The organism is Polyangium sorediatum (assembly GCF_029946465.1).
In the GTDB taxonomy this organism is placed as follows: Bacteria; Myxococcota_A; Polyangia; order Polyangiales; family Polyangiaceae; genus Polyangium; species Polyangium fumosum.
In genome coordinates this window covers 1-113,548 of record NZ_JARZHI010000027.1, presented here as the reverse complement: position 1 = coordinate 113,548, position 113,548 = coordinate 1, and the positions used below count along the sequence as shown (strand labels likewise).

The window sequence follows — 113,548 nt, the reverse complement described above, 5'->3', positions numbered from 1 at the left end:
AGGGCCGTGAGCCCGTGCCCGACGTGCCGCACGATGCACGGATGTTCGAGCCGCGCGAGGATACGCGCCTCCGACAGGAATCGCTCGGCGCCGTGCTCGGGATCGCGCAGGACCTTCAGCGCCACGGCCTCGTTCGTCGCGAGCTCGCGGGCGCGCCAGATGGTCCCCATGCCGCCGGTGCTCGCCCGCGACTCCAGCTCGAACCGCCCGTCCACGATGTCGCCGCTCCGCATGCGCGCCTCACCCCGGACTGTAAAGGATGTCCGTGCGCAGGACGAACTTCTCACCGCGGGCCACCTGGCTCGCGATATGGAGGATCCGGTGCTGGAACATCAATGCGCGCCCGCGCCGCGGGGTGACGCGCCGTTCGAGTTCCGGAAAATCGGTCTCGCCGCCCTCGAAGTCGTCGTTCAGATAAAAAACGAGCGTGACCAGGCTGCGCACGCCGCCGTCGAGGTGCACGACCGTGTCCCAGTGCGCACCGTGTTGCTCGCCGGGGCCGTATCGATACAGACGGACGCGCGGGTTGCCGCCCGCGAGCTTCATGCCCATCAAGAGCTTCGGCACGTGCGGCGCGACCCGCGCGACGAGCCCGTCGGCCTCCGCCGCGTCGTCCCACATCACGCGCGTGTTGTTGCGGACCCCGAGATCGACCTCGGGCTCCCCGTCCTCGCCCACGATCGGCGCGATCTCTGCGTGCCCCGTCCGCATGCGCTCGATATACGCGTCGCAGTCGGCGGACGAGAGCGCGTCGTCCACGGTCCAGACGAGGGGCTGCGTCAAGTCGAGGTGACCGGCGTACATGGGAGGGGAGTATACGCGGGCGCAGGGCGGAAGGGGCCCTTCGTCGTCGACGCGGGGCTTGCGCCGGGACCGACGCGACCTCACCGTGGGGGGACATGGCGCGCCGCCTCCTCGCCCTCCTCGCGGTCCTCTGCGCCCTCGTCCTCGGGCTACCGGGCCGCGCGCACGCCGGCGCCCTCACGACGGACGAAAAAGCCCGCCTCGCGCGGGGCGAGGTCGTCAAGCGGACCTTCGACGTCGAGCTTCCGGAGGGCGATTTCATTGGCGGCCTCGGGTACGTGATCATCGCGGCCCCGCCGGCCGAAGTCATGGCCGTGCTGCTCGACCCGGGCGCGTATCGGTATATTTTCCCGCTCACGCAGGACGCGCGCCTGGTCGGCCGCAAGGGCGACGATTTTTTCCTGACGCTCCGCCAGGGCGGCGCCACGGTCGCGGGCGAATACACCGTACGCGCGCGCCGGGAAACCCCGTCGCTCGTCCGATTCTGGATGGACCCGACGCGGCCCCACGACATCGGCGATTGCTGGGGGTTTTTCCGGGTCGACCCCGCCGACGGCGGGAAAACCCTGCTCACCTATGGCGCCCTCCTGCACCTCGAATTCGGCGTGATCAAGCTCCTCTTCCAGGAGAAGATCCGCACGTATGCATTGCAGACGCCGGAGCTCTTACGGCGCCATGTCGAGGATCGGCGGGGGCCGCGGCCTTGACGCGCGCGGCCGCGCCTTTTCTCGATCGGGAGGGGTGAGGAGGAGGCGGAGGACGGGTCAGTCGATGCCGAGGGTGGTCACGTCCGTGATCGGGGCGGACGAGGCGATCGTGCGGATCTTGCCTTTCTTCGTGGTCACGATCCAGCCCGAGCCGCCGGGGATACGCGTCTTCGTGCCCGGGCGCATGCGGCGCGCCCCGCCCTTCGGCGGATAAAGGATCTCCACCGACCGATCCTCCGCCGCGATCTGCACGACGTACACGTACGCGAGCCGATCGAGCTCGCCCTCGATCGCGACCTTCGTGCCCGCCTCGACGTCGAACTCGTTCATCGCCTCGTCGCGCATCTCGCTGAGGAGCGCGTAGCCCCACGCGAGGCGCCGAAACGGCCGACCCATGAGGCTCGGCGGCGGCTCGTCGATGAGCTCCACCGGCGCCGCGGCCGCGGCCCTCGCCGCCGCCTTCGCCCTCGCCTCGATCTTCGCCGTCGCGCTGCCCTTCGCCGCCCTGGCCGCGGCCTTCGCCTTCTTTGCCACGCCCTTCGCGGGCGCCTTGGCCGCCCCCTTCGTCGCCTTCTTCGCCGCGCCCTTGACCCCGCCCTTCGTCGTCCCCTTGGTCTTCATCGTGCCGCCCTTCGCGCTGCTCCTGGTCACCATCGCAGACGCATTCTATGGCGGAGCGCCGAAAAACCCTAGCGCGACGAACATGCCTCCTCGCGTGAGCGAGACCTCCTCGCGGGGTTTGGGGCCACAGCTCGGCGGACCCGCGCCAAGCCCCGCGCACCTAAGGACGTGGTGCCGCCGCTTCGAGCGTGCTCTTCTTGACGTCCCGCACGAAAGGAGCTCGGCACGACGATTGCGTCGAGCGCGTCCCCGCCATGGATCCGATGGAGCAAGCGCGTCACCACATGGTGGCCGAACAACTCGCAAGCCGCGACATCCAGGACGCGCGGGTGCTCGATGCGATGCGTCGCGTCCCGCGGCATGCCTTCGTGCCTGCCGAGCGCGAGCACGAGGCGTACCTCGACAGACCGGTGCCAATCGCCGAAGGCCAGACGATCTCGCAGCCGTACATCGTCGCGCTCACCGCGCAGGCCCTGCAGATCGGGCCGGATGCGCGGGTCCTCGAGATCGGCGCGGGCTCGGGGTACGCCGCGGCGGTGCTCGCCGAGCTCGCGCGCGAGGTCGTCACCGTCGAGCGCCACCCGCTCCTCGCCGCCGAGGCCGCCGCGCGGCTCGCGTCGCTGCGGTACGGAAACATCTGGGTGGTCACTGGAGATGGCACCCGAGGTTATCCCGAACGCGCACCTTATGATGCCATCGCGGTGACGGCGAGCGGGCCACGTGTACCGAAGGCGCTTTTGCACCAGCTCGCGCCGGGCGGCCGCATGGTGATTCCGGTCGGGCCGGACGAACATCAGCAAGAGCTCGTCCTCGTCACGCGGGGCTCGGAAGACGGCGTGTTCTCCGAGCAAAACCTCGGCGCCGTGCGGTTCGTCCCGCTCGTCGGCGAGGACGGCTGGGCCCGCGCGGACGGCAGGTAAACTTCATTCGTCCCGCTTGACGATTGGGGCTCCACGCGGACGAGCCGCGTTACGCCCCAAACCCCATACCATTCGGCCCTTCGCCCTGGTACGATGGACGTATGGCGCATCCGTACCGCATGAGGCCCACGGTGCCCCCCGAAGGCTCGCCCGAGGACGGACGGCTCTCCGGTCCGACGCTCGCGTTCGGTTTGTTTTGCGTCATCTCGGGCCTCGCGCTCGCGGGCTCGTCGCGCCCGGGCGCGCTGCTCCTCGCGGGCGGCGCGGGGACGATCGCGATCGCGGCGCGCCGAACGCCGCGCGGAGGGGCGTACCCGCGTGACAAGGATTGAGCTCCAGCGCGGAGGATTCCTCCTCTTCCACGACCCGTTTCTCACGCGGAGCGAGGCAGACGCCTCGTTTCCCGCGCTGCTCGCGGAGGTCCCCTTCCAGCAGCAAACGATCCGGCTCTTCGGCAAATCGATCTTGCAGCCGCGCCTCTCGGCCTGGCACGGGGATGCGGGCGCCTCGTACACGTATTCGGGCCTGTCGCTCACGCCGAACCCCTGGACGCCGGCGCTCTCGGCGCTGCGCGCGCGGGTCGAGGCGGCGGCCGGCTGCACGTTCAACAGCGTGCTCGTGAACCACTACAGAGACGGCGACGATTCGATGGGTAAACACGCCGACGACGAGCCCGAGCTCGGGGAAAACCCGGTGATCGCGTCCCTGTCGCTCGGAGCGCGAAGGAAGTTCGTCCTGGAACCGAAGCACAAGGGCGGGGAGAAGGTGACGCTCGAGCTCGGCGAGGGGAATCTGCTCGTGATGGCGGGGACGACGCAGCACCATTATCGGCACGGGGTGCCGAAGCAGGCCGGGCGGGAGGCGAGGATGAATTTGACGTTTCGGCGGATTTTTGGGTCAGGCGGCTGAGAAATCGGGCATGTCGGGGTCGCTGGTCGGTTCCATCGCGTAGGATCGGCCCTCCTTGTAGGGCAAGAACGTGGGCTCCAAGAATTCATCGGAAAGCGGCACCTCCCAGCCTTCCGGAATCATGGCTTCGTAGGTCGCGCGCGCCAGGGCGAGGCCATCCAGAAGCGCCTCGATGAAGTCGTCGCCCATGCCATGACGAACAGGCTCGTCGACGGGCGAACCAAGGACGAACGCGCATTTCCACGTTCCGTCGTCGGCGCGAAGCGGCTTGTACACCGTGAGGGCCAACGCGCGCGCGCGACCGGTCTCATCGGGGCAGCCGAGGATGCCGACGGCGAGAGGTTCGAGGCCCCCAGGATTCTCCTCGAATGGGGGGACGGTGGGGGGCTGGTACGCCTCAGGTTTCTCGGCGAAACGCGGCAGGCCCGCATGAACCATCCCTTGCCAGCTCGACCGTTCCTCCGTGGGATGCTCGATGTAGCTGCGGGCGACCGTGAGGCAGCTCAGGAGCGCCTGAATGGCGTCGACGCCCCTCACGTGGATGGTCCTCTGGTTGGGCGGCGGGCTGAACTGGAATCCGCACTCCCAGTCATCCTGGTCCGTCTTGCGTGGGGTAAATACCGTCAGGGTGACGTCCTTCACGACGCCGTTATCGCTGCGGTACTGGAGCACGCGTGTGGTGAGAACGGCCATCGGGTCCTCAATCCGCATAGGGGATTTTCTTCATGCAATCGCCGAGCTTTGCACTGCACTCCGCGTAGCATTGGCGGCCAAGCTTGCCTCTCGTGCACCAATCGCGGCACGCCTCGAACAGCGTCTCACATTCCTGCACACGGCGCTCGCGCTCCTCCTCGCTGATTCCTCCCGTCCGTACCGCGGCTCCCTCGCGAATCTCCGGTTCTCTTGGATCAGCCTCCGTCGACGTCAACGACGAGGCAGGTGACTCCGGTCGGACGTCAGCGACGCCCGACGCCATACCGAACGACCCGTACAGAACAAGCGCCCCGAGCCCCAAGATCAGCTTCGCCATGTTTTTCTTCCCTGGTGCGTCTTCTCAACACGCAGAAAGGACGTTAACAGGAGCCACCGACAAACGTCTAGATTCCCGCTCGCCGCGCGGGCTGCGGGAGCCGCTCGACGTGGCGGCGCGTGCGCTGCGCCTCCGCGGGCTGTGACCCGATGCTCCGGACAACGACAGGAAGATGCACGCGTCGTCTAGAAAAGTGCGACGCACGCCAGTTTAGGTACGCAGGTAGCGCGACGCGCCATGGACGCGCGCTACCAGTTCGCGAGCGCCCAGAGTTCGGTCGCCACCTCGGCCATGCTTGACGGTCGCCCGGAGGGCACGACGTATGTCATCCGCTGAATCAGCGCGTTGAATCGCTGCTCATGCTCGGTGTATCCGGCGAGGACGTTAAGCCGGATGCCGCCGCCAACCGGGTTGATCGGCGTTTGCCGCCCCGTTAGCAACTCTGCGAGCATGATGCCAAGCGAGTAGACGTCACCGCGGTTATCACACTTGCCGGTGTTCCACTGCTCCAGCGAGCAATAGTACTCGGTCCCCATTCCGCCCATGGTGAGCGGTTTCAGCACCTTGGAGTGTTTGTGCACGAAGTACCCGAGTCCCCAATCGGCGATGACGGGGTTGTTCTGGGCGTCCATGAGGACGTTCTCGGGTTTGAGGTCCCGATGGATGAAGCCCAGGTTGTGCGCATACTGGAGTGCATCCGCGAGTCGCGCGCCGAGCCCGGCGATATAGCCCGCCTCGATCCCGTCCGGGTAGCCACCGAGCAGATCGCGGAGGCTTTTGGGGTAGAGGGGCATGATGTAGAATCGTTCCAGGCTATCACCAAGGTTCTCGCCCTGGTACGCGACGATCGCCGTGTGCGACATGGCCTTGAGGGCTGCGATCTCCCGCTCGAACCGCTGGCGCATGACCGGGTGATCCTTCCAGCTATCATTGAGCCGCTTGCACGCGAGCCGCTGCCCAGGTTGCAGGCCTACACAGTTCGACAGGGCAATCACGATCTCATCGACCCTGCCGAGGCCGCCCTCTCCGAGAAGACGACCGTACTTGAAGCGAAACTGGTTCGGCGGCAGTGTTGTGTCCAGGTGCATCTTGTCCTCCAGCGTGTGCGAATCGCCAACAGCCACGCGAGGACCGTATGTCCAGGCGAAACCTGCGCGCGAGGCGGCCCGTCCGGGGCGCCTCTGTCGAGCTCGTTGGGGCGCGCAACTTAAGTTCGCCCGACCGCATATCAAGGATGTGACACCCACGCCCGCCACGGCTCCCGCGAGCCCGCGGCAATCCCCCGTCGACGTCCCTCCCGCTCCCTCCAGCGCTCCGGTGATCGAGCCTCGACCTTCGGAGGTTTGCCGCCTCTCAAATCCCGTCATCCATCGACCGCCCCGGGGCTCCCGCGAGCCCTCGGGGGGTCGCCCTGGGTCTGCCGCGGGCTCGCGGGAGCCTCGCGACGCCGATCTGGCCTCCCGCGCTTCGCCGAGCCTCTACCGTCGCGGCTCCCCTCCATGGTAGCGTCCCCCACCATGAGTCCTCCCCAAAAGAAAAAACCACCGGTCGACCACGACGCCGCCAAGGCCGCCTTCGAAAAACTCCTGCCGCGCCTCGCCCAGCTCCCCAAAGATGGCCTCCAATCACCGAACACCAGCGTCGACGCCGCGGCCATCGTCGCCCTCGGCATTGCCCGCGAGCTCTCGGCGCCCCAGGCGCGCGCGCGCTTCGAGCTCTTGCCCAAGGAGTTCTTCGATATCGCCGCCATAGACGACCTCGAAGCCGCGGCGCTCGCGGCCTGGTATACGGCCACGAGCCTCCTCTCCGCCAATGCCCAGGGCACGGAGGCCAAGCTCCCCGTCGAGCTCGTCGACGACGCCACCACGCTCAAGGCGCGGATGCTCAAGGTTGGCGAGTACCACTTCGACCCGGCCACGCCCACCGGCCGCGAGATCGCCGATATCCGCGTCGGCACGGGGTACCGCGACCTCGCCCAGGACCTCGCCCGACTCGCCAGGCTCTACCGCACCGAGAAGAACCAGCTCGAAAACGACAAAGTCCATTACAGCGTCGAGGACGCCACGCGCGCGGACGAGCTGTCCCACCGGATCTTGGCGGAGCTCGCCACGTCCCGCAGCACGGAGCAAGCGCTCTGGACCGAGCGGGTCCAGCGCGCCTGGACGCTCCTCCTCGGACTTTATGGGGAGGCGACCACCACCGCGGCATGGCTCTGGCGGAAGGAGGGCGGCGCGGCGCCGTATCCGTCGCTCGTCACGGCGGGGCGCGCGGCCCGCAAGGCGAGGTCCGAGGGCGCGGCCGAGGAGCCGCCGCCGGGCGGAGGCGAATCCACAGGCGGCTGACGCATCGGCCAACCGCACCCCCCCATTCTCCCATTCACGCCCTGCATGCGTGACATCGCTCACGCCAATACGTTCCTCGTTTGACAGTCGTATCGGTGCCCATTAGCTTCGCGGTGCTTTCATCCTTCCAAGGAGCGAATTCACCATGAAGCAGGGTCTTTGGCTCGCGCTCGGCCTCGGCGCGGCGCTCGCGGTCGTGGCTTGTGGCGACGATACGAACAATACCAACAATACAACCTCGTCCTCCTCGTCGGGCTCGGGCGGCAGCGGCGGCAGTGGTGGCAGCGGCGGAAACGGAGGCGCCGGCGGCGGCGACTCGGAGATCGAAGTGAAGACGCACGTCTCGCCCGATGGATTCGGCGTCGACTCGCACCTCATCGTGGGCCCGACCGAGGTCGTCCTCGTCGATGGCCAGTTCTTCACCGCGGAGGCGCAAAAGGTCGTCGACCTCGTCAAAGGCACGAACAAGAAGCTCACCACCGTCTGGCTCACGCACGCCCACCCCGACCATTACCTCGGGATGGAGGTCATCCGCGCGGCGTTCCCGGACGCGAAGTTCGTGACGACGGCCGCGGTCCTCGCCGATTACAACGCGAAGAAGGACGGCACGCTCGCGTTCGCCCAGACGAACTTCCCCGGCCAGGTGCCCGACAAGGTCGTCGCCTTCGCCGCGCTTGCAGGGACCACGATCACGGTCGACGGGCATACACTCGACGTCGTGGAGATCGGCGACGCGGGCGAGAGCGTGGAAGCCGCGGGGCTCGCGCTGAACGAGCAAAAGGCATTTTTTGCAGGCGATCTCCTTTACAACAAAGAGCACCTCTGGCTCGCGGAGTGCAACTTCGACGGCTGGATCAAGAACCTCGACGCCCTCGCCGGGAAGGGCTTCACGACGTTTTATCCGGGCCACGGCGAAAAGGCCACGGCCGCCGTCATCGATGAGGACAAGAAGTACTTGAGCGACGCAAAGCCGATCCTCGATGTCGCGACGACGGCCGACGAGGCCGTGACGAAGCTCAAAGAGGCGTACCCCACCTGGGGCGGAGACGGCCTGCTCTCGTTCGGCACCTCGAATTATTTCATGGCCTGCAAGATGCCCTGATCGGGATCAACGGCCTGCGGCCGGGCGCGGTTTCTGGTAGGCTGCGTTCGTGCGCCGCGCCCTTGCCTTCTCCTTTCCCCTCGCCGCCCTGCTCCTCTCCGCCTGCAGCGACCCCGTGGAGCTGCCCGTGCCGCCGGAGACCGGCGTCGTCGCGCTCTACGGCAAGCCCGCCGAGACGGTCCTCTCGCCCTACCCGTCCGACCGATACACGACGGCCGACGCGGCCACGGCCACGGGCCGGCGCGTGCGGATCGGGCCGGACACGGCGGCCGATTCGCTCGTGACCAGCTACCAGGGCACGGTCGATCTCCTGAACGAAATGGATGGTTTCTCCACGGTGGGCGGCGTCGTGGTGAATTTCAGCGGCCCCATCGACGCGCGTCCGCTCGTGCTCGCGCCGTACGCGGAGCCGCCGCTGCTCGGGCCCATCCTCGACGCGGAGGACTACAAAAAGCCCGGCGCGCCGCTCTACCTCGTCGACGTGGACCCGGACTCGCCCGAGCAAGGAAAACCCGTCGGGCTGATCCCCCGCTGGTTCCCGCAGCCCGACGATGGGTTTTACCCGGACGATTTCACCTTGGTCGCGGAGCCCGCCACGCCGCTCCGTCCCGGGACACGGTATCTGTTCGTCGCGACGAACGCGCTCCGCGGGGATGACGGTGCCCCCGTGCGGCGATCGCCGGACATGCAGGCGCTCCTCGGAGGCACGGCCGAGGGCGACTACGGCGACGAGGTGCGCAAGGCCATCACGGAGGCGCGGACGGGCGGGCTCTTCCATGCCGAAGACGTCGTGCTCGCGACCGCTTTCACCACGGCCACGGTGCGCGCCGGGATCGAGGCGATGGGCGTCGCCGCGCGGAAATCCCCGACGCCTGCGCTGCTCACGCCCTTCGAAGTCGAGACGCCGGCCGAGCCGGGCGGGCGCGTGCGTTTTCGGGGCGTGTACGAGGCGCCCGAATATCGCGGCGAGACGGGGAAATGGTCCTTCGAGGGAGGGACGCCCGTCGCGAACAAGAAGGTCGGGCTCGACGTGTTCCTGGCGTTCTCGAAGGCGGAGGTGAGCGGCAAGAGGCCGGTCGTCATTTACGGGCACGGGCTCGGCGGGGACAAGGACGGCACGTGGGGCACGGCCCAGAGGCTCGCGGCGATTCACCCGAACGGCGCGGCCGTCTTCGGGATCGACTCGCCCGAGCACGGCTCGCGCGCGAAAAAGCCGGACCAGAATGCCCTGTTCGCCGCGTTCGGCTTCTTCGGCATCGACAGCGCGACGGGCGAATTCGACATAGGCAAGGCGCGCGACAACTTCCGGCAAATGGCCTCGGATCAGCTCGAGCTCGTGCGGCTCGTCGATTCGCTCGGCTCGCTCGACGTCCTGCCCGTCGGCGCGCCGGACGGCGTGCCCGACCTCGATACCTCGCGGATCCTCTACATCGGCCATTCGTTCGGGTCCGTGCAGGGGCCAACGATCCTCGCGCTCGCGCCCGAGATCCGGCAAGCTGTCTGGAACGTGGGCGGCGACGGGCTCATGATGCTGCTGCGGGACTCCGGCACGTTCGGCCTGCTCGTCGACGCGATGCGTCCACCCAAGACGCCGGACGGCGCGCTCGCCCGTTTCTTCGCCGTCACGCAGGCGATCGTGGACCCGGGCGATCCGATCAACTACGCTCGGTTCGCGTCGGGCGAACCTCTGCCGGGCGCACCGGAATCGAAGCCGCGCGACGTGCTCTTGCAGGTGGTCATGAACGACACGATCGTCCCGAACTCGACCAGCGAAGCGCTCGCGCGGGCCTCGGGCATGACGCTCATGAATGCGATCCGCCCGGTGAGCGGCCTGCCCGTCGCCGAGGGGCCGCTGACGGGCAACGGCAAGACCGGCTCGACGCTGGTGATGTCGCAGTTCGACCGGATCGAGGGGACGAAGCTCGCCGTGCATGGCGAGCTCATCTTCTCGCCGGAGGGACAGGCGCAATACGTGGAGTTTTTCCAGACAGGGCTCGCCGAGCCGTACGCGACGGCGAAGCCGCCCTACTGAAGGACGAGTCGCAGGGTTCGAGGAGAGTTCGAGGAATGTCGTATTTCGACGGTCTGCCGGGCAAGCCGCCGCGCGAGCGGGGCATCTTTTGCAACCGGACCATGAACATGCGGTCGATCAAGGCGATCGGCTACGACATGGACTACACGCTCATCCATTACCGGGTGGAGGAGTGGGAGCGCCTGGCGTACGAGCACCTGCGGACGCGGCTGCTCGCGCATGGGTATCCGGTGGAGGATCTCCGCTTCGATCCGGAGCTCGTGATCCGGGGGCTCATCATCGACACGGAGCTCGGCAACCTGCTCAAGGTGAACCGCTTCGGTTACGTGAAGCGCGCGATGCACGGGACGTCGCTGCTCGATTTCGAACCGATGCGCGCAGCGTACGCGCGGACGATCATCGACCTCGCCGAGCCGCGGTTCGTCTTTCTGAACACGCTCTTCTCGCTCTCCGAGGCGTGCATGTACGCCCAGCTCGTCGACCTCGCGGACGCGGGAAAGATGCCGGCCGGGACAGGCTACGAGCAGCTTTATCGGCTCGTGAAGAGCGGCCTCGACGAGGCGCATATGGAGGGCCGCTTGAAGGCCGAGATCATCGCGGATCCGGACCGGTTCGTGGTGCTCGACCCGGAGGCGCCGCTCGCGCTGCTCGACCAGCAGCGGGCCGGGAAAAAGCTCCTGCTCATCACGAACTCGGAGTGGGGCTACACGGACGCGATGATGCGTTATGCATTCGAACGATTCTTGCCGAACGGGATGCGGTGGCGGAATCTCTTCGACGTGGTGATCGTGCAGGCGCGGAAGCCCGATTTCTTCATGCAGAAATCGCCGCTCTTCGAGGTCGTGAGCGAGGACGGGCTGCTCCGGCCGTGGATCGGTCCGCTCAAGGAAGGCGGCTCGTACCTCGGCGGGGACGCGACGCAGGTGGAGCGCTCGCTCGGGATCTCGGGGGACGAGATCCTGTACGTGGGGGACCACATCTGGGGCGACGTGCGGGTGTCGAAGAGCGTCCTGCGCTGGCGGACGGCGCTCATTCTGTGGGAGCTCGAAGAAGAGGTGCGGGCGGCCTATGCATCCCGCGTGGACGAGGCGCGGCTCGGCGCATTGATGGAGGAAAAAGAGGCGCTCGAGCTCGCCTCCTGCCAGCTCCGGCTGCTCGCCCAGCGGCACAGGGAAGAGTATGGTTTGCCCGAGGACGCCCCCTCGTGCGACGAGGTCCTCGCGCGGCTCGGCGCGCTGAAGACGGCGCTCGCGGAGCTCGACGATCGAATCGCCCCGCTCGCGAAAGCGGCGGCCGAGGTCTCGAACTCGCGCTGGGGCCTGCTCCTGCGCACGGGCAACGACAAGAGCCACCTGGCGCGGCAGATCGAGCGCTCGGCCGACATTTACACGTCGCGCGTCTCGAATTTTCTGCGCTACACGCCGTATTCATATTTCCGCTCCCGCCGCGGGAGCCTGCCGCACGATCCCTCCGGAGAAGCGCCGAGCCCGAACCCGGGGCCTTGACCGCTGGAGGCGCGCGGCGCGGAGATTCGTCCCCGCCGCGCGCCCAGGGTTTTACTTGGCCACCTCGGTCTTGCAGCCGAGGGCGATTTGCACCTTCGCGCCGAAGTCCTTGCGGACGGCGTCGCAGGTGGCCGGGCAAAACGATATCTTCGAGGGGACGACGGGATTGTCGTAATACCAGCCGAGGCCGTTCGTGCACTCCTTGTCCTGGAGGATCGTCTGCGGCTCGCCGCCGCTCGACGGCGTGAAGAGCACGTTCACGAAGCCCGGATCGACCTCGCCCCCCGAGACCTTCGTCGGAATCTCGTAATCGCAGGGCAAGGCCTTGCCGCGGGCCTTCGCGAGCGCATTCTGAAACTCGACCTGGACGTTCACGCTGCCAACGAGGATGGCCGAATCGGTGCCGCCCGACGCCGCGATGAGGTTCACCGTATCCTGCGTGACGCCCGGGAGGCCAATCACGAACGTGCGGACCTTGAATTGCGAGAGGCCCGTCGCCGCGAGGTTCGCGATGACCTGCGGGTCCTCCGGATTGACGCCGCTGCACACAGGCGCGGGCCCGGCCGGCTGCCCGTCCGTGACAAGGAGCACGGCGCACCCCGTCCCCGGCTTTTGCTGCAATGCGTCGGCGCAGGCAAGGAGGGCGCCGCCGAGCGCCGGGTAGATCGGGGTCTTGAAGCCGTTCGGATCCTCGGCGGCGATGGCTTGAATGATCGGCTCGGCGTTCGCCGGCAGCTCACCGAAGGGCACGACCGGCGGCTTGTAGAGCATCTGATCACAGGTGGACTCGGCGGGCAGGGGGAAAAAATTGAGCGCGACCGAGGTGCCCGCCGAGTTCGGATCGTTGACGAACGCCGCGAGCCCCGCCTCGGCGCTGTTCCACTTCGTTCCGACCATCGAGCTCGACTTGTCGAACGCGATGTAGAGCGAGAGCGGCACGGACTTTCCTTGCTCGGTGAGGAGTCCGCAGCCTGGATCCACGACGCCGCTGGAGCTGCTGCTTCCGCCGCTGCCGACGAAGATATCTCCGCCCGTGCCCATGCCGCCCGCGCCACCCGAGCCGCCCGCGCTCCCGGCGCCGGCGCCGGCGGGATTGCCCGAGGGAGGCAGGTTCGAGTCGGGCGCACAGGCAACGCCGAGGGCGCATGCCGATAGAACAAGCAAAGCGGCGTGGATACGGTTCATGTCTGGATGGTGCCCGATCGAGGGGAGAGACGTCAACCCGAGCCGGGAAGCTCGCACCCGCGTCGCATTTTGCGACGTCCCCGGAGGGCCTGGGTCGGACGATCACATTCGGGCTGTACGGCGTTCGTCGAAATGGAAGAAATTCCTTGCCAACCGATGGTGCGGGAGAGAAAGATTCAGGCATGCGCGCGCGTCTTCTTCTTGGTACGACACTGGGTTTGGTCGGTTTGGTAGGGGCCGTTTCGGTCGCAGGCTGCGCCGAGGGCGGGTCCGTGACGTCCGGAGGCATCACCGGCGGCATCGGCGGATCCGGCAACGGGGGCGGCGACGGAGGATCGGGCGGCGATGCCGGCGCAGGGGGCGCGGGCGGCGGCGCGGGCGGCGGCTCGGGGTCGAGCTCGAGCTCGGCGAGTGCCTCGAGCGGCTCGGGCGGCGCAGGCGGCGAAGGCGGGATGGGCGGCGCGGGCGGCGCTGGAGGGATGGGCGGCGCGGGCGGCGGCGGAACGGGCGGCGGGATGGTAGATCCATGCTCCATGGGCTGCCCCGCGGGCACCTGGGACGTGGACGGAAACCCGCTCACGGGAGCCCAGTGCGGCTGCGAATATCAGTGCACGCTGGTGAGCGCCGACAAAGACCCGATCGACGACGGATACAAGGACGACAACTGCGACGGGACGGACGGCGTCGCCGAGCAGTGCATCTACGTCTCCGCCGGCGCGGGGAATGACGCGAGCCCAGGCACGCGGCAGGACCCGATGAAGACGATCGCCGCGGCCATTCAGCAGGCGCAGTCGAAGGGCGTCCCGTCGGTCTGCCTTTCGGGCGAGATTTACAACGAGGCCGTGACCGTGGTCTCGGGTATCAACATTTACGGCGGATTCGATCATAACAATGCCGATTTCCGCTTCCGGCGATCCGCGGCGGTGACGACCACGGTGAAGGCCGTGGGCACGGTGTTCTACGCGCCGCAAATCGATCAAGAGACGCACATCGAAGGAATCACGATCGAGTCCTCGACGCCGCAGGGCTCGGGCGCGAGCACGTACGGTGTGCGGCTCGGCGGCGGCGTGGGCGAGCTTTTCGTGCGGTACAACAAGATGGTGATCGGCGGCGGGACCAGCGGGGACGCCGGCACGAACGGAGCGGCGCAAGCGCAATCGCAGGCGCCCGGCGGGCTCACCGGGTCGGCCGGGGCCCAGAAAAACCAAAACTCCGGCATCGGCGGCGCAGCGCCGGTATGCGACGCGCCCGGCGGGAAGGGCGGCGACGGCGGGGCGAACGAGAACAACGGTCAGGCCGGCTCGTCCGGATTCGGTGGAACGTCGGGCGGCGGCGGCGCCGCGTGGAACGGCTGCACGCCCGCCATCGGCGGCGCCGGACCGGCCGGCGGGACCGGGCAAAACGGCGCAGATTCCCCGCAAGGACAGGCGGGCCAGGGCGGCGCGACGCTCGGCGGCGTGCAGGACCATTTCTATCGGCCGGCGCACGGCACCGACGGAATGAACGCCCAGACCGCCAAGGGCGGCGGCGGCGGGGGTGGCGGCGGCGGCGGCAGCGGCGGCGGGTTCTGCTTGGGTGACTGGGACAAGGGCGGCGGCGGCGGCAGCGGCGGCTGCGGCGGCAAGGGCGGCAATGCCGGCAAGGGTGGCTTCGGCGGCGGCGGGAGCTTTGGCGTGTTCGCGGTGTCCGGCAAGGTCACCGTGGCGAAGAACGAGATCCAGACGAGCGCCGGCGGCAACGGCGGGCTCGGCGGCAATGGCGCGCTGGGACAAAACGGCGGCGTCGGCGGCAACGGCGGCGCGCACAACGACGACAGCGGTCCCGGCGGCAAGGGCGGCAACGGCGGAAAGGGCTCGGCCGGCGGTGCCGGCGGCGGCGGCGGCGGCGGCCCGAGCGCGTGCCTCGCGCGCACCAGCGGCGTCACGTTCACGTTCGACGGCAATAGCTGCTCGACGGGCGCGGTCGGCCTCGGCGCGAACGGCGGGACGAACCCCGAGGGCGGCGTGGGCGGCAAGGGCCTGAACGGCACCTCCGGGTTCAACATCCAGATCAACTGAAGCGGCGCGCTTCGCGCGGCGAGAGCGAAATGGGGCGGTCCGTACGCGGGCGGCCCCATTTCGTTCCATGTTCCCTCGTTTCCTCTTGCGTCGCCGGCCTCCGAACGGTACGGACGGCGGGCAATGGCCATCGAGATCGTCGAGCTTGGCGAGAAGGACAAGAAGCGGCGGCGGGATTTCCTCGACGTCGCGCGGGAGATCTACGCGGACGATCCGGCCTGGGTGCGTCCCCTCGACATGGACATCGAGGACCGGCTCGACCGGAAGAAGAACCCGTTCTTCGACCACGGCGACGCGCAGGCGTTCGTCGCCTACCGGGATGGGCGCCGCGTCGGGCGTATCACGGCGCAGATCGACCACACGCACCTCGAACGGCACAAGGACGCGGCCGGGTTCTTCGGGTTCCTCGATACGCTGGATGACCCGGAGGTCGCGCGGGCCCTGCTCGAAAAGGCCGCGGACTGGAACCGCGCCCGGGGGATGAAGCTCCTGCGCGGGCCGATCTCGCTGAACATCAACGAGGAACTCGGCTGCCTCGTCGAGGGCTTCGATACGCCCCCGATGATCATGATGCCCCACCACCGGCCCTACCAGGGCGGGCTCATCGAGCAGGCGGGCCTCGCGAAGCTCAAGGACTTCTATGCGTGGACGTACGACGTCGGCTCGGTCCCGACGCGCGCGCAGAAGGCGCACGACGAGGTCCTCGGCATGCCCGAGGTGACGGTCCGCCACTTGGACCCCGCGCATTTCGGCGAAGAGGTCCGCGTCCTCATGGACATCTTCAATGACGCGTGGAGCGACAACTGGGGCTTCGTGCCGCTCTCGGAGCGTGAACTCGCCAAGATGGCGGCCGACATGAAGCTCATCCTGTTCCCCGAGATCACCTACCTCGTCTCGATCGACGGCGAGCCGGCCGCGGTGGCGCTCGCGCTGCCGAACATCAACGAGGTGATCCGCGATTTCGACGGAAAACTCTTTCCGTTCAACGTGGCGAAGCTCCTCTATCGGCTGCGCGTGAAGGGGCCGAAGAGCGGGCGGCTCATCATCCTCGGCATCAAGAAGAAGTACCGGCACGTGCGCAAGTACGCGGGGCTCTCCGCGTTCCTCTACGTCGCGATGAACCGCTCCGCCCACCTGCTCGGCCTCGAACGAGGCGAGCTCTCGTGGACACTCGAGGACAACGCGGCCATCAATGCGGGGATCCGGCTGATGGGCGGCCGCATTTACAAGAAATATCGCGTCTACCAGCGCGAGCTGTGAGCAGAATGGGCCGGCGCCCCCGAAAAACACTTTGACGGGGCGATAGGTCGTCCGTAAAATCCGCACATGCGTTCTCGTGTGCTCGCCCTTACCCTCGCCGGGTGCGGGATGTGGCTCGGCTCCCCAGGCGTGAGCCTGGCGGCGGAGCCCGAGGCGCGAGGCTCGGAGACGGCGGCGGCGCCGGCACCAGCACCGGCAGGCCGCGGGGCGGTCGTCGTGGCGATCGGGAGCGGCGTGGAGGCCGCGGCCAAGCCGCTCGCGCGCGAGATCTACCGGGATGACGTGCTCCGGCCGGGCCTCGACGACCGGGCGGCGCGGCTGCTCGCCGGTGAAGCCGCCGCGCCGGACGCCCCCGCGAAGGAGCGCGAGCTCGCCGAGGTGCGGAGCGCGCTCACGGCGAACGACGACGCCCCGAGCCGCAGGCTGCTCGCCTCGCTCGGCGCCGAGCAGAAGGCCGAGATCGTGGTCGCCGTGTCGATGGCCGGCGATCGCCCCGTCGCGCGCGTGCTCCGCGTGGGAACGGCGAGGTACGAGTCGATCGAGTTCGGGCCGACGATCGAACGAAGCGAGGCCGGGGAGATCCGCTACACGTGGCCCGGCGCCGCGGCGACGCTGCGAAAGCTCGTGATCGTGCCGCAGGCCGCGTCGCCTCCGCCGATCGCGCCGAAACAAACCAGCACGCCCGCCCCGCCGAAGCCGGAGGAGCCGACGCGCAAGCCGTTCTACAAGTCGGCCTGGTTCTGGGGCCCGCTCGGCGCGATCGTGGCCGCGGGCGCCGCAGTGCTGATCACGTCGAAGGTGACGGAAGATTCGACGGGCACGGTGCGGCTGAAAGGGCAGGTCGCGCCGTGAGAGCGGGGTCGCGGGCGCTCGTCGTCGTGTCGGTGGCGTCGTGGCTCGTCGCCGCGGACGCGTTCGCCGCGCCCTCGCGCCCGCACGACGCGCCGGCCGTGACGGATCCACGCGCCGACGTGCCCGCGCGCCCCACGGGATACCTGGAGCTTCAGGAGGCAGGCCTCACGTTCGCGTATCACCCCTCCGCGCACGAGCGCGTGCGCGCCGCGATCCCCGCGGTGCTCCGGGCGCGAAAGGCCATGGGCGAGCTGCTCGGGCGGGAGGTCCTCGGCGCGGTGGAGATCCGCGTGGCCGCAGTGCCCGAGGAGGTGCGCTCGCTCGGCCCGATGGAGGACGTGCCCGGGTATGCGCCGGCGCTCGCCTTCTCGAAGCAGCGGCTCGTGGTGACGAGCCTCGGCTCGCATCGATCGCTGGAGCCGACGGATCTCGCCGTGGCCCTTCCGCACGCGCTCGCGCACGTGGCGCTCGACGAGGCGCTCGACCACAAGCCCGCGCCGCTCTGGCTGCACGAGGGGTTCGCCGCGCACGTGGCGGGCGAGGCGTCGGCGATCCGCGCGCAGGCGCTCCTCCTCGCCACGCTGCAAAGGCGCCTGCACGGGATCGCGGCGCTCGAAGGAGGCCTGCCGGCCGACGCGCCGGAGACGTCACTCGCGTATGCGCAGGCCGCGGACCTCGCGCGTTTCCTCACGGACAAACCTCGCCGATCGGCGTTCGTGGGGGCGCTCGATCGGGCGCGGAGCGGCGAGCCGTTCGAGCAGGCGCTCGCGGCCGCGCACGAGGCGCCGCTCGCGCAGCTCGAACGGAAGTGGCGGGAAGATCTCGCGCGGCGGTACGGGTTTTTGCCGGTGTTCCTCGCGGGGATCGGGATCTGGGCGCTCTGCGCGCTGGTCCTCTTCGTGCGGCGCGTGTTCGAGCGCCGGCGCGCGGGGACGACGATGCCCACGCCGCGCAAAGAGCCGCGGCCGCTCCCCATGGAACCCCCGAGCCGCCCGCTCCCGCGCCCTGCGCCCGCGCCGCTCCTCCTCGAGCGCATCGACGGCAGCGAGCGCGAGGACCTCGGCAAGACGTTCCCGCCGGAGGCCGAGGTGCCCAAGGTGGAGCACGACGGCGACTGGCACACGCTGCATTAATCCGGGAAGACGCGCGTCCGCAGGTAGTCCGCCACCTGCGCGCCCAGCATCTCGCCGGCGCTGCGCAAACGGCCGCCGCTCGACGGGTTCGTCATCGTGGCGGGCACGACGGCGCGAAACTGAAGCACGTCGAGGCGCTGGTTCCCCGCGCCCCAGATCTCCAGCGTCATCCGCACCTCCGAGGGACGCGCCGCGACGTAGGCGTAAAACCCCGGCTCGATGAAGGTGACCACCGGCCGCACCACGAACGGGCTCGGCGCGGGCGCGGACACGAACTGGACCTCGGGCAGCTCCTCGGCGAGCTCCCGGCCGAATTCACCGGCGAACGCCCGCTTGTCCTCGTCCCAGCTCGCCTGCTGATCGCCGTCCTTCGACGCCTGGTACTCCGCCTCGCTCTTTTCGCCGATCTGGACCCCTTCGAAGTGCACGGGCTCCACTGCGAAGCTGCGCTGGTTCACGAACGGATTCGGCACGGCCTTGGCCACCACTTGCCAGGACGGCCCACACGCGACCGTGAAAAGCGACAGGAGACACGCCAAAACCCACGGACGCGCCGAGATCATCGCGTTCATGCCAGAACCCCCGTATCCGCTTTCGCGACGGTCGATTAGTATCACTCCGCCATGGAGGTCGTCACGGTTTGTCCCTTCCGGGTCGCGTCGCTGCTCTGGCAGCCACGACGCGGCGGGTGGGTCCTCACGGTCGTCTGCAAGGCCACGTACGACCTCGCGCCCGTCCAGTCGCGCCTCGCCGCGAACCAGGACGATCCGAACGAGGACGACAACCACTGGAACGACGATCCCGCACGCAGCGTGTATTCGCCGAGTGATCTCGTTCCGTTCAAGGTGCGCGCCGACGTGATCCTCGTGGGCAACGCGTTCGCCCCGCGCGGCGAAGCGTCCCGGTCGATCGTCTCGCGCCTCGTCGTCGGCGGCGTCGACAAGTCGATCGAAGCGTTCGGCGAGCGCGTGTACGGCCCGGACGGCGGCGTGCGCGAGACGAGCCGCGTGACGAAGGTGCCGCTGCGCTACGAGCGCGCGACGGGAGGTCCGGAGACGCTGAACCCGGTGGGCATCCGGCCCGACGCGCAGCCCGACGCGTACGGCGTCTCCCCTGTGCCGAACTTGCAGCCGCCGGGGATGCTCGTGCAAAGCCGCGCGGACGTGATCCCCCCGATCGGGTACGGCCCGATCGCGCCGACGTGGCCGGGCCGCATGGAAGCGCTCGGCGCGCACGCGTCGTCGTTCTCGCAGCAGATCGTCCGCGAGCAGCCGGTGCCCGACGACATCGATCCTGCGTACTTCGACTGCGCCCCGCGCGATCAGCAGCTCGAAGAGCTGCGCGACAACGAGCGCATCGTGCTCGAGAACCTGCACCCGCAGCACCCGCGGCTCGTGACGAGCCTGCCGGGGCTGCATCCGCGCGCCTTCGTGGTCCGGCCCGGCGGGACCCCGCAGGACCTCACGATGAAGTGCGACACGCTCTGGATCGACACGGACCGGGCGCAATGCACGCTGACGTGGCGCGCGCAGATCGGGCTCGACAGGCCGCATGGCCTCGGCCGCGTGGTGGTCGCGATGGAGGAGCCGGGACAGCGGCTCACGTGGGCCGACGTCGAGCGTCTGCTCGTCGCGAGCGGGCAAGCAGGCGAGCCGCTCCCGGAGGCCCCGGCCGAAGCCCCCGCGCGGTCCACGCCGCCCCCGAGCAAACCACTTCGCCCCGCGACCGTGCCGTTTTTGCGGCCCGACGTGGCGGGGGATGTCCCGGCCAAACCGCCGTCGCCCTCGCCTGCGGTCTCCGCGCTCAGCCAGATGAGCGCGCCGCGCGCGGAGAACGCGTTGCCGCAGCCCCGCGTCGCGCCCACGGCGAGCGGCCTGCCGTTCATCGCGGCGAAAAACGTGGGGCCCGCCGGGGGCGCACCCCAACCGCTGGCCGATCGTCCGCAGCCTGGAGACGCCGCGCCGCCGTGGCTCTCGGCCGCGCGCCAATCGTCGTCCCCCAGCGTCCCCTCGCCGGCCGTGCCCAACGCGACGCCGTTCGCGCCCGCGGCCGCGCAACCCCAGCCGCCGCCCGCGACGCCGTTCGCCCCTCCCGCCGCGCAACCCTCCGCGCCGCCGCCTCCGCCGCTGCCCGCGCGCGTCCCGCAGGCCCCGCCCTCGCCGAGCCCCTCGCCACTCGACAGCCCGTGGGCAAACCCGTCCGCGCGCGCCGGCGGAAACGAGAACCTCCCCGCGCCGACCGTGGGCAGCATGGCCGCGGGTTTGTCCCCGCCGAGCCCGATCGCCCCCACGGCGACCGCGATGGCCGCCGCGGGTCTCGCCGGTGCGGCCGCCGTCGCCGCGTTCTCCAGCGCCTCGCAGGCCGCGCCCCCGCCGCCCGTCGCCGTCGCGAACGCCGCGACCGTCGGCGCCGCCGCAGCCTCGAACGCCGCCGCCGCCGCGGGCCAATGGTCGACGCCGAGCGACAGCTCGTCCTCGCCCTCCCCTGCCGTCTCGCCGCGGCCGTACACCCACCGCGGCCCTTCGCGCGACGTCGTCGACCTCATCTGGTACGACCCGAAAGCCGCGCCGAAGATGCGCGAGCACCCGAGCTGGAAGCTCCTGCTCGACAAGAAGCCCGAGCCACGCGACCTCGACTTCGACGACGAGCCGCCGCCCGAGGAGCCGCCCGACGTGCGGGATCGCAAGGACGTCTTCGCCGTGCTCACGCGCGGCGCGACCACCGACGCCGAGGGCATCCAGGAGGCCATCGGTGATGCGGTCGCCGACGACGGCACCTTCACGCCGCCGCTCGTGCTCGTCTCGGCCGAGCTCACGTTCCCGTTCGACGAACTCGAGACGCTGAAGGCCACGGTCACGGCGGTCTCGCCGCTCATCGCGGGCGACAAGAAGCTCAAGGAGACCGTGGACACGGTGAACGAGCTGCTCAAGACGCCGTGGCTGTCGAGCTCGAGCGGCGTCGCCGAGCGGCTCACGCAGCAGGTGAAGGACGCCTTCGCGCAGGGCAACCGCATGCTGCCGCCGAGCTACCTGGAGACGCACACCGAGCGGATGCTGCTCGAACAGCGGCACTACCAGAAACGCACGGTCTTCGGCGAGCCCTGGATCCGCAGCGTCCTCGTGCCCGCGGGCTCGCAGTCGCTGATGCCCGCGTACCTGCCCGAGAGCCTCACGAAGAAGCTACCGATGTTCCAGCGCTTCAAGGCGCGCATCGTCGCCGAGGCGCACATGCAGCAGGACGAGTACGAGAACCATCCGGCCGCGCTCAAGGTCGTCGCCCTCGGACGCGTCGTCAGCCTGCAACGACGCGGCTTCATGCGCTGACGTCAGAGCCGACCGGCGAGCGCGTCGAAGCGCAAGCGCCACACTTCCACGACGGCCTCCGCGAAGATAGAGCGGCTCATCTTGGAGTGGCCCGCGCGCCGATCGACGAACACGATCGGCACCTCGGTCACGCAGAGGCCTTTGCGCAGCGCGCGGTAGGTCGTTTCGATCTGAAACGAATAGCCGTTCGAGCGCAGCGTCTCGATGTCGATCGCGCGCAAGGCGCGGCGCGTGAACGCCTTGAAGCCCGTCGTCAGGTCGCGGATCGGCACGCCGAGGAGGGTCCGCGCGTAGAGCGAGCCTCCCTTCGAGAGCACGTGCCGCCCCGGCCCCCAGCCGAGGACGCCGCCGCCGGGCACGTTGCGCGAGCCGAGCACGACGTCCGCGCCCTCCTCGATCGCCCGCAGAAACGCGGGCAGGTACTTCGGATCGTGCGAGAGATCCGCGTCCATCTCCACGACGACGTCGTAGCCGAGCTCGAGCGCGCGCCGAAATGCGTCCACGTACGCCGTGCCGAGCCCGAGCTTGCCCGGTCGATGCATCACGGTCGTGCGCGGGTCCTCGGCGGCGAGCGTGTCGGCGACGGCGCCCGTACCATCGGGCGAGGCATCGTCCACGACGAGAACGTGCGCCTCGGGGACGACCTCGAGCACCGAGCGCACGAAGCGCGGGAGGTTGTCACGCTCGTTGTAGGTCGGCGTGACGACGAGGATCCGCGGGGCCATTCGAGCTCGTGGGCTCCCCGACCGACGCGCGGGAGCGTGGGGTCATGTAGCAGAAAGGGAGCGTCAGCAGGAAGCCTTGTCGGCTCCGATTCTCGAAGTTACGTTTCGTTGCCCTACCGGATCGTGCGGGTACCTGCAACAGGCGCCAACGGCCAACGGCCCGGCAGAGAACGAGGCACCATGGCTAGCAAGAACGTCCGCAGCTTCAACGAGAAAAACTTCGAGCAAGAGGTCCTGCAGTCCGATGTGCCCGTGCTCGTGGACTTCACCGCCACGTGGTGCGGCCCCTGCAAGGCGCTCGCCCCGATCGTCGACAAGGTCGCCGACGAGTTCGAGGGCAAGGTGCGGGTCGGCAAGCTCGACATCGACGAGTCCCCGAACCTCGCCACGAAGTACGGCGTCCGTAGTGTTCCGACCGTGATGATCTTCAAAGGCGGCGCGAAGGCCGACCAGCACGTGGGGCTGACGAACCGAGACAAGCTCGTCAAGCTCCTCGGCGTGTAAGACGAGCCACCAAAGTCGGCTGCCCCTACGAGCGCGGCCCCTCGGAGCACGAGGGGTTCGCGCTCGCGTCTTTTCGCGCCTCCATTTTCCTCGTAGAGCTTGGCTCTCGTGGACGCCGAACTCCGACAAAGCCTGATCGGCCAGGTGCTTTCTGGCGCCCAGGGCGTCCGCTACGAGCTCGGCGAGCTCGTCGGCGAAGGCCGCTCCGGCTGGGTCTTCAAGACCACGAGCGAGGTCCTCGGCGCGACGACCGCCGTGAAGGTGTACCGGCCCGGGCTCGTCGACGGCGGCACAGCGCTCCTGCGGTTCGCCCGCGAGGCGAACGTCCTCTCCCGCTTGCTCGCCTCGCTCCCGGAGCGGCGCGGGCTCGCGCACGTGATCGATCACGGCACGATCGAGAGCCCGCGCGGCGCCTTGCCGTGCCTCGTCCGCGAGTACCTGCCGGGGCAGAACCTCGCGCGGGTGATCGCCGCGCACGGCGGCTTCGGGCTGCCCGCGGCGCGCACGCGGCGCGTCATGGGGCACGTGGCGCGGGCGCTCTTCGCCTTGCATGAAGCGGGCGGCGTGCATCGGGACCTGAAGCCCTCGCACGTGCTCATCGCGCAGGAGCGCGGCCAGGAGACGGCCCGGATCACGGACGGCTTCGTCACGACCCTCGGCCCGCAAGATCCGCTCGACCCGCCGAACCTGCTCTACGAAGCGCCCGAGAGCTTCGGGCAACTCGCGGGTCCCATCGGGCCCGAGGCGGACGTGTACTCGTTCGCGGCCGTGCTCTACGAGCTGCTCTGCGGGACCGCCGCGTTCGCGCCGAAGCCGGGCGAAGCAAAGCCGAAAGCGCTCCTCCGCTTGATGACGGGCGATCGGCCGCAGCTCGGCCGCGTGCGCGCCACGTTGCCGGCGGAGCTCCGCGATCGCCCGGATCTCGTGGCTGCGCTCGATCGGGAGATCGGCCGCGCCACGAGCACGAATCCGATCCATCGGCACGGGTCGATCCGCGAGCTTTGGCTCGCGCTGGAGCCGCTCTTGCGCGAAGCCGTGCGGCCGACGGCGAGCGGCGGGAGCACACCGGAAGAGCCCGTGAGCTTCGACTCGGTCTTCCCGCGATCCAGCGAAGGGGCGCGCCTCGCCGCCGCGATGCCCGTGCCGCCGCCCTCGGCCGCGCCCGTCGCCGCGCCGATGCCCGTGTGGGAGCTGCTCGGCCCCGCGATCGCAGGCGAGCGCCTCCGCGCGGCGATGGTCGTCGAAGAGGGACGCGCGATCATGGCCCTCGGCACGCGAGGCCTCTACCGGCTCGTGCACGGCGCGTGGTCTTTGGCGCCGCTGCCCGCGGGGATCGATGTGCGGGCCGTGCGAGGCCTGTCGCGGCTCCCGTCGGGCGAGGTCCTTCTCTTCGGCGACGCGGGGCTCTGCGCGGCCCTCTCGCCGCGCGGCGGGCTGCGGCGGATCACGCTGCCGGAGCGCGAGATCACGCTGCTCGCGGCGCACGCGGACGAGCGGGGGATCGTGCTCGTCGGCGAGCGCGCGTCGCGCCCGGGCGGCGTGGCGATCTTCCTGCCGAACGAAGGAGCACCAACGATGCTCGCCGCGCCGGACACGGCGCGCTTCGCGGGCGTGACGCGCACGAGCAGCGGGCATGGGATCGCGGTCGGCACGCAGGGGACGCTCGTGGAGATCAGCGAGCGCGGCGCGCGCGACGTGCCCTGGGGACGAACGGGGCACCTCTACGCGATCGCGGCAGGGCCGGGCGGCGTCGCGTATGCCGTGGGCAGCGGGGGACATGCGCTCCGCGTCGAGCCGACGCACGGCGGCGCGGTGGCGACGCTGGAGAGCGTGCAGACGACGCGGGATCTCGTGAGTGTCGCGGTCGATCCGACGACGGGCGGCGCATGGGCCGTGGGCGCGGATGCGCGCCTGCTCGAACGGCAGGAGGGCGGGTGGATTCGCGTCCCGCTCGATCCGTCGGTCACGAGCGCGCTCTTGCTCGTCTGGCCCCGCACGCCGCGGATCACCGTGGTCGCGGAGGACGGATCGGCGCTCTGTTGTTACGCGGGGCGCTGAGCGAAGCGCGCTTTTTCGAGAAGGAGCCTCTTGTCAAGAGGCTTGTCGTTATCGGCAGAGATTCGTCGTCCAGATCGCCTTGCGGAAATCGAACGCGACGAAGTCCGCCTTGCCGTCGCCGTCCATGTCGCCCGCGGCGCCCTGGGCCTGGTCCTCGAAGCCGGGGAACCAGATCCCCTGGCCGAGGCCGCCGGCGGCTCCATATCCTTCCGCGAAGCTCGTCCCGGTCGAGAGGCTGACGGACCAGCCGGCGATCCGATGAAGGTAACGAATCGCGTCGGCCTTCCCGTCCGCGTCGATGTCCGCGAAGATCATATCGACATCTTTGGTCCTGCCTTGCCGTTCGAACCACGACGTGGGTGGCTCGAACGAGCTGCCGGTCGAGCGTGCCACGTGCAAGAGATGCTTCGGCGTCCACTTGTCGTCGTCGGTGAAGCTGATGGCGTCGGCCTTGCCATCGCCGTCCACGTCGGCCACGTATTGGCCCGCCGAGCCCGCGCCAAACCCTTCGATCCAGGGCACGGGCGTCGAAAAGGAGGTCCCCGTCGACAGCGCCACGGACCATCGCCCTGTCGCGTCGTCGAACGAGATGGCGTCGACCCTCTTGTCGCCGTTCACATCGGCGACGAGCGGCCGCCGGTAGGGGTAGCCGCCCGGGAGATTCTCGACCCAGATCGAAGGCTCGGCGAACGACGTCCCCGTCGAGCGCGCCACGGACCAGGTGCCCTCCTCCGTGACGGCGATGGCGTCCGCTTTCCCGTCTCCGTCCACGTCCCCGACCGCACCGTCGGCGAAGCGGCCGTGGTCCACGCTCCATACCGAACCTTCGTCGAACGAGGTGCCATTCGAAAGCGCGACCTCCCAGGTGACGGGCGCGTCGTCGACGTAATGAAGGAGGGCGTCGGCCTTCTTGTCGCCGTCCACATCGGCGATGTGCCAGCTCTTGTAGCCGCCATTGAAACTCGAGGCCCACTCCCAATCCACGCCGAAGCTCTCGGACCACCGGTTGTTGCACCGCGCGCCCGGGTGCAGCTTCTCGACGTCGCACCGGATGAGGACCGCCTGTCCGGCGGAGAAGTGGCTCCGGCATCCGTGATAATAGGACATGAAATTGCGGACGTCGGGCGTCGATCCGTCGGCGCAATCCACGGCGCACGAATTCGGGTCCACCGTACACTGACCTGGAAGCGCGCCGCTCGCGCATGAGAGGAGCGAGGCGCCGACAGGCCCCGGATCGTACGGCGTGTCCGCGACGAGGTCTTCGTTGAGCGTCAGGTTTTCGGGATAATCGGCGTGCTCATAACACTCGTGCGTGTGGCTCAAGCCGAGGACGTGGCCGAGCTCGTGCGTCAGCGTCTCCGGGTCCGAGAAGTCGCCGTTGAGATCGCCGAACATCGCATAGGATGTGTAGACGGTCATCATGGCGCCGCAATGGTTCCCTTTGCCGCCGTACTTGTTGCCGTTCCCGAAGTCGATCGTGTTCACGTAGAGGATCGGGATCGCGTCGTCGGAGAGCGAGCTCAGATCGCCCCCGCAGAGGGGGCTCGCGCCGTACGGGATGTCGTAGAGCCCGTCGTCCGGGGGGAGCTCCTCCACATCGACCAGCAGGAACTGAACGTTGGCCGACGCGAAATGCGCATTGAGGGTGACCATGTCGAACAGGGGCCGGGAGGTCGGGACGGCGAGCTCGCCGGCCGCGTTCGTGGCGATCCGCGCGCGGACGCGTAACGTCTTCGGCCCCGCGGACTGGTCGCCCAGGGCGTCGCGCACCGCGGGATTCGAGCAATCGTCGGGCAGAGGCTTCTTCGGGGCGTCGGGGAAAGGGCCGGATCCACACGCAGCGACGAGCGCCATTGCGGGACCAAGGAGAAGGATCGCGCGTTTGAGCATGGTCGCGACAGTCTACCGGAGGGGCCGGCGGCACGAAATGCGCACCTTCCCGGGGAAGATCACCCCTCGCCGCGGGAAACACCCTTCCACCTCACAACCGCCCGCACCTCGCCCGCGGCGCCTCGCGCCCTCCCCGCTCCGTCAGCCCCCTTGCCCTGCGGAGCTGCCTTCCTCCCCGCTCGTGGACTCCTCTGGCTCGGCCACACGCCCTGGCTTCCGCCCCGACGGACGCACCTGGCGCGCAAATGTGTCCTCCTCGGCCAGCCGCAAGAGGCCCGACAGACAACCCGCGGAGCGCGCGAAGACGTCGTCGTTCCGATCCATTGCCGTCGCCTTCGCGTCGCTCGCGGCCTGCGCCTCGCGCGCCTCGCGCGCCACGTCCGAGAGCGCTTGCTCCAGCGTCGCGATCGGCTTCGTCAGGTCCGCGACCCACGCCGCTGGTTCGATCGTCACCCCCTTCCGCCGCGGCTTCGGCCATGCGCCCGCGGGCCGCCCGAGCTCGTCGACGAGCCGCTTCGCCTTTGCCAGGATCGCCTTCGGCTCGACCTCCGTTTTCCCATCGAGCCCGAGCTCACGCAGGATCCCCGCGCCGTAGGCCGCTTCGAGCGTGCTGCGGATCTCCACGATCTCGCTCGTCAGCCTGGCCGCCGCTTCATCGCGTCGCTCGCGGGGCGCGGCGTCGTCGGAGAGCTCCTTGTCGTAGGCGTCGCTCTTCTCCACGAGCGTTGCATTCGTCGCGCGCAGCCGCCTCGCGATCAGCAGCCCGAGGAGGCCGACGTCGGGGAGGACCTCGCCCGGCCTCAAATGCTCCGCGAAGAGCGCCTCGAACCTCTGCTGCAACCGCGCCGCGTGGGTATCCGCCGCCGATGCGACGAACACGACCGCGCCTTGCCGATCGGTAACCTGCTTTGCCATGGATCCCTCCTCGTCGTGGACGGCGGCTAACAGACAGATCTCCGGCTCGTCAAGGAAGATCAGCACACACCCCATGCGTAGCGTGCTGGCGCAGTGTTTCCCCGTGGTTGTGTTGATCTGGTCTGCCGCTAACAAACCATTTACGACGCGCACGGGGAGCGTGTAGGATGGTGGCTCACGTATGTAGGGGGTTTGGCGGACGAGGGGCGAAGGCGTGGCGCAGTTCAAGTACATCAATCCTCTCGCGTCGGCCGACGGATGGCTGAACGTCAGGAACGCCTCGGGTGAGGTCGTGGCGGTCCCCGCGTGGCTTCAGGTGCGGGTCGACGACCAGAAGGATGGCCGGACGAACTTCACCTTCATGGAGGGCTCCGTCCCCAGCCGGGGGATTGCAGCGGGCAAGAAGGGGAGCGTCAAGACGATCGAGCCGAAGACGGGGCTGCCCACGCTCGTGGACAACCCGCGGGATCGGCGAAACGAAGAAGGACTGATCTTCGTGGATCTCGACGACAAGGTACGCATCGTCGAAGGGTTCACGATGCTCGTCGGCAAGCTCTGGATGGGAGCGCGCTCCGGCAATGCGTCACGCGGACCGTATGAGGTGCGGATGGAGGTGGGGGACCTGCCGGGGGGCCTGGCGCCCGGGAACGAAGCGTGGAGCGCGCTCGGCCTCCCGGATTGGGCGCATGACGGAAACTATCCCGCGCTCTGGGACACGGCATGGTTCCCGATCTACACGGGCGAGGCGAACATCCGGAACCTCGACAACAAGGCGCACTATCTGCACTGCGGAAAGTATTCATCGGGGTGTCTATCTGTCGATCCCAATCACTGGGACACCGTCTACGAGTATCTGATTCATCGCAGAAAAGGCCCCACCCGGGTCGGCGCGGTCCACATTCGATACAAGAAATGATCGGGATGTCATGAAGAACCTTTCTCTCGAAGTCGCCTCGGGCGACCCCCTCGACGTACGACATTTCTCGGTGAACGAGCGGCTCTCCTCGTTGTTCCAGGTGAACATCGTCGCCGTTTCGGAGAACGCGAGCATCGACTTCGACGCCGTGGTGGGCCAGCCCGCGCGTTTCGCGATGCAGGCGGGGCTGCACCCGCGGTTCTGGTCGGGCCTTTGCAATCATTTCGAGCTTCTTCGCTCGGAGCCGACGGGCCTCTCGACGTATCGTTTTTCGATCGTGCCGACGATGTGGCTTTTGACGCAGCGGAAGAACCACCGGATGTTCCAGCACATCTCGGAGCCGGACATCGTGGTGAAGGTGCTCTCGGAGTGGGGCATCGAGCCGGCGCTGAAGATCGACAAGGGGGCGTACAAGAAGCGGAAGTACCGCGTGCAGTATGCCGAGTCGGACTTCACGTTCGTGAACCGGATGCTCGAGGACGCGGGGATCACCTACCATTTCGCGCAGGAGGGCGAGGAGACGAAGCTCGTGCTCTCGGACGCGCCGCAATCGAATCCGCGGCGTGAGGCGTCGCTCAAGTTCCTGGACGACGTGAGCATGGTGCAGAAGGTCAACATCGAGTTCGTGACGGCGGTGCAGGTGCACCAGCAGGTGCGGCCCGGGAAGTACGCGATACGGGACCACGATTACCGCAAGCCGCCGACGTACAAGCTGATGTCGACGGCGTCGAAGGGGCTCGCGGTGGAGGAGAAGCTCGAGCGGTTCCAGTACACGCCGGGGGCGTTCCTGTTCGGCGCGGAGGCGGGGGAAGCGACGCCGAGCGCGGACGACAAGGGCAAGACGCGGACGGACGAGAAGGAGGCTGCGATCCTTGCGCAGAAGCGGCTGGACGCGAAGCGCGGGAAGGGGTGGGTGTGTTCGTTCGAAACGAACGCGTACGACCTCGCGCCGGCCGTGGTGATGAGCATGGTGGGGCATCCGCACGCGGCGCTGGGGGACGGGAAGGCGCTGCTCGTGGTGGATGCGACGCTGAGCGGGACGGCGCAGGGGGAATGGTCATTGCGGTGCGAGGCGCGAAAGGCGGAGGTGCCGTTCCGGCCGGAGGTATCGACGCCGAAGCCGAAGGTGAACGGTGTGGAGAGCGCGACGGTGGTGGGACCGGCGGGGGAGGAGATCCACACGGACGAGTTCGGGCGGGTGCGGGTGCATTTCCACTGGGATCGCGAGAGCAAGATGGATGACGGGAGCTCGTGCTGGATCCACGTGAGTCAGCCGTGGGGCGGCGCGGGGTATGGCGGGACGAATCTGCCGCGGATCGGGCAGGAGGTGCTGGTGGATTTCCTGGGGGGAGATCCGGACCGGCCGGTGATCGTGGGGCGGGTGTATACGAATTTGCAGAAGACGCCGTACAAGCTGCCGGAGAGCAAGACGCAGAGCGGGTGGAAGAGCAATTCGACCGGCGGGGGTGGGGGGTACAATGAGGTGATGTTCGAGGATGCGGTGGGGAAGGAGCTTCTCCGGATGCAGGCGGAGAAGGATTTGAAGAAGCTCGTCAAGAATGATGAGGGTGTGACGATTGGGAGGAATCGGACGAAGTCGGTGGGGGTGAACGACAGTCTGACGGTGGGGGCCAACCGAACGCATCGGGTGGGGCAAAACGAAGCGATCTCGGTGGGCACGAATCAGAAGGTGTCGGTGGGGGTGAATCGGTCGACACAGGTGGGGGCGATCGATTCGACGATGGTGGGGGATACGCATGTCGTGTCGATTGTACCGCCGGGGGAAGGTGGGGGTGACGGCGGGAGCACGACGACCCTGATGCAGAACAAGAAGATCGTGCTCGACACTGGAGCGGGGGCAAAAATCACCATGGAAGGGAACAAGATTACCATTGCAGCCACTACCATCTGCGTATGGGCCAATAACGCCGTCAACGTAACATCCCTCGGCAACGCAAACATTGGCGGCATTACAGGTCTCACGCTTGGATCTCCTGCAGGTACCGTGACGATTACGGGCGGACCATACGTGAAGGTCAACTGCTGAAAGGAATGTCGATGAAACCGGCAGCTCGACTTGGAGACCTTCATGTGTGCCCCAAAGATGACCCCAAGGTGCATGTGGGTGGCCCGATCATCGGCCCTGGCTGCCCAACGGTGTTGCTCGGCGGCTCACCAGCTGCAAGGGGGTCCTCTGGCGTCGTCGTTACGCCAGACATGTTCGATGTCCCCGAAGACAAGGCGCAGCTCATCAAAGACAATGCAGAGCACATTCTCAATGCCGCCAATGAGTTCGCGGTAGACCCACGCACGTTGGCAGCCATCATCCTCAGGGAAAACCTCGACAACAACGCACTCAAAGAGTTCGGCGAAAATTTCTTGGGTTTTTACCATGAGGATTGGGGCCCGATCGGAAAACCGTCCATCGGCCTCGCTCAGGTTCAGATTGCAACCGCCAGGTTTCTAGAAGAGCAAGGATACATAACACCGACCAGCAGCGACGAGGTCGAGTTTTTCGGCATGAATTTCCACACGACGAACATGGCCAGGGAAAAACGCCTCGAGGTCAACTCCATCAACACGCTATACGCCGCTGCCTACATGCGATATTTCATCAATGAGTGGAGCACCGAATTCCCACTTGTCGCGGCACGACCGGACATTCTCGGAACGCTTTACAACCTTGGGCATGAAAAAACAAGCCCGCACGGGAATCCTCAAGTGAATGATTTCGGAGAGGATGTTCTGCGCCTTTACCCGCTCATGGCGTCTCTCCTCGGCGGGTGTGGTGACGGCGACGTGGCCAAATGTGAGCCTGCGCTAGATCAGCTGGAGCAGGCGTCCGCAACCGTTTTCTGGGGAGGGCTCCCGGCCGCACGAATGGGCGACGAGACATGTCATGGGGGAGTCATTTCGACCGGCTTCCCAACCGTGCTCATTGGCGATTAACACGGAAATATAGCCATCTGGCGAATGGTCACGACTGACGCATACCATCTATCGCTGAATCCAGCACACGAAGTGTTTCTGCGTCCCTCGCCGCCTTCCCCATCCACACCCTCTCCACCCGCATCACCCCTCCCCTCGGCACCCCCATCTCCGCGCTCACCGCCTCCACCGTCCCCCGCTCCCCCGCCACCGACAATCTCGCATACTCCTCCACCGTGATCGCCCCCCGTTCCTCCTCGATCCGCGCCACATACGCCTGATCGAACCGATCCAGCATCGACCGCTTCCCCCGTCTCGTCTCCTCCTTGATCGCCTCCGCCCAATACTTCTCGATCGCCGCCCACTCCCCCTCGATCAGCCCCTCCTCCTCCAGGATCCGCCCCTTCTCCGCCTTCCGCCTCGCGATACTCGCCGTCAGCGCCGCGCACCTCTCCAGCGGAAACGCCTCCGGCCCCCGCTTCTTCTCCTCGACCGCCTCCACCACCGGCCGCGGCGCCGTTACCGGCACCTCCACCCCCTTCTCCGCCGCCACCACCTCCTCCCTCGCCACCATCTCCGCCGTCGCCAGCGGCCCAATCATCGGCGGCGGCGCTGGCAATGGCCCCGGCGCCTCCTCCCGATCCGCCGGCACCTCGATCACCGGCACCGGCGGGCTCATGGGCACACTTGGCAAGACGAACGGCGCCGCCATCATCGCCGGCTTCCCCATCGGCGGTAACGTCTTCGCCCTATCGCCGTCGTCGTCCTCCGCCTCCTCCCTCGCCCCCTCGAATGGAAGCGCCTTCCCCGCCGGCCGCGCCATCGGCGCCAAGAGCGTCTCCGACCCATCGCCCGACTCGCGCCCGGCCCACCGCGAAAGCTCCTGCAGAAACTCCCTCCGCTCCGGCTCCGACAACCTCGACAAACCCGGCACGAACGGCAGCGCCGGCTCCCCCTTCTTTTCGAGCGGCGCCACCAGCGTCATCGTCGCCGCGACATCCTCCTCCTCGATATCACTGTCACGGACCTCCCGCCCCGCCTCGACCTGCGGCATCCCCTCCACCCACACCGCGATCCGCCCCGCCTCCGCCGCGTGCCGCAGCCCGATCCGCCCCCGCCAGACCACGCAGCACACCCCCCGATCCGTATCAATCCACAAAGTATCCGCGACGAGCCCCACCTCCTCCCGCTCCCCCGTCGCCCGATCTACCACCGCCCGCGGCCGGAGCCCCGGCAAACTCGTCACCAGCCGCGCATGCTCTGGATGCAGGTTCTCCAGCACGATCCGCTCGTTCGCCCGGATCTCCGCCACCTGCTGATCCGGCGGCGCCACCTGAAAATATCCGTAATCGAATCCCTCCGGAAACGGCCGCCCCTCCCACCCCGGCGCCAGCCGCCCGAGCCGCGCCGACACGCGCGGCCATTCCGGCGCGATCGGCCCGAAGCACACCGGGGCGAACGTATCCACGCGCGACGCCACGAACATGCCCGGCGGCTGCAAATTCGGAATCGGCACCATCCCATATCGATCCGGAGCCGCATCGAACCGCATTCCCACCGGATTGTTCGTCTCCGGCCCCCCCGCCGCCCGCTCCCACCGCAGCGGCACCTTCGTCACCCGCGGCCCTTCGAGGAGCTGCCCGTCCTGCCATCGGACCCCCCGATCGCACCACACCTCGATCGACTTATCGAGCTCCCCCACCACGAGCCGCGCCATCCACGACCGCGACGGCTGCTTGCCCGGGGCATACGCATGCCCGACGAGCACCACGTCCGCCCGCGCTTTGTAGGGCGCTCCGTCGCTCGGAACGCGCACGCTGGACGAAGGCCCCTCGTCCCAGCGCCGCTCCTCCTCGCTCGGCGCGTCCTGCGCCTCGGCGAGGACCGCTTCCCCAGGAACCAGCCGAAACGTCGCCTTGACAACGACCGTCTGCGCGTACGTCCCCGCGCGCGGCTGCCAGACGAAACCCAGCGCCCGCAGCGGACACAGCGATAGCACGTCCATCGATGCGAAGCTTACCAAGCGTCGCCACAAGGCAGAAGGGGCACAACGCGACGACTCCACGGAAACCGTGATCGCGGCCCGGACGTGGTCTTCGCTCGACGCGGAACCTTCGCTTGACCGATCGGGGCCACCTGGCTAGGTATCGTGCCCGAAACCACACCTTTTCCAGGAGTCTCCGATGGCGACGAGGATTGCAATCAACGGGTTTGGTCGGATCGGTCGCTGCATCGTGCGCGCGCTCGTCGAGCGCGGCGAGAAGGATCTCGAGATCGTGGCGATCAACGATCTCACCGATGCCGGCACGCTCGCACACCTCTTGCGCTTCGACTCCATCCACCGCGAGTTCCGCGCGGCGAAGGTGAGCCACGGCGACGGCTACATCGCGCTCGACGACAAGCGCATCCAGGTCCTCGCGAAGAAGGACCCCGCCGAGCTGCCCTGGAAGGACCTCGGCGTCGACATCGTCCTCGAGTGCACCGGCCTCTTCACCGACAAGGCGAAGGCCGCCCTGCACCAGAACGCGGGCGCCAAGCGCGTCATCATCAGCGCGCCGGCCAAGGGCCACGACCTCACCGTCGTCCTGGGCGTCAACGACAAGCAGTACGACCCGGCCAAGCACAGCGTCATCTCGTGCGGCTCGTGCACGACGAACTGCCTCGCGCCGGTCGCGAAGGTCCTGCTCGACCATTTCGGGATCGTCCGCGGCCTCATGACCACGATCCACTCGTACACGAACGACCAGCACATCCTCGATCTCCCGCACCGCAAGGGGGATCTGCGCCGCGCCCGCGCGGCGGCGGTGAACATGGTGCCCTCGTCGACGGGCGCGGCGAAGGCGCTCAGCGAGGTCATCCCGGAGCTCAAGGGCAAGTTCGACGGCCAGGCGATCCGCGTCCCGACGGTCGACGTCTCGCTCGTGGATCTCACGCTCGAGACGGAGAAGCCTATCTCGAAGGACGCGATCCACGAGGCGATGAAGCGCGCGGCCGAGGGCCCGATGAAGGGCATCCTCCAGTACACCGAGCTCCAGCTCGTCTCGGGCGACTTCATCGGCAACCCGCACTCGAGCATCTTCGACGCCACGCTCACGCAGCACATCGGCGACAAGTTCGCGAAGGTCTTCTCCTGGTACGACAACGAGTGGGGCTTCTCGAACCGCATGATCGACCTGGCCAAGCTCATGGCCGAGAAGGGCGTCTGAGCCATGAAGCTCACGGGCATCCGCTCGATCGAGGACCTCGCCAAGGATTCTGGGCTCGCGAACAAGCGCGTCTTCATCCGCGTCGACTTCAACGTCCCACTCGACAAGAAGACCGGCGCGATCACCGACGACGCGCGCATCCGCGAGTCGATCCCCACGATCAAGGTCGCGGTGGACGCGGGCGCGAAGGTGATCCTCGCCTCGCACCTCGGCCGACCGAAGCCGGGCAAGCACGAGGGCTGCTCCCTCGAACCGGCCGGCGCGCGCCTCGCGGAGCTCACGGGCTACGAGGTGCACCTGACCGACGACTGCATCGGTGACGGCCCGAAGAAGGTCACCCACGACCTGCGCGCCGGCCAGGTTTGCCTCCTCGAAAACCTCCGCTTCCACGAGGAGGAGGAGAAGGACGAGGAGAACTTCGCGCGTCAGCTCGCCGAGCTCTGCGACATCTACGTCGACGACGCGTTCGGCGCGGCGCACCGCGCCCACGCCTCCGTGCACGCCCTGCCCCGCATGATCCGTGATCGCGCCGCGGGCCTGCTCATGCTGAAGGAGCTGCGCTCGCTCGCCCGCTTGCTCGATCGTCCCGAGAAGCCGTACGTCGCGGTGCTCGGCGGCGCGAAGGTGTCGGACAAGATCGCCGTCGTCGAGTCGCTGCTCAACGTCGTCGACACGCTCTGCATCGGCGGCGCCATGGCGAACACCTTCCTCGCGGCGCAAGGCAAGAAGGTCGCGGCGAGCAAGATCGAGGACGACAAACTCCCGCTCGCCCGCACGATCCTGCAGAAGGCGCGTGAACGAGGGGCCAAGGTCCTCCTGCCCGTCGACGTCGTCGTGGCCAAGAGCCTCGACGCGGAGAGCGGCACGGCCGTCAGCGTGGACGCGATCCCCGACGGAACCATGGCGCTCGACATCGGCCCGAAGACGGTCGAGCTCTTCGGGAACGCCATCGAGCGCGCGAAGACCGTCTTCTGGAACGGCCCCATGGGCCTCTTCGAGTCGAAGGCGTTCTCGAACGGCACCTTCGAGATCGCCCGCATCATGAGCCGCGCCGAAGGGTTCACCGTCGTCGGCGGCGGCGACAGCGCGGCGGCCGTGCGCGCCGCGGGCGAGGAGATCGCGAAGGGCATGGATCACATCTCGACGGGCGGCGGCGCTGCGCTCGAGCTCATCGAGGGCCGCAAGTTGCCGGGCGTCGAGGCGCTTCGTTCTGCCGTGGCGGAGGAAGCGTCGTGAACGTCGCGCGCCGCCCCCTCATCGCGGGCAACTGGAAAATGAACGCCGGTGGCCAGGACGCATGCAGCCTGGCCCTCGGCGTGGTCGAGGCGGCGCGCCGCTCGGCCCGCGTCGACGTCGTGATCTGCCCGCCGTTCACGGCGCTCGCCGCGGCCGCGCATGAGCTCTGGGAGTCGAAGAGCGCGGTGATGCTCGGCGCCCAGAACATGCACCCCGAACCTGCCGGGGCCTTCACCGGCGAGATCAGCGCGCCGATGCTCAAGGACTCCGGCGCGACCTGGGTCATCCTCGGCCACAGCGAGCGCCGGCAGATCTTCGGCGAGACGGACGAGTTCATCGCTCGGAAAATCGCCGCCGCGATCCGCGCCGAGCTCTACCCGATCGCCTGTGTCGGCGAGACGCTCCAGGAGCGCGAGGATGGAAAGACGCTCGAAGTCGTCGAGCGCCAGACCCGCGCCTTCCTTGATGAGCTTGCCAAGCGCCCGGGCTTTGGCGTCATCGCTTACGAGCCGGTCTGGGCGATCGGGACGGGCAAGGTCGCTCGTCCCGAGGACGCCCAGGAGGTCCACGCGATGATCCGCGGCCTTTGCGCGAGCGTCTCCGAGGAGCTCGCTGCGTCCACGCGGATCCTCTACGGCGGCAGCGTGAAGGGGGACAATGCCGAGGGCTTGCTCGGCCAGGCGGACGTCGACGGCGCCCTCGTCGGCGGCGCCTCCCTCGACGCCGCCGGCTTCGGCAAGATCATCGACAGCGCCGAGCGGCTGGCGGACGCCGCGGAACGAGGGTAGAACGTCGCCGTGCGCCGATGCTGACCACTCTGCTCAACGTCATCCACGTCATCGTTTGTATCTTCCTGATCCTCGTGGTGCTCCTGCAGCAGGGCCGCGGCGGAGGCCTCGGCTCGTCGTTTGGCGGCGGTGCGCAGGTCTTCGGCGGCCGCGGCGCGGGCAACTTCATGACGCGCCTCACCGCGATCTGCGCCGCGATCTTCATGGTCACCAGCATGTCCCTCGCGTACCTGTCCTCCGCGGGTGATCGCGAGCTCAAGCAGTTCGAGACCACGCAGCAGAAGTAGCTCCGCGTCGAAGGCGGACCGCTTGCCCGCGTTGTTGCAGAGACGCGATCTCGGCCTCGTTGCGCTCGTCAAGGTGATCGCGGCGGCGATCGTGATCGCCACGGGCTTTCGCGCCGTCAGCGACGACGACTTCGCGCGTGTCGTCATCGCGCAGGACTTCGCCCACGCCCCGAAGCTCGATCCGACCGGCACGAGCTGGCTCCCCTTCCCCTTCTGGGTCACGGGCGCGGCCATGCTCGGCGCGGGGCGAACGCTCCTCGTCGCGCGCGTCACCGCCTTCGTCCTCGGCGTCCTCTCGGCCGTGCTCGTCGCGCTCGCGGCCGAGCGCCTCGCAAAGAACCGAACCGCCGCCCTCCTCGGCGCCGTCCTCGCCGCCGTCTTCCCCTGGAGCGCGCGCCTCGGCGTCGCCACCGTCCCCGAGCTCCCCACCGCGGCGCTCGCCCTCTTCGCGATGGCCTCGCTCGTGGGCCCGCGTGAGCCCCGCGCGCGCCTCTTCGGCGGCCTCGCGCTCCTCGGCGCCACCCTCTCGCGGTACGACGTCTGGCCCATCGCGGCCGCGTTTGCTGCCCTCACCGGCCTCGACGCTCTCCGCGATCGCGAGCGATCCGCCAAGGACCGCGCCCTCTTCATCCTCGCGGCGGCCCTCTCGCTCCTCGGCCCCTTTTTGTGGGTCCTCTGGAACCACTTCACCCGCGGCAACGCCTTCGACTCCCTCGACCGCGTCGCCGCCTACCGCCGCGCCCTCGGCGGCGACGCCGACGCCCTTCTCGCGCGCCTCTTCGCCTATCCGCTCGCCATGGCTCGCCACGAGCCCGAGCTCTTCAGCGCGCTCGCCGTCCTCCTCGCCCTCGCCGCGCTCCCCTCGCTGCGCGCCGCGGCCCGCGAAACCCTTCGCCCTTACGCGCGCCCTGTCGCCCTCGCCCTCTTTCAGCTCGTCGCCCTCTCGGCGGCCCTCGTCAAGGACGGCGCCCCGACGCATCACCCCGAGCGTGCGGTCCTCGTCGGCCTCCTCCTCTGTGCCCTCGTCGTTGGCGACCTCGCGGCCACGTTGCTCCCTCGCGCGAGCCGGCAGGCCCGCCTCGGCGCGGCGACCGCGGCCGTCGCCCTCCTCGTCTTCAGCCTCGTCATTGTCCGCCGCTGGTTCCGCGGCGAAGACTTCGTCCCGCGCACGGACGAGGTCGCCATCGGCGACGCCGCGCGCGCGCTCGTCCCTCCCGACGAACGTGTCCTCGTCGAGGTGCGCGATTATGGCCATTTCGCCATCACCGCGGCCCTCGGCCGCCCTGAGGACGTCATCCTCGACCGCGACCTCGATCCTCGCAAACCCGCCTCTGCCTCCACCTTCGACGCCCCCGACGCCCTCCCGCGCCGCCTCGACGAAGCCCGCGCGCGTTTCCTCCTCGGGCGCACGGCGAGCCCTGCCGCGGCCGTCCTCGGTCCGCCGCGCGCCGTCCATGGCTCGTTCGGGTTATGGGAGCACGGGAGCCGCTGATTGATGCAATCCCCCTTCGTGCACCCCTCCGCTTATGTCGACGAGCCTTCCTCCCTCGGCGAAGGCACGCGCGTCTGGCATTTCTGCCACGTCATGCCGGGCGCTCGAATTGGCAAGCGTTGCGTGCTCGGTCAGGGTGTCTTCGTGGCGAGCGGCGTCGTCATCGGGGACGACGTGCGGATCCAGAACAACGTCTCCCTGTACGAGGGCACGATCGTCGAGGACTTGGTCTTTCTTGGCCCCTCCTGCGTCCTCACGAACGTCACGAACCCGCGCGCCGAAATCGATCGCCGGGGCCTCTACGAAACGACCTTGATCCGCCGCGGCGCCACGATCGGCGCGAATGCGACGATCGTCTGTGGCACGACCGTCGGGCGGCATGCGTTCGTTGGTGCCGGCGCGCTCGTCACGCGGGACGTCCCCGACTATGCGCTGATGACGGGCGTCCCGGCGCGGCGCACGGGCACCATGAGCCGGCACGGGCAAAAGCTCGGGCGACCTGGTCCCGACGGGATCATGGTTTGTCCCGAGAGTGGATATCGATATCGAGTGGAGGAGGGCCTCGTCCGTTGCCTGGATCTGGACGAGGATGCGCCGCTGCCGTCGGGCGGGCGCGACCTTGGCAAGCCGTACATCCGATCACGCCCCGGTTGAGGCGGACCGGAGGCTATTTGCTGCTACCGCCGAGCCCCTTGCCGAGGCCCTTGAAGAAGTCGTCGACGACGTTCTGAAAGCCCTTCATGCCGGCGCCTGCGACGCAGCCCATGGCTTCGCCGCACGTCTTGGCGTCGTCGACGCACGCGATCCCCTTGTCGACCGGCTCGTTGCCGGCGACCTTGCGCCACTGCTCGACCTCCTCGACACACCGGTCGAGGTCGTCCTTCGTCCCGTTCTTTTCGCCGCACAGGTCGGCGATACGCACGCAGGCAGCGCGCTCGGGCTTCTTCATGTAGGCGAACGCCGCCACGCCGGCGCCGCCGCAAACACCGAGAGCGAGAACGACCGCGAGAGTTTTGCTCATTTGGTTCTCCGGGAGAGCAGGGTCTTTTTGCGCACGGTCCACGGGTACGTCAAGCGGACGGGGACCGATTTTCCTTGGGTTGCGACTTCCACCTCGGCGAAAAAACTGTACGACGACAAGACGATTTCAATTGGGCTCGAAGAACCCGAGGTAACGCAGATCCGCGCACTCCTGGGCACCGGACCCGTTGCCGAGGACGTAGAATAAATTGTTCACCGGGACGGGGGGCTGCGCCGGCCCCGAGAAGGCGCCGCCCGCGGACACGATCAGCTTTTGTTCGGTCGCCGAGTGAATCGCCTCCACCTGGATCTCCTGCTCCCGGGTCCACGTGAGCGCGGCGGATTCGAGGTTGACCTTGTTGATACGAAACACGATCTTTCTGTCCGAGAACCGAAAAAAGAGACGGTTATCATTGTTGATGTTGAGCAGATCGTGCTCGTTCTCCGTGGTCTCGGCGGTGGCATAATTCGGCGCAAAACGAATCTTCACGTGGAAATAGCCGTCCGGCGCGACGACCGGCGGGGCGACGATGGAGAGTTTGTCGGCCTCCCGGGTGCGCTCTTGTGCCTGCGTCGTCGGGATGTAGCTCGATGGATACTTGACGCTGCTATTGTTGTCCCTCGTCTCGAGCTGCGCACCATAGGCGAACACCGCCGTCGGCGTCTCGATCGGCACAGGATCCCCGTCCCCATCGCCGCGGGTCTCCAGGAGCAAATAGCCGTCGTCCTCGCCGACCTCGTAACGCTTCCAGTTCGCGGCATCATCGATGACGTCGACCGTCCACCCGGAGTTTCCCGGCTCCATGACGAAATAACCGTAGGGGCCGACATCCCCCTCCCCACGAAACCACCCCGACCCGTATCCCTTGGGAAGCGTGGTATAGTTCGACATCTGTTTTCCCGTGGAAGCGAATCTCGTGGCGTTCATACCTCCCGCCGGATCCGGGTGCCCCGTCGTGACTGTCATCCCGACCAAGGCCGGAGTCGTCCAGCCCGTCCCCACCCACGATTCTCCGTTCCAGATCCTGTTCTTTCGCTTGCTCTCCACGCTGAGCCCCCAGGCAGGCCCCACGTTTCTCGGCCGTGCTGCGTTCGCAGGATAGAGGCGCTTCAGGCTGTGCGGACCCACCTGCGAGGTCCTATCGGCCGTCGGACATTCGATCTTGAGCCAGTCGTCCGGCAACGTGTAAATGGGTAACGTGGCCGCGGGAGGCGTCGTCGCCGTCCATTCGCGGATCGCCACCGGCCCCCCGCCGCCCGAGCCGCCCACTCCACCGACGCCGCCCATTCCACCGACGCCACCCATTCCACCGACGCCACCCATTCCACCCGCGCCGCCCCCGCCCCCGCCCCCGCCCCCGCTCCCGCTCGTCGAGGCCACGCTCGACGACACGCTCGATCCCATCCCCGCCCCGGCCGCACCTCCCGTGCCGCCTGCGCCCCCACTCCCACCGCCGCCGGTCAGCACGAACTCCTTGTCATCCACCCCCAGCACCTGGGCACACCCCGCGGCGACCCCGAAGCATGCCAGCGGCCCGAGCAACCACCGCCACGTCGTACGCTTGCTCGTATCCATTCGACTCACCATACGCCGTGAAGCGAGACCCCTACACCCGATGCTCCCCCGCCCACCCGCGCCGTCACCGTGGGCCCGGGCGCCTCTCCCGAAGGCTTCGTCTTGCGCCCATCGAGCACCACCAAGACCGCCCCAACCGCGAGCCCCGCAGCCCCAATCACGAGCCCCGCCGTGCTCACGTTCCCCAACGTCGTCGCGCGGTTCCCGGCGTCCACACCCGCTTGCGTTTGACACGTCATCACATTGCCTGCCGTCGCAGCGCAATCCTGCTCCATCGCATTCTTCGCCGAGATGGCCATTCCACCCGCGATGGCGCCGACCAGGACCCCCGCGACCCCGACGCCCCCGGCCACGAACCCTCCCATCCGTTGCCCACCGGTCGTGCTGGCCGGTTCATTCGAGGAATTCCCGGATACGCGTTGGTTGTTCCCGTCGATAGGATCGGGCCGCTGTACAGGCGCGGGCTCGAAGACCAGCGGCCAGCGCTCACGCTGTCCTTTCCCAAGCTTCACGGATGTCGTCTTGGAGGGGCCTCCAGGCAACTGCGTCACGATCTGGTGCTCTCCCGGATCCAGATCGATCGGCACTCCAAGCGAGGACGTCGCAAGCTGTCGTCCGTCGAGCGTCACGGCAATGGACGCTGGCGTCCCGGGCAGCAAGACGAGCGTGAGCTGCGGAATCGCTGGCCGGAGCGCCTCCCTCTGCGCCCGAGCCTGCTTTGCTCTTTCAGCGTGGTCCTGCTTCTTTGCCACCGGAAGCGTCTCGTACGTGGCGAGATACTCATCGTACCACCGCAATGCCGTGGCGACGCGCCCTCGCTGCTCCTCGCAGTCTCCGAGAGCGAAGAGCGTACCTGGGACGCGCTCGAGCGCGAAGCTCTGCTCGAGCTTCGGGCAGGCCGCGTCGAATTGGTTCTTCTCCATCAGCGTGACGGCGTCGACGAAGAGCGCTTGCGCGGGGCTGACCTGCGGCCCAGCCGAAGATGCAGGACGAGCGGTCAGAACCAGGGCAGCCAAACACGGCGCGAAGAGAACCCAGCTTCTCGATTTCATGTGTCGCTTCCTTGAAGGTCGCGGTGGCTCAATTCCACGCATGCTTTTTTCGGGAGGTGGACTGCGTGGTGGGCGCTGTGGGCCGTACCGTCGGTTTGGTCGACGTCGCAGGCTTCGCAGCAGCAGATGAATCCGTCGCGGCAGGCGCTGCGGCCGACGTCGTGGTCGACGGCGCCGTGGTCGGTGCGCTCGTCGGAGCCACGGGTGCGTCGACCGCCAGCGCCGGCGCAGACGCCGAAAGCACCTGAGGAGCCTGATCCAACACCGGAGGCATCGCAGGTGCCGGCATCGTGGCAGCAGCGGGTGCCTGCTCCTCGGCAGTCGTCGTGCGCACCACGAACGATACGAGGATCACCATCGCGACGGCCAGCAGACCAACTCCACCCGCCACAAGAGGCCAGACGGGCGGAGCCTTCGTGGGCGTTGGGTTCGTGGCGGCCGCGCCGGGTGCAGTCGCATCCGGGAGCATGGGCGCCGGCCCTGCATCGCTCTTGCTTGCGACGGGCATCGGAGGCCCGACCACGGGTATCCCCGAAGCGGCCGCCCGGAGGGGGATCGTCGCCTGCATTCCCGTGGGAGCATGGAACTCCCCGCTCACCGAGAGCGCCACCCCTCGCGCCGGAGCTGCCGCCCCCAGCACCTCCGCGAGCGCCTGCACCGCCGCTGTGGCCGTCGGGTAGCGCTGCGCCGGGTCGAGCGCCGTGACCTTCGCGAACCACGCATCGAACGCGGGTGGAAGCGCCACACCACGCCTCGCCGCGCGCATGGACGCAGGTTCCCGCGGCCCCCCGATCGCCACCGCGATCAGCGCGTACACGTTCCCGCCGCGGGCCTCCTCGGACCAGTACGGTGCGCCCACGAGCAACGTATAAGCCATCATGCCGAGTGCATAGATATCCGCCGCGCCAGTGAGCCTTGCGCTTGGGTTGTACTGCTCGGGCGCCATGTAAAACGGTGTCCCGAGCGACTGCGTCGCGCCGCCGGTGGTGGCGCCTTCTGCGACGACCTTCGCGATCCCGAAGTCGAGGATCTTGACGCGCGGCGTGTCCTCGTCCCGTTCCGTGAGGAACACGTTGGCGGGCTTCAGATCCCGGTGAACGATCGAGGCACGATGCGTCTTGTCGAGCGCACGCGCAGTCTGGTGCAGGTAGAGCAGCGCCTCGTCCTCGGAAAGCTTTCCCACGCGTTTGAGTCGCTCGCCGAGCTCCTCGCCGCGAAGCAGCTCCATGACCAGGAACGGCATCCCCGTGGCTTCGTCAACGCCCGCGTCGAAGACGTCGACGATGAACTCGCTCTCGACATGGGCCGCGACCTTGGCCTCTCGCTTGAACCGCTCGCGCAGCTCCTCGCTCTGGAAGAGGTGCGCGTGCATGACCTTCAGCGCGCGTCGTCGCTCGGTCTCGAGGTGAAGCACCTCGAAGACGGCGCCCATCCCGCCCGCCGCGATCCGGCGGACGATCCGGTATCGGCTGGCAAAGACTGTACCGACAGCGAGATCAGCAGCTACTTCCACGATCGTCGAGCTTAGCGAAAACAGCACGTCGCGGCACACTTGTCTGTGCGTGGGCCTCCTGTTTCCCCACGAAACTGCGCCTCGCTCTCGCAGAGGAAGCCTCTCTCCGTCCGTCCAAACCCCCCATCGCCCTCGAAGGGCCAAACCCGCGGCGACAAGGCTTGACGCGCGCCCTCGCCGCGGGGATAGCGGGCCCCAAACGAGCCGCCGTCAATTGGGCTCGAAGAACCCGATGTAACGCAGATCCGCGCACTCCTGAGCGCCGGACCCGTTGCCGAGGACGTAGAAAAAGTTGTTCACCGGGACGGGGGACTGCGCCGGCCCCGAGACGGTGCCGCCCGCGGACACGAACAGTCTTTGTTCGGTCGCCGAGTGAATCGCCTCCACCTGGATCTCCTGCTCCCGGGTCCACGTGAGCGCGGCGGATTCGAGGTTGACCTTGTTGATACGAAACACGATCTTTCTGTCCGAGAACCGAAAAAAGAGACGGTTATCATTGTTGATGTTGAGCAGATCGTGCTCGTTCTCCGTGGTCTCGGCGGTGGCATAATTCGGCGCAAAACGAATCTTCACGTGGAAATAGCCGTCCGGCGCGACGATCGGCGGGGCGATGACGGAGAGTTTGTCGGCCTCCCGGGTGCGCTCCTGTGCCTGCGTCGTCGGGATGTAGCTCGATGGATACTTGACGCTGCTATTGTTGTCCCTCGTCTCGAGCTGCGCACCATAGGCGAACACCGCCGTCGGCATCTCGATCGGCGCAGGATCCCCGTCCCCATCGCCGCGGGTCTCCAGGAGGAAATAGCCGTCGTCCTCGCCGACCTCGTAACGCTTCCAGTTCGCGGCATCATCGATGACGTCGACCGTCCACCCGGAGTTTCCCGGCTCCATGACGAAATAGGCGTAGGGGCCGACATCACCCTCCCCACGAAACCACCCCGACCCGTATCCCTTGGGAAGCGTCGAATAGTTCGATTGCTGTTTTCCCGTGGAACCGAATCTCGTGGCGCTCATACCTCCCGCCGGATCCGGGTGCCCCGTCGTGACTGTCATCCCGACCAAGGCCGGAGTCGTCCAGCCCGTCCCCACCCACGATTCTCCGTTCCAGATCCTGTTCTTTCGCTTGCTCTCCACGCTGAGCCCCCAGGCAGGCCCCACGTTTCTCGGCCGTGCTGCGTTCGCAGGATAGAGGCGCTTCAGGCTGTGCGGACCCACCTGCGAGGTCCTATCGGCCGTCGGACATTCGATCTTGAGCCAGTCGTCCGGCAACGTGTAAATGGGTAACGTGGCCGCTGGAAGCGTCGTCGCCGTCCATTCGCGGATCACCACCGGCCCCCCGCCGCCCACGCCGCCCGTTCCACCGACGCCGCCCGTTCCACCGACGCCGCCCATTCCACCGACGGCGACCCCGCCCGCGCCGCCCATTCCACCGACGCCGCCCACGCCGCCCACGCCGCCGGTCCCGCCCGGTCCCATGGACGCGCCGCTGCCGCCCTCACCCGAAGAAGACGACGATGACGACGACGATGACGACGACGACGCTTGTCCCAACGGCGCCGACCCGAGCTGATCGAGGCTACACGCGCCGAGCCACGCGCCCATCACGAGCGCTCCGATGCCAGAGATCCCAAGGGAAGCAAGGCCGCGACGCCCGCGGCAAGACGAACGTTCCATGATCGGAGATCCTCTGCGGAACACGACCCGGCGTCAACGAACGCGCGGCGCCATCTCGCGCCCCGACGCCCGATCGTTCTGCGATACACTCGGCGCCCTCCCGCGCGCCCCGATCACGAGCCTCGGATGCCTCCCACCTCCCGATCCAGCCCGCGCCGAGATCGCGGAAGCTCCGGCTCCGTTCGACCCCTCGTCGTCCTCGTCGCCTTCACCGTCGCGAGCTCCGCCCTCGCGCTCGGCGGCGTCCACGTCCGCGTCGTCTCCCTCCTCGCGCCCTTCGCCTTCGCTGCCGCCGCCCTCGCGCTTCGCCGCGAGCAAGAGCGCAAGGGCTCGGTCTCCCTCGCTTTGCCTGCGCTCCTCGCGACCGCGCTCGCCGCCTACACGCTCCTCCAGGCCGTGCCCTTGCCGATGGCCCTGCTCGAACGCCTCGCGCCGGGCAACGCCGACGTCTGGTCGCGCGCGCTCCTTCCCTTTGGCGAGGCCGGCCCGCGCTTCGCGAGCCTCTCGCTCGATCCCGGCGGCTCGATCGTCGAGGCCCTGAAGTGGTCCTCCTACGCTGCGATCTTCACCGCCTCGGCAGCCGTCTCCGCGCGTCGCGGCGCCGCCGCCGGCATCACGATCGTCTTCCTCTCGGCCCTTGCCGTCGCGCTCGTCACCGTCGTGCACGGCCTCGCGGGCCTGACGAAGGTCTACGGCTTCTACACGCCCTCGGTCGCGCTGCCGCCGTGGCATGTCGGACCGCTCATCAACGCGAACACCCTCGCCGGTTACCTCAACCTCGGCGCGCTCGCGGGCATGGGCCTCGCCCTCATGCACGATCCCGTCGCGCCGCGCTGGCTCGTCGCTGCGGGCGTCGCGTTCCTCGTCGCCGTCGACGTCACGTCGGCCTCGCGCGGCGGCGTGATGGCCTTGATCTTCGGCGTCCTCCTGCTCGCGCTCCTCCTTCGCATCCGCGCGGCGCGTCGCGGCGGCAGCGACGGCGCCGATCCCTCGCTCCGGTGGCTCCTCGGCGCCGCGCTCCTCGGCGGCGCTGCGCTCGCGCTCCTCGGCGGCACGCGCGACACGTGGTTCGAGCTCTACGACAGGAACCTCGACAAACTCCAGATGGTGCGCTGGGCGCTGCCCGTCTTGCGCGAGCACCCGATCTTCGGCATCGGCCGTGGCGCGTTCGAAAGCGTCTTCCCTGCGTACCGCGCGAGCGCGGGCCACGTCGTCTTTGCGTACATCGAGAACTTCCCGGCGCAGTGGCTCGTCGAGTGGGGCGCGCCCGTCGCGCTCGCGGCGCTCGTCCTGTTTGCGAGGGCGCTCGCCCCCTCGCGCCTCGGCGCCTTGCGCAGCCGCCTCGCGGCGGCCGCCTTCACGGGCGTCGTCGTGGTCCTCCTCCAGAACCTCGCCGACCTCTCGCTGGAGATCCCGGCCGTCTGCTTCGCCCTCGCCACGGTGCTCGGCTCCTTGTGGGGAGACCGCGCGCGCTCGCGTCCCTCGCGTGGCCTCGCCGCGAAGGCCCCGGGCAAGCTCACGCGCTTCGCGCCGGCCCTCGCGCTCTTCGTGGGCCTCGCGCTCGCGGCCGCATCCTTCCGGCTCGGCCATCCCGACGTCGACGCCGAGCGCGACGCGATCCGCAGGATGTACGAAGCGACGAACCTCGCGGATCCTGCCGCGCACGACGCACTCGAAGCCGCCCTCCGCGCAGCGATGCGCCGCCACCCGGCCGAACCTTATTTCCCGCTCATCGGCGCGCTCGCGGCCTACCAAGGCAAACACGAGCGCGCGCTCCCGTGGCTCCAGCGCACCCTCGAACGAGGCCACGTGAACGGCCGCGCGCACCTCTTGCTCGCGCAGGTCCTCGCCAGCCGCGGCGCGCGCCGCCAGGCCTTGCTCGAGCTGCGGATCGCCGTCACGCAAGACAGCTCGCTCGTGGGCCCTGCAGGCGTGTTCGCGGTCCGGCTCTCGAAGGACTTCGATGAATTGAGCGGCGCCGTCCCCGAAGGCAAAGCGGGCGCGCCCATGCTCGACGAGCTCGCGGTGCAGGCGCGAAACGCGGGCAACGCCGCGCTCAGCGCGCGCCTCGACGCCGAGGCGATCACGCGAAACCCCGGCGCCCACGGCCCGCGCGTGCGCGCCGCGGACGCCCTGCTCGACGCGCTCACGAAGGGCACGTGTGACGATCGTGCCCGCTGCATGCGCGAGATCGAGGCGCACGCGGCCGCGCTCGAAACAGCGTTCCCCGGGGACTTCATGGCCGACCGGATCCGCGCGCGCGCCCTCGTCACCGAGGGCAAAAGCGAAGACGCCGAGGCCCGGCTCGCGGCGCGCTGCCCGCTCGTCAAGGAGCGCGCCGCCTGCTTGCGCGCGCGCGTCGAGATCGCCTCCCAGGTCCCTGGCGTCGCGCGCATCGACGCGGCCAGCAAGGACCTGCTCGCCGCGACCTGCCTCTCGGCGTCCGCGTGCGCCGAGGCCGCCGTGTTCCTCGCGCGTATCCGCGAGACCCGGGGCGACGCCGGCGCCGCGCTCACGCTTTACGACCGCGCGGCCCGCGAGGAACCGACCGAGGCCCGGTGGCTCACGCTCGCGGACGCTGCGAGTCGCGGAGGTGCGCATGCGCAGGCCGTGATGGCGCTCGAACGCGCGGCGCAAAAGCAGGGAATGACGGAGGCGTTGAGAAAGCGGATTGCGGAGGAGCGGGCGCGGGCCATGGGGGAGAAGTAGCGGGCGGAGCGGCCGCGGCCGCTGCCACTGCGGCTCATCAGCGCCCGTGGTTCGCGACGAGCAGCGCGGCGAGGTCTGCCGCGGAGAGATCGAGGGCCATGTCCGTAAGTCGGGTGGCGCCCTCCTTGTGGAGCTGCGTGGCGAGGTTCTCACGCTCGTCGCTGGTCAACGGCCGGGCGAGCCGGCGCTCGAACAGACGCAAAACGGGTTCGAGGCTTCCTTCCTCTCGCCCTTGCTGCACGTACTTGCGGGCAAATTCGCTCTGGTACTCGTAGTTCGGGATGCTCATGAGCTTCTCCAGCGCTGTCCGGGCAGCTTCGCCTGCTTGCGCGCGCGCGTCGAGATCGCCTCCCAGGTCCCTGGCGTCGCGCGCATCGACGCGGCCAGCAAGGACCTGCTCGCCGCGACCTGCCTCTCGGCGTCCGCGTGCGCCGAGGCCGCCGCGTTCCTCGCGCGTATCCGCGAGACCCGGGGCGACGCCGGCGCCGCGCTCACGCTTTACGACCGCGCGGCCCGCGAGGAACCGACCGAGGCCCGGTGGCTCACGCTCGCGGACGCTGCGAGTCGCGGAGGTGCGCATGCGCAGGCCGTGATGGCGCTCGAACGCGCAGCGCAAAAGCAGGGAATGACGGAGGCCTTGAGAAAGCGGATTGCGGAGGAGCGGGCGCGGGCCATGGGGGAGAAGTAGCGGGCGGAGCGGCCGCGGCCGCTGCCACTGCGGCTCATCAGCGCCCGTGGTTCGCGACGAGCAGGGCGGCGAGGTCTGCCGCGGAGAGATCGAGGGCCATGTCCGTAAGTCGGGTGGCGCCCTCCTTGTGGAGCTGCGTGGCGAGGTTCTCACGCTCGTCGCTGGTCAACGGCCGGGCGAGCCGGCGCTCGAACAGACGCAAAACGGGCTCGAGGCTTCCTTCCGCGCGCCCTTCCTCTCGCCCTTGCTGCACGTACTTGCGGGCAAATTCGCTCTGGTACTCGTAGTTCGGGATGCTCATGAGCTTCTCCAGCGCTGTCCGGGCAGCTTCGCCCAGGGAAAATAGCACGAGATCCGCGTACAGTTTCGCACGCTCCGCATCCAGCCCCGCGCCCGCAGCCAGCGCCGCAACCGCGATGGAAATCCCTCCCTCCGTTCGTCCGTGCGCGAGCGCCGAGAGGACCGACAGTTCTGGCCTTTCCTTGGCTTCTTCGATGTCCTTCACCACCGGCACTCCCTCCGGCCCCAGCACCAGAGGCGTGATCGAAGACTGCCCAGGGCCGAGCACGATCGGCTGCGAAAGACGCGCCGCGAGCGCTTCGTCGGGCGTGACGACCAGCAAGCACGCCGGGCACCGGTAACGCGCACGCGCGCCGGCCACGTACGCAGGCCACGCAAAGGGCTTGTCCGGATCCCACTGGAGCTGCGCTTCGACGATGATGACCAGGACAGGTTGTTCATCGAGGAGCAACACGAGGAGATCGGCGCGAAGCTCCCGCGGGATGATGTTCGTCAGATCCGCCGAGGCGATCCGAGCCTCCGTGAACGGTGGCAACGGGATGTGCAGCGCCTCGTGGAGCAGCTCCGCCGCCAGAACCGGACGGTTGCGGAAAAGCTCGATGATCGCCTCGTGCAAGAGGGAAGGCACGAAGGCGCTCTACTGCGAGAGCGCTGGGGGGACAAGGGATAGGTTCGTCGGGGAACGAATCGGTTTTACCGGAACGTTGCTGCCGCTTCGGCCCGGCCACGCGTTGCTTGCGCGAGGACCACGACCGCCGCCCATCGTTCAATCACATGCACATGGATCGCTCCTACGGCGCGGCTCCGAAGCTCGCGTTGTCGATGACGAAGCGATACTTCACGTCGCTCCTCAGCATGCGCTCGTAGGCTTGTTCGATTTGTTGAATGCGAATCAACTCGATGTCCGCGACGATTCCCTTCTCCGCGCAGAAGTCGAGCATCTCCTGGGTCTCGGCGATGCCGCCGATCATCGAACCAGCGATCGTCTTGCGCTTGGAGACGAGGTTGAAGACGCTGGGCGACGGGTGGGCATGCGCTGGAACGCCCACGAGCACCAGGGCGCTGTCCCGCTTGAGCAGGCGCGTGAAGGCGTCGAGGTCGTGGCTCACCGCGACCGTGTTCAGGATCAGGTCGAAGCTCTCCACGTGAGCGGCCATCTCGCTCGCATTGCGCGACACGACGACCTCGTCGGCGCCGAGCGCCACCGCGGCTTTGCGCTTGGACTCCGACGTCGTGAATGCGACGGTGTGTGCGCCCATCGCGCGCGCGAGCTTGATGCCCATGTGGCCGAGCCCGCCGATGCCGACGATGCCCACCTTCTTGCCGGGCCCAGCGTTCCAGTGCCTGAGCGGAGAATAGGTCGTGATGCCGGCGCAGAGCAGCGGAGCGACGGCCGCGAGCTGCTCCTCGTGGTGACGGATCTTCAGGACGTACTTGTCCTTGACGACGATCTGCTGGGAATAGCCGCCGAGCGTGTGTCCGGGCGCATCGGGCGTCGCGGAGTTGTACGTGCCGGTCATGCCCGGCTCGCAGTACTGCTCCAAATCGGCCGCGCACGCCGAGCAGTGACCGCAGCTATCGACGATGCAGCCGACGCCGACCCGATCGCCTGTCTTGAAACCGGTCACGTGCGCGCCGACCGCGGACACGCGCCCCACGATCTCGTGCCCCGGCACGCAGGGGTAGAGCGTGCCTGCCCATTCGCCGCGGACCGTGTGCAGGTCCGAGTGGCAGACGCCGCAGTACGCGATCTCGATCTGCACGTCGTGGTCGCCCGGCGCCCGGCGCGTGATTTCGAGTGATTCCAGCGGCTTGTTGGCGGCGTGGGCGCCGAATGCTTTGATGGTCATGTCGAGGCTCCGAGAGGTGGTGAGGTCTTCGCCGCAAGGCCACCGCGACCCCTTGGCTTCCTGCGACCCCACCATGCGCTCGGCGTCATCGACGGAACAGAGGTCGGTTGGTGGACGAGCCGTTAAGCTGCGCTTGACAGTGGCGCGCGCCAGATTGGCTCTTCAGGCGGAACGGACGCGGCGTTCGCCGTTGGCAATGCTCGACGCCTGGCCGAAGGCGCCGTTGGCGCTTACGATGGCTGACATGGCCGACCTCTTTTTCACGCCCTCGGGCGTCCGGCTGCGTCGTCACGCCCTCCGCTCGGGAGACCTCAACTGGCTGCTCCTGCCGGGAGGACCCGGCATCGGGTCGGAAAGCCTCGAAGAGCTCGCCGACATCCTGGATGTGCCGGGGGCCATCTGGCTTGTCGATCTTCCTGGAGACGGCTCGAACCGCGCCCCTCCAGGCAGTCCGAAGGTTCCTTTTGATGCCTGGCCCCAGGTCGTGGTCGAGGCCGCCATGGCGCTCCCGCGCGTCGTCTTCGCCGGCCATTCGACCGGCGGCATGTATCTGCTTTCGACGCCCGAGCTTGCGCCGCACCTCGAGGCCCTGGCGCTTCTGGACACCGCTCCGGACGCCCTCTGGCATCCTCGTTTCGTGGAGATGACCCGGGCGAACCCGTTGCCCGAGGTCGAGGCGGCGACGGCAATTTATGAAGCGGATCCACGCGACGAGAACATCGCCGCGGTCGCGGTGGCGTCCGCGGAATGGAACTTCACCCCGGCCGGGCTCTCGGCGGGGCGAGAGCTCCTCGCGAGAATGCCTTACAACAGCGCGGCCGTCACGTGGTCGGAGGCGAACTTCGACCACGTCTACCAGGCTCGATGGTGGCCGACACGAATGCCGGTCCTTCGATTGGCAGGCTCCGACGATCGGATCGTCTGGCAAGGCGGATGGCGCGAGCCGAGGTTCCAGACGCCCAACGTCATCGATCGCGTCATCGCGGGCGCCGGGCATTTCCCTTGGATCGAGAATCCCCAGGAGGTGCGAGCGGCCTTCGCCGAGCTTTCGCTCCGCATCGCCTGAGCGTCCGAGCCCTCCCCATTCGCGTCCGAGCGAACCACCTCTCTCGTGCACACGAACCCCTCTCGCGCCCTCGCCCTCCCCGTTCGCGTCCACGCAAACCTCCTCTCGCGTCCGAGCCCTCGGCGTTCACGTCCGAGCCCTCGGCGTTCGCGTCCGAGCCCTCGGCGTTCGCGTCCACGCGAACCTCCCATCGCGTCCGAGCCCTCGCGTCCGCGTCCACGCGAACCTCCTCCCGCGTCCGAGCCCTCCCCGTTCGCATCCGAGCGAACCTCCCCTCTCGTCCACGCGAACCACCTCCCGCGTCCGAGCCCTCCGCCTTCGCGTCCGAGCGAACCACCTCTCGTGTCCGAGCCCTCCGCGTGGCCGCCCACAGAGCAAGATTCCGCCGCCAAGAAAAGCATTGCGATTCTGTTTTTCTTCCCGTCCGCGCCCCAACTCGTCCCGCTCCTTCCCTGAGGGTGCGGGCCATGGAGGTTTTCGTGAACGACATCATTGCTCCGTATATGGGCCCCAGCATCATCGACGCATCCAATCTTCGTCCGAGGCTCGTGGATCTCGCCAATGGCACGCACACGGGCGCACAGCGTGAGAAGCCTGGCTTTTTGGGGGTCTTCGACGAACTCTCGAAGGCCATCCCGCAGTACGGCGAGACCCTCGGCATGCACCCCGGCATCTGGCTGAACATCGTCGAAAAGACGGCCACGCTCGACGAGATCCGCGCGCTCAAGAAGGATGTCCTCAAGCTCGCGGAGGTCCTCGAGGAGAGCGAGCTCTACTACGAGGACGCACGCGAAGCCGACATCAGCCGCATCGGTGGATTCGTGGACGCCACCGCCCAGCACGGCGACCCGTCGGTGCGTGCGGCCTTCAACAAGACCCTGGAGTACCGCTCCCAGTACGCCAAGAAGGCCGCCGACAAGCGCCGCAAGAACAAGCAAGCGCGCGCCGAGACGGACGCCGAGCGCGCCCCGAAAGCCAAGGACCCGAACCCCACCTGAGCGACCCACGGACCCCGCGGCCGCCGCCGCCTCAGCAGCGGCGGCAGCCGACCCCGGCGCCCCTGGATCCCCCGGATCCCGCCCCCTGAACGTCTCCTGCCTCCCACGCAACCAAGCCTTTCATGAGCCCGCGCTCGTCTTGGCGCCCCCCACCCCCGATGCTACGGTCCGCCTCCCGGGTCGCCGGATGAACCGTACATCCGCATGAAACGCGCGCTCATCACCGGCATCACGGGCCAGGACGGCTCGTACCTCGCGGAGCTGCTCCTCGGCAAAGGCTACGAGGTCCACGGCATCATCCGTCGCTCCTCGTCCTTCAACACCGAGCGCATCGACCACCTCTACCGCGACCCCCACGAGCGCGGCGTCCGCCTCTTCTTGCATCACGGCGACCTCAACGACGCCTCCTCGCTCCAGTCGATCCTCGCCGAGGTCCAGCCCGACGAGATCTACAACCTCGGCGCGCAGAGCCACGTCCGCGTCTCCTTCGACATCCCCGAGTACACCGGCGAGGTCACCGCCCTCGGCGCCGTTCGCCTCCTCGAAGCCATGCGCAAGATGCGCGTCGCGGCCCGCTTCTACCAGGCGAGCTCGAGCGAACTCTACGGCAAGGTCGCCGAGATCCCGCAACGCGAGACCACGCCTTTCCACCCGCGCAGCCCCTATGCCGCGGCCAAGGCGTATGCCTTCTACGTCGCGCAGAACTACCGCGAGGCGTACGGCATGCACGTCTCGAACGGCATCCTCTTCAACCACGAGAGCGAGCGCCGCGGCGAGACCTTCGTCACCCGCAAGATCACGCGCGCCGTCGGCCGCATCAAACAGGGCCTCCAGCGCGAGCTTTGGCTCGGCAACCTCGACGCCCGCCGCGATTGGGGCCACGCCGAGGACTACGTCGACGCCATGTGGCGCATGCTCCAGCAGGACCAGGCCGACGATTACGTCATCGGGATGGGCGAGACGCACGCGGTGCGCGAGTTCCTGGAGCTCGCGTTCCGCCACGTGGACCTCGACTGGCAGGAATACGTGCGCATCGATCCCAAGTATTTCCGGCCGGCCGAGGTCGACGTTTTGCTCGCGGACCCGACGAAGGCGCGGGAAAAGCTCGGGTGGACGCCGAAGGTCACGTTCCCGGAGCTGGTGCGGCGTATGGTGGATTCGGACCTCGAACTCGCGGCCCGGGAAAAGCGGGCGCGGGGATGAACGGCTCGTTCGGGTACGTCAGCGGCAGGCCCGGCTCCGCGATCGACGAGGCCCGGTTTTCCCCGAATGCCGTGACGTCCGCGGATGGCCGTTTCACGCTCGTCTTTGAAGGCGACAGCGAGTCCCCCGAAGGCGTCCTCGCCGCGTATGCCGCCCGCGGCAAGCGCGCAATCGAAGAGCTGCGGGGCGGTTTTGCGCTGGGTCTTTGGGACACGACCGAGCGGACGCTCCTGCTCGCGCGGGATCCGATCGGCATCCAATCCCTCTACTTCGCGACGGCCCCCGGAAAGCTCGCGTTCGCCACCGAGGTCTGGACGCTCGCCGCGCAGGGTTTTGCCGAAAAACGTTTGTCCCGCCGCGCAATCGGGAGCTTCCTCGCCACGGGTGCCGTCGCCGAGCCCGACACGATCCTCGAAGGCGTCTCGCCCCTCCCACCCGCCACGATCCTCACCTACCGCGACGGCCACGCGCGCAGCGCCACGTACTGGGAGCTGCCGATCGAGCCACGCTCCGACGTCGATCCGCGCGACGTCGAGGCCGCGCTCATCGAGGCCGCCTTGCCTCCGGCGGCCCCGCCCCGCGCCCCCGACGAGCGCGAGATCACGGAGGCCATCGAGGCGCTCGATCAGCCGTCGACGTCGTTCCTCCAGGCGTTCCGCGCCGCCAAGTCCGCGCGCGAGGCGGCCTTCGCAGACCTGGGCAGATCCGCGCTTTTCCCCGCGGCCGAGCGCGTCCTTCGCTTCGGAGCTCGGCTCGCCGCAGGCCGAGCCGTCGAGCTCGCCTATGCGGCGCTCCGCTGCAGGCGCGCCTCGCACTTATACACCAGCCTCTCCTTTCACTGGGACCCTGCGGAGGGACCGATCTGGGACGAAAGCCACCTCCCGCTCACGATCCCCGAGAAGCTCGGGCCCGCGCTCGCACGCCGCAGGATCCGCCTCGATCGCGCGCTCTCGACGCTCGACCTCGTGAACGCCCTCCGCGACACGGCCCTCCGCGACGCCGACGTCGCGAGCCGCCGCCTCGGCTTCGCGCTCCGCGCCCCGCTCCTCGAGCGGGCCGTCGTCGAGAGCGCCCTTTCCCTTCCGCTCGCGTCCACGTTCCGGCACACCCGCGCTCGCCCTGCGCCTGCGCCTCCGCTTGCCGCGTGGCTTCGGGGCCCGCTCCGCGCCTGGGCCGAGGCGCTCCTGCTCGACGAGCTCCCGCGCCGCGCCCCCTTCCTCAGCCAGGGCTTCGCCGAGTTTCTCTGGCCCTTTTTCCTCAGGAACGACAATAACCATCGGGCCGCGCCGAACGTCTTCGCCTTGGCCACGCTCGTCGCCTATCTGCAAAGCCATGACGCAACGATCTGACGGAGGACTCTGCTGACATGGGACTCGGCGCTGCACGCAAGACCGCGCTCGTCACGGGCGCCGCGGGATTCCTCGGCTCGCACCTCGTCGATCGCCTGCTCGACGAGGGCTATGAGGTCGTCGGCATCGACAACCTCATGACCGGCGACCTCGGCAACCTCGAGCGCGCCGGCCGCGACCCGCATTTCCACTTCCAGATGGGCGACGTCCGCCAGTCGATTCACGTCTACGCCGAGCTCGTCTTCAACTTCGCCTGCCCCGCATCGCCCGTCCATTACCAGAGCGACCCGCACGCCACGCTCACCACGAGTGTCCTCGGCGCCCTCCGTCTCGTCGAAATGGCCCGCGGCCGCCGCTGCACCATCGTCCACGCCTCGACCTCGGAGGTCTACGGCGACCCCACGGTCCACCCGCAGCCCGAGAGCTACTGGGGCAACGTCAATCCGATCGGCGAGCGCTCCTGCTACGACGAAGGAAAACGTTGCGCGGAGACGCTCCTCAACGACGCCCGCCGCGCCTGGGGCGTCGACGTCCGCATCGCGCGTATCTTCAACACCTATGGCCCGCGCATGGCCTTCGACGACGGCCGCGTCGTCTCCAATTTCATCGTTCAGGCGCTCCGCGGCAAACCCCTCACCCTCTTCGGCGACGGCAAACAGACCCGCTCCTTCTGCTTCGTGAAGGACCTCATCGAAGGCATCCTCGCCCTCGCCCGCCCCGAGCCGATCGAGGGCCCCGTGAACCTCGGCAACCCCGAGGAGTTCACCATTCGTGAGCTCGCCGAAGAGGTCCTCCGCCTCCTCGGCTCGGACCTCGACATCATCCACGCGCCTTTGCCGGCCGACGACCCGCGCCAGCGCAAGCCCGACATCACCCGCGCCCGCGAGCTGCTCGGCTTCTCGCCGCGCATTGGCCTCCGCGACGGGCTCCGCGCCACCGTCGTCGATTTCCAGGCCCGGCTCGCCGAGCGCAGCCCGAAAGGACGATAGGCCCGCCATGGTCCGGATCGCGATCCTCGCGACGCACCCGATCCAGTACCAGGCGCCGCTCTACCGCGCGCTCGCCGCCCGCGACGACGTCGCCCTCAAGCTCTTTTTCTGCTGGGACTTCGGCGTCAAGGAGACCCGCGACCCCGGCTTCGGAAAGACCATCCGCTGGGACGTCCCTCTCCTCGAAGGCTACGACCACGAATTCGTGCCGAACGTCTCGAAGCGCCCCGGCACGGACCATTTCTTCGGCCTCGTGAACCCCGGCGCCTTCGCGCGCATGTCCGCGTTCCGGCCCGACGTCCTCATCGTCCACGGCTACGCCCATTTCACCGAGCACGAGGTCATGGTGCGGGCCCACCAGAAGGGCATCCCCGTCCTGCTCCGCGGCGAATCGAACCTGCTCGCCGAGCGCCCGCCGCACGTCGACCTCGCCAAGCGCCTCGCCTTGCCCCCGATCTTCCGCCGCCTCGGCGGCGGCCTCGCGATCGGCGCCCTCTCCGCGCAGTATTTCGAGCATTACGGCGTCCCGAAAGATCGCGTCTTCATCGCCCCCTACACCGTCGACAATTCGTTCTTTCAATCCCAGGCCGAGACGGTCCGCGAAGAAGCCCGCGCCTTCCGCCGGGAGCTCGGCATTCCCGAGGACGACCTCGTCGTCAATTACGCCGCCAAGCTCATCCCCGTGAAGGGATGCGCCGACCTGATCCGCGCCTTCGCCGCGCGCCCGCGCCCGAAGACCCACCTCGTCCTCATCGGCGACGGCCCGCTCCGCGGCGAGCTCGAATCCCTCGCCAAATCCCTCTCCGCGCGGGTCCATTTCGTCGGCTTCGTCAACCAGAAGCGCATGCCGGCCGCGTATGCCCTCGGCGACGTCTTCGCTTTGCCCTCGCGCTTCGAGCCCTGGGGCCTCGCCGTCAACGAGGCCATGAACCTCGGCTTGCCCATCATCGCCTCCGATCAGGTCGGCGCCGTCCCCGACCTCGTCGGCCCCGACAATGGCTGGGTCTTCCCTGCGGGCAGCGTCCCTGCGCTGACGCGTGTCCTCGACGAGGCGCTCGCGCAGAACGACGGGCGCGCCTCGCGCGGAAAAGCCTCCCTGCGCCGCATCGCGGCCTGGGACATCCCGCACACCGCCGAAGGCTTCGTCCGCGCGGCCCGCGCCGTCGCGTCGCGCGCATGAAGCTCACGTTCCTCTGCCCCGATCTCGTCGACGCGCCCCACGGCGGCATCCCCACCGTGAGCCGCCAGCTCTTGCGCCAGCTCGAACGAATCGCTGAAGAGCGCCGTGTCCCGCTCGCGTTCGACGTGTGGGCCCTGCACGACGCGCCCCACGACACGCGCGCCGTCGCCCGCGAAGTCGGCCTGCAGACGCCGCCGCGACGCTTCCGCACCTTCGGCGGCTCGCGCCTCGGGATGCTCGCCGAAGCCGCGCGTGAGCGCTCGGACGCGGACCTCGTCTTCACGACGCACATCGGCCTCGGCCCCGTCGCGCGCCTGCTGCGCCCGCGCTCTGTGCCCATCGTGCAGTTCCTCCACGGCGTGGAGTGCTGGCGCCCCTTGCCGGTCCACCAGCGCGTTGGTCTTTGGGGCTCCCAGCTTTTGATCAGCAACAGCGCCTTCACGCTCGACCGCTTCCTCGACTGGAATCCCGAGCACCGGTCCATCCCGAGCAAGGTTTGCTGGCTCGGCCTTTCCAACGATCGGGCCACGTTCGAGGTCGCGCCCCCTGCCGAAGACGCCGGCCTCTCCGCCCTGATCGTCGGCCGCATCCATCCCGAGGAGCGCTACAAGGGCCACGCGGAGCTCCTCTCGGTCTGGAACCACGTCCGCCGCCAGTGCCCCGGCGCGCGCCTCGACATCGTCGGCGACGGCGCCGCGCGCCCCGCGTACGAGGCCCAGGCCAAGCGCCTCGGCCTGCTCGAAAGCGGCGCCGTCCGCTTCTGGGGCCGCATCCCCGACGACGACCTCCGCGCCCTCTACCAGCGCACCACCGTCTTCGTGATGCCGAGCCGCGGCGAGGGTTTTGGCCTCGTCTACCTCGAAGCCATGGCCGCGGGCGTCCCTTGCATCGGCTCGCTCGACGACGCCGCGCGCGAGGTCATCGTCGACGGCGAGACCGGCCTCTCCGTGCGCTACGGCGATCACGAAGGCCTCGCGCGCGCCCTCGTCGAGCTCTTCAGCGACGCCGCGTTCCGCGACCGCCTCGGCCACGCCGCCCGCGCGCGTGTCCTCGCCTCCTTCACCGAAGACCACTTCGGCGCGCGCATCTGGGACGCCCTCGCCGCGCTTCACCCCCGCGCCTTCGGGGCAGGCCCCGCATGAGCGTCGCGCAGGCCGAGCAGCAGACGCAGCGGCTCGGCGCGCCCGGCATGGCCGAGCGTGTGCTGCGTGGCGTCGCGGCGATGAGCGTCGTCGCGATCGTCGGTTACGTCGGCCAGCTCGTCATCGTTCCCGTCGGCATGCACGCCTGGGGCCCTTCGCGTTACGGCGAATGGACCTCGCTCTCGGCCCTCGTCGCGTTCCTGACGATGACCGACCTCGGCGTCCAGTCGCATGTCGTCAACCGCATGTGCGCGCATCACGCGCGTGGTGATCACGACCTCTTCCTCGCCGACCTCCACAGCGCGCTTCGCCTCCAGGGCCCGCTCGCGATCGGCATCTGGATCCTCGCCGCGCTCGTCACCGCGGTCTTGCCGCTCGAGACGTGGCTCGGCATCACCACCGCGACGCACCTCGAGACGTACCTCACGCTCGCGCTCCTCGGCTTCGAGCTCCTCCTCGGCGTCCCGCTCGGCGCCCTCCGCGGCACCTACCGCGCCACGGGCCAGCTCGTCCGCGCCGCGTACCTCACGGCCTTGAAGCGCGGCGTCGAGCTCGCGTTGCCCGTCGTGCTCATGCTCGCCGGCGCGCGTTTCCCCGTCGTCGCGCTCGCCCGTGTCGTGTGGGCCCTCGCGCTCGACGTGTACGTCGTGCGCGACCTGCACCGCCAAAACCCCTGGTTCCGCCTCACGCCCCTCGGCGGCGATAGCCAAGCGGGCCTGCGCATGCTCGCGCCCGGCGCGCTCTTCTTGCTCGCGGGCCTCGGCGAGTTCCTCGCCAACCAGGGCAACCTCCTCGTCATCCAGTCCGTCATCGGCGGCGAGGAGGTCTCTCGTTTCGCGACCCATCGCAACATCGCGAACATGGGCCGCATGCTCTCGATCCAGCTCACGACCGTCGTCTGGCCCGAGCTCACCGCGCTCGACGCGCTCGGCGATCCCTCGCGGCTCGTGCGCGCCCATCGCACCACGACGAAGCTCTCAGGCTTCCTCATCGGCCTCGCGCTCCTCGGCTTCTTGCCCCTCGCCGAGCCCGTCTACACCGCGTGGACGCTGAAAAAGCTCACGCTCGACCTCCCCACGCTCGGGATGCTCGTCGCGCAGGCCGTCTTGTGGGGCTTCTGGGGCGTCGGCTCCACCGCGCTCCTCGCGACGAACCGCCAGGGCCGCGTCGCGGTCCTGCTCACGGCGAACGCGGCGCTCGTGTTCGTCCTGTCCGTCCTGCTCGTCCCGCGCTTCGGCATCCGGGGCGTCGCGGCGGCCGCGCTCCTCGCGGATCTCGCGCTCGCGGCCTGGATCGTCCCGCGCGCCGCTTGCCAGGCGCTCGGCGACAGGTTCGGCGGTTATGCCCGCGAAATCCTGGGCGCGCTGGGCCTCGGCTTGCTCGTCCCGGCTGCGCTCGCGGCCGTGTTTTGGTGGTTTTTGCCCGAGGGGATCGTCCGGGCCATCCTCGTGCCGCCCGTCTTCGGCGCCCTCGCGCTCATGCTCTTCTGGATCGCGCTCGCCCCCGAGGAGCGCGAAACTGCCCGGGGGCTCGCCGGGAAGATCCGTCGAAAGCTCGGCGGCACGCGGGGAGATGCCGCATGATCCGCACCCACGACGCGAAGGACAACGTTTCATGAAAGACAAACACATCCTCGTGACGGGAGGCTTCGGCTTCCTGGGAAGCCATCTCGTCGAGCGCTTGCTCGCGGACGAAGACGCGCGCGTCCATGTCGTCGACAACCTCAGCACGAGCCCCCTCGATCACGAGGCCTACGTGCGCCGCGTGAACAACCCGCGCCTCACCTACGACATCCTCTCCGTCGAGGCGTATTTTTCCCGGGGTGACTTCGCTCCTTTCGCGGAGATCTACCACCTCGCCTCGGTCGTCGGCCCTGTCGGCGTCCTCGCGCATTCCGGCAAGATCACGAAGAGCATCACGGACGACACCTACCGCGTGATCGACATCGCGAACCGCACGGGCGCGCGCCTCTGCGACGTCTCGACGAGCGAGATCTACGGCGGCGGCCGCGACGGCTACTGCTCCGAGAACGACAACAAGATCATCACGCCCAAGGTCTCGGTCCGCCTCGAGTACGCCGTGGCCAAGCTCGCGTGCGAGATCGCGCTCGTCAACACGTGCAAGGTCTCGGACCTCTTCGCCGTGATCATCCGCCCCTTCAACATCGCGGGGCCGCGCCAGTCGGGCAAGGGCGGCTTCGTCCTGCCACGCTTCATCAAGCAATGCCTCGCGGGCGAGCCGCTCACGGTCTACGGCGACGGCGGCATGATCCGCGCCTTCACGCACGTCGTCGACGTCGCCGAGGGCATCGTGCGCGCCTTGCGCCTCGGCCGCCGCGGCGAGGCCTACAACATCGGCAACCCGCAGAACAAGATCAGCATCCGCGACCTCGCCGAGCGCACCGTGCGCATCACCGCCTCCGAGAGCCGCATCGATTACGTCGACCCGAAGGCCCTCTTCGGCCCGCTCTTCGAGGAGGCGAACGACAAGTACCCCGACGCCGACAAGGCCATGGGCGAGCTCGGCTGGCGTCCTCGCGCAGACCTCGACACCGTCATTCGCGACAGCGTGGAGTACATTCGTGCGGAGCGCCTCGACTGAGATTCCTTTGCCTCCGAAGCTCTCACCCAGGCCGCCGCTTCGGGACGGAGACGTGCGCCCGCGCGTCTCCGTCGTCATGCCGACGTACAAACGCGCGCATCTGCTCGGCGCGACGTTGCGCTCGATCCTCGCCCAGTCGTTCGGCGATTTCGAGCTGCTCGTCCGCGACGACGGCCCGGGCGGTGACGGCACCGAGGAGGCCGTGCGTGAGGCCGCGGCCGGCGATCCGCGGGTCAAATACCACCACAACCCGAAGAACCTGCGCATGCCGGCGAACCTCAACGCCGGCATCGAGGACGCCGTCGGCGAGCTCATCGCGGTCTGCCACGACCACGACCTCTATCACCCGGACTTCCTCGCCGAGCTCGTGCGCCTGCTCGACCGCCACCCGCGCGCGCTCTTCGCGCACACGGGCCTCGAAATGGTCGACCAGGACGATAGGCCCCTCGGCGCGGTCCACGTCGGCCCCTGGCCCGAGCTTACGCGCGGCCGGGCTTGGCTCGACTTCATGCTCCGGAGCTTCAGCTCCCCGGTCTGCGCATTGACCCTCGTGCGGCGCGAGGCGCACGAGCGGCTGGGCCTCTACGACCCCGCGTTTGGCTTCATCGCCGACGTCGAGATGTGGATGCGCCTCTGCGAGCACGGCGACGTCGCGTATGCGGCCCGCCCGCTCGTTCGCGTGCGGAGCCGCGAGGACGGCCACGACGTCGACGTCAATCCGTGGCCGATCCACGCCTTCTCCTTCGCCATTCACCGCAAGTACGTCCCGCGCCATTTCCAGGGCCCCGTGCGCCTCGCCAAGGAAGCCGCGCTCGCGCTCCGCGCCGACAAGCAGGTCCTGCACGAGGTCGCCTCGCGCCTCCGTCACGGAAAACCCATCGGCCTCGGCGCCTCGCTTGGCCCTTTGCGCGACCATGCGGGCCCGCTCTCGCGTGCCCTTTTGCCCCTCGTGGGCCCTCTGGAATCCCTGCCTCAGCGCCTGGGGCTTCGGATCGCCTCCGGCGTCCTGCGCCCCAAACCCCCGGAGAAACGCTCGTGAAGACCTCGCTCCTCGTCGGCCAGAGCCCCCTCGACATGATCCCGCGCGTCCTCGACGAGATCGTGGGCAGCCGGATCCTCGACGTCGGCTGCGGCGTCGGCGTCTATGGCTTCATGCTCCGGCATCGCTGGCAAGACACGCCGATCGGCTTTCGCCAGGTCCGCGAATACGACCGCCGCGACCCGCGCCTCGACGAGCCCGAGCTGCTCAGCGGCTGCGACCTCACGGTCCACAACCTGCGCCGCACGAGCCACCACCGGAGCTACGACGAGCTCGCCCTCGCCAGCGCCGACGCCCTCCCCTACCCCGACGATTACGTCGACACCGTCCTCTGCATCGAGGTCCTCGAGCACCTCGACAAGCCCGCGGCCCTGCGCGCCCTCCGCGATTTCGAGCGCATCGCCCGCAAACGTATCGTCATCACCGTCCCGCGCGAGTCGCTCGACCCGCACACCGGCCACGACGAGCGCCCCTTCTTGCGCCTCGACACCCCCGATCCCGACGTCCAGGCCTGGACCTTCGCCGAGACACACCGCTCGGCCTTCACGCCGTCCGAGCTGCGCTCCCTCGGCTTTCGTTGCGGCCGCAAGGTCGAGCCGGGCCCGCGCGCGCCGCTCCAGCTCGCGATGGCGCTCTGGCAGACCTACGGCCCGCCCGGCGGCCAGCTCCTCGCCGTGAAGGACCTCGACAAACCCGAGCGCACGAACCGCGGCGCGCTCCCGCCGCCGCCCGCGACGACCGAGGGATTCCCCGATTACCGGCCCGCGGAGCGCCGCCCCGCGCACACGCCCGCCGCCGAGGTCGGCTGAACCTCGGGAACCATGGCTGCGACGCTCGCACCGCCCTTCGGCACGACCGCAGGAGCCCGCCCGAGGGGCCTCCTCGATCGGCGTTATGGCCCGCTCGTCCTCCATGCGTTCCTCGTGCTCCTCGGCTTCACCACGCTCGGGTTCGCCGAATCCCCCGCCACCACGCTTTACGTCACCGGCGCCGCCGTCACCGTCGTCTTTCCGTGGATCATCCTCCTCGAGATTCGACGCGCGCCGCTCGGGCTGAGCCCGATCTCGTTTTATTTCGGCTGGAACACCATTGCCCTCGGCCTCGCGGCCATCCACCACGGCAACAAGCTCGCGGACGGCATCCCCATCCGCTTCAGCGTCCAGACGATCTATCCGGAGGATCTCGCCGCGGGGTATGTCATGTACCTCCTCGGCTCGTTTGGCCTCCACGCGGGGCTCCAGCTCGTACGCCCGATTCCGAGGCCCGGGGAGCGCGCGCCGTCCGGGGGCGCGGGCTTCTTGCTCCTCTGGGTGATCGGCATCCTCGTCCGGTTCGGCGACCGATTCATCGTCGGGATCGGCGCATTCGGCGGCCTCTTGCAATGGGGTTCGCTCGCGGCGCTCACACGATACGTCATTTCCGAGTCCAAGGACCACCGGCGGGCCTCGTTCTGGATGCTCCTCTTCCTCGGCACGGCCATCGAGTTCGCCGTCAACCTGCGCGCGGGCTCGAAGGCGTTCCTCATGTTCAGCTTCCTGCCCGCCGGCCTTCTCTTCGCCCGCGAGCGCGCCTTGCGCCGCTGGATGCCCGTCCTCGGGCTCGCCCTCACGGCGTTTTATCTCGGCGTCGTCGCGCCCGTCGTCGCCGCTTCCCGCCAGGCGACGGAGCTTGCCGGCGAGAGCCAGAGCGATCGTATCGTCCGCACCTACTCGCAGGGCGATTATGGCGAAGGCGATGGCATCGAGGAGCAGGCCACCGCCTTCTTCGAGCGCTCCTTCGAGCCGATCCCCGCCTCCTTCCTGTACGGCGAGGTCGAGCGGCACGGCCTCCGCTGGGGCGAGACCTTCGATTACCTGGCCTACGCCTTCGTCCCCCGCATCTTCTGGCCCGACAAACCGACCGTCTCCCGCGGCGGCTGGTTCTACTATTACATCGGCGCCGCCCGCACCGAGGCCGAGGCCACGACCTCCATCGCCCAGACCGCCGCGGGCGAGATGTATTGGAACTTCGGCTTCCCCGGGGTCCTCCTCGGCCTCGGCGCGATTGGCGCGCTCTTTGGATCTCTCTGGCGGCTCTCGACGGCGTTCCCCGAGCAGGATCCGATCCGGCTCGTGCTTTACATCGGCATCGTCTTCAACATGATCGACATGTCCGAGGCGGGGACCACGGTCGTCAACATTGCCTTCCGCACCATCGTCCTCGTGCCGTCGATGTACCTCCTCGACCGCACGGCGAAAAAGCGCGCAGAGGCCCTCGCGGGGGCAAGGCCCTTGTCATGAGCCGCGACGAACGAGGGACGAACGAGCCGGCCCGCATCGCCGGCCTCGACACGCTCCGCTTCCTCGCGGCGGCGATGGTCGTCCTCTCCCACCTCGGCCCGCCGCCCTTGCTCGCGGGCCTCGAACGCACGCACCGCGTCGCCTGGTTCCTCTCCGCCTCCTATGGCGTCGCCTGGAACGGGCCGGCCGCGGTCATCGTCTTTTTCGTCATCTCGGGCCTCTGCATCCACTGGCCCACGCTCACGCGGCGCCCCCATTGGCCCGAGTATTTCGTCCGCCGCTACATCCGGATCGGCATTCCCCTCCTCGCCTCGATTGTGCTCTCGTCCGCGGTCGGCATCCCTTACGTCGGCCTCTCCGCGTCGATCCTGTGGAGCCTCCAGTGCGAGCTCGTTTACTACACGCTTTATCCGCTCCTCCTCGCCCTTCGTGATCGGTTTGGCTGGCGCCCGCTCATCGCAGGCTCGTTTGCCCTCGCGACGGCGGTGATCGTCCTCGTCGATCCCCGCGCGCTCCCGTACCCGGCGTATGGCTGGGCGCTGCAATGGGTCATCGGCTTGCCCTGCTGGCTGCTCGGCTGCTTGCTCGCCGAACGAATTCAAGAGCGCCCGGCCCGGACGAATCCCCGCATCTGGGCCTTCCGCCTCGCCGTCTGGCTCGCGAGCGCGGCGGCCCTCGCGCTGCGGTTCCATTCTCCGATCGGGTATCCCTGGACCCTCAACGCCTTCTCGCTCCTCGTCTATGCGTGGCTCCTCGTGGAGATCCCGCACCTCGCGGCCTCGCGCGTGCCCGTCTTCTCCGAGCGCCTCGGCCTCTTCAGCTACTCGCTTTACCTCGTCCACCTCGCGGCGTGGGAGGTCTTCAAGAAATATTATCACCTCCAGCTCGGCTACCTCGTTGATTGGGCGCTCCTCATGGCCCTCGTGCTCGGCGTCTCCTACGTGTTTTTCCTCGTCTGCGAGGACCCGTCGCAAAAGCTCGCGCGGCGCCTCGCGAAGTCCCTCCGCCCGAAACCCACGGCGCCGCTGCCGACGGCCTGACGCGCGCCATGCGCTCGCACCTCCGCGCCGCCGCGCTCCTCGCCCTCCCCTTCGCTGCGGGAGCGCTCGCCGGCGCGCTCGTGTTCCGCCATGTGGACAACCCCGCCCCGGCGCCACGCCCCGAGGCCACAATCCCCGCCCGCGTCACGCTCCCGCCCGAGCACCTCGGCGCGCTCTCGTTGTTCGTCCTCGCCGGCCAATCCAACATGTCGGGCCGAGCGACTTTGCCGAGCCCGCTTCCTGCGGCGGTTCCAGGCGTCTACATCTTCGGCAATGACGGCCGCTGGCACGAGGGTCGCGAGCCGGTTGATTTCGCCGAGGGCCAGATCGACGACGTCTCCGCCGACCCCGGCGCGGGCGCGGGTCCTTCCGTGGCGTTCGCGGCTGCGCTCCGCGACAAACACAAAAATCGCCCTATCGGCCTGGTTCCTTGCGCGAAAGGTGGCTCGTCGCTCGCGGAATGGGGTCGTCACCTCGGCGAGCATACCCTGTACGGCTCGTGCCTGAAGCGCGCCCGCGCGGCGTCCACCGCGGGCACGGTCTCCGGCGTGCTTTTCTATCAGGGCGAAACGGATGCCATGGATCCCGCCTTCACAGCGGCGGATGCCCATCCCGATCCGTCGAAGTGGGCCGGTGCGTTCGAATCTTTTGTGGCTGACCTCCGCCGCGACCTCGGCGCGCCCGATCTGCCCGTCGTTTTCGCTGAGCTCGGCCCGCGCCCGACGGACAGCCGTTTCCCCGCGTGGGAGCACGTCAAGGAGCAGCAACGCGCTGTCGGGATGCCGGGCGTCGCGCGTATCCGCACGGACGATCTTCCGCTCCAGGATGCGGTGCATTTTGGATGGGAAGGGCAGGAGGCCATCGGGAGGCGATTTGCCGAGGCGATGGAGGGGCTTTTAGGGCGGTAAGGTTGCCACGCGTGGATCTTCTCCCCGGGGGGCCTCGACGCAGTGGTCCGACTGAAATACGCTCAAATTGCCCGACGACTTCAGACACTCCCGCCGCGACTCAATTGCAGGTCGCGCCGTCCACGAAACACTTCTGAAAGTTGCAACGGCATTGCACCTGCCGGCCGCCCGGCAGGTCCGTGCTCCAGCCGTCCTTCGAGCAATCGGAGAACGAGCACCGCGTACGCGCCGTGTCCCCGCCGGGCAAGTCCGTGTCCCAGCCATTTTTCATGCAATCCGAGAACGAGCACCGCGTACGCGCCGTGGTCCCGTCCGAAAAGCTCGTCTCCCACCCATCCTTCATGCAATTGGAGAACGAGCACCGCGTCCGCGCGGTCGTGCCATCGGGGAAGCGGGCCTCCCAGCCGTCTTTCATGCAGTCGCCGAAGGAGCAACGCACGTCGATCTCGCCCTCGGGCGTCGAGGTCGTCCAGCCGTCCTTCAAGCAATTGCTGAATTTGCAACGGCCCGAGGCGAATACCGCGGCGGCCACGTAACGCGCCGACTTCGCCTGCGCCTTTCCTTCGACCTCCTGCGCCGCGGCCTCGGCGGCGACGCGCTCAGCTTCGTCGGCCTGGCTCTCCTCGACGCGCGTATCCTCCGCCGCATCTTCTCGTTCCGCCTCCGCGGCCCGCGCGGCGGCGCGATTCTCCGCGGGGACCTGAACCGGCTCGGGCTCGCCAAAGCCGCTCGTCTGCACTTGGAGGGGAAGGAGCGAACACCCCATGCCGAAAACGACGGGGAGCGCGGCGACGAGCGCCCAACGGTGGGAACGATGCGGCATAGGACAACCCTTTCAGGGACCGGCCTTCGTGTTTTTCGCGCCGGGCGTGCCGCCGGGCGTGTAACCACCGCCGAGGATCTGCCCACCGGCCGGCGCCTTGGAAAATCCCCAACGGGAGGCGCTCTGCGTCTCGCCGAGAGGATCCTTGCGCTCCAGCGACACGTTCCGCGCGCTCTTCGCCAGCCCCAGCGCGCCGTAATCGAGCGACGCGAGGACGACCGGGGTCGCGCCGTTGCAGCCGAACACCGTGACCTGATCCCCATCGTCGTTCAGGACGATGTTTCCGAGGTACACGAAGCTCGAATAAACCACATTTCCCGGCTGATCCGTCACGCCCGGGAGGGCGGTGTGCCAGAAGGTGAGGTATCCGCCGGCCGGGATCGAGACGCCCGACGGAATGGCAAACACGCCCTCGTTGTCGGCGGGCGCCTGGCCCGCGCAGATGCTCGTGAGGTCCTGCGAGTCCGTGAGGAAAAGACCGCCGAGGGCCACGGCCTGCGCGCCATGATTGTAGAGCTCGATGAACTCGTACTTGCCCGTCGTCCCCTGGTTCCACGGGCGATACATCACCTCGTTCACTACGACCGTCTGGGCCGCGGCGACGGCCGGCGTGGCCACGAGGAGGGCCGAAACAACCAGCGCGCGCATCTGCCTCGCTCGGATCCCGGGGCGTGCCATGGAAGGAATGCTACCGCGGTCGGGCGCACGGGCGCAATCCGCGCCGCGGCCCTGCAGGACCACGCGATGTCGGGCACGAGGGAAACCGCTGCCGCGCCCTTGCCTCGGCGCTCCGGCTTCTTCACCATGCGCTCCCGCACATGGCGTCGCTCGAAGACATCACCAAGCGTTACTACGAGACGACGGCCTCGCGGGGCCACCGCCCGACCGCCGAGCACTACGCCACGAGCGCCGCGGGCCTCCTGCGCCGCCTCGGTCCTTGGCTCCCGAGCGATCGCACGACCCCGTGCCTCGACCTCGCCTGCGGCTGCGGCGAGCTCATCTACGCGCTCGAACAACGCGGGTTTGCCCGTACACACGGCGTCGACCTCTGCGTCGAGGAGCTCGACGAGGCCCGCAAGTTCGTCCGCGCCGAGCTCGTCGTCGGCGACGTGATCGATCACCTCGTCGCGCAACACGAAGGCTCCTACGGCTTCGTGACGGCGTTCAACATCGTCGAGCACCTGCCCAAGGAGCGGCTCGTCGACTTCTTCCGCGAGGCGCGCCGCGTGCTTCGCCCCGGCGGCGCACTCGTGGGCATGGTGCCGAACGCCGTCTCTCCCTTCGGCGCGGCCGCGCGCTACTGGGACATCACGCATCAGATCGCGTTCACGCCGAACAGCCTCACGCAGCTCGCGGCGATGACGGGCTGGGGCGACCGCGTGGAGTTCCGCGAGTGCGGCCCGGTGCCGTACGGCGTGAAGAGCGCGATCCGGTACGTCGCCTGGCGCGCGCTGCGTGGCGCGATTGCGGCGTGGTTTCTCGTGGAGAACGGGGCGCCGCGCGACGGGATTTATTCGTCGGACATGCTCTTCCGGCTGCGAAAGGAATCCTGAGCGCCATGCGTGTCCTCGTCCTCGGCCCTCGATTCGCGGACGGCTTTGCCGACAACGTCGCCGAGACGCTCGTGGAGATGGGCCACGAGGTCCTGGGCGCGGAAGAGGTCGATCACGCCACGTACTGGTCCGTCCCTCGCCGCGCGCTCCGCATGGTGGAAGAGCGGGTCTTCGGGGATGCGCCCTTGCCGCAGGATCGCAAGCTCCTCCGCTTCGTCGAGGCGCGCCGCCCGGACATCTTGCTCGCGCTCACGTGGGACGTGCACCCCGAGGTCCTCGACGCGCTCGGCCGCTTCGTCCCGGGCCGGCGTATTCTCTGGTGGGGCGACGCGCCCGCGAACAGCCGCAGGTTCGGGCTCGTGAATCCCTTCTGGGACAAGGTGTACGTCAAGGACCCGGACGCCGTGAAAAAGCTACGGCTCGCGGGCAAGGAATGCGCGCTCCTGCACGAGGCGATGAACCCGCGCTGGCATCGGCCGCTCGCGAAGCAGACGAGCGACGCCGTGGTCGTCGCAGGAAACTATTACGCCTTTCGCCAGGCCGTCCTCCTGCGCCTGCTCCGCGACGGCGCGCGGCTCGAACTGTATGGCACCGAGCCGCCGCCCTGGTCGGCGAAGGAGATCCGCGCGAGTTTTTCCGGGAAATACGTCGTCCGCGAGGAGAAGAGCCGCGTGTTCGGGGCGGGGATAGCTTGCCTCAACACGTTCGCGCTGGCGGAGGGCAACTCGATGAATTGCCGTGCGTTCGAGATCGCGGGCGCCGGCGGGCTCCAGCTCGTGGAGTTCCGGCCGACGCTGCTCCAGTGCTTCGAGCCCGGAAAAGAGGTGCTCACCTTCGAGACGTACGAGGAGCTCCGGGGCCACCTCGAACACGCGCGCCGCTTCCCGGCCGACATGCTCGCGATCCGCGAGGCCGGCGCGCGCCGCGCCCTCGCCGAGCACACGTATCGACACCGGCTCGAAACCATCCTCGCGGATTTCGCCTGACGTTTTCATGTCCCTCCGCGTCCTCCACGTCATTCCGAGCTTCTGGCCCGCGACGCGGTATGGCGGGCCGATCGAAGGCGTGCTTCGTCTTTGCCAGCGCCTCCTCGGCCTCGGCGTGACGGTCGAGGTTGTCACGACGGACGCCGACGGCGCGGGGGATCTCGCCGTACCCCACGCAGAAAAAACGCTCGCCGAAGGCGTGCCCGTCCGGTATTTTCCGCGCAGGCCTCGCACGCGATTCGCCGTCTCCGCGCCGCTCGCGCTCCACCTTGCCCGGGAGATCCCGCGCTGGGATCTGGTCCATGTCACGGCCCTGTTCTCGTTTTCGTCGGCCGCGACCATGGCCCTCGCCCGGCGCGCGGGTGTGCCCGCGGTCCTCTCGCCGCAGGGCACGTTGATGCCGTGGGCCATCGGCTCGAAGCGCTGGAAAAAGGCTCCCTATTTCGAGCTCGTCGAACGGAAGAACGTCCTCTCCGCCGCGGGCGTGCACGCGACGAGCGACGAGGAGGCGCGCGAGATCCTCCACCACGTCCCCGGCGCGCGCACATTCGTCGTGCCCAATGGCGTCGATGTGCCCGATGTGCTCCCCGACGTGCCACGCGAGAAGGCGCGGATCGTTTTTTTGGGCCGCATCCACCCGGTGAAGGGCTTCGACGTGCTCGTCCCTGCCCTCGCCCGCGTCGCCGCCATCCTGCCCGAGGTGGAGACGCTCGTCGCCGGCCCGGACGAGGACGGCGAACAAGCACGCGTCGAGGCGCTGCTCGCCCGCGTCACGCCCCGCCCCCGCGTGCGGTTTCTCGGGCCTGTGTACGGGAAGGAAAAACAGGAGCTCCTCGCATCGGCGACGGTCCTCGTATTGCCCTCGCACGGTGAGAACTTCGGCATCGTCGTGGCCGAGGCGCTCGCCGCGGGTACACCCGTCGTCGTGAGCAAGGCTTGTCCCTGGAAGATCCTGGAAGAACGCGGCGCGGGTGCGTGGGTCGAGAATACGCCCGAGCGTATCGCCGAGGCGCTGCTTTTGATCCTCGAAGACCCCGCGCGGGCCCGGCGCATGGGAGAAGCGGGGCGCGCCGTGGCCGCGGGGTACGGCTGGGACGCCATTGCAAAGCAGATGCTCACGCAATACGAGGCCCTCGCCCTGCGCCGGAGACGACCATGAAAATCCTCGTCGTCTCCTCGGTCGGCGGTCACCTGACCGAGATCATGCAGCTCGCCCCGGTCTTCGCGGGCCACGAGGTCGTTCTCGTCCTCAACGACGAGGCCGCATGGCCGGATTTCCCGTTCGCCCGGGTCTACCGCATCGCGCATGCCGAGCGAGACGCGCGCGTGCTCTTCAACCTGCTCGAAGCCGCGCGGATCCTGCGGCATGAGGATCCCGACATCGTGCTCTCGGCCGGCGCGGGCCCGGCGGTCCCGGTCGCGCTCGTGGCGCGGCTCGGCACGCGGGCGCGGATCGTGTTCGTCGAGACGGCCGCGGCGATCGTCCGCCCCACGCTCACGGGCCGCCTGATGGCGCCGCTCGCGCACCGATTCTTTTATCAATGGGACACGCTCGCGCAGTTTTTCCCGCGGGCCGAGAAGGCGAGCATTCATTTCGGATGAGGATCTTCGTCACCGTCGGCAATGCGCTCGTCCCCTTCGACCGGCTGCTCGGCTGGGTCGACGAGGCCACGTCGGCGCTCGACGTGCCCGTGGAAGGCCTTTGCCAGCACGGACCGAGCCGAGTTCGCCCGCGCGCGCTCGCGCCACGCGAGAACCTTTCGCGCGCTGAATTCGAGCACGAAATGGATCACGCCGACGTTGTCGTTTGCCACGCGGGCGTCGGCACGCTCTCGGATGCCCTCCGCCGCGGCCATCGCCCGATCGTCGCCCCTCGCCGCGCCGGGTTCGGCGAGATCGTGAACGACCACCAGCTCGAAATCGTCGCGGCCCTCGGGCAGGAAGGGCGGCTCGAGGTCGCCGAGGATGCCGAATCCCTGCGCGCGGCGCTCTTGCGCTATGCGCGGGGCGAGGCGCGGCGGGGTCCTCCGCGGGACGAGGATCCTGCGCGGCTCTTGCCCGTGGCGCGCGCGATCGCCGAAGGGCCGGCCCGCGCGCGCCCGCCGCTCCTTGGAAAACTCGCCATGAGCGCGCTCGCGGCGCTCGGTCCGCGGCTCGATCGGCTGCGCGTGCGATGAGACCACGCGCTTGCCCCCGCGCCGCGCTCCCGCTACGTTTGGCGGCGCGATGAGCATGACCCGCGAAAACACGCGTTCCGCGTGCCGAATCTGCGGGGCGCGTGGAGCGCCGGAGGAGTCCTTCGAGGAGATCGCCTGTTTCCGCTGCGCCACCTGCGGCACCGTGCAATCGAACGTTCTGCCCACGGTGGAGGAGCTGGCAAAACATTACGCTGGTTTTTCGGAGAGCTACACCGCGGGCATGGGCGCCGAACGGTTCGCCCGCGAGATGCCGAAGCGCCACGCCGCGAAGCTCGCGCTCGTGCGTCGACACCAGCCGAAGGGCCGCCTGCTCGACGTCGGCTGCGGGGAAGGTGGGTTCCTCTCGCAGGCCCTCGAAGCCGGCTTCGACGCCGTCGGCTGCGATTACTCCGTGCGCAAAGAATATGCGCCCAGGGTCCAAGTTTTTCCGGGCAACCTCGACGCGGAGGGGGGCTTGCCGTTCGAGGATGGAAGCTTCGACGCCGTCACGTCCTGGGCCGTGATCGAGCACGTCCGCGACCCGCACGCGGCGATGCGCGAGGTGCGCCGCGTCCTCAAGCCGGGCGGTTTTTTCTTTTGCGACACGCCCCTCTGCGGCGACGCCTCGGAGCGCGACGTCGCGGCGCGCTCGCACTGGTTCTGCCCCCCTGAGCACATTCACGTGTTCTCGTACGGGTCGCTCTCACGCCTCGTCTGGGCCGCGGGCCTCGACGTCGTGTATTCGACGCCCTCGTTCGAGCGCTCGGCGCCCAGGTACGTGGCGCGGCGCCTCCGAAACGTGCTGGTCGGCGTCGTCCTCGGGCGCGCGCTGCGCCATTTCGACCCGGGCGCGTGGGAGCGCCGCAGGCAGAGCGTGGTCACGCAGATCGGCGACATCCAGCTCCTCGTTGCGCAGAAGCCGCGGAGCTGACCGTGCCGCCCGCTTGCCCCCCGGCCGCGAGGCCGCTAGTTTCATCGGAGGTGCCGGCATGAGCCCCGATCCCCGAGCGAAATTCCGCGCGCTGACCCGGGTCTTCGACCCGATTTACCGGCCCTACCTCGACGCCGACGACGGCCCTGGCTCCTCGTACGTCCCGGAAGCGCACGAGCACTATCGCGCCGAGCTCGAAGCCGCGCTCGACCTGAACGACAACGCGAAGCTCCTGCTCGCCGGCCAGCCCGGATGCGGCAAAACCACGCTCCTGCTCAGCATCGCCCACCGGCTGCGGCGCGAGGGGCGGCTCGTCGCGTTCGTCGACCTCGAAGCACAGACGGCCGTGCAGGACCTCGGCTCGCTGGAGATGTACCTTGCCGCCAAGGCCGAGCTCGTCGCGGAGGTAAAACAAGCGGGAATCAGCCTCTCGGAAAAGACGACCGAGATGCTGCGCAGCGCCCTCGAACGCCTGCTCGGCTCGCCCGTCACGCCCGACCTCGACGCCCTCGGCGCCGCGCTGCGCCGGCTGCTCTCCACGGTGCGCGAGAGCAAGCTCCTGCGTGACGAGCTGCGCCGGCAAATCAAGGAATCAGGCTTCGAGCCGATCGACATGCTGGCCGGCCTGCTCGACGATCTCGAAGAACACAGGCCCGTCGTGCTGCTCGATGGCCTCGACAAACTTCCGCCCGTGCAGGCGCGCGACGCGTTCCTCGGCGACGAGAAGAAGCCGATGGTCGAGGCGCCAGGCGCGGCGATTTTGACAATCCCAATTTCGCTGATCTACGAGCCCACGTTCAACGTCCTCTCCGAGAGGTACAACAATGCGGGCAGCGCGGTCCTGCCCGCGGTTCGTCTCTACGATCTCAACCCGCACACGAACACGCGGCGGCGCTCCGAGCAGGGCGTGAGCATCATGCGCCGCATCGTGGAGGCGCGCGTCGAGCCGATCGACGCGCGGATCGTGATGCCCGAGGCCGTCGAACGCGCGATTGTAGGCTCGGGCGGCAACATCCGCGAGCTCGCGCGGCTCCTCCAATCGAGCGTGGTGAAGGCCCACGTCCGCCGCGGCACGTTCATCGAGGAGCAAGACGTGGCCGCTGCGATCGCCGACCAGCGCGAGTCGTTCCGCCGCGCGTACGATCCGCGCTTCTTGCCGGTGCTCGAAAAGGTGCGGCGCGAGTTCCGGCTCGAAGGCCAGGGCGACGTGACGAAGCAGCTCCTCTACGGGCTCTGGGTGATCGAATATCGCAATGGCATTGCCTGGTATTCGCTGCCCGATCCCGTCGAGCAGCTCCTCCGGCAAATGGAGACCTGGGCCGGATGACGCCGGAAGCGCGCATCGAGGAGCTCTCCGCGCGGCTCTCGCTGACGCAGGGCTCGCCGTCCTTGCTCGTCATGGTGGCTGAATCCGACGCCACGCTCGACGAGGCGCGTGGCCTGCTCGTGGGCATTTTGCAGCGAGCGCCGATGCACATGGAGGACCTCGGCGCGTGTGACGTCGACATGGGCCCGGCGCGCTGGGTGGAGCTGACGCACGAACGCGCGGCCGACGCTTACGTGCTTTCCGCTGCACCGTGGGGCCCCTTCAGCGGCGGCGCGTTCGCGGGCCTCCTGAACGCCGAGCGCGAATTCTTGCGGCGGCTCGCCGGCCCCGTCTTGCTCGTCGTCTCCCGCGAGACGGAGCGAATCCTCCGGCAAAAGGCGCCCGATTTCTTCACGTGGGCCGCGCGAACGTACGAGCTGCCCGCGCCCGCAGAGCTCATCGCGATGGCCCGGAAGCTCGGCGCCTTGCCCGAGCGCGCGCCGGGCGTGCCCTCCGAAGAACCTCCCCTTCGATTCCTCCACCTCTCGGACCTCCATTTGAGGCCCCAGCGGGTGAAGCGATACGATCAGGACCGCGTGCTCCGCGGCCTCGTCGATTTCCTCGCGCAGGACCGCGCGCGATTCCCGCTCGATCTGATCTTCGTGACGGGCGACCTCGCCCACAGCGGCAAACCCGACGAGTTCGAGCTCGTGGTCGATCTCTTCCAGCACCTCCTCAACGTGACGGGCGTCGCGCCCTCCCATTTCTTCGTCGTCCCCGGCAACCACGACGTCGACCGCGACGTGGGCCGCTGGCTCCGGCGCACGCTCGACAAGGACGAGGAGGCGATTGCATTCTTCGAGGACGAGCATGCAAGGCGGTTCCACATGCAGAAGCTCGAAGCCTATCGCGCGGCGCTCGCGCCGCTGCTCGGGCAAGATCGCGCGCTCGGGCTCGGCGTCGGCGCGCATGCGGTGGAGGTCGTGACGGTGCGCGGGGCGCGGATCGCGGTGGCGTCGTTCAATTCGGCGTTTTTCGCGCAGGGCGACGACGATCACGGAAAGCTCTGGCTCGGCGAGCCGAACGTGGACCGCGCCGGCGATCGCATCGCCGACGAGGGCGCGCGGGCCGCGATCGCGCTCATCCACCATCCGTTCGAAGAGCTGCACGAGCTGGAACGCGACATCATCGAGCACCGCTTCGAGCGCCTGTTCGACCTCGTGCTGCGCGGCCACATGCACCAGCCGAAGAGCCGCGGCATTGCCTCGCAGCGCGGGGGGTTCGTCGAGCTCGCGGCTCCGTCGGCCTACCAGGGCAGCCCGTGGCCGAATGGCTGCCTGCTCGGCGAGCTTCGGCCGCGCTCGGGCAAGGTGCGAATCACCCCGTACACGTACGCCTCGGGCGCGGATCCTTGGGTGCTTGATACCAAAGTATTCCCCGACGACGCGAAGGACGGCTACGCGCACACGTTCGGCGTGCCCGAAAAGAAACGGACGCCGAGCACCTTGCGGAGGCATCTGGCCCGGGCGACGGAAGAGGCCGTGGAAGCCGCGCCGGAGGCCGTGCAAAGGCAGGTGGCGAAGGAACTCGGCATCGAGGCGCCGAGCAGCCGAATGTCGAAAGCGGTGGCGAAGAAGGTCGCGCGGGCCGCGGCGGCGAAGGTGGACGATCCGGCGCTGCTCGCGAACGTGGTGGACGAGCGGCGCATGAGCACGGCGCTGAGCAAGACGGCCGCCGACGAGCTCGAAGCGGAGGGGGCGACGCGTATTCCGCGGTCGGATCCTCACTTCTTGGAGAAGGCGCTCGGGCGGGTGGCGGAGTTCATTCACCGCAAGGTGCGCGGCAAGGTGGCGAAGGACGCGGCCCGCGAGGAAATGCTCGTGGAGTTCATCGCCACTTCGTTGAAACATGTGGTGGATGGGCCCGTGTCCGTGGAGCGCTCGTTCCCCGAGGCGACGCGGCCGGACATTCTCATCGGAAACCCGAACGATGCCCCGGCGATCCGCTCGATCATCGAGGTGCATCTGTTACGGAGGCTCGGGGACGTCCTACCGAAACGATTCGAGCAGATCGAGCGCTGCTTGCAGAGCGGCGAAATCGCGCACGGCGCGCTCGTGGTGGTTCACACGGGCGAGAGCGACGAGGAGGCACGCATCGAGCACGAGAAGACCGCGGCTGGGCGGGAGGTCCTCGTGTTGCATTTGTTCTGGTAGGAGCGTCGTTCTCAGAACGAAAGGGCAAACCCGTCCGCCGTGGGCATGAAGCGGACCTTGTTCTCGTCCTTCCGCGCCGCGCTCGTTGGTTTGTCTGGGCTCGACGAGCGCGTCGCCACGAAGACGATGCCGACGATCGTGAGCGGCAACCCGACGAGCATGGCCGTCCCGCCCGTCGAGATGAGCACAATGCCGAGCGGGTCCTTGCCCTTGTCCCGCACCCGATCGATGCCCCAAGCGAGGCTCGCAGTGCCCATCCCGAGTGTGACGGCGCCGCCGATCAGGAGCCCCACGCCCGACGAGCGCTTCTTCTTCTTTTTTTGCTTCGGCCGGCGCAGCCGCTCGACGTCGACGTCCACGGGGACCCCGGAGACGGAGGGCGCCTGCGGGAGGTCGATCGTCACCGAGGCGCACGCGCAAAGCGAGAAGATGCCCCGCGAATCGCAGGTCTGCGTGCCCGGCCGCCCATCCTGGCAGGCGCAACGAGCCTGCGCGCCGGGCCTGCACATCCGCGGCCCCGCCGCGAGGAACGTCGGGTCGTAGGTGAACGGCGCGGCAGGCGCCGCGGGCGAAGGCTCCTCCGCGCGCACGACCGACGTGAGCGTCAGGAGCGCGGTGACCATCAAGCAAATCCCAAGCGATCTCGCCATGATGCCATTCCTCGGCGGATATGCGATATCGCACGGTACCACGAAGCGGACGGGCGGCGCAATCTCGCGCCGCGTCACGCGGCCTGGAGCTGCGCAAAGCTGATCAGGAGACGAGCTCGGGCTCCTCGAAGGCTTTGCTGTACACCTCGTCCAGCGCAAGCATGCAGCCGATCGACGCGAGCTCGATCGACTCACTGCCTTGCGCCTCGTACAGCGCCCAGCCGCCGAGATCGTGGCGCCGGAATACCTCGACGCGCCTCGTCTTGTAGGAGACGAGCACGTATTCGCGGAGCGAGGGGATCCGCCGGTAATGCGCGAACTTTTCGCCGCGGTCGTAACCTTCGGTGCGCTGCGAAAGCACTTCGACGAGCACGACGGGGTTTACGATGGCGTCCTTGTCCTCGGCATCGAGCTGGAGCCTGCCGCACACAACAGTCACGTCGGGGTACAGCGACGCGCCCGTCGCTTCGACGCGGATTCGGACATCAGGGCCGTAAACGCGATAATGCCGATCATGGAGTTCGTTGCCCAGCTCAGCCGTCACATTCGCCGATACGAGCCCATGATCCGGGTTGTCTCCGAACCTGTCCAGGATCTGCCCGTCCACGTACTCGTGCTTCGTCTCGCTCGCCAGCTCGAAGGCCAGATACTCGGCGAACGTAACGTAATGCCTCCCCGCCGGCTCCGCCATGACCGAACCTCCACGCACTACGTAGCACGCCCGCCCCTTCGCCGTCAGCCCCCCTCCCCGCCCGGTTTTTCCAGCCAAAACGACCCGATCCCGAGCGCATCCATCTTCGTGCGCCGATAACAATCGATCGCCTCGTCCGGCGTGTGCACGATCGGCTCGTTTTCATTGAACGACGTGTTGAGCAGAACCGGGATCCCCGTCTTCTCCTCGAACACCCCGAGCAGGTCGTAATAGAGCTCATTGTCGGCCCGCCGCACCGTCTGCACGCGGCCCGTGCCGTCCTCGTGCGTGATCGCCGAGAGTTTGTCCTTCCATTCCGGGCGGACCTTGTAGACGATGATCATGAAAGGCACCTCGTGATCCCCGCGGAAACAGGTGCTCAGCTTTTCGAGCCGAATGACGGGCGCGAACGGGCGGAAGGGCTCGCGGTTCTTGATGCGCGCGTTCAGCGTGGCCTTCATCCCCGGCCAGCCGGGATGGCACAGAATGCTCCGATTGCCGAGCGCGCGCGGGCCCCATTCCTCGCGACCCTGGAACCAGCCGACGATCTTGCCCTCGGAGAGCGTCTGCGCAGCCGCCGCGAGCAAACCATCCCGGCCGAGCTTCTTGAACGGGAGGCCCGAATGCACGAGCGCCGTTTCGATCTCATGGTCCTGGAAGCTCGTGCCCCAGTACGCATGCCGCACCTCGGGCGTCCGCGCCTCGCCGTGCACGCCGTGCTTCACCCAGAGCGCCGCGCCCACGGCCGTGCCATCGTCCGAGGCCGCCGGCTGGAAATAAGCCCGGTCGACCCAGCCCTCGGTGATCATTCGACCATTGCCCACCGAATTCAGCACCGACCCGCCCGCCATCGCCACGCTGCGCACGCCCGTCCGCTCGACCGCGTCCCCCACGAGCGCGAGGTAGATCTCCTCGAATCGCGTCTGCAGCGACGCCGCGATGTCCCGCTCCCGATCCGTGATCGGCTCCCCGCGCCGCCGCGCAGGGCCGAAGAGCGAGGCCATCGCGTCCGACCAGAGCCGAGGGACCTGGATCTCCGCGCCCTCCACGGTCTCCATCCCCTCGCTCGTCTTGTGGTGCCGAAACCACGTCAAATCGAGCCGGATGCCCTGCTCCGGATGAAAACGCACGATGCGCCGCATCTCCCGGGCGAATCGATTGACGCCGTACGCCGACAGACCCATCACCTTGTATTCCTCGCCGAACTTGTCGAAGCCGAGGAACTGGCAGATGGCCGTGTAAAACACGCCGAGCGAGTGAGGCCAGAGGTTCTTTCGCAGGACCTCGATGCGATTGCCCTCGCAAAGGCCGACGAGGCTCGTCGCGAAATCACCCGCGCCGTCGCAGGTGATCGTCGTCGCGCGGTCGAACGGAGACCAGTAATACGCGCTCGCCGCGTGGGCGAGGTGATGCTCGACCCGGTGGAATTTCGCCCGAATCGAGGCCTCCGGGACGCCAAGCGCCTCGGCCACGAGGTCCCCGCTCGTCGCGACCTCGCGGTGCACCGCGAGCCGCTTCACCGCGCTCGGGACGCCCGTGAACGGCCTCGACGCGATGAACGCGACCTTCGCCGCTACGTTCGCCCGCGGATCCCGCGCGACCGCGATGTCGGTGATGTCCTCGGGCGTCGCCCCCGCGAGGCGCAGGACCTCGGCCACGGCGAGGCGCGGAAAACCTGCGCAGTGCTTTTTCCGGTTGATCCTCTCCTCAGCGATCGCCGCGAGGATGCCCCCCTCACCGAGGAGCGCCGCCGACGCATCCCCGTGGGCCGAATTGATGCCCAAGACCAGACGAGACATTCATTTCTCCGTTGCGCCCAGGCCGCGCGGAGGCGAAAGGTAACGACCAAAAGCGGGCAGCGTCAAGCCGGCGCGGCCCGCGCCCGCAGGATCCCTTCGCATGCGCGTCGTCGCCGTCAACCAATTTTATGCCCCCGACCACGCCGCCACCTCGCAGCTCCTCACCGAGCTCTGCGAGGACCTCGCCGCCGCGGGCGAAGAGGTGACGGTCATTGCGAGCCGCGGCGGATACCTCGGCGGCGAAGCGCTCCCCGCCCGTGAACACCTCCGCGGCGTCGACGTCGTCCGCCCCTACGCCACGCGCTTCGGCAAGGCCACGATGGCCGGCCGCCTCGCCGATTACCTGTCGTTCTGGGCCACGAGCGTGCTCGCCGCCGCCCTCGAAGCCAAACCCGACGTGCTGCTCGTGCTCACGACGCCGCCCATGATCGCCGCCGGCGGCGCGCTCGTCGCCCTCGCGCGCCGCTTGCCGCTCGTCACGTGGGTGCAGGACGTCTATCCGGAGGCGGCGATCCAGCTCGGTTATCTCGCGCCCCGTGGCCCCGCGTCGCTCGCGTTGCTCGGCCTCGGCCGCGCCACGCACCACGCCGCCGCCCGCATCGTCGCGCTCTCCGAAGGCATGGCCGACCGCCTCGTCGCGCAAGGCGCGCCCCGCGAGCGCATCCGCGTCCTGCCGAACTGGTCCGACGGCCGCCTCGTGTCGCCCCGCGGACGCGAGGACCATCCTTTCCGAAAAACCCACGGTTTGGACGGACGATTTCTGGCGATGTACAGCGGCAACCTCGGCATCGGCCACGACGTCCGGACCTTCGTCGAGGCCGCGCGGCGCTTGAAAGACCGCCTCCCCGAGCTCGTCGTGCTCTTCATCGGCGACGGCGTGCGGCGCGCCGAGGCCGAGGCGCTCGCGAAAGGCCTCGAAAACGTGCGTTTCCTGCCGTATCAGCCCCACGACGCGATCGGCGAGAGCCTCTCGGCCGCGGACGTACATCTCGTCTCGCTGCGCGAGGATCTCGAAGGCCTGCTCGTCCCGAGCAAGCTCTACGGCGCGCTCGCCGCGGGGAGGCCTGTGATCTACCTCGGACCGCCGCGTTGCGAAGTCGCCCGCGTGGTGCACGAGCACGATCTCGGCTGGACCGGCCGCCCCGGCGACGTCGAGGGCCTATGCCACGCGCTCGAAGATGCGGTGACGCGAAGAACGTCCTGGGATGAAAAGGGCGCGCGGGCCCGCAGGATCTTCGACGAACGTTACGATCGTCCCGTATCCTCGGCCCGCTTCCGCGCCCTGTTGGAGGAGGCGTCGAAAGAGCCGCCGCCGCTCGCGCAGCGCGCTTGAATGTGGCAAGCCCACCGAACAACCAAGATCCAGCGATGATGGGAGGCATCGGATCATGAGGACCTACCTGGCGGCGTTCGCGTTCTCGGCGCTCGTCAGTGGGATCCTCACGCCGCTCGTGCGCCTCCTCGCATTCCGTCTTGGTGCGGTCGCGCGGCCCGGTGGAAGGCACGTGCATCGCCACGAGACGCCCAGGCTCGGCGGCCTCGCGATTTTCGTGGGGTTCTTCGCGCCGCTCGTGGGGCTCTTTTTCGTCCAATCGGTAGTGGCGCAGGCGTTCACGCAGGACGTCCGCAAGGTCATCGGCCTCTTCGCGGGCGGCGCGATCCTGTGCGGCGTGGGGGCGATCGACGACACGCGGGGCCTACGCGCGCTGCACAAGCTTTATGCGCAGGTCGTGGTGGCGGTGCTCGCGTTCGCCTGCGGATTTCGGATCGATGCGATTTCCTTGCCCTTCGTGGGCGAGCTGTCGATGGGCATCTTCGCCCTGCCCGTCACGGTGCTCTGGATCGTGGGCATCGTAAATGCGGTGAACCTCATCGACGGGCTCGACGGGCTCGCCGCGGGTGTGGTGTTTTTCGCGGCCCTGACGAATTTCGTCGTCGCGTATCTGTCGTTCGGCACGCTGCCGGCGCTCTTCATGGCGACGATGATGGGCGCGATCATTGGGTTTCTTTTTTACAACTTCAACCCCGCGCGTATCTTCATGGGCGACTCGGGGAGTTATTTCCTCGGGTACGTCATCGCTGCGACGTCGCTCATCGGCGCGACGCAAAAGGCGTCGACCGCGGTCTCGCTCCTCGTGCCGGTGGTGGCGCTCGGCGTGCCGATCTTCGACACGCTCTTCGCGATGGTGCGCCGCTGGCTCGAACGGCGGCCGCTCTTCTCGCCGGATCGCGGGCACATCCACCACCGCCTGCTCGACATGGGCATCACGCACCGCCGCGCGGTGCTCCTCATTTACGGCGTGAGCGTGCTGCTCACGGTGGCGGCGATCGGAATCTCGCTCGGCCGGAGCTGGCAGGTGGGGCTCGCGCTCGTGGCGAGCAGCGTGGTGTTCATCGGGCTCGTGCGCGCCGTGGGGTATTTCGAGCAAGCCCACGGGCGCAGGCGACAAAAAGAGCGGCTCCGCTCGCGCGACAGCGAGATCCTGCGGCGCCTCCTGCCGCGGCTCCCCGCGCGCTTCGAGGCGGCGCGATCGGAGGCCGACGTGCTCGCCGCGCTCGGGCTCTTCGGGCTCGAAGGACAACTCGCGTACGTCGAGATTCTCCCTGTGGCCGGCGGCGAACCGACGGCGTATCGCTGGACGAACCCGACGGACGACGATCCCTACGGCCGGGACGTGGTGTCCGCGCGGTATCCGATCGGCCGGGACGACGCGGCGCGCGCGGAGCTGAAATTCGGCCTGCGCAGCGATTTCGGCGACGTCTCGCCGCAAACCGAGGTGCTCCTCCAGGTCGTGACGGACATGGTGGAGGCGAGCCTCGCGCGCGTGAAGAGCCACCTCGCGCCGCGGGTGCTCGCGGAAGCGGCGGCGGCCGAAGCGCCGGCGCTCGAGGCCGCGTCGGGGACGTGAGCACGCCGAGGAGAAGGCTTGACGGCCGCTTTCGGATCGCCAAGGCTGCCCCGCGGTGATTCTGCTTTATCATCACATCCTGCCCGAGGGCGACGACGCAGGATTCTCCGCCGAAGATGGGCTCACGTTCCGGCACAGCCCCGAGGCGTTCCGATTTCACTTGGAGGAGCTGCGGCGGCGAGGCTATCGGTTCGGCTCGCTCGATCAGCTCGTTCGTCAGCTCGACGACGGCATCGCGGAGGACGATCGGTCGGCGTTCGTGACCTTCGACGACGGCTGGCGAAACCAGCACGAATACGCGCTGCCGATCCTGCGAGCGCTCGGAATTTCCGCAACGTTTTTCGTCACGACGGACCACCTGCGCCAGGGGGTTTCCTGCGCGAAGCGAATGGGGCCCGCGGAATTGCGGACGCTCGTGGACGCGGGCATGACGATCGGTTCGCACACGCGGACGCACCCGGATCTCGCGCGCCTCGACGAAACACGCCTGGAAGACGAGCTGCGCGGCAGCCGGCAGGACCTCGAGGATTTGCTCGGCAAACCCGTCACATTGTTCGCGTATCCCGGCGGCTCGCTCTCCGCGCGCGTGGTCCGCGCCGTGCGCCGCGCCGGCTACGAGGCCGCATGTTGTAGCTTCGGACCGGCGCGGAACGACGCCACCTCGCTCTTCTGGATGTATCGCGACGTGATCAGCGCGTCGATGCGCAGCCCGCGGGATCGTTATCGTCTCTCGCCCCTCGCGCGGCAGCTCCTGACGTTCCGCGTTGAACGCCGCTTGCGCGCGAGCCTGCACCGTCGCGCCTGAGGAGCTCATGACGAAGCCTTTGATTCGTGCCGTCACGCGCGAAGAGGTCCGAGAGCACGTCGCCTCGTTCGCGTTGCTCCACGGCGTGCGGCCGGAGGAATTCGACGCCGATTTCATGGACTGGTGGTTCTTCCAGAACCCCACACACGAGGGGCTGCTCGCAGGCGCGTTCGACGGCGACAGGCTGGTCGGCTACGTGGGGTTCGCCGCGCAGCACTTTCTCGTGCAGGGGCGGCGCGTCTCCGCCGCGATCCTGAGCAGCGCGTTCACGCATCCCGACTACCGCGGCAAAGGGCTCTTCCAGCGATTGATCCGGTTCCTCGTCGAGGCCGCGGGCACACGTGGCCACGAAGCCGTCTTCGGCTGGCCCAACGAAACGGCGCTGCGGATCTATCTGGGCCGCCTCGGCTTCTCGGCGATGTTCCCCGTGGACCGCTCCGCCCGTCCGGTGTCGTGGGGCCCGCTCGGCGCGCGATTCGGTCCGCAGGGCGTCTTCGCCGCGGAATGCGCAGGCGCCGCGTTCGACCGAATGCTGCCGCTGCGCCTCGGGCGCTACCGGTACGAGATCGGGCCTCCGGGCGAGCACGAATGGCAAGGCTTCATGGCGAGGGTGCTCGCCGCCTCCGATTGTATGCTCGAACGCCCGCACGCCTACGTCCGCTGGCGCCTGGCGCGCCCGCGACGCGACTACATCGAGGTGCTGCTCCGCGACGAGGCGGGCGTGCTCCGCGCCTGGGCTTCGGCCCGCCTGCCCATTCCGGGCGAGCCGCCGCGCCTGCACATCGGTGATTCTCTCGTCGACCCACGGAGCCGCGGCGCGCTCCGGGCGCTGTTTGCGGCCTGCGTCATGGAGGCCCGGCACTGCGGCCTCGAACAGGTCTATACGATCGCACGCTCGGCCCGGCTCGGGAGCTCGCTCGCCGCGCTGGGTTTCCTATCGAGACGCTCCACGACGCCCATCGTGGCGATCGCGACGTCGAATGCGGATCTCTCGCTCTATCAGGGGTGGGAATACCGCGACGCCGACATGGACATGTTCTGAGCCACGTTGGGGCGGTTCGTCGTTATCGGGGATTCATGTCGGAGCAGGGGTCCAAGGCGACGAAGGCCGCTGCGACGAGAAGGGCGCCCCGGGCCGCAGATGCCGGCCGATTCAAGCCGGCGGAGCGCTCCCTGCGCCTTGCTCGTCCTCGGCGGCCGCTTTGGCCCGAGCCGCCTTCCGCGCGGGCCGCGCCGCCGCCGCGTCCTCGCCCTCGTAATACCCTTCGCGACGGTAGTAATAATATCGATACTTGTATTCGTCGCGGTTGAAGTTCACGGCGTTGAGCACTGCGCCCGCCTTCGTCGCGCTGATGTCCTGCAGCGCGCGCACCGCGTGCCGCGCGAGGTCCTTCGTCGTCTTGAAGGCACGCACGACGAGCACCGTGCCGTCGACGAGCGTGGAGAGCACGGCCGCGTCCGTGACCGGCACGATCGGCGGGCTGTCGATGATCACGCGGTCGAAGCGCTTCTTCACGTCGTCGAGGAACTTCTTGAACTTTTCGCTGTGGAGCAGCTCCGCCGGATTGGGCGGGATCGGGCCGGCGGGAATGACCGACAGGTTCGGCACGTCCGTTTCGAGCACGGCCTCGTCGAGCGAATCTTCGAGCATCGCCGTGGTCACGCCGACCTCGGAGGTCTTCCGGAAGACGCGGTGCACGCGTGGTCGGCGCAGATCACAATCGATAAGCGCGACCTTCTGCCCCGCCTGGGCCATGACGATCGCAATACACGTGGCCACCGTGGTCTTGCCCTCCGAAGGCCCCGCGCTCGTGATGAGCAGCGTGCGGTAGGGTTTGTCGGGGGCCATGAAGAGCAGGTTCGTCCGAATGGTGCGCGCCGCCTCGGCGATGCCGCTCGTCGGCTGTTCGTGCACGATGAGCTCGGAGTTCATCACGCGCACGGGTTTGCCGCGCTGCCGCCGCGGCGAATGCGCCCCGGGCTTCCCGCCCTCGTCGATCTCGGGCAGGAGGCCGAGGAAGGGCAAGCCAAGGTCTTTTTCGACCTCGTCGGGCGTCTTCAAGCTGCGATCGAGGAGCCCACGCGCGAGCGCCGTCGCAATGCCGAGGAGGACGCCCAAGAACACGCCGATCGCAATGCTGCGCGTCACCTGCGGCCGCACCGGCGCGCGCGGGACGAGCGGCCGATCGAGGACGCGGATGTTGTTCACGCGGAGGACACGCGCGAGATCGCTCTCCTTCGTGCGTTCGAGGACGAGCGAATAAAGCTTTTCGTTGTTCTCTTTCGAGCGACGGAGGCGGTTGTATTCGATTTCGAGCAGGTTCAGGTCGAGCGCCTGCTTCTTCGACCGCTCGAAGAGCCCCGAGAGGCCCGCCTCCTGACGCTTCAGGACGGCGAGATCCTTGTCGAGGGCGCGCTGGATGTTCTTCACCTCGGCGAGCAAGGCCTTTTTCGCCGCATCGGCCCGCGCGTCGGCCTCCTTCACGTCGGGGTAATTGCGCCCCTTGCCCTCGCCGAGCAGGCCGTCCCGCGTGCGAATCGCCTCCTCGTACGAGGTCCGGAGGCCCATCAAGACATGGCTCTCCAAAAGCTCGCTCGCCGGCAAATCCGTGGGGTTTTCCCCCTTCACCTTTGCGAGCTCGTCCCGCCGCGCCTGGAACTCTTCTTTTCGCGTCCGGACCGTCGTCAGCGTGTCATTGAGCTGCTTCATCTCCTCGCGCAGCATGTTCGACTGGTCGTCGATCGCGACGGAGAGGATGTTCTTGGTCTCCTTGTAATCGTGCAGCGCCATTTCGCTCGACTCGAGGTCGACCTTGAGTTTGTCGAGCTGGCTGCGCAGCCAATCCGCGGCCGTCGCGGTCGAGGTCACCGCATCGTCGAGGTTTTGCTGGACGTACGTATCGACGAGGACGTTGAGAATACGCTGGGCGCGCTGCGGATCGGCGTCCTCCAGCTTGATCACGGCGAGCCGGCTCTCCTTGACCGGATCGACCTTGATCCGACCGCGGAGCACCTCCGCCGCGATTTCCTCGGGCACGCTCGCGTCCGGCGAGGGCGTGCCCGGGGGGAGGTTGCCGAGGAAGCCGCCGTCGTGCTGGAGCCCGAGCTCGCTCACGACGGCCGTCGCGACCTTCATCGATTGGATGATCTTGTATTGGGTCTCGTAATACTCGCGGTTGTCCCAGAAGCTGCCCGAGCCGAGGTCCACGATGTTCTCGACCTTCTGGCCGAGGGGGCGCGGCGGGTTCGGGTCGAACAGGATCGTGGACTGCGCCTGGTAGATTTTGACCTGGCCGAGCGTGTTGAACGTCGCCGCGAGCGAGACCACGAGCGCCGCGCCGAGCGCCGTGGACCAGTACTTGCGGACCATCTGCCAAACGACGGCAGGGCTCAGGGCCCCCTCGGGCGCGCGCTCCACGGCCTGGGTCGGCTTGGGCGTCAGGGTCGAGGTTCCAGATGCGTCCGTCACGGTGGCCAATGGAAGGGCGGCCGAGCTGGCCGGCTCCGCCTAAGGTGCGCCCACGCCCCCAGATGTTCAAGCGGGCCGCGATCGCGGGACGAGCTTACTCCCTGGCAAGGATCGCGGCCGAAAATTGGGGGGATCGGGGGTGGGCGGGCTACGGTCGGCCCAGCGTGCTCGGTGATCTCGTCAAGCGCCTGGTGAACGGCGTGGTGCTCCTGCTCGGGAGCCTCGCGTTTTTCCTCGTCCCCGTCGGGAGCAAGACGTCGGCGCAGCACGTCGTGGCGATCTTCTCGACGAAGCCGGCGCGCGAAGCCGCGCAAGCCTTCGCCCACGCGGCGCGCGACCTCGCCCACGAGGTGGCCGCGAACGTCGAACGAGCGAAGCGCGCCCCGGCCCTGCCCGACGCGAAGCCGAAGCCCGCGAGCGAGCGTTAGCCCTTCTTCTTGCGCGGGTCCGTGTACTGCGGGTGCTCGTTGTAGAAGGCGTCGAGGCTCTCGCGCGTGATCTCGGCCTCGATGTCGCCCTCGCGCTGGATCTTCGCCTGGCAGCCGAGCCGCGAGTTCAGCCGCACGTCGAAGGCCTTGTCGAGGATGTCCTCCTCTTCCTCCTCCGCCTCGGAGAGCAGCTCTTTGCCGCGCAACACGTAGACGTGACACGTCGAGCACGCGCACACGCCGCCGCACGCCGAGCCCTCGGGCGCCTCGACCTTGCGCGCCGCTTCGAGGAGCGAAGTCCCGACCGGGACCTCGACGTCGTACGTCGATCCGTGCGCCAAAAACCGTACCTTTGCCATCAGCTCCCCGTCCCGGAGGCATCGCCGTCCGGTGCATTGTGCCCCGCATGCTCGGCGAGGTGCGCCTCGACGCCCCTCGCCTTCGCCACGGTGCCTTCGATCGCCGTCACGTCCTTGCCCGCGATCGCCCGAGCGATCGCGCGATCCATGCGCCTGCCGGCCCAGCCGTGCGTGACGTCGTCGAGGACCTCGGTGCGGCCGCGGATGATCGCAGCGCGCGTCCCACGGATGGCCTCTTCAAGCCCGGCGAGCGCTTCATCGATGCGCGCGCGCTCCTCGTTGCCTTCGAGCAAGTCGGCGTCAGCGACGAGCGCCTTCTTCGTGGCGAGCACGACCCGCTCGGCTTCGACGCGCGCCTCGATGAGCTGACGTTTTTCGAGGTCCTCCTCGCCGTGATCGAGCGCGGCCATGAGCATCGTCTCGACCTCCTCGTCCGTGAGGCCGTAGCTCGGCTTGACCTCGACCTTCTGCTCGACGCCCGTCGTGAGCTCGTTCGCGGTGACGCTGAGGAGCCCGTCCGCATCCACGCGAAACGTGACTTCGAGCCGCGCGAGGCCCGCGGGCATGGGCGGGATTCCTTTGAGGACAAATCGAGCGAGGGAGCGGCAGTCGATCGCGAGCTCGCGCTCCCCCTGGACGATGTGGAGATCGAAGCCGGTCTGGTTGTCGGCGTACGTGGTGAAGGTTTGTCGTGCGCCGGCCGGGATCGTGGTGTTGCGCGGGAGGATCTTCTCGACGACGCCGCCCATCGTTTCGAGGCCAAGCGAGAGCGGCAGGACGTCGAGCAGGAGGATCTCGTCGGCGCGCTCCTTCGTCCCGGCGAGGATGTCGGCCTGGATCGCCGCGCCGAGCGCGACGACCTCCTCGGGATCGAGGTCGCAGAGCGGCGGCTTGCCGAAGAGTTTTTCCACGTACTGCCGCACGTACGGCACGCGGGTCGAGCCGCCGACGAGGATGACGCCGTCGAGCTCGTCGGCCGACACGCCCGCGTCACGGAGCGCGCGCCGGCAAGCGACGCCCGTGCGCTCGACGATCGGTTTGATCAGCGCGTCGAACTCGTCCCGCGTGACGGCGAGCTTGCGCGTGCCACCCGTGACCTCGATCTCGGCCTCGACACGGTCGGTCTCGGTGAGCCCGTGCTTGATCTTGCGCGCCGTATCGAGCGCGAGCCGCACGAGCTCGCGAGGGCGGTTCTCCGCTGGAACACCGAGGTCGTGGAGCAATCGCTCGGCGAGCGCGCGATCCATGTCGTCGCCGCCGAGCGCGCTGTCGCCGCCGGTCGAGCGCACCTGGAAGACGCCGTCGTCGAGCAGGAGGATCGTGACGTCGAAGGTGCCGCCGCCGAGGTCGTACACGGCGAACAGGCCGTTCTTCTGCTTTTCGAGGCCATACGCGAGCGCCGCGGCGGTCGGCTCGTTGAGGAGCCGGAGCACGTCGAGGCCCGCGAGCTTGCCCGCGTCCTTCGTCGCCTGTCGCTGCGCGTCGTCGAAGTACGCAGGCACGGTGATCACCACGCCGCCGACGGAGCGCAGCTCGTCCTCGGCGAGCGAACGGAGGACCTTGAGGACCTCGGCCGAGACCTCGACGGGCGTGACCGAGCGATCGCGGATCTTGAACCGCACGCTCTTCGCTTCCTCGGGCGTCTTCGGCTCGACGAACTCGTACGTGCCAAGCCTGCGCGTCTCGGGATCGTCAGCCCCGCGCCCCATGAAGCGCTTCACGCTGACGATGGTCTCGCGCGGGAAATCGACCGCGAGGCGCTGCGCATCTGCGCCGACGATCACGCGGCCGCGCGGGTCGTAGTGCACGACCGAAGGGACGAGCTTCTCCGCGTTGCAGTCGGCGATGACGACTGGCTTGCCGTCACGGACACGCGCGACGAGCGAGTTCGTGGTGCCGAGGTCGATGCCGATCGGCCTCGGGGCCGCCTTGGGGTCGAAGATTTCGAGGAGAGCCATGAGGGCCTTTCAGGATCAGGAAGAGAGCTCTTCCTCGATCGCGCTCGCCTCGTCGAGGAAGCGCCGAAGATAACGGAGCTCGCCGAGCTCGGGCAGGACGACCGCGAGCTTCGTCGCATCCGGATCGGACGCTGCAAACTGGCGGCCCATCGACGCGAGCACCTCGCGCTCACGCCCGCGGATCGCCTCCGCGAGCACACGAACGGCCGCGAGATCCTTCCGCCGCCGCGCATCCCCGAGCTCCTCGCGCCGCTCCATCATCTCCATCAGGAGATCGGGCGACGGCTTGGGCTCGGCGGTCTCCCCGACGGGCACGCCGGCGCGGCGAAGGAGCGCCTCGGCGCGGCGGCTCGGGTCCTTCAGCACGCGGAAGGCGTCGTTCACTTCGATCGCGCGTGACAGGGACAAACGCCGCTCGGCCGCGGGCGCGCCTGCGTAACGGTCGGGGTGGAGCGCGCGCGAGAGGTCGCGGTGCCGGCGCGCAAGGTCGTCCGGATCGAGGTCGAAACGGGCCTCGACGCCCAGCGTCTGGAAGGGATCGATCATCGTGAGAGGAGCCGTGGGATGCAGCGTCCGCGCCGAGGCGGGAGAAGCCTGCTCAGCCGACGGTGAAGGAGTGGCCGCAGCCGCAACGGCTCGCTTCCTTGGGGTTCTTGAACTTGAAGCCCTGGAACATCAGGGTCTTCTCCCAGTCGAGCACCGAGCCGCCGAGGTACAGGATGCTCTTCTTGTCGCAGTAGACGCGGACCGTGCTCTTGCCTTCCTCGGGGAACTCGAGGACGAGGTCGCCCTTGCGCGGGGCGTCGTCGTCGAACTCGATGACGTACGAGAAACCCGAGCAGCCACCGCCCCGGATCCCGATGCGGATCGCAGCGTCGGCCGTGCCGCGCTTGGCGAGGTTCGTCCGCATCGCGTCGACCGCGGCCGACGTCACGCCGATCGTCTTCTTCGCGTCGGCCGGCGCGGGCGCTCGCTGCTCCGTCTGGTTGCTCTGCGAAACTTCGCTGGTCGCGTTCATCGTACGTTCTCCGTCCGCCTTCCCGAAGGGCGCCGTCACTGCCCCGGGAGGGCCTTCTTCGCCGCCTGCTTCGACCGGAAGTCGGCGATCGCGCTCTTGATCGCGTCCTCGGCGAGCACCGAGCAGTGGATCTTCACCGGCGGCAGGTGGAGCTCCTCCGCGATCATGCTGTTCTTGATCTGCTCGGCCTCGTCGATCGTCTTGCCCTTGAGCCACTCGGTGGCGAGGGACGAAGAGGCAATCGCCGAGCCGCAGCCGAACGTCTTGAACTTCGCGTCCTCGATGACCCCCGCGTCGCTCACCTTGATCTGCAGGCGCATCACGTCGCCGCACGCCGGAGCCCCGACGAGCCCCGTGCCGACGTGCTCGTCGTTCTTGTCGAGGGTGCCCACGTTGCGCGGGTTCTCGTAGTGCTCGATGACTTTCTCGCTGTATGCCATGGCTCGAAACTCTCCTACCTCAAATCAATGCGCGGCCCACTGCACGGAAGCGAGATCGATGCCTTCCTTGTGCATCTCGTAGAGCGGGGACATCTCGCGGAGCTTGTTCACCTTGCGGATCACGAGGTCGGCCACGTAGTCGACCTCCTCCTCGGTGGTGAAACGACCGAGGCCAAACCGAATCGACGAGTGGGCGAGGTCGTCGCCGATGCCCATCGCGTGCAGCACGTACGAGGGCTCGAGGCTCGCGCTCGTGCAAGCCGAACCGCTCGACACCGCCACGTCCTTGATGGCCATGATCATGGCCTCGCCCTCGACGAACGCGAACGAGAGGTTGAGGTTGCCCGGGAGCCGGTGCTCGAGCGACCCGTTCACGATGACCTCGTCGAGCTCGCTCGTGATGCGCCGGCGGAGTTTTTCGCGCAGCGCGAGGATGCGCTCGCTCTCCGCGCGTCCCTCCTCCAGCATGATCTCCGCGGCCCTGGCGAAGCCCACGATGCCCGGCACGTTCAGCGTGCCCGAGCGCATGCCGTACTCGTGCCCGCCGCCGTCCATCTGCGCGACGAGGCGCACGCGCGGCTTCGACCGACGCACGTAGAGCCCACCAACTCCTTTGGGCCCATACATCTTGTGCGCGGTGATCGAGGCGAGATCGACGTGCATCGCCTCGACGTCGAAGGGCACCTTGCCCACGCCCTGCACCGCGTCCGAGTGCAGAAGGACGCCGCGTGACCGCGTGATCTTGCCGATCTCCGCGATCGGCTGCACCGTGCCGACCTCGTTGTTCGCGAGCATCACCGAGACGAGGATCGTCTTGTCCGTGATCGCCTTCGCGACGTCGTCGGGATCGACGCGACCATCCTTGCCGACGGGCAGGTACGTCACTTCGTAGCCCTGCTTCTCCAGGCGCTTGCACGTGTCGAGCACGGCCTTGTGCTCGATCACCGTGGTGACGATGTGGTTGCCCTTCTCCTTGTAGAGCTCGGCGACGCCCTTGATCGCGAGGTTGTTGCTCTCGGTCGCGCCCGACGTGAAGACGATCTCCTTCGGGTTCGACGCGCCCACGAGCTTCGCCAGGATCTCCCGCGAGCGCGAGACCGCTTCCTCCGCCGTCCACCCGAACACGTGGCTCCGGCTGGCCGCGTTGCCGAACCGAGCGTTGAAATACGGCAGCATCGCCTCCACGACGCGCGGATCGACCGGCGTCGTGGCGTGGTAGTCCATGTAAATCGGGATCTGGATCGACATCGGTTTCGTCTCTCTTCGAAGCACCCGCTAGCGGTCCGCGCCACTTCGGGAGTGCCCGTTTCCGCCGTGAATTCCGGCCACTAGCTCGGGCTCGGCCTGCTTCCGATCATGCACGTTGCAGTCGGTGCAAGCGGCCACGAGCTCGTCGGGAGCACACGTGTCGCACGTGTCGAGGTAATCGATGCTCGCCTCGAGCTCACGCTCGAGCGAGGAGAGCCGCGCGATCTGCGCGCGCGTCTCTTCGAGCTTCTGCTGGTAGATCGACCGGACCTGCGCCATCGCCTCGGGCGCCGAAGGCGCGCTCTCCCAGAACGCGACGATCTCCTGGATCTGCGAGAGGCTGAGGCCGAGATCGTGTAGCTTGCCGATCCACCTGACACGCGTGACCGCCGCCTGATCGTAGAGCCGATACCGGCCCTTCGACCGCGCGTGCGGCCGGAGCAAACCCACGTCCTCATAGTGGTGGATCGCTCGCACCGTCTTGCCGACGGCCCGCGCGATGTCCCCGACCTGGAGAAGGCGCTCGGCCCCGTGCCCGTCCCGATCCTCGTCGAGATCCGACGGCACGAGCCCCACGTCGGCACGGTGCGCACCCTCCGCACGAACGCCATCCGGGAGAGGAAGGACACCCCTCTCGAGTCCACGCGCTAAAGGTAGGTGGCGAACCGGCCGCATCCAAAACTCCAACCCTCACGCATGCGTAAGGGTTACCTAACGGAAGGTTTAGGCGCCCCTCGGGAGGCTGTCAACCGGAGCAGGACGAAAATGCATGCGATCGAGCTGAGGAAGCGCCCGATCCCCGAGGCGCTCGCGCTCGGCCCCGCGCTCGTCGAGCGAGCCGAGCAGGCCCAGGCGGCGCACCTCGCGCTGAGCCTGGTCGACGGAGCCGCGGTGGTGCTCGGCGCGGCGCAACGAGCCGGCCGCGTCGTGGACCTCGCAGCGTGCAGGCAGAGGGGCATCCCGATCCTGCGCCGCGCGACGACAGGGACGGCAGCCTGGCTCGGCGGCCGGGGCCTCGTGGTGACGCTCGCGTTACCACACGTCGCAGCGCTCGTCGCGGACGCGACGCCGAGGACGCTGCTGAACCGGAACGTACGCCCGCTCCTCGGCGCGTTGACCCGCGCAGGGATGCTCGCACATTATTTCGGACGCGAATGGATCACGCTGCGTCGTCGCCCAGCGGCGCTGCTCGGCTTCGACGTCGCCGCGTCGGGCGCCGTCCTCGTGGAGGCGTTCATCGGTCACGACGCGGCGATCGCGTTGCCCGACGAGATCACGACCGAGAGCGAGCGCGCCGTCGATCGGTTCCTCGGCAAGAAGCCCGCATCGCTCGCCGAGCTCGCGACCGACACGCCGCTCGACCTCGATCGGTTCGCGCATGCGCTTCTCGATGCCTTGCGGGCCCGCACCGAGCCCACGATCACGACGCCGGCGATCGGAGCGGACGAGCTCGACACGCGCCCCTTCGCGCCGATCGAGCACGCGCGCGATCCCATCCCCGAACGTTTGCTCCTCAAACCGGCCGTGCGTGTCCCGATCGGCTGGATCGAATCCGCGGTCGAGCCCGAAGGCGCGCGGCGCGTTTGGCTCGGCGGAGACGTGCTCGCGCCGCGCTGGGCGCTCGCGCGTATCGCAACCCAAGGAGACGCGGGCCTGCCGGAGATCGCGCTCGAAGGCGCGACGATGGCCGATCTGCTCGCCTGCTGAGGATCGATCGTCCGATCCCAAAAGAAAAACGCCCCGCGTCGGCAGGGCGTTTTTCCTCGCGGCGAGCTCTTCAGCTCACTTGGGATCTTCGATCGGATCCGTGCCGACGACGACCGTGCCGCCGTTCGCAACCCACTCGAAGCCGTCGACGAGGACCGTCGAGTCCCACGCGGTGTCGCCCGTGTCCCAGATGGCCCAGCGGATCGTCACCTCGTCGCCGCCCTTGATCGGGGCCTGCGTCTGCAACCACGACGTGCCGCCCGCCTCGTCCCACGTGCCGAAGCCCGTGCCCTCCATCTCGCCGGGGCCGGACGGGCAGGTGAACTGCGGATAGAACGAGTCGTACGAGCAGACGTCGAAGTACGCGATGTTGACGCTCACCGGGTTCGTGTTCTTGTCGAAGGAGATGTTGCCGTTGATCGAGCCCTGCGGCTCCGGCGACACGAGCGCGATGAACTGATCGTTGAACTGCGTGCAGACGTACTCCGGGAACTCCATCGAGTAGAACTTGAACTTGAACTTGTAGCCCGTCGCGTTCTTGGGCGACCGGATCTTCACCTGGAGCCCGACGTCGTCGTTGATGTCCGGATCGCCGTCGCAGCCGGGCACGTCCTGCGGGAAGCCGGGCGGCGGGGTGCCAGCGCCGATCTCGCTGCAGCTCAGGCTGCCGCAAGCGCCCGCCTGGTTCGGAAGGCGCGCGTAGCCCGAGGAGAGCGTGAGCATGCGCGTGCCCTTCTGCACGTTCACGTTCGGCCCGAAGCCGCTCTGGATGCCGATGTGCCTCGTGTACGAGGCGGGGCTGCCGTTCGCGCGCACGTATTGTGCGCTGAGCACGCCCCACTTCTTGTCGGCCGGCGTGATGAACTGGCAGAGGTCGAGCGCGCGCGCGCCGTTCTGCGGATCCGTGTCCTGAAGCCCGATGTTGTCGTCGCACGCCGCAGGCGCGACGTTGTCGGTGACGCCGTCGCAGTCCTCGTCCGCAGCCGTCGCCATCGGATCGTTCGGATCCGTAGCAACCTCGATCGAGCCCGGCGAGACGTTGGCGTCGCAGTCGTTGCAGTCGCCCTGCGCCTCGGAGAATCCATCGCCGTCGTTGTCGACGTTCGTATCGTTGCTGCACTGCGCACTGCCGCCGCCGGAGCCGTTGCCGCCCGAGCCGACGAACGTGCCTCCGACACCATCCGAGGAGGTCGAGCCCCCGGTGCCAGGCTGCCCGGAGGCGCCCGAGCCGCCGTTGCCCCCCGAGTCCTCTCCACCGGACCCGCCGTCGTTGTCGAATACGTTGCGACCGCCGGTCGCCCCGCAACCGGCGGAGCCTGCCGCGGCAACGCCCAGAACCGCGGCGAGACCGAACAGAACCAGATGGCTACGCTTCATGATCCTTCTCCATCCCCGCTCGCACGGAGACAAGCCAAGCCGGACGCGAACACAGCGCCGCACACCTCGCGCGCGCGGACTGCACCTCGAAGTGTACCAACGCGTTGACGTTCTTGAATAGAGATCGCGTCCGGAGCGCCACAAGGGGAGAGGACGCTCCGGACACGCGCCGCGGGTCACTTCGGGATGATGACCTCGGTCACCGTCGTGCCGGGCTTACCCGACCAGCGCCAGTTGTCGATCAACGCGGAGGAGTCGACCTTCCCGTCCGAGGAGTCGTACGTGACGAGGCGCAGGCGGATCGGCTTGCCCGGCGTCACGGCCGTCGTCGTACGCAGCCACCCCGTCGAGCCGTGTGTCCAGCCGGCGTTTGCTTCGTCCTTCTCGAACGTGGTCCCGACGAGCTGCTTCGTCTCGAGCGCGCACTTGAACGAGAACCCGCTCGCCACGCACTCCCCCGTGGGCCCCACAGGGTTTCCCGGGCAACCGCACGCCTCGAAGAATTTGTTGTTCACGCTGATCGGCGCGCCGAACATATCGAACGCAATGTTCCCGTCGCTCTGTCCCATCGGGAACGGGACCATGGACGCGATAAAGAAGTCGTTGTACTCGCGGCACAAGAAGTCCGGCCACTCGTAGCTAAAGAACTGGAAGTCGAACGAGACGCTGAGCGCGTTCGACGGGACGTCGATCTCCATCTCCAGGCCCGTCGCGTCGTGCGGCAGGCCGGTGATCACGTTCGGGCACGAGGGGCTCGCCTTCGGGAAGCCGAAGGGCGCGTTGCTCGTGTAGCCCTTGTCGAACGTGCGGTACGTGGCGTCCGCGTCGCCCTTGTCCCGCGCCTTGCCCGACGACAGGAGGAGCATCGAGTTGCCCTCCTGCGGGTTGTTGTTCGTCCCGAGCTTCGGGACGATCCCATGCCCGAGGTGGAAGTTCGCCAGTTGCGCCGCGTTGACCGGCGGCGGGGTCCCGTCCGCGAGCACCCACTTCGCGCTCTTCAAGAACCTGCAGACGCCGATCGCCTTGGCCGCGTCGGCAGGATCCATGCTGGCGAGCGCGAGGTCGCTGTCGCAAGCAGGCGGCAGGACGTCGACCGTGCCGTCGCAGTCCTCGTCCGCAGGCTCGGGGAGGTTGCCGTTCTCGTCCATCTCCGCGATGACCTCGACCGCGCTCGGATTGACGAACTTGTCGCAGTCGTTGCAGTCGCCTTCGAGCTCGGTGTAGCCGTCGCCGTCGTTGTCCGCGTCGGGCGCGCCCTCGTCGCAAGCCCCGCCGCCCGCGCCGCCCGTGCCGGTCGACGAGGTGCTGGTCGTGATGAGGATGTTGCCATCGCCGCCCTGACCGAAGTTGCCGGCGCCGCCCTGACCGCCGGAGCCGCCGGATCCCCCCTCCCCCCCGGAGTTGCCGCTGCCGCCGCCCGCGGCGCATGCGCCCGCTGCCGTCGCGGCGATGACGCACAACCCGACGAGCCCGAACCATGTGGATGTTCTCGACCGCTTCATGACGACGCCCTCGTGATGCAAAAGGATTCCTCGGGGACTCACGGTCGCCGTCGTCGCCCGATGGCCCGCCGGATCGGCCACGTCGAGCAAGCGGTACCTCGGGGAAAGAAAGACGCGCGTATCGATGGACACGGCGAGCGCAAGCATGCCTAGCGTAGCCGAACGGCCCGCAGGCTGTCACGCGCTCGGGGCGCTTCCAGGGTCCTGGAGGGAGGAGGGGGCGGGGGAACGTAGGAGCGCGCGCCACGCGGACGCGCCGCCGCTCAGGCTTCGGGCGAGGTCGAGGAAGCCTTCTTGCGCTTCTTCTGGTCCTTCTTGCTGCTGCCGTTCGCGTGCGACGAGCCGTTCGAGGTCGACACACTCGGGCGGAGCAGGTCGTCGGCCATCTTCGCGGCGCGATCCGTCTTCTCCCAGGAGAAGTCGTCCCGGCCGAAATGCCCGTACGCCGCGGTCTTGCGGTAGATCGGCTTGAGCAGGTCGAGCTGATCGATGATCGCCTTCGGCCGCATGTCGAAGCTCTCGAGGATGTACTTCTCGAGCACCTCGTCGGCGACGCGGCCCGTGCCGAAGGTGTTCACGTGCACGCCGACCGGCTGCGCGACGCCGATCGCGTAGGCGATCTGCACCTCGCAACGCGCCGCGAGCTTCGCCGCGACGACGTTCTTCGCGACGTACCGCGCGTAGTAGCAGGCCGAGCGATCGACCTTCGTCGGGTCCTTGCCGCTGAAGGCGCCGCCGCCGTGCCGGCCCATGCCGCCGTACGTGTCGACGATGATCTTGCGGCCCGTGAGGCCCGCGTCGCCGTAGGGGCCGCCGATGACGAACCGGCCCGTGGGGTTGATGAAGAACTTCGTGTTCTTGTCGACGAGCTTCTGCGGGAGGACCTTGTCGATGACGAGCGTGCGCATCGCCTCGACGATCTCCTTGTGCTTGACGTCCGGCCCGTGCTGCGTCGAGAGCACGACCGCGGCGATGCGCGCGGGGACGTCGTTCTCGTACTCGATCGTCACCTGCGTCTTGCCGTCCGGCCGGAGCCAGTTGACCTTCTTCGACTTGCGGACCTCGGCGAGCTTGCGGGCCATGCGGTGCGCGAACGAGATCGGGGCCGGCATGAGCTCGGGGGTCTCGTCCGTTGCGTACCCGAACATCAGGCCCTGATCCCCTGCACCCTGCTCCTTGAACAGGCCCTCGCCCTCCGTCACGCCGCGCGAGATGTCCGGGCTCTGCTTCTCGATCGCCGTGAGCACCGCGCACGTCTCGTAGTCGAAGCCCATCGACGAGTCCGTGTACCCGATGTCCTTGATCGTGCTGCGGACGACCACGGGCATGTCGACCCACGCGGAGGTCGTGATCTCGCCGGCCACGATCGCCATGCCGGTCTTCACCATCGTCTCGCAAGCGACACGCGCCGTCGGATCCTGCGCGAGGATGCCGTCGAGGATGGCGTCGGAGATCTGGTCGCAAATCTTGTCGGGGTGGCCTTCCGTGACGGACTCGGACGTGAACTGATAACGGCGCATGGATGCTCCTTGGGACGGACGGGGCGTACGCATACGCCGTGGACGATGCACCGTCAACGCGCGGAATAGGACAAAAGCGAAGCGCCGGGCCCTCCGAAGGCGACCCGGCGCACGCGACACTGTCCCTGGAAAATCTATCAGCCGCCCAGCCCCTCGAGCTTGGCGACGAGGTCGGGCGAGAAGGTGCCCTGCGTGAGACGCGAGCGCACCTGCTTGAAGAGGCCTTGCCACTTGGACTTCTGGTCGGCCGTGAGTTCCACGACCGTCATCTTGCCCTTCAGACGAGCGAACGCGGCGTCGTCTTCGCTGCGGATGCGCTTCGTGAGCGCCGCGCTGGCGATCTTGCCCGTGTCCTGGAGGATCGCCTGGAGGTCGGCCGGCAGCCCGTCGAGCTTCTTGCTCGACAGAACGAGCGCGCCAACCGCGAAGCCGGACGCGTCGGCGACGATGGTGTCGAGCTTCGACGCCCACTGGAGCTGTTCGGCGACGAGCGCGGGCGCGACGAGCGCGTTGACGGCGCCCGTGCCGAGGTTCGGCAGGACCTCGGGGATGCCGAGCGGAACGGGCGTCACGCCGCCGATGACCTGGAAAAACACCGGCATCACCGCGTCGTCGCGCCACACGTAGGGCTTCGTGCCCTTGAAGTCTTCGGGCAATCGCACCGCGACGCCCTTCGTGATGAGGTGCGCCTGGCCGACGTCGCCCCAGCCGAGGATGCGGAAGCCAGCGTCCGCCGCGCCCTTCTCGAACTCGGGCCGCATGGTCTCGCGCGCGGCGTCGAGCTTCGCCCACGAGGAGAAGAGGCCCGGCATCTGCAGCGCGAGGATGGGCTTGTGAACCTTGCCGAGACCAACCGCCGTGACCGCGGCGCCGTCGAGCTGGCCGGACTTCATCTTGCCGACCATCGCGCCTTCGTCGCCCTGCTGGCCGTTGTAATAGAAGCGGAGCTCGAGCCGGCCGCCGCTCTTCTCGGCCACCGCCTTCTCCCAAACACTGAACACTTGCCCCCAGGGGCTCGACTTCGGCGCAAGCGTGCCGATCGTGATCACTTCAGCGGCACTCGCATCCTGCGACGCACCGATCCCCGCGAGGACCGTCAGGGCGCCGAGGAGTTTCACCATCGCTCTTCGCAGCATCATGAGAAGCCTCCGTCTCGGTTCTTCCGACCCTCGTACGCGACGTGTCTCGAGGGTTCCTCCTGGCCTGCGCGTGTTCGTATACCGGAGCTCGTCGCTCTCGAACAGACAGGCTCGCCCCGTACGCACGCACGATGCACCGCAGCATCGAGCATCGCGTTCCAGGAAGAGGGCGGCACGGGACAGTGGACGATGGGGCCACGACGTTATTCACGTTGCCGCATCGCGAAAAACCCTGATGATAGCGACCCGATGACCCTGGATGAGATCCGCGCCGTCCTCGAGGCGCAAGGATGGCCGGTCGAGCGGCTCTCCGAGGCCACGCTGCGCAGTCGCTTCCGCAGCAAGGACCGGATTTTTCCGCTGTTCGTACACCTCGAACCTCTCTTCGTGACGTTCGCGGTGATCCCCTACGCGCGTTTGCCCGAGGACCCCGATTCGGCCGAGGCGCTCATGACGCGCCTGCTCAAGCTCAACCGAGAGATCAACCTCGCCAAGTACTCCGTCGACGATGATGGCGACATCATCCTGAGCGTCGAGTACCGCATCGAGCACCTCGACCCGAGCGAGATCCGCGACGCCGTGGACGTGCTCTCGTTCTACGCAGACAAACATCACGAGGACGTGCACAAGCTCTCGGGGCAGTGACGCGTTCGGGACGAACCCGGGCAGGACGAACCGTCACTCGGTGATCGTCTCGGTGCGCGGACGCTCTTCCTTCTTCGCGTCGAGCAGGGCGCGGCGCTCGACACGCACGCGGCGCACTTCTTCGCCGCGCACGATGGTGAGGCGCACGGACGAACCGACATCGCCGCGCAGGAGCGCGCGGATCTCCTTGGCGTCGAGGTCACGCACGTAACGGCCTTCGATCATGACGAGCTCGTCGCCTGGCAAGAGCCCCGCGCGCTCAGCCGCGAGGCCCGGAGACAAGTCACGCACGTAGAGCGCGCCCGTGTCGTTGTCGCGCGAGAGCACGGCGCCGATGGAGCCCTTCGTCTCCGCCGCGCAGGCGAGCCCCACGAACAAGAGCGACACGAGGAGCTGCGCTCGGGCGACGCGCATGCCGGCATCCTAGCGGACGTCATGACGAACGAGCTGCCTTGCAGCAGGGCAGGCGCTTGGATGAGCTTCTGCGCATGCACGCGCGAGGTCTCCTCCTGCTGCGCGTGCCTCGCCGCATGCATGCTCAGCGGGCCGACGATCGACACCGAGCGCAGGCGTGCGCAACGGTGCGTAGAGATTTTCCGAGAGCGAGACGACAGCGCATTCGGCTACGCGCTCCGGTCCCTCCTGCGCTACGTCGTTCCGTCGAATTCGACAAAACCTCGACGTTTCACGCATGTTCGACGGGCGCCGATCTTGCTTGAGCCCGCCGCACATCTCATGGCGATGAAGCCTCGACCTGATGGGTCTTCCCCCTTAGACTGCGCCGCGTCATCTCCCGCGGCGTCGCGGTTCGTCGCTGGATCCCGGCTACGCGGAGAGAACAAGTGAGCACTTCCACGCACCAAAACGGACTCTGGAGCCCGTCGGACATGCGTGCCTCCGAAGAGCACGTCGAGGGAGCCCCCGCACAGATCACCGCCATGCAAGGCGGGTGGATCAAGTTCTTGCTCGGTAGCTTCACCGTGCAGGACGTCATCCTGCTCGTCTACCTCACGGTCGTGCGGCTGCTTCTTGCGGTGCAGCGGCAAGCGACCGCCGATCAGGTGTCGTGCGCCCGGACGACGGAGTTATGCATCGGGGTGATCCTCGGCGCCGTGCTGATCGGCCGCGTGATCCCCGGCATCCCGCCGATCGTCCGGAAGATCGTCTACCGCGTGAGCATCGTCGGCGTGCTCGTGCAGAACTACCTCGTGCTGCGCTGGCTCTTGCCGGTGGTGCGTCCGGACTCGTTGGACGCGACGCTCCTCCGGATCGACGAGGCGATCTTCGGTCGCGAGCCCGCGCTCGTGCTCGAGGCGCTCAACGTGCGGCCCGTGGTCGAGTGGTTCTCGTTCTTCTACTTCAGCTACTTCTTCATCGGCGCGACCTACATGATCGTGGGCCTGTGGCTGACGAAGCCGAGCCGCCGGACGACCGCGTTCGCGATCGGGACGTTGCTCGTCTTCAGCATCGGCCAGCTCGGGTACATGGTGGTGCCCGGCTACGGCCCGCATCAGTACCTGGCCCATCAGTTCAAGGGGCCGATCAACGGCGGGTTTTTCTGGGGCTGCGTCTGGGACACGGTGCAGGCCGGCAGCGCGATGAAGGACATCTTCCCTTCGCTGCACACGGCCGCGCCGACGTGGTTCACGCTGCACGCGCTGCACAACGCGAAGACGGATCGGCGCTGGTTCTGGCCTGCGATCGTGACGGGCTTCTTCGCGGCGAACATCATCTTCTCGACGGTGTTCCTGCGCTGGCACTACGCGATCGACGTCCTCGCGGGCCTGACGCTCGCCTTCACCGTCGGTGCCCTCGCGCCGTGGATCGCGAAGCGCGAAGAGGCGTGGCGCCTCGCGCGAGGTTTCCGCGGCGCGTGGGTCTTCGACTGACGAAGCCGCGAACGACACGCCGCACCGTCGATCATTCGTCGCCCCCCGCCCACCGAAGCCGCACGAGCCCCTCCCCGTACGCGACGAGACGCGCCGCGCAGGCGAGCCGCTGCGAGGGCGGCGCGTCGAAGAGCTCGAGCACCTCGGACTCGTCGGCCTTCGGGGGTGCGAGGAGCGCGGCGCCTTCGAGGACCTCGACGAGGCACGTGCCGCAGCTCGCCGAGCGGCACGAGAACGAGACGGGCGCGCGGCACGCATCGCTGACGTCGACGAGCGCGTCGCCCGGCGCGGCGTCTGCGCCTGCGGCGGGGCCGAGTTCGTTCGCCAGGAACTCCACCCGGATCACGAGGCATCTCTAACGGAAGCCGCGCGCGTCGTCGACTCCGCTGCTCGGGCATTGGCGAGGCCGAGCGGCCGCGATATCCAGGGGCCATGACGCATCACGGGTGGGATGCCTTGATCCTGGGGGGAGGGCCCGGTGGTTCCACGCTCGCCGCGAGCCTCGCGCGGAGAGGCCGGCGGGCGCTCGTGCTGGAGCGCGAGAAGTTCCCGCGGTTTCACATCGGCGAGTCGCTCCTGCCTCGATCGCGTGAGGTTTTCGTCGAGCTCGGCGTGGACGAGGAGCTCGATCGGAGGTTCTTGCGCAAGTACGGCGCGCGTTTCCTCTGCTGCACGACCGGGCGTGAGAGCACGTATCGCTTCGAAGAGAGCTTCGATCCGAAGTTCACGTACGCCTACCAAGTCCCGCGGGCCGAGTTCGATCACGTGCTGCTCGAACAAGCGCGCAAGCTCGGCGCCGAGGTGCGCGAGCAGTGGGAGGCGACGGACGTGCTCTTCGAAGGCAGCCGCGCCGTCGGGGTGCGCGCGAAAAACCTCCTGAACCCTTCCGAGGTGACGGAACTCTTCGCGCCGATCGTCGTCGACGCGACGGGGCGCGACACACTCCTGGCCTCACGCACGCGGCGCAAAGCGAACATCGCGCGGCTCGACAAGACCGCGCTGTTCTCGCACTACCGCGGCACGTTCCGGCCGAGCGGGCAGGACGAAGGGAACATCCAGATCGTGATCTTCGAACACGGCTGGTTCTGGTTCATCCCGTTCCGCGGCGACGTGACGAGCGTGGGCGTGGTCGTGTCGTCCGAGTGGATCCGGCAGAAGCAAAAAGGCGAATCGCTGGATTCATTTTACGATCGTACGTTCGCGCAATCGGCGACGGCGCGCGAGATCCTCGGAGGCGCGACGCGGCTGCGGCCCGTGGGCGCGCTGGCGGACTTTTCGTACCGGATCGATCAGCTCGCGGGCGACGGGTGGCTCTTCGTCGGCGATGCCGGCGGCTTCCTCGATCCGCTGTTCTCGACGGGCGCGCACCTGGCCATCAAGGGCGCCGCGCTCGCGGCCGAGGCGATCGATCACGCGCTCACGACGGGCGACGTGTCACGCGCGGCGTTCGCCACGTACGAGGCGAACGTGCGCTACGCGGTCGATCTGTTCCTGGGCGTCGTGCAGAGCTTCTACGCGGGGCAGTTCCGCGAGACGTTGTTCGAGCCGAACCAGCGGCCGACGATCCGCAAGCTCATCACGTCGATCCTCTCGGGCGACGTGTTCCACGTGGAGCGCCGTCCGCCGTGGGCCTCGTTCCTCCGCGAGCACTACCCGGCCGAAGTGCCCACGTTCGTCTGAACACGCGCTACTTCGTGGGCACCGTCGCGAGGTTTTCCTTGCACGTCGCGGCGAGCCCTTCCTTGCCGCCAGGCGCTTGCGCGGCCTCACGCCACGCTTGGCGCATCGCCTTGAAGCCAGGTTCACGCGCGGCGCGCGCCTCCTCGGGCAAACCATCGAGGAAGGCTTCCATCTTCTTCACGTACGCGTCGCACTCGGCGACGCCGATCGCGCCCTCGGATGTCGCGGCGGTCCCCTCGCCCTCGCTGCCCTTCTTGCAGCCGAACATCGTCAGAGAAACCGCAAAGACCACCGCGATCGTCTCACGCCGCATCTCGAAACGTCTCCGTGGGAAGCCGGCGGGCATCCTGCCACACGAGGGCAGGACGGGGACAGTTCGTCGCGACTCCGCGCGGGCGCTACGCGCGGACGAGTAGGATCGCGTGCTCTTGGCGCGGACGTGAGGCGAAGGCGCTGCGCGTGGGCACGTGGAAGTGCGGGCGCGGCTGCGAGGCGACGGTGTCCACGCGAAGGCGCGCGCGCGGCGCGACGCGGCGGATCACGTCGACGGAGTAGACGGGGCGGCCCGCGACGACGCTGTCGGCGAGGAGGAGGATCGCTGACGCCTCAGGGCGCATGACGCGGCCGAGCGCGGCGAGCGTGTCGCCGATCTCGCGCTCCCAGCGGGCCACGCCTTCCTCGGGGCCCATGGGATCGAGCCGGCGACGCGCGCCGATCTCGGCACGCTCGAAGCGCTCGGGGCGAAGGCGAAGCCAACGAAGGCGCGCCTCGTGGTGCGCGAGGTAGTCGTAGACGCCCGGGTACGGCGGCGACGTGACGACGAGATCCACGGAGCGATCGTCGATGCCGTCGAGGCGACGCGCGTCGCCTTCGAGAACACGCGCGGGCGGCGCGGCAGCGAGGCGCGCAGAAGCCTCGGCGCGACGCGCGACGAGCTCCTCGGCCTTGCGCACGAAGAGGCGCGCGGCGTAGCCGGAGGCGATACGTCGTTCGAGCTCGCGCTCGGAGGTGTCGGAGGTGCGGCGGCTCAGCTTCGTGAGCATCGACGAAAGCACGAGCTCGAGCTCGCCGCGCACGGCGGGCTCTTCGATGCGATCGATCCCGGCACGCACGCCGTCGAGCTCGAGGAGGACGTGTCGATCGAAGAGGGCGAGATCCTCGGGGCCGTACCGACGCGTGGGTCCGCTCTTCGCCTTGCGGCGTTCGTCCGCGAAGAGCGCGACGGCGCGTGCGGCTTCGACGAACGCGGCGCGATCGGCCTCCGTGGTGTCGCGCAGCTTGAGCGCGGCGAGGCGCACGGCGAGCGGGTTCGCGTCGACGCCGATCGCCTTTCGACCGACGAGCCGCGCTTCGACGAGCACCGTGCCGCTGCCGCAGAACGGATCGAGCACGGCGTTTCCGGGGCGCGAGAAGGACTCGACGAGCCGCTGCGCGGTGACCGGGTGCATGCGCGCCGGGTAGCTGTGGAAGCCGTGCACGTGTGCACGCGCGGCTTCCTCGGCGACCTCGGACGGGGGCACGTCGAGGGCTCTGACGAGCGCCGCGCCACGCGTGAAATCTCCCTCGACCTTGGTCTCTCCGCCGACGTGGGAGAGCGCGCGCCGCACGTTGGGCTTCGTCGGCTCGCGGACCGTCGCCGGCTCGCGGGGCTTCGTTCGCTCGTCGGGCCTCGTTTGCTCGCGGGGCCTCGTTCGCTCGTCGAGCCTCGTTTGCTCTCGGGGCCGCGTTCGTTCGCCGAGCGTATTTCGCTCGCCGGGCTTCGTCTTCGTTCGCTCGCGCATCACACCTTCTCGCGCGTAACGCCGGGCGCTCGCGCCTCGGCCTCCGCCTCGGCTTCAGCCTCCGCTTCGATCGCCGCGAGATCGGGTTTGTCTGGGGAGGCGTCGATCCGCATCCGCGTGAGGCTCCCGTCGTTCCGGACGATCTCGTGCGCTTCGAGCAACGCGAGCAGCTCCTCGGCCTGCGGCTCCGCGATGGGGAGCGCTTCGGCGAGGGCGCGCGCCGTGACGGGTCCCTTGATCTGCGCGGCCACGTCCGCCGCCACCGAGAGCCACGCCTCGTCGAGCGCAGGCTCGATCTCCTTGCCTTGCGCCCGGGAGCGCGCGAGGAACCAGGCGATGAGCCCCGCGAGCGGGCCGGCCGAAAGCAAGCTCGCGAGGAAAAACCCGAGGCCCGGGTTCACCACGCCGATGACGCCGAGCAGGCCGTAGATCGCGAGGATGCCGATCGTCCCCGCGAGCGCGACGCCCGTGAACGCAGCCGCCGCGCGGTTCTTCGCGCGCCTCTTTCGCGCGAGCTCGGCGCGCTGCAGCGGCGTGACCTCCTTGCCGCTCCGCCGCATCTTCCTCGTGTCGAGCGGCACGCGCGGGCCGCCGCAGACGTCGCAGCGGAACCGGAGCTCCGCGTCACGCGTCGCTCCGGACGTGGCCCCGCAATGCGGACAAGCCTCCATGCGTTGCGAGGTCCCGCAGCGCGGACAAACCGCGGCCCCCGCGGGGACGCCCGTGCCGCAAGCGACGCAGCGACATTCGGCCGATCCGGCCGTCATGGCGCCACGCGGGCGATCCGTCCGCGCCTCGCCCTCGCGCCCTTCGGAGCCTGCATGATGAACACGGTCGCGTGCATCATGGGCGCATCTAATCCGGGGCCGGTCCCACGGCCAGAGGAGAGCGCACCGATCGACGCTGCGGGGTCGACGGACGGGGACGGGCGCCCGGCCGGGACGGCTCGGCTCGCTTCACGGCGAGGCGGGGACGTGCCAACATGCAGGACATGCGGGGACGGTGGACCCGGACGGGCCGGAACGCTGCAGCGTGGAGCGTGGCCGCCGGTTATGCGCTCCTCGCGTGCCTCGCGACCGCCCTCGCGCTGGCGCTCCGGGACGGCGCGCCCTGGATGTACCCGGACCCGTGGCTCGGCCTGACGCCGCTCGTCGGGACGCTCGCGAGCGCCCTCTCCGGCATCATCCTCGCCACGATCCTGGTGGCCACGACGCGCTTCGCGGTCGGTCGCTTCGCCTGGGCCAGGCGCCTGCACGGCGAGCTTCGTCCGGTCGCGAAGGATCTTTCCGTCGGGCAGATCCTCATCCTCGCGGGCCTGTCGAGCCTCGGCGAGGAGATCCTGTTTCGCGGGCTGCTCACGCCGGTGATCGGCGTGCTCGGCTCGGGCGTGCTCTTCGGCCTCTTGCATCAGATGCGCGGGCCGAGCCGCTGGGTCTGGACGACGTGGGCGACGGCCGTGGGCCTCATCCTCGGGGCGATCTTCGCGGCCACGGGCTCGCTGCTCGGGCCGCTGCTCGCGCACGCGATCGTGAACGCGGTGAACCTCGGGTACCTGCGTGATCACGATCCCGGAAACGATCCCGAGCAGAACCTCGCCTGAGCCGAAGCCCCGCGCGCGGCAAACACGCTCAGCGCTTCTTGTCGTTGACCGGGCCCGTCTGCGGATGCCGCGGCGGGAGCGGCGGCGGCGCCGGACGCACGCCGCTTTCGGTGAGATCGGGCCGCGTCTGCACGGCTTGACGCGGCGGCGGCGTGGGCGAGCGCGGCATGGGGCCGGCGCCCGGGTTCGGCAGCGGCGGCGGCGTGCTCTTCGAATGCGTGCCCGGGGCCGGCGGGCGCGCCGCGGGCGCGGGGCCGGGGAACGACGGGCGCGTGTACTCGCCGCTCGTGCGGGAAGGCGCGAGGGGTTGTCGCGGCGGCGGTCCCGGAAGCCGGTTCGCCCCGCCCGGCGCGCGGGGCGGTGGTCCGGGCAAACCCCCCGCGGTCCGCGTGGGCACGGGCTGACGCGGCGGCGGACCGGGCAAACCCGCAGACACCGCAGGTCGGGCGGCCGGCGTGTGGCGCGGCGGCGGCGCGCCCGGCGAGCGCGGCGCCATGACGCCCGGACGAACCGGACCTCCCGCTCCGTACGTTCCGGCCGGCCGCATCGGCCCTGCGTTCGCGGGCGCGGGGCGCGCGCCGGCTTGCCTCGGCGCGTTGCCCCAGTTCGGTCGATAGGCCGGCGCGCCTTCGAGGTCTTCCTCTTCGAGCTGGTACTCGGACGCGGGCGACTCGTCGACCTCGTCGAACGCTTCTGCGGAGAGCTCGGTGAGCTGCTCCGGCTCCTCGACGAGCTGCGCTTCGTCACCGTATGCAGACTCGGGGACGAGCTCCTGCGAGCCCGGCGCGGCCTCCGCGCGGTTCGCGCTCTGCGGCGGCGCCACGGGCTCGTCCATGCCGAAGTCGGCCCAGTCGTAGTAGGCCTTCCGATCGGTCTCGTCGTCTTGCGCGGGCGCGGCTGCAGCGGGCGCGCGTGCTGCTTGGATCGGCTTCGCGGGCTCGGCGATCGCCTTCGACGACGGAGGCCCGAGGTCGGTGCGCCGCGACGGAGGCCCGCCCATCGAGGGCGCGGCGAGGCGCGTGGAGGGCGCGGCCTTGCTCGATCGAGGTTGCTCGCCGTTGTGGATGCTCTCGTCTTCGAGGCGCACGGCTTCGAGCAAGAGGTGCCCGATCGGCTGCGCGTTGCCGGTCGGCGGGCGATCGGGCTGCGGGACGAACGAGAACCGACCGACCTTCCAGCCGAGGATGTTGCGCAGGATCGTGATCGCGTCGGTCGTCGTGCCGCCGATGGTCCCGGTCACGACGAAGCCGGTGGCGACGTCGAGCTGCACCTTGCGCTTCTTGCTGATGACCTCGACGACACCCGTGCGCCGCTCGAGCTCGAGCACCGTAAGCACGGTGGCGATCGACATCTGACTCAGATCGCCCTGGATCGCCGTCGTTTCGGTCGAGGACGAAGGCGGGACGGAGACGAGCGAGTCGCGCCGCTTGCGCAACCGCCACGCCATCTGCACGAGCGCGCCAACCTGCGCGACGACCTCGTCGACGCGAAACGGCTTCGTCATGTACGCATCGGCGCCGACGTGAAACCCTTCGAGTCGCGCCTCTTGATCGTCGAGGGCGGAGAGGAAAAGGAAGGGCGTCACCGACACGCGCGAGGGCTGCGTGCGGACGTTCCGCGCGACCCAGTAGCCGTCGTTGTCCGGCAGATCGATGTCGCAGATGATGCAGTCCGGCTCGCGATCGCAGGCCGTATCGAGCCCTGCTTGCGCGGTGTTGCAGACGATGACGTCGTAGCCTGCGTCACGGATCGCGCCCGAGAGCAGGCTGCTGACCCACTCGTCGTCTTCGATCACGAGCACGAGCCCTCGGGGCATTGGCGAAACCGTATCACGTGCGCTCGCCGAGGGGCCAAGTGGCAAGGGGCCCGCCCGGTCGGTTTCGTCCCCGGGGGGCGTGGGGGCCCTCGCGTCTCGGCCCGCCCGCCCGGAGGGATTCGGCCGCGCGCGCACGGCTTTTCGGCGCTAAGCTGGGCCTCGTGACGAAAGGAACGCGGATCGTGGTCGCCATGAGCGGCGGAGTCGACTCCTCCGTGGCGGCCGCGCGCCTCTGCGACGCCGGCTATGACGTCATCGGGGTGACACTGCACCTCTGGGATTACCCCGACGACCGGAGCGAGCGGGGTCGTTGCTGCGCGCCCGAGGACCAACACGACGCGCGGCGGGCGGCGGATCACCTGGGCATCCCGCACTACACGTTCGACCGCCGGGAGCTCTTCCGCGCGCACGTGGTCGATCCGTTCGTCGACGCGTACCTCGACGGCGAGACGCCGAGCCCCTGCGTGGCCTGCAACCGCTCGGTGAAGATGCGCGAGCTCTTCCCGCTGGCGGAGCGGCTCGGCGCGTCGTTCATCGCGACCGGTCACTACGCGCGTACGGAGGTCGGCGAGGACGGACGCGCGCGCCTGTATCGAGGCAAGGATCGCGTCAAGGATCAGAGCTACTTCCTGCACATGCTGCGCGAGGACGAGCTGCGGAAGCTCGTCCTGCCGCTCGGGGACGCGACGAAGGAAGAGGTGCGCGCCGAGGCGCACGCGCGGCGGATCCCGCGCGCGGACAAGGGCGAGAGCCAGGAGCTTTGTTTCGTCCCCGCGGGCGGCTACGGCGCGTTCGTCGAGAACCGCGCGGGGCGCGAGCGGGTTCGGCCCGGCCCGATCGTCGACGATCGAGGGCGCACGGTGGGGCACCACGAGGGCGTGCATCGGTTCACGATCGGCCAGCGCAAGGGCATCGGCGTGGCGCTCGGTCGGCCCGCGTTCGTCGTGGGGATCGACGCGGAGTCGGGCGCGGTGCGTCTCGGCGGCGAGGACGCGCTGCTCGCGACGGGCGCGCTGCTCGAAGCGGGCGCATGGAGCGACGACGTGACGTTCCCGCTCGAAGCCGACGTGCGGGTGCGCGCGCGTCATGAAGGAGAACGCGCGACGATCGAGCGCGTGCAGGATCCGGAGCGAGGCGAAGTGCTCGTCGCGCGCTTCCGCACGCCGGTGAAGGCGGTCTCGCCCGGTCAGATCGCGGTGGCGTACGACGGCGATCGGGTCTGCGGCGGGGCCGCGATCAAGTCCGCGATCCACGCAGGCGCGGGAGGCGCTGCGTGAGCGCGCGGCTCTGCCTCGTCGTCGCGTCGCTGCTCGCGCTCGGCGCGATGGGCTGCTCGCTCGGGCAGGGCGAAGGCGAGGTCAAGAGCGACGCGCTCGTGGCGAAGGATTGCTGGTTCGACGCGTACGATCTGCGCCCCGACTTCTTCGCGGCGGTGCCGTACCGCTCGACGCTCCAGATGCGCGTGCAGCGCGGGACGGATCTGCAAGAGGTCTCCGACGGGCTCGCGGTCCTGATCGAGGACGTGGGCAAGGTCCGAGAGGAGCTGCTCGGCAAGCCCCTCGACGTGACGCTCTCGCCGGGCGTCTTGCCTCCCGGCTCCGATTTCCCGACCCCGCCGCCCGAGGATCAGCCGGCGATCCACGTCTCGCTCTACCTTCAGCGCTCCTGCCACAACCAGAACGTGATCCTCTACGCAGTGGATGGCTCGGTCACGTTTCATTCGCTGTTCAGCGGTGATCCGAACGAGGCCGAGGCCGCGGAGAAGTACACCGACGCCGAGTTCGACGTGTGGATGGGTGATCCGCGCGACGCTCCCGTGGACGCGCCCGCCAACGAGATCCCGAAGGAACTGCAATCGCGTGTGACGGGTTTCTTCCGCTTCTACTTCGAGCGAGGCCAGCCCGGTCAGCCCTTTCCCTGAAGTTCGAGGCGCTTCGTAGGGTCCCTACACACGTCCTCGGAGGGCATGCTCACCCGCTGAACATCCGGAAGCGTCCACGCGCTCTCTCCCGCGCATGGAAAGTGGAATCGTTTTCGCGGTAGGATTCAATCAACGCGTCATGGCTCAACCTCCGCCTCGACCCGCTGCTTCGCGACCGGGCGGTCCGGCACCGGCAAACACCAGGAGCGCGCCCGCCTCCTCGTCCGGTCCCCGCCCGAAAGAACCCGAGAAGCAGCAGCCTGGGACCTTCTTCCTCGGACGATACCGCGTCGTCGACGAGATCGGCGTCGGAGGCATGGCGAGCGTGCATCTGGCGCGCATGGACGGCCCCGGTGGCTTCCAGAAGTGGGTCGCGATCAAGCGCATCCACCCGCACCTCGTCGAAGACGATCAGTTCGTCGACATGTTCCTCGACGAAGCCCGCATCGCGGCCGGGATCAACCACGCGAACGTCGCGCAGGTCTTCGATCTCGGCAAAGACGACAACACGTACTGGATCGCGATGGAGTACCTCCACGGCGAACCGCTGCGCGAGGTCATGCGGCGGGCCGAGGAGAAGCGGATGAACATCAGCCCCGAGCTCGCGGCGCGCATCTGCGCGGACGCGGCCGAGGGCCTCCACGCGGCGCACGAGCTACGCGGCAAGAACGGGCAGCTCCTCGGGCTCGTCCACCGCGACGTGACGCCGCACAACCTGTTCGTCACGTACGACGGCTACACGAAGGTCGTCGATTTCGGCATCGCGAAGGTCGCCGACCGGCTCGCGTCGACCCGCGCCGGCACGCTCAAGGGCAAACTCGCGTACATGTCGCCCGAGCAGGTGCGCGGCGCGGACGTCGATCGCACGACGGACATCTTCGCGCTCGGCGTCGTGCTCTGGGAGCTCACGACGAACCAGCGGCTCTTCCGCATGGACACCGATCTCGACACGCTCGAGAAGGTGCAGGCCTGCGTGGTGCCGCTGCCCTCGACGATCGTGCGCGGCTATCCGCAAGGCCTCGAAGCGGTCGTCATGAAGGCGCTCGCGAAGAACAAGAAGGACCGCTACCAGACGGCCCGCGAGTTCTCCCGCGCCCTGCAGGTCTACCTGAACCAGAGCGGAGCGTTCGTCGGTCCCGAGGAGGTCGCGCAGTTCGTCCGACACGTGTTCACCGATCGCATCGCCAAACGCGAGGCGCACCTCGCGTGGGCCGCCGAGGTGACGTCGACGGTGAACGTCGATCAGCTCCGCGCGCAGGGCGGCCTGAATGACGATTCGCTGCTCGAAGACGACGACGACGACGATCGTCGCGGCCGCGCGAGCGGGACGGCGCCCTCGAAGTCGGCGGCGCAGCCGATCGCGAACCGCGCGCCCGCCGCGATGCCCCCGCCCGAGGATCGATCGTCCGCGTCGCAGCAGATGGCCGCCACGTCGCTCATGGATGACGACGAGGACGTGCCGACCACGGTCGCGACGCGTGATCACCTGGAGAAGGCCGCGGGCGGGCCGCTGCCGAGCGCAGGTCGTCCTTCGACGCCGCAGGGGCAGCACAGGCCTCAGCTCACGACGCCGCTCCCCGCCGCGGGCATGCCCGGGCCGGGGCACAACGAGCGCACCGCGGCGCTGCCGAACGGCGGATATCCCGGCGACGCCGACGATCTCAACGCGACGATCGCGCTCCCGGCGAACGCGAAGATGCCGGATCCCGGGCCGCCGCGGCAAGGGTTTGGCGCGCCGCAACAGCCGAGCTTCGGCGGGTATCCCGCGCCGCAGCAGCCGAGCTTCAACGGCGGCATGGCGCCGCAGCAGCCGGGCTTCGGCTTCGGCCAGCAGCCGCCGCAGCCGCAGTACGGACAGCAGCCCGGCTACCAGCACCCGATCAGCAACCCGAACCCGCAGATCCCGCAGCAGTACGGCCAGCGCGTGGCGCAGTCGCAGATCGAGACCGCGATGTCGCTGCCGCGCCCCGATCCCGCCGCGCTCTGGATGGCGCAGCAGGAAGCGGCTCGTCAGCAAGGCGGGCCGAAGCGCAACACGGGCGTGTTCGTGCTGGTCGTCGCGCTCGTCGCGCTCAGCGTGATCGGCATCGGCGTGCTCGTGTATTTCAAGCTGAAGCAGCCGCAGGAGACGTCGCAGCCGGCGGCCCCGGCCGTGCCCGAAGCGCCGCCGATCCCGAGCACGGTCGCCGTGCCCGCGCCTGCGCCCGCACCTGCGCCCGCGCCCGCGCCGACCGAAACGGCCGCGGCTGCGCCGACGGATACGGCCGCGCCTGCGGCCGCGCCGAGCCCTGGACCCGGGACCGCGCCC

Annotated in this window: 103 protein-coding genes and 1 pseudogene (1 of these 104 cut by a window edge); 61 read left to right on the top strand and 43 right to left on the bottom strand. The window is 68.5% G+C overall.

Annotation, left to right across the window (positions count from 1 at the left end; genetic code table 11):
- Together QHF89_RS27310 and QHF89_RS27305 are read right to left on the bottom strand one after the other, a co-directional pair.
- Window positions 1-233 carry the 5' end (the start) of a protein kinase domain-containing protein gene (locus QHF89_RS27310; protein WP_136970589.1) on the bottom strand. 3,586 nt of this gene lie to the left of the window's left edge, so 233 of the gene's 3,819 nt are visible here — the first part of the coding sequence; its start codon is at window positions 231-233; its stop codon lies off the left edge, out of view.
- 7 nt (window positions 234-240) lie between these two features.
- A complete protein-coding gene (locus QHF89_RS27305; protein ID WP_136970590.1) occupies window positions 241-804 on the bottom strand; it encodes a prolyl hydroxylase family protein in 564 nt (187 codons plus the stop codon).
- Between the two features lie 95 nt (window positions 805-899).
- On the opposite strand from QHF89_RS27305, the gene QHF89_RS27300 reads away from it, so the two are divergent.
- Window positions 900-1,511 carry an SRPBCC family protein gene (locus QHF89_RS27300; protein WP_136932221.1) on the top strand — a complete coding sequence of 204 codons (612 nt, stop codon included), beginning with the start codon at window positions 900-902 and terminating at the stop codon, window positions 1,509-1,511.
- 57 nt (window positions 1,512-1,568) lie between these two features.
- On the opposite strand, the gene QHF89_RS27295 is transcribed toward QHF89_RS27300, so the two are convergent.
- On the bottom strand, window positions 1,569-2,165 hold the full coding sequence (locus tag QHF89_RS27295; protein WP_136970591.1) for a DUF4384 domain-containing protein: 597 nt from the start codon (window positions 2,163-2,165) through the stop codon (window positions 1,569-1,571).
- Window positions 2,166-2,320: 155 nt separating this feature from the next.
- On the opposite strand from QHF89_RS27295, the gene QHF89_RS27290 reads away from it, so the two are divergent.
- From QHF89_RS27290 to QHF89_RS27280, 3 genes are all read left to right on the top strand, one after another.
- Window positions 2,321-3,052 carry a protein-L-isoaspartate(D-aspartate) O-methyltransferase gene (locus tag QHF89_RS27290; RefSeq protein ID WP_284720993.1) on the top strand — a complete coding sequence of 244 codons (732 nt, stop codon included), beginning with the start codon at window positions 2,321-2,323 and terminating at the stop codon, window positions 3,050-3,052.
- A 101-nt stretch (window positions 3,053-3,153) separates the two neighbouring features.
- Window positions 3,154-3,384: a hypothetical protein gene (locus tag QHF89_RS27285; protein ID WP_136970593.1), complete on the top strand. Its 231-nt coding sequence runs from the start codon at window positions 3,154-3,156 to the stop codon at window positions 3,382-3,384.
- Complete coding sequence (locus tag QHF89_RS27280; RefSeq protein WP_136970594.1) at window positions 3,371-3,961, top strand: alpha-ketoglutarate-dependent dioxygenase AlkB family protein; 591 nt, start codon at window positions 3,371-3,373, stop codon at window positions 3,959-3,961. The genes QHF89_RS27285 and QHF89_RS27280 overlap by 14 nt, the downstream gene beginning before the upstream one ends.
- On the opposite strand, the gene QHF89_RS27275 is transcribed toward QHF89_RS27280, so the two are convergent.
- The 3 genes from QHF89_RS27275 to QHF89_RS27265 form a co-directional block, all read right to left on the bottom strand.
- The gene (locus tag QHF89_RS27275; protein WP_136970595.1) at window positions 3,950-4,654 is read right to left on the bottom strand and encodes a DUF6968 family protein; all 705 of its coding nucleotides are present in this window, start codon (window positions 4,652-4,654) and stop codon (window positions 3,950-3,952) included. The two genes, QHF89_RS27280 and QHF89_RS27275, sit on opposite strands and share 12 nt — an antisense overlap.
- A gap of 7 nt (window positions 4,655-4,661) precedes the next feature.
- Window positions 4,662-4,991, bottom strand: a complete 330-nt coding sequence (locus QHF89_RS27270; RefSeq protein WP_136970596.1) for a hypothetical protein — start codon at window positions 4,989-4,991, stop codon at window positions 4,662-4,664.
- 248 nt (window positions 4,992-5,239) lie between these two features.
- Window positions 5,240-6,115, bottom strand: coding sequence for a serine/threonine-protein kinase (locus QHF89_RS27265; protein ID WP_284720992.1), 876 nt, complete (start codon window positions 6,113-6,115; stop codon window positions 5,240-5,242).
- Window positions 6,116-6,508: 393 nt separating this feature from the next.
- On the opposite strand from QHF89_RS27265, the gene QHF89_RS27260 reads away from it, so the two are divergent.
- The 4 genes from QHF89_RS27260 (at window position 6,509) to QHF89_RS27245 (ending at window position 11,972) form a co-directional block, all read left to right on the top strand.
- Complete coding sequence (locus tag QHF89_RS27260) at window positions 6,509-7,333, top strand: hypothetical protein (protein WP_136970598.1); 825 nt, start codon at window positions 6,509-6,511, stop codon at window positions 7,331-7,333.
- Between the two features lie 145 nt (window positions 7,334-7,478).
- Window positions 7,479-8,435 carry an MBL fold metallo-hydrolase gene (locus QHF89_RS27255; RefSeq protein WP_136970599.1) on the top strand — a complete coding sequence of 319 codons (957 nt, stop codon included), beginning with the start codon at window positions 7,479-7,481 and terminating at the stop codon, window positions 8,433-8,435.
- Window positions 8,436-8,484: 49 nt separating this feature from the next.
- Window positions 8,485-10,467, top strand: a complete 1,983-nt coding sequence (locus QHF89_RS27250) for an alpha/beta hydrolase family protein (RefSeq protein ID WP_136970600.1) — start codon at window positions 8,485-8,487, stop codon at window positions 10,465-10,467.
- A gap of 35 nt (window positions 10,468-10,502) precedes the next feature.
- Complete coding sequence (locus tag QHF89_RS27245) at window positions 10,503-11,972, top strand: HAD-IG family 5'-nucleotidase (protein ID WP_136970601.1); 1,470 nt, start codon at window positions 10,503-10,505, stop codon at window positions 11,970-11,972.
- A 51-nt stretch (window positions 11,973-12,023) separates the two neighbouring features.
- Here the strand turns inward: QHF89_RS27245 and QHF89_RS27240 are convergent, their stop codons facing one another.
- Window positions 12,024-13,157, bottom strand: a complete 1,134-nt coding sequence (locus QHF89_RS27240) for a vWA domain-containing protein (protein WP_136970602.1) — start codon at window positions 13,155-13,157, stop codon at window positions 12,024-12,026.
- 272 nt (window positions 13,158-13,429) lie between these two features.
- Here QHF89_RS27240 and QHF89_RS27235 point away from each other — a divergent pair, with 272 nt between their 5' ends.
- The 4 genes from QHF89_RS27235 to QHF89_RS27220 all read left to right on the top strand — a co-directional run bounded on the left by QHF89_RS27235 (window position 13,430) and on the right by QHF89_RS27220 (window position 18,459).
- Entirely contained in the window at window positions 13,430-15,214 is a 1,785-nt protein-coding gene (locus QHF89_RS27235) for a PE-PGRS family protein (RefSeq protein ID WP_284720991.1), read from the top strand.
- A gap of 123 nt (window positions 15,215-15,337) precedes the next feature.
- Complete coding sequence (locus tag QHF89_RS27230) at window positions 15,338-16,474, top strand: hypothetical protein (RefSeq protein ID WP_136970603.1); 1,137 nt, start codon at window positions 15,338-15,340, stop codon at window positions 16,472-16,474.
- Window positions 16,475-16,540: 66 nt separating this feature from the next.
- Complete coding sequence (locus QHF89_RS27225; RefSeq protein ID WP_136970604.1) at window positions 16,541-17,326, top strand: hypothetical protein; 786 nt, start codon at window positions 16,541-16,543, stop codon at window positions 17,324-17,326.
- On the top strand, window positions 17,323-18,459 hold the full coding sequence (locus QHF89_RS27220) for a peptidase MA family metallohydrolase (protein ID WP_136970605.1): 1,137 nt from the start codon (window positions 17,323-17,325) through the stop codon (window positions 18,457-18,459). Before QHF89_RS27225 ends, QHF89_RS27220 begins: the two co-directional genes overlap by 4 nt.
- Here the strand turns inward: QHF89_RS27220 and QHF89_RS27215 are convergent.
- Entirely contained in the window at window positions 18,456-19,031 is a 576-nt protein-coding gene (locus QHF89_RS27215) for a hypothetical protein (RefSeq protein ID WP_136970606.1), read from the bottom strand. The genes QHF89_RS27220 and QHF89_RS27215 overlap by 4 nt on opposite strands.
- 51 nt (window positions 19,032-19,082) lie before the next feature.
- Here QHF89_RS27215 and QHF89_RS27210 point away from each other — a divergent pair, with 51 nt between their 5' ends.
- Window positions 19,083-21,782 (top strand): DUF2169 family type VI secretion system accessory protein, encoded by a 2,700-nt coding sequence (locus tag QHF89_RS27210; RefSeq protein ID WP_136970607.1) that lies wholly within the window; start codon window positions 19,083-19,085, stop codon window positions 21,780-21,782.
- A gap of 2 nt (window positions 21,783-21,784) precedes the next feature.
- On the opposite strand, the gene QHF89_RS27205 is transcribed toward QHF89_RS27210, so the two are convergent.
- Window positions 21,785-22,507, bottom strand: a complete 723-nt coding sequence (locus QHF89_RS27205) for a polyprenol monophosphomannose synthase (RefSeq protein ID WP_136970608.1) — start codon at window positions 22,505-22,507, stop codon at window positions 21,785-21,787.
- Window positions 22,508-22,687: 180 nt separating this feature from the next.
- On the opposite strand from QHF89_RS27205, the gene trxA reads away from it, so the two are divergent.
- Complete coding sequence (trxA, locus tag QHF89_RS27200) at window positions 22,688-23,011, top strand: thioredoxin (RefSeq protein WP_136932242.1); 324 nt, start codon at window positions 22,688-22,690, stop codon at window positions 23,009-23,011.
- A gap of 108 nt (window positions 23,012-23,119) precedes the next feature.
- On the top strand, window positions 23,120-25,069 hold the full coding sequence (locus QHF89_RS27195; RefSeq protein WP_284720990.1) for a serine/threonine protein kinase: 1,950 nt from the start codon (window positions 23,120-23,122) through the stop codon (window positions 25,067-25,069).
- A gap of 48 nt (window positions 25,070-25,117) precedes the next feature.
- Here the strand turns inward: QHF89_RS27195 and QHF89_RS27190 are convergent, their stop codons facing one another.
- Together QHF89_RS27190 and QHF89_RS27185 are read right to left on the bottom strand one after the other, a co-directional pair.
- Complete coding sequence (locus tag QHF89_RS27190; protein ID WP_136970610.1) at window positions 25,118-26,959, bottom strand: FG-GAP-like repeat-containing protein; 1,842 nt, start codon at window positions 26,957-26,959, stop codon at window positions 25,118-25,120.
- A gap of 141 nt (window positions 26,960-27,100) precedes the next feature.
- Complete coding sequence (locus QHF89_RS27185; RefSeq protein ID WP_136970611.1) at window positions 27,101-27,874, bottom strand: hypothetical protein; 774 nt, start codon at window positions 27,872-27,874, stop codon at window positions 27,101-27,103.
- 214 nt (window positions 27,875-28,088) lie between these two features.
- On the opposite strand from QHF89_RS27185, the gene QHF89_RS27180 reads away from it, so the two are divergent.
- From QHF89_RS27180 to QHF89_RS50005, 3 genes and pseudogenes are all read left to right on the top strand, one after another.
- On the top strand, window positions 28,089-28,790 hold the full coding sequence (locus QHF89_RS27180; protein WP_136970612.1) for a hypothetical protein: 702 nt from the start codon (window positions 28,089-28,091) through the stop codon (window positions 28,788-28,790).
- Between the two features lie 10 nt (window positions 28,791-28,800).
- On the top strand, window positions 28,801-30,837 hold the full coding sequence (locus tag QHF89_RS27175; protein ID WP_136970613.1) for a type VI secretion system Vgr family protein: 2,037 nt from the start codon (window positions 28,801-28,803) through the stop codon (window positions 30,835-30,837).
- An 11-nt stretch (window positions 30,838-30,848) separates the two neighbouring features.
- Window positions 30,849-31,004: pseudogene (locus QHF89_RS50005) on the top strand (PAAR domain-containing protein); the annotation flags it as partial.
- A gap of 763 nt (window positions 31,005-31,767) precedes the next feature.
- Here QHF89_RS50005 and QHF89_RS27165 read toward each other — a convergent pair.
- Window positions 31,768-33,723, bottom strand: a complete 1,956-nt coding sequence (locus QHF89_RS27165) for a DUF2169 family type VI secretion system accessory protein (RefSeq protein WP_136970614.1) — start codon at window positions 33,721-33,723, stop codon at window positions 31,768-31,770.
- A gap of 178 nt (window positions 33,724-33,901) precedes the next feature.
- On the opposite strand from QHF89_RS27165, the gene gap reads away from it, so the two are divergent.
- Genes gap through QHF89_RS27135 form a run of 6 tightly spaced genes read left to right on the top strand, consistent with a single transcriptional unit; the run spans window position 33,902 to window position 39,381 of the window.
- The gene (gene gap, locus QHF89_RS27160) at window positions 33,902-34,924 is read left to right on the top strand and encodes a type I glyceraldehyde-3-phosphate dehydrogenase (RefSeq protein WP_136970615.1); all 1,023 of its coding nucleotides are present in this window, start codon (window positions 33,902-33,904) and stop codon (window positions 34,922-34,924) included.
- 3 nt (window positions 34,925-34,927) lie between these two features.
- On the top strand, window positions 34,928-36,160 hold the full coding sequence (locus tag QHF89_RS27155; protein ID WP_136970616.1) for a phosphoglycerate kinase: 1,233 nt from the start codon (window positions 34,928-34,930) through the stop codon (window positions 36,158-36,160).
- Window positions 36,157-36,948 carry a triose-phosphate isomerase gene (tpiA, locus tag QHF89_RS27150; protein ID WP_284720988.1) on the top strand — a complete coding sequence of 264 codons (792 nt, stop codon included), beginning with the start codon at window positions 36,157-36,159 and terminating at the stop codon, window positions 36,946-36,948. Before QHF89_RS27155 ends, tpiA begins: the two co-directional genes overlap by 4 nt.
- 17 nt (window positions 36,949-36,965) lie before the next feature.
- A complete protein-coding gene (secG, locus tag QHF89_RS27145) occupies window positions 36,966-37,235 on the top strand; it encodes a preprotein translocase subunit SecG (protein WP_284720987.1) in 270 nt (89 codons plus the stop codon).
- A 34-nt stretch (window positions 37,236-37,269) separates the two neighbouring features.
- The gene (locus QHF89_RS27140) at window positions 37,270-38,727 is read left to right on the top strand and encodes an ArnT family glycosyltransferase (RefSeq protein WP_284720986.1); all 1,458 of its coding nucleotides are present in this window, start codon (window positions 37,270-37,272) and stop codon (window positions 38,725-38,727) included.
- 3 nt (window positions 38,728-38,730) lie between these two features.
- Window positions 38,731-39,381 (top strand): acyltransferase, encoded by a 651-nt coding sequence (locus tag QHF89_RS27135; protein WP_136970618.1) that lies wholly within the window; start codon window positions 38,731-38,733, stop codon window positions 39,379-39,381.
- Window positions 39,382-39,394: 13 nt separating this feature from the next.
- Here the strand turns inward: QHF89_RS27135 and QHF89_RS27130 are convergent, their stop codons facing one another.
- The 5 genes from QHF89_RS27130 to QHF89_RS27110 all read right to left on the bottom strand — a co-directional run bounded on the left by QHF89_RS27130 (window position 39,395) and on the right by QHF89_RS27110 (window position 45,559).
- A complete protein-coding gene (locus QHF89_RS27130) occupies window positions 39,395-39,748 on the bottom strand; it encodes a hypothetical protein (RefSeq protein ID WP_136970619.1) in 354 nt (117 codons plus the stop codon).
- 126 nt (window positions 39,749-39,874) lie between these two features.
- Window positions 39,875-41,323 (bottom strand): hypothetical protein, encoded by a 1,449-nt coding sequence (locus QHF89_RS27125; protein WP_284720985.1) that lies wholly within the window; start codon window positions 41,321-41,323, stop codon window positions 39,875-39,877.
- Between the two features lie 5 nt (window positions 41,324-41,328).
- Window positions 41,329-42,375 carry a tetratricopeptide repeat protein gene (locus tag QHF89_RS27120; protein WP_284720984.1) on the bottom strand — a complete coding sequence of 349 codons (1,047 nt, stop codon included), beginning with the start codon at window positions 42,373-42,375 and terminating at the stop codon, window positions 41,329-41,331.
- 28 nt (window positions 42,376-42,403) lie between these two features.
- A complete protein-coding gene (locus tag QHF89_RS27115) occupies window positions 42,404-43,888 on the bottom strand; it encodes a serine/threonine-protein kinase (RefSeq protein ID WP_284720983.1) in 1,485 nt (494 codons plus the stop codon).
- Window positions 43,889-44,098: 210 nt separating this feature from the next.
- The gene (locus QHF89_RS27110) at window positions 44,099-45,559 is read right to left on the bottom strand and encodes a hypothetical protein (RefSeq protein ID WP_284720982.1); all 1,461 of its coding nucleotides are present in this window, start codon (window positions 45,557-45,559) and stop codon (window positions 44,099-44,101) included.
- A 126-nt stretch (window positions 45,560-45,685) separates the two neighbouring features.
- Here QHF89_RS27110 and QHF89_RS27105 point away from each other — a divergent pair, with 126 nt between their 5' ends.
- Complete coding sequence (locus QHF89_RS27105) at window positions 45,686-48,268, top strand: O-antigen ligase family protein (RefSeq protein WP_136970621.1); 2,583 nt, start codon at window positions 45,686-45,688, stop codon at window positions 48,266-48,268.
- Window positions 48,269-48,305: 37 nt separating this feature from the next.
- Here the strand turns inward: QHF89_RS27105 and QHF89_RS27100 are convergent, their stop codons facing one another.
- Window positions 48,306-48,557, bottom strand: a complete 252-nt coding sequence (locus tag QHF89_RS27100; RefSeq protein ID WP_284720981.1) for a hypothetical protein — start codon at window positions 48,555-48,557, stop codon at window positions 48,306-48,308.
- Between the two features lie 36 nt (window positions 48,558-48,593).
- Between QHF89_RS27100 and QHF89_RS27095 the strand changes: the two genes are divergently transcribed.
- A complete protein-coding gene (locus QHF89_RS27095) occupies window positions 48,594-48,956 on the top strand; it encodes a hypothetical protein (RefSeq protein ID WP_284720980.1) in 363 nt (120 codons plus the stop codon).
- 37 nt (window positions 48,957-48,993) lie between these two features.
- Here QHF89_RS27095 and QHF89_RS27090 read toward each other — a convergent pair whose 3' ends face one another.
- Both QHF89_RS27090 and QHF89_RS27085 read right to left on the bottom strand, forming a co-directional pair.
- Window positions 48,994-49,884, bottom strand: coding sequence for a hypothetical protein (locus QHF89_RS27090; protein WP_136970623.1), 891 nt, complete (start codon window positions 49,882-49,884; stop codon window positions 48,994-48,996).
- Between the two features lie 163 nt (window positions 49,885-50,047).
- Complete coding sequence (locus QHF89_RS27085; protein WP_136970624.1) at window positions 50,048-51,106, bottom strand: NAD(P)-dependent alcohol dehydrogenase; 1,059 nt, start codon at window positions 51,104-51,106, stop codon at window positions 50,048-50,050.
- 244 nt (window positions 51,107-51,350) lie between these two features.
- Here QHF89_RS27085 and QHF89_RS27080 point away from each other — a divergent pair, with 244 nt between their 5' ends.
- The 14 genes from QHF89_RS27080 to QHF89_RS27015 all read left to right on the top strand — a co-directional run bounded on the left by QHF89_RS27080 (window position 51,351) and on the right by QHF89_RS27015 (window position 66,900).
- Entirely contained in the window at window positions 51,351-52,172 is an 822-nt protein-coding gene (locus QHF89_RS27080; RefSeq protein ID WP_136970625.1) for an alpha/beta fold hydrolase, read from the top strand.
- Window positions 52,173-52,651: 479 nt separating this feature from the next.
- Window positions 52,652-53,170, top strand: a complete 519-nt coding sequence (locus QHF89_RS27075) for a hypothetical protein (RefSeq protein ID WP_136970626.1) — start codon at window positions 52,652-52,654, stop codon at window positions 53,168-53,170.
- A 204-nt stretch (window positions 53,171-53,374) separates the two neighbouring features.
- Complete coding sequence (gmd, locus tag QHF89_RS27070; RefSeq protein ID WP_136970627.1) at window positions 53,375-54,373, top strand: GDP-mannose 4,6-dehydratase; 999 nt, start codon at window positions 53,375-53,377, stop codon at window positions 54,371-54,373.
- Window positions 54,370-55,722 carry an asparagine synthase-related protein gene (locus tag QHF89_RS27065; protein WP_136970628.1) on the top strand — a complete coding sequence of 451 codons (1,353 nt, stop codon included), beginning with the start codon at window positions 54,370-54,372 and terminating at the stop codon, window positions 55,720-55,722. The genes gmd and QHF89_RS27065 overlap by 4 nt, the downstream gene beginning before the upstream one ends.
- A gap of 17 nt (window positions 55,723-55,739) precedes the next feature.
- Complete coding sequence (locus QHF89_RS27060) at window positions 55,740-56,711, top strand: UDP-glucuronic acid decarboxylase family protein (protein WP_136970629.1); 972 nt, start codon at window positions 55,740-55,742, stop codon at window positions 56,709-56,711.
- 7 nt (window positions 56,712-56,718) lie between these two features.
- Complete coding sequence (locus QHF89_RS27055) at window positions 56,719-57,891, top strand: glycosyltransferase family 4 protein (RefSeq protein WP_136970630.1); 1,173 nt, start codon at window positions 56,719-56,721, stop codon at window positions 57,889-57,891.
- Entirely contained in the window at window positions 57,888-59,033 is a 1,146-nt protein-coding gene (locus QHF89_RS27050) for a glycosyltransferase family 4 protein (RefSeq protein ID WP_136970631.1), read from the top strand. Before QHF89_RS27055 ends, QHF89_RS27050 begins: the two co-directional genes overlap by 4 nt.
- Window positions 59,030-60,616: a lipopolysaccharide biosynthesis protein gene (locus QHF89_RS27045; RefSeq protein WP_136970632.1), complete on the top strand. Its 1,587-nt coding sequence runs from the start codon at window positions 59,030-59,032 to the stop codon at window positions 60,614-60,616. Before QHF89_RS27050 ends, QHF89_RS27045 begins: the two co-directional genes overlap by 4 nt.
- 31 nt (window positions 60,617-60,647) lie before the next feature.
- Window positions 60,648-61,634 carry an NAD-dependent epimerase/dehydratase family protein gene (locus tag QHF89_RS27040; protein ID WP_284720979.1) on the top strand — a complete coding sequence of 329 codons (987 nt, stop codon included), beginning with the start codon at window positions 60,648-60,650 and terminating at the stop codon, window positions 61,632-61,634.
- 52 nt (window positions 61,635-61,686) lie between these two features.
- Window positions 61,687-62,673, top strand: coding sequence for a glycosyltransferase family 2 protein (locus QHF89_RS27035; protein ID WP_136970634.1), 987 nt, complete (start codon window positions 61,687-61,689; stop codon window positions 62,671-62,673).
- On the top strand, window positions 62,670-63,482 hold the full coding sequence (locus tag QHF89_RS27030) for a methyltransferase domain-containing protein (protein ID WP_136970635.1): 813 nt from the start codon (window positions 62,670-62,672) through the stop codon (window positions 63,480-63,482). The genes QHF89_RS27035 and QHF89_RS27030 overlap by 4 nt, the downstream gene beginning before the upstream one ends.
- A 12-nt stretch (window positions 63,483-63,494) precedes the next feature.
- Window positions 63,495-64,952, top strand: coding sequence for a hypothetical protein (locus tag QHF89_RS27025; RefSeq protein ID WP_136970636.1), 1,458 nt, complete (start codon window positions 63,495-63,497; stop codon window positions 64,950-64,952).
- The gene (locus tag QHF89_RS27020; RefSeq protein WP_136970637.1) at window positions 64,949-65,992 is read left to right on the top strand and encodes an acyltransferase family protein; all 1,044 of its coding nucleotides are present in this window, start codon (window positions 64,949-64,951) and stop codon (window positions 65,990-65,992) included. Before QHF89_RS27025 ends, QHF89_RS27020 begins: the two co-directional genes overlap by 4 nt.
- Window positions 65,993-66,000: 8 nt before the next feature.
- Window positions 66,001-66,900 carry a sialate O-acetylesterase gene (locus QHF89_RS27015; protein WP_136970638.1) on the top strand — a complete coding sequence of 300 codons (900 nt, stop codon included), beginning with the start codon at window positions 66,001-66,003 and terminating at the stop codon, window positions 66,898-66,900.
- Between the two features lie 100 nt (window positions 66,901-67,000).
- On the opposite strand, the gene QHF89_RS27010 is transcribed toward QHF89_RS27015, so the two are convergent.
- Together QHF89_RS27010 and QHF89_RS27005 are read right to left on the bottom strand one after the other, a co-directional pair.
- Window positions 67,001-67,723 (bottom strand): hypothetical protein, encoded by a 723-nt coding sequence (locus tag QHF89_RS27010; protein ID WP_136970639.1) that lies wholly within the window; start codon window positions 67,721-67,723, stop codon window positions 67,001-67,003.
- 12 nt (window positions 67,724-67,735) lie between these two features.
- Window positions 67,736-68,401 (bottom strand): lamin tail domain-containing protein, encoded by a 666-nt coding sequence (locus tag QHF89_RS27005; RefSeq protein WP_136970640.1) that lies wholly within the window; start codon window positions 68,399-68,401, stop codon window positions 67,736-67,738.
- Between the two features lie 140 nt (window positions 68,402-68,541).
- On the opposite strand from QHF89_RS27005, the gene QHF89_RS27000 reads away from it, so the two are divergent.
- The 8 genes from QHF89_RS27000 (at window position 68,542) to QHF89_RS26965 (ending at window position 76,889) form a co-directional block, all read left to right on the top strand.
- Window positions 68,542-69,276, top strand: a complete 735-nt coding sequence (locus tag QHF89_RS27000; protein ID WP_136970641.1) for a class I SAM-dependent methyltransferase — start codon at window positions 68,542-68,544, stop codon at window positions 69,274-69,276.
- 5 nt (window positions 69,277-69,281) lie between these two features.
- Complete coding sequence (locus QHF89_RS26995; RefSeq protein WP_136970642.1) at window positions 69,282-70,262, top strand: CgeB family protein; 981 nt, start codon at window positions 69,282-69,284, stop codon at window positions 70,260-70,262.
- A gap of 7 nt (window positions 70,263-70,269) precedes the next feature.
- Complete coding sequence (locus tag QHF89_RS26990; protein WP_136970643.1) at window positions 70,270-71,421, top strand: glycosyltransferase; 1,152 nt, start codon at window positions 70,270-70,272, stop codon at window positions 71,419-71,421.
- The gene (locus tag QHF89_RS26985) at window positions 71,418-71,864 is read left to right on the top strand and encodes a hypothetical protein (RefSeq protein WP_136970644.1); all 447 of its coding nucleotides are present in this window, start codon (window positions 71,418-71,420) and stop codon (window positions 71,862-71,864) included. Before QHF89_RS26990 ends, QHF89_RS26985 begins: the two co-directional genes overlap by 4 nt.
- A complete protein-coding gene (locus QHF89_RS26980) occupies window positions 71,861-72,439 on the top strand; it encodes a glycosyltransferase (RefSeq protein WP_284720978.1) in 579 nt (192 codons plus the stop codon). The genes QHF89_RS26985 and QHF89_RS26980 overlap by 4 nt, the downstream gene beginning before the upstream one ends.
- Window positions 72,440-72,602: 163 nt before the next feature.
- Window positions 72,603-73,370 carry a class I SAM-dependent methyltransferase gene (locus tag QHF89_RS26975; protein ID WP_284720977.1) on the top strand — a complete coding sequence of 256 codons (768 nt, stop codon included), beginning with the start codon at window positions 72,603-72,605 and terminating at the stop codon, window positions 73,368-73,370.
- A 58-nt stretch (window positions 73,371-73,428) separates the two neighbouring features.
- Window positions 73,429-74,697 carry an AAA family ATPase gene (locus tag QHF89_RS26970; RefSeq protein ID WP_136970647.1) on the top strand — a complete coding sequence of 423 codons (1,269 nt, stop codon included), beginning with the start codon at window positions 73,429-73,431 and terminating at the stop codon, window positions 74,695-74,697.
- Entirely contained in the window at window positions 74,694-76,889 is a 2,196-nt protein-coding gene (locus QHF89_RS26965) for a metallophosphoesterase family protein (RefSeq protein WP_136970648.1), read from the top strand. The genes QHF89_RS26970 and QHF89_RS26965 overlap by 4 nt, the downstream gene beginning before the upstream one ends.
- 11 nt (window positions 76,890-76,900) lie before the next feature.
- On the opposite strand, the gene QHF89_RS26960 is transcribed toward QHF89_RS26965, so the two are convergent.
- From QHF89_RS26960 to QHF89_RS26950, 3 genes are all read right to left on the bottom strand, one after another.
- The gene (locus QHF89_RS26960; RefSeq protein WP_136970649.1) at window positions 76,901-77,539 is read right to left on the bottom strand and encodes a hypothetical protein; all 639 of its coding nucleotides are present in this window, start codon (window positions 77,537-77,539) and stop codon (window positions 76,901-76,903) included.
- Window positions 77,540-77,642: 103 nt separating this feature from the next.
- A complete protein-coding gene (locus QHF89_RS26955) occupies window positions 77,643-78,230 on the bottom strand; it encodes a Uma2 family endonuclease (RefSeq protein ID WP_136970680.1) in 588 nt (195 codons plus the stop codon).
- Window positions 78,231-78,274: 44 nt separating this feature from the next.
- A complete protein-coding gene (locus QHF89_RS26950; RefSeq protein WP_136970650.1) occupies window positions 78,275-80,029 on the bottom strand; it encodes a carbamoyltransferase family protein in 1,755 nt (584 codons plus the stop codon).
- A 100-nt stretch (window positions 80,030-80,129) separates the two neighbouring features.
- Between QHF89_RS26950 and QHF89_RS26945 the strand changes: the two genes are divergently transcribed.
- From QHF89_RS26945 to QHF89_RS26930, 4 genes are read left to right on the top strand one after another with little or no spacing between them, the layout of a single operon-like run.
- Complete coding sequence (locus tag QHF89_RS26945) at window positions 80,130-81,362, top strand: glycosyltransferase family 4 protein (RefSeq protein WP_136970651.1); 1,233 nt, start codon at window positions 80,130-80,132, stop codon at window positions 81,360-81,362.
- A 55-nt stretch (window positions 81,363-81,417) separates the two neighbouring features.
- Window positions 81,418-82,938 (top strand): glycosyltransferase family 4 protein, encoded by a 1,521-nt coding sequence (locus QHF89_RS26940; RefSeq protein WP_284720976.1) that lies wholly within the window; start codon window positions 81,418-81,420, stop codon window positions 82,936-82,938.
- Window positions 82,939-82,993: 55 nt separating this feature from the next.
- Window positions 82,994-83,743: a polysaccharide deacetylase family protein gene (locus tag QHF89_RS26935; RefSeq protein WP_136970653.1), complete on the top strand. Its 750-nt coding sequence runs from the start codon at window positions 82,994-82,996 to the stop codon at window positions 83,741-83,743.
- A 7-nt stretch (window positions 83,744-83,750) separates the two neighbouring features.
- Window positions 83,751-84,785, top strand: a complete 1,035-nt coding sequence (locus QHF89_RS26930; protein WP_136970654.1) for a GNAT family N-acetyltransferase — start codon at window positions 83,751-83,753, stop codon at window positions 84,783-84,785.
- A gap of 111 nt (window positions 84,786-84,896) precedes the next feature.
- Here the strand turns inward: QHF89_RS26930 and QHF89_RS26925 are convergent, their stop codons facing one another.
- Window positions 84,897-87,212 (bottom strand): GumC family protein, encoded by a 2,316-nt coding sequence (locus QHF89_RS26925; protein ID WP_284720975.1) that lies wholly within the window; start codon window positions 87,210-87,212, stop codon window positions 84,897-84,899.
- A gap of 164 nt (window positions 87,213-87,376) precedes the next feature.
- Between QHF89_RS26925 and QHF89_RS26920 the strand changes: the two genes are divergently transcribed.
- A complete protein-coding gene (locus QHF89_RS26920) occupies window positions 87,377-87,640 on the top strand; it encodes a hypothetical protein (protein ID WP_136932292.1) in 264 nt (87 codons plus the stop codon).
- Here QHF89_RS26920 and QHF89_RS26915 read toward each other — a convergent pair.
- Genes QHF89_RS26915 through QHF89_RS26885 form a run of 7 tightly spaced genes read right to left on the bottom strand, consistent with a single transcriptional unit; the run spans window position 87,637 to window position 93,239 of the window.
- Window positions 87,637-87,999 (bottom strand): 2Fe-2S iron-sulfur cluster-binding protein, encoded by a 363-nt coding sequence (locus tag QHF89_RS26915; RefSeq protein WP_136932293.1) that lies wholly within the window; start codon window positions 87,997-87,999, stop codon window positions 87,637-87,639. The genes QHF89_RS26920 and QHF89_RS26915 overlap by 4 nt on opposite strands.
- On the bottom strand, window positions 87,999-89,957 hold the full coding sequence (gene hscA, locus QHF89_RS26910; protein WP_136970655.1) for a Fe-S protein assembly chaperone HscA: 1,959 nt from the start codon (window positions 89,955-89,957) through the stop codon (window positions 87,999-88,001). The genes QHF89_RS26915 and hscA overlap by 1 nt, the downstream gene beginning before the upstream one ends.
- Before the next feature lie 15 nt (window positions 89,958-89,972).
- Window positions 89,973-90,503, bottom strand: a complete 531-nt coding sequence (gene hscB, locus QHF89_RS26905; protein WP_136970656.1) for a Fe-S protein assembly co-chaperone HscB — start codon at window positions 90,501-90,503, stop codon at window positions 89,973-89,975.
- A 52-nt stretch (window positions 90,504-90,555) separates the two neighbouring features.
- On the bottom strand, window positions 90,556-90,975 hold the full coding sequence (locus QHF89_RS26900) for a HesB/IscA family protein (RefSeq protein WP_136970657.1): 420 nt from the start codon (window positions 90,973-90,975) through the stop codon (window positions 90,556-90,558).
- A gap of 35 nt (window positions 90,976-91,010) precedes the next feature.
- On the bottom strand, window positions 91,011-91,415 hold the full coding sequence (gene iscU, locus QHF89_RS26895) for a Fe-S cluster assembly scaffold IscU (RefSeq protein WP_136932297.1): 405 nt from the start codon (window positions 91,413-91,415) through the stop codon (window positions 91,011-91,013).
- Between the two features lie 24 nt (window positions 91,416-91,439).
- Complete coding sequence (locus QHF89_RS26890) at window positions 91,440-92,657, bottom strand: IscS subfamily cysteine desulfurase (protein ID WP_342763973.1); 1,218 nt, start codon at window positions 92,655-92,657, stop codon at window positions 91,440-91,442.
- 33 nt (window positions 92,658-92,690) lie between these two features.
- Complete coding sequence (locus tag QHF89_RS26885) at window positions 92,691-93,239, bottom strand: MerR family transcriptional regulator (RefSeq protein ID WP_284720974.1); 549 nt, start codon at window positions 93,237-93,239, stop codon at window positions 92,691-92,693.
- A gap of 189 nt (window positions 93,240-93,428) precedes the next feature.
- On the opposite strand from QHF89_RS26885, the gene QHF89_RS26880 reads away from it, so the two are divergent.
- Entirely contained in the window at window positions 93,429-94,370 is a 942-nt protein-coding gene (locus tag QHF89_RS26880) for a lipoyl protein ligase domain-containing protein (RefSeq protein WP_136970660.1), read from the top strand.
- Between the two features lie 75 nt (window positions 94,371-94,445).
- Here QHF89_RS26880 and QHF89_RS26875 read toward each other — a convergent pair whose 3' ends face one another.
- From QHF89_RS26875 to dctP, 4 genes are all read right to left on the bottom strand, one after another.
- Window positions 94,446-95,747 (bottom strand): choice-of-anchor L domain-containing protein, encoded by a 1,302-nt coding sequence (locus tag QHF89_RS26875; RefSeq protein ID WP_136970661.1) that lies wholly within the window; start codon window positions 95,745-95,747, stop codon window positions 94,446-94,448.
- A gap of 176 nt (window positions 95,748-95,923) precedes the next feature.
- Window positions 95,924-97,396 carry a choice-of-anchor L domain-containing protein gene (locus QHF89_RS26870; RefSeq protein ID WP_136970662.1) on the bottom strand — a complete coding sequence of 491 codons (1,473 nt, stop codon included), beginning with the start codon at window positions 97,394-97,396 and terminating at the stop codon, window positions 95,924-95,926.
- 116 nt (window positions 97,397-97,512) lie between these two features.
- Complete coding sequence (gene metK, locus QHF89_RS26865; protein ID WP_136932303.1) at window positions 97,513-98,769, bottom strand: methionine adenosyltransferase; 1,257 nt, start codon at window positions 98,767-98,769, stop codon at window positions 97,513-97,515.
- A gap of 137 nt (window positions 98,770-98,906) precedes the next feature.
- A complete protein-coding gene (gene dctP, locus QHF89_RS26860) occupies window positions 98,907-99,908 on the bottom strand; it encodes a TRAP transporter substrate-binding protein DctP (protein WP_136932304.1) in 1,002 nt (333 codons plus the stop codon).
- A gap of 249 nt (window positions 99,909-100,157) precedes the next feature.
- Here dctP and QHF89_RS26855 point away from each other — a divergent pair, with 249 nt between their 5' ends.
- The gene (locus QHF89_RS26855) at window positions 100,158-100,553 is read left to right on the top strand and encodes a YbjN domain-containing protein (RefSeq protein ID WP_136932305.1); all 396 of its coding nucleotides are present in this window, start codon (window positions 100,158-100,160) and stop codon (window positions 100,551-100,553) included.
- A gap of 33 nt (window positions 100,554-100,586) precedes the next feature.
- Here the strand turns inward: QHF89_RS26855 and QHF89_RS26850 are convergent, their stop codons facing one another.
- On the bottom strand, window positions 100,587-100,967 hold the full coding sequence (locus QHF89_RS26850) for a PDZ domain-containing protein (protein ID WP_136970663.1): 381 nt from the start codon (window positions 100,965-100,967) through the stop codon (window positions 100,587-100,589).
- Window positions 100,968-101,440: 473 nt separating this feature from the next.
- Between QHF89_RS26850 and QHF89_RS26845 the strand changes: the two genes are divergently transcribed.
- Window positions 101,441-102,442 (top strand): phosphatase PAP2 family protein, encoded by a 1,002-nt coding sequence (locus tag QHF89_RS26845; protein ID WP_136936294.1) that lies wholly within the window; start codon window positions 101,441-101,443, stop codon window positions 102,440-102,442.
- Between the two features lie 31 nt (window positions 102,443-102,473).
- Here the strand turns inward: QHF89_RS26845 and QHF89_RS26840 are convergent, their stop codons facing one another.
- A complete protein-coding gene (locus tag QHF89_RS26840) occupies window positions 102,474-102,788 on the bottom strand; it encodes a 2Fe-2S iron-sulfur cluster-binding protein (protein ID WP_136970664.1) in 315 nt (104 codons plus the stop codon).
- An 86-nt stretch (window positions 102,789-102,874) separates the two neighbouring features.
- Between QHF89_RS26840 and QHF89_RS26835 the strand changes: the two genes are divergently transcribed.
- A complete protein-coding gene (locus QHF89_RS26835; RefSeq protein WP_136970665.1) occupies window positions 102,875-104,122 on the top strand; it encodes an NAD(P)/FAD-dependent oxidoreductase in 1,248 nt (415 codons plus the stop codon).
- A gap of 7 nt (window positions 104,123-104,129) precedes the next feature.
- Here the strand turns inward: QHF89_RS26835 and QHF89_RS26830 are convergent, their stop codons facing one another.
- The 3 genes from QHF89_RS26830 to QHF89_RS26820 form a co-directional block, all read right to left on the bottom strand.
- Window positions 104,130-104,435, bottom strand: a complete 306-nt coding sequence (locus QHF89_RS26830) for a hypothetical protein (RefSeq protein ID WP_136936297.1) — start codon at window positions 104,433-104,435, stop codon at window positions 104,130-104,132.
- Window positions 104,436-104,520: 85 nt separating this feature from the next.
- The gene (locus QHF89_RS26825; RefSeq protein WP_136970666.1) at window positions 104,521-105,903 is read right to left on the bottom strand and encodes a DNA methyltransferase; all 1,383 of its coding nucleotides are present in this window, start codon (window positions 105,901-105,903) and stop codon (window positions 104,521-104,523) included.
- Window positions 105,903-106,670 (bottom strand): zinc ribbon domain-containing protein, encoded by a 768-nt coding sequence (locus QHF89_RS26820; RefSeq protein WP_136970667.1) that lies wholly within the window; start codon window positions 106,668-106,670, stop codon window positions 105,903-105,905. Before QHF89_RS26820 ends, QHF89_RS26825 begins: the two co-directional genes overlap by 1 nt.
- 272 nt (window positions 106,671-106,942) lie before the next feature.
- On the opposite strand from QHF89_RS26820, the gene QHF89_RS26815 reads away from it, so the two are divergent.
- Entirely contained in the window at window positions 106,943-107,503 is a 561-nt protein-coding gene (locus QHF89_RS26815; RefSeq protein ID WP_232380100.1) for a CPBP family intramembrane glutamic endopeptidase, read from the top strand.
- A gap of 28 nt (window positions 107,504-107,531) precedes the next feature.
- On the opposite strand, the gene QHF89_RS26810 is transcribed toward QHF89_RS26815, so the two are convergent.
- On the bottom strand, window positions 107,532-109,319 hold the full coding sequence (locus QHF89_RS26810) for a response regulator (protein ID WP_284720973.1): 1,788 nt from the start codon (window positions 109,317-109,319) through the stop codon (window positions 107,532-107,534).
- 161 nt (window positions 109,320-109,480) lie between these two features.
- Here QHF89_RS26810 and mnmA point away from each other — a divergent pair, with 161 nt between their 5' ends.
- The 3 genes from mnmA to QHF89_RS26795 form a co-directional block, all read left to right on the top strand.
- Window positions 109,481-110,596 carry a tRNA 2-thiouridine(34) synthase MnmA gene (gene mnmA / locus QHF89_RS26805; protein ID WP_232380101.1) on the top strand — a complete coding sequence of 372 codons (1,116 nt, stop codon included), beginning with the start codon at window positions 109,481-109,483 and terminating at the stop codon, window positions 110,594-110,596.
- A complete protein-coding gene (locus tag QHF89_RS26800) occupies window positions 110,593-111,240 on the top strand; it encodes a hypothetical protein (protein ID WP_136936301.1) in 648 nt (215 codons plus the stop codon). The genes mnmA and QHF89_RS26800 overlap by 4 nt, the downstream gene beginning before the upstream one ends.
- 94 nt (window positions 111,241-111,334) lie before the next feature.
- A partial coding sequence (locus tag QHF89_RS26795; protein ID WP_342763972.1) for a serine/threonine protein kinase occupies window positions 111,335-113,548 on the top strand: 2,214 nt, incomplete at its 3' end.

Coding starts and splice junctions, on each gene's coding strand:
- QHF89_RS27185 (WP_136970611.1), bottom strand. CDS start 27,874: ATGGCAAAGCAGGTTACCGATCGGCAAGGCGCGGTCGTGTTCGTCGCA.
- QHF89_RS27285 (WP_136970593.1), top strand. CDS start 3,154: ATGGCGCATCCGTACCGCATGAGGCCCACGGTGCCCCCCGAAGGCTCG.
- QHF89_RS27245 (WP_136970601.1), top strand. CDS start 10,503: ATGTCGTATTTCGACGGTCTGCCGGGCAAGCCGCCGCGCGAGCGGGGC.
- QHF89_RS27230 (WP_136970603.1), top strand. CDS start 15,338: ATGGCCATCGAGATCGTCGAGCTTGGCGAGAAGGACAAGAAGCGGCGG.
- QHF89_RS26930 (WP_136970654.1), top strand. CDS start 83,751: ATGACGAAGCCTTTGATTCGTGCCGTCACGCGCGAAGAGGTCCGAGAG.
- QHF89_RS27105 (WP_136970621.1), top strand. CDS start 45,686: ATGCCTCCCACCTCCCGATCCAGCCCGCGCCGAGATCGCGGAAGCTCC.
- QHF89_RS26830 (WP_136936297.1), bottom strand. CDS start 104,435: ATGCGGCGTGAGACGATCGCGGTGGTCTTTGCGGTTTCTCTGACGATG.
- QHF89_RS26880 (WP_136970660.1), top strand. CDS start 93,429: ATGCATGCGATCGAGCTGAGGAAGCGCCCGATCCCCGAGGCGCTCGCG.
- QHF89_RS26915 (WP_136932293.1), bottom strand. CDS start 87,999: ATGGCAAAGGTACGGTTTTTGGCGCACGGATCGACGTACGACGTCGAG.
- QHF89_RS26845 (WP_136936294.1), top strand. CDS start 101,441: ATGCGTGCCTCCGAAGAGCACGTCGAGGGAGCCCCCGCACAGATCACC.
- QHF89_RS26980 (WP_284720978.1), top strand. CDS start 71,861: ATGAGGATCTTCGTCACCGTCGGCAATGCGCTCGTCCCCTTCGACCGG.
- QHF89_RS26960 (WP_136970649.1), bottom strand. CDS start 77,539: ATGGCGAGATCGCTTGGGATTTGCTTGATGGTCACCGCGCTCCTGACG.
- QHF89_RS27020 (WP_136970637.1), top strand. CDS start 64,949: ATGAGCCGCGACGAACGAGGGACGAACGAGCCGGCCCGCATCGCCGGC.
- metK (WP_136932303.1), bottom strand. CDS start 98,769: ATGCGCCGTTATCAGTTCACGTCCGAGTCCGTCACGGAAGGCCACCCC.
- QHF89_RS27125 (WP_284720985.1), bottom strand. CDS start 41,323: ATGGATACGAGCAAGCGTACGACGTGGCGGTGGTTGCTCGGGCCGCTG.
- QHF89_RS27015 (WP_136970638.1), top strand. CDS start 66,001: ATGCGCTCGCACCTCCGCGCCGCCGCGCTCCTCGCCCTCCCCTTCGCT.
- QHF89_RS27055 (WP_136970630.1), top strand. CDS start 56,719: ATGGTCCGGATCGCGATCCTCGCGACGCACCCGATCCAGTACCAGGCG.
- QHF89_RS27165 (WP_136970614.1), bottom strand. CDS start 33,723: ATGGACGTGCTATCGCTGTGTCCGCTGCGGGCGCTGGGTTTCGTCTGG.
- QHF89_RS26955 (WP_136970680.1), bottom strand. CDS start 78,230: ATGGCGGAGCCGGCGGGGAGGCATTACGTTACGTTCGCCGAGTATCTG.
- QHF89_RS27045 (WP_136970632.1), top strand. CDS start 59,030: ATGAGCGTCGCGCAGGCCGAGCAGCAGACGCAGCGGCTCGGCGCGCCC.
- QHF89_RS27260 (WP_136970598.1), top strand. CDS start 6,509: ATGAGTCCTCCCCAAAAGAAAAAACCACCGGTCGACCACGACGCCGCC.
- QHF89_RS26810 (WP_284720973.1), bottom strand. CDS start 109,319: ATGCCCCGAGGGCTCGTGCTCGTGATCGAAGACGACGAGTGGGTCAGC.
- QHF89_RS27085 (WP_136970624.1), bottom strand. CDS start 51,106: ATGACCATCAAAGCATTCGGCGCCCACGCCGCCAACAAGCCGCTGGAA.
- QHF89_RS26965 (WP_136970648.1), top strand. CDS start 74,694: ATGACGCCGGAAGCGCGCATCGAGGAGCTCTCCGCGCGGCTCTCGCTG.
- QHF89_RS27255 (WP_136970599.1), top strand. CDS start 7,479: ATGAAGCAGGGTCTTTGGCTCGCGCTCGGCCTCGGCGCGGCGCTCGCG.
- QHF89_RS26835 (WP_136970665.1), top strand. CDS start 102,875: ATGACGCATCACGGGTGGGATGCCTTGATCCTGGGGGGAGGGCCCGGT.
- QHF89_RS27005 (WP_136970640.1), bottom strand. CDS start 68,401: ATGGCACGCCCCGGGATCCGAGCGAGGCAGATGCGCGCGCTGGTTGTT.
- QHF89_RS26940 (WP_284720976.1), top strand. CDS start 81,418: ATGAGGACCTACCTGGCGGCGTTCGCGTTCTCGGCGCTCGTCAGTGGG.
- QHF89_RS27000 (WP_136970641.1), top strand. CDS start 68,542: ATGGCGTCGCTCGAAGACATCACCAAGCGTTACTACGAGACGACGGCC.
- QHF89_RS27215 (WP_136970606.1), bottom strand. CDS start 19,031: ATGAACGCGATGATCTCGGCGCGTCCGTGGGTTTTGGCGTGTCTCCTG.
- QHF89_RS27120 (WP_284720984.1), bottom strand. CDS start 42,375: ATGAAATCGAGAAGCTGGGTTCTCTTCGCGCCGTGTTTGGCTGCCCTG.
- gap (WP_136970615.1), top strand. CDS start 33,902: ATGGCGACGAGGATTGCAATCAACGGGTTTGGTCGGATCGGTCGCTGC.
- QHF89_RS26995 (WP_136970642.1), top strand. CDS start 69,282: ATGCGTGTCCTCGTCCTCGGCCCTCGATTCGCGGACGGCTTTGCCGAC.
- QHF89_RS26945 (WP_136970651.1), top strand. CDS start 80,130: ATGCGCGTCGTCGCCGTCAACCAATTTTATGCCCCCGACCACGCCGCC.
- QHF89_RS26850 (WP_136970663.1), bottom strand. CDS start 100,967: ATGCGCGTCGCCCGAGCGCAGCTCCTCGTGTCGCTCTTGTTCGTGGGG.
- QHF89_RS27025 (WP_136970636.1), top strand. CDS start 63,495: ATGGCTGCGACGCTCGCACCGCCCTTCGGCACGACCGCAGGAGCCCGC.
- QHF89_RS26950 (WP_136970650.1), bottom strand. CDS start 80,029: ATGTCTCGTCTGGTCTTGGGCATCAATTCGGCCCACGGGGATGCGTCG.
- trxA (WP_136932242.1), top strand. CDS start 22,688: ATGGCTAGCAAGAACGTCCGCAGCTTCAACGAGAAAAACTTCGAGCAA.
- QHF89_RS27135 (WP_136970618.1), top strand. CDS start 38,731: ATGCAATCCCCCTTCGTGCACCCCTCCGCTTATGTCGACGAGCCTTCC.
- QHF89_RS27100 (WP_284720981.1), bottom strand. CDS start 48,557: ATGAGCATCCCGAACTACGAGTACCAGAGCGAATTTGCCCGCAAGTAC.
- QHF89_RS27225 (WP_136970604.1), top strand. CDS start 16,541: ATGCGTTCTCGTGTGCTCGCCCTTACCCTCGCCGGGTGCGGGATGTGG.
- QHF89_RS26985 (WP_136970644.1), top strand. CDS start 71,418: ATGAAAATCCTCGTCGTCTCCTCGGTCGGCGGTCACCTGACCGAGATC.
- QHF89_RS27050 (WP_136970631.1), top strand. CDS start 57,888: ATGAAGCTCACGTTCCTCTGCCCCGATCTCGTCGACGCGCCCCACGGC.
- QHF89_RS27175 (WP_136970613.1), top strand. CDS start 28,801: ATGAAGAACCTTTCTCTCGAAGTCGCCTCGGGCGACCCCCTCGACGTA.
- QHF89_RS27130 (WP_136970619.1), bottom strand. CDS start 39,748: ATGAGCAAAACTCTCGCGGTCGTTCTCGCTCTCGGTGTTTGCGGCGGC.
- QHF89_RS26820 (WP_136970667.1), bottom strand. CDS start 106,670: ATGACGGCCGGATCGGCCGAATGTCGCTGCGTCGCTTGCGGCACGGGC.
- hscB (WP_136970656.1), bottom strand. CDS start 90,503: ATGATCGATCCCTTCCAGACGCTGGGCGTCGAGGCCCGTTTCGACCTC.
- QHF89_RS27060 (WP_136970629.1), top strand. CDS start 55,740: ATGGGACTCGGCGCTGCACGCAAGACCGCGCTCGTCACGGGCGCCGCG.
- QHF89_RS26855 (WP_136932305.1), top strand. CDS start 100,158: ATGACCCTGGATGAGATCCGCGCCGTCCTCGAGGCGCAAGGATGGCCG.
- QHF89_RS27155 (WP_136970616.1), top strand. CDS start 34,928: ATGAAGCTCACGGGCATCCGCTCGATCGAGGACCTCGCCAAGGATTCT.
- QHF89_RS27270 (WP_136970596.1), bottom strand. CDS start 4,991: ATGGCGAAGCTGATCTTGGGGCTCGGGGCGCTTGTTCTGTACGGGTCG.
- QHF89_RS26990 (WP_136970643.1), top strand. CDS start 70,270: ATGTCCCTCCGCGTCCTCCACGTCATTCCGAGCTTCTGGCCCGCGACG.
- QHF89_RS26900 (WP_136970657.1), bottom strand. CDS start 90,975: ATGAACGCGACCAGCGAAGTTTCGCAGAGCAACCAGACGGAGCAGCGA.
- QHF89_RS27080 (WP_136970625.1), top strand. CDS start 51,351: ATGGCCGACCTCTTTTTCACGCCCTCGGGCGTCCGGCTGCGTCGTCAC.
- dctP (WP_136932304.1), bottom strand. CDS start 99,908: ATGATGCTGCGAAGAGCGATGGTGAAACTCCTCGGCGCCCTGACGGTC.
- QHF89_RS26875 (WP_136970661.1), bottom strand. CDS start 95,747: ATGAAGCGTAGCCATCTGGTTCTGTTCGGTCTCGCCGCGGTTCTGGGC.
- QHF89_RS27240 (WP_136970602.1), bottom strand. CDS start 13,157: ATGAACCGTATCCACGCCGCTTTGCTTGTTCTATCGGCATGCGCCCTC.
- QHF89_RS27275 (WP_136970595.1), bottom strand. CDS start 4,654: ATGGCCGTTCTCACCACACGCGTGCTCCAGTACCGCAGCGATAACGGC.
- QHF89_RS27205 (WP_136970608.1), bottom strand. CDS start 22,507: ATGGCCCCGCGGATCCTCGTCGTCACGCCGACCTACAACGAGCGTGAC.
- QHF89_RS27295 (WP_136970591.1), bottom strand. CDS start 2,165: ATGGTGACCAGGAGCAGCGCGAAGGGCGGCACGATGAAGACCAAGGGG.
- QHF89_RS27190 (WP_136970610.1), bottom strand. CDS start 26,959: ATGCTCAAACGCGCGATCCTTCTCCTTGGTCCCGCAATGGCGCTCGTC.
- QHF89_RS26825 (WP_136970666.1), bottom strand. CDS start 105,903: ATGCGCGAGCGAACGAAGACGAAGCCCGGCGAGCGAAATACGCTCGGC.
- QHF89_RS26870 (WP_136970662.1), bottom strand. CDS start 97,396: ATGCTTGCGCTCGCCGTGTCCATCGATACGCGCGTCTTTCTTTCCCCG.
- QHF89_RS27040 (WP_284720979.1), top strand. CDS start 60,648: ATGAAAGACAAACACATCCTCGTGACGGGAGGCTTCGGCTTCCTGGGA.
- QHF89_RS27305 (WP_136970590.1), bottom strand. CDS start 804: ATGTACGCCGGTCACCTCGACTTGACGCAGCCCCTCGTCTGGACCGTG.
- secG (WP_284720987.1), top strand. CDS start 36,966: ATGCTGACCACTCTGCTCAACGTCATCCACGTCATCGTTTGTATCTTC.
- hscA (WP_136970655.1), bottom strand. CDS start 89,957: ATGGCTCTCCTCGAAATCTTCGACCCCAAGGCGGCCCCGAGGCCGATC.
- iscU (WP_136932297.1), bottom strand. CDS start 91,415: ATGGCATACAGCGAGAAAGTCATCGAGCACTACGAGAACCCGCGCAAC.
- QHF89_RS27065 (WP_136970628.1), top strand. CDS start 54,370: ATGAACGGCTCGTTCGGGTACGTCAGCGGCAGGCCCGGCTCCGCGATC.
- gmd (WP_136970627.1), top strand. CDS start 53,375: ATGAAACGCGCGCTCATCACCGGCATCACGGGCCAGGACGGCTCGTAC.
- QHF89_RS27210 (WP_136970607.1), top strand. CDS start 19,083: ATGGAGGTCGTCACGGTTTGTCCCTTCCGGGTCGCGTCGCTGCTCTGG.
- QHF89_RS26970 (WP_136970647.1), top strand. CDS start 73,429: ATGAGCCCCGATCCCCGAGCGAAATTCCGCGCGCTGACCCGGGTCTTC.
- QHF89_RS27110 (WP_284720982.1), bottom strand. CDS start 45,559: ATGGAACGTTCGTCTTGCCGCGGGCGTCGCGGCCTTGCTTCCCTTGGG.
- QHF89_RS27300 (WP_136932221.1), top strand. CDS start 900: ATGGCGCGCCGCCTCCTCGCCCTCCTCGCGGTCCTCTGCGCCCTCGTC.
- QHF89_RS27010 (WP_136970639.1), bottom strand. CDS start 67,723: ATGCCGCATCGTTCCCACCGTTGGGCGCTCGTCGCCGCGCTCCCCGTC.